At 72.5% G+C, this 108,244-nt stretch carries 111 protein-coding genes and 5 pseudogenes (1 of these 116 cut by a window edge); 47 read left to right on the top strand and 69 right to left on the bottom strand.

What is annotated here, in order from left to right:
- The 3 genes from AC5WS8_RS26545 to AC5WS8_RS26535 all read left to right on the top strand — a co-directional run.
- Nucleotides 1-218 carry the 3' end of a SpoIIE family protein phosphatase gene (locus tag AC5WS8_RS26545; protein ID WP_496105982.1) on the top strand. The gene continues 868 nt to the left of window position 1, outside the view, so the window shows 218 of its 1,086 coding nt (coding positions 869-1,086); the start codon falls outside the window, past its left edge; it ends in the stop codon at nucleotides 216-218.
- On the top strand, nucleotides 215-1,972 hold the full coding sequence (locus AC5WS8_RS26540; RefSeq protein ID WP_496105981.1) for a PP2C family protein-serine/threonine phosphatase: 1,758 nt from the start codon (nucleotides 215-217) through the stop codon (nucleotides 1,970-1,972). The genes AC5WS8_RS26545 and AC5WS8_RS26540 overlap by 4 nt, the downstream gene beginning before the upstream one ends.
- A 108-nt stretch (nucleotides 1,973-2,080) precedes the next feature.
- A complete protein-coding gene (locus AC5WS8_RS26535; RefSeq protein ID WP_388569157.1) occupies nucleotides 2,081-2,512 on the top strand; it encodes an ATP-binding protein in 432 nt (143 codons plus the stop codon).
- A 103-nt stretch (nucleotides 2,513-2,615) separates the two neighbouring features.
- On the opposite strand, the gene AC5WS8_RS26530 is transcribed toward AC5WS8_RS26535, so the two are convergent.
- The 3 genes from AC5WS8_RS26530 to AC5WS8_RS26520 all read right to left on the bottom strand — a co-directional run bounded on the left by AC5WS8_RS26530 (nucleotide 2,616) and on the right by AC5WS8_RS26520 (nucleotide 4,245).
- The gene (locus tag AC5WS8_RS26530; RefSeq protein ID WP_496105980.1) at nucleotides 2,616-2,909 is read right to left on the bottom strand and encodes a hypothetical protein; all 294 of its coding nucleotides are present in this window, start codon (nucleotides 2,907-2,909) and stop codon (nucleotides 2,616-2,618) included.
- A gap of 60 nt (nucleotides 2,910-2,969) precedes the next feature.
- Entirely contained in the window at nucleotides 2,970-3,479 is a 510-nt protein-coding gene (locus AC5WS8_RS26525; RefSeq protein ID WP_496105979.1) for an ATP-binding protein, read from the bottom strand.
- Between the two features lie 292 nt (nucleotides 3,480-3,771).
- Complete coding sequence (locus tag AC5WS8_RS26520) at nucleotides 3,772-4,245, bottom strand: hypothetical protein (RefSeq protein WP_496105978.1); 474 nt, start codon at nucleotides 4,243-4,245, stop codon at nucleotides 3,772-3,774.
- A 185-nt stretch (nucleotides 4,246-4,430) separates the two neighbouring features.
- Here AC5WS8_RS26520 and AC5WS8_RS26515 point away from each other — a divergent pair, with 185 nt between their 5' ends.
- Together AC5WS8_RS26515 and AC5WS8_RS26510 are read left to right on the top strand one after the other, a co-directional pair.
- A complete protein-coding gene (locus tag AC5WS8_RS26515) occupies nucleotides 4,431-4,661 on the top strand; it encodes a DUF397 domain-containing protein (RefSeq protein ID WP_496105977.1) in 231 nt (76 codons plus the stop codon).
- Between the two features lie 96 nt (nucleotides 4,662-4,757).
- Entirely contained in the window at nucleotides 4,758-5,678 is a 921-nt protein-coding gene (locus tag AC5WS8_RS26510) for a helix-turn-helix domain-containing protein (RefSeq protein WP_496105976.1), read from the top strand.
- A gap of 44 nt (nucleotides 5,679-5,722) precedes the next feature.
- Here the strand turns inward: AC5WS8_RS26510 and AC5WS8_RS26505 are convergent, their stop codons facing one another.
- The 6 genes from AC5WS8_RS26505 to AC5WS8_RS26480 form a co-directional block, all read right to left on the bottom strand.
- Entirely contained in the window at nucleotides 5,723-6,541 is an 819-nt protein-coding gene (locus AC5WS8_RS26505; protein ID WP_496105975.1) for an SAM-dependent methyltransferase, read from the bottom strand.
- 111 nt (nucleotides 6,542-6,652) lie between these two features.
- Nucleotides 6,653-6,895, bottom strand: a complete 243-nt coding sequence (locus AC5WS8_RS26500; protein WP_496105974.1) for a hypothetical protein — start codon at nucleotides 6,893-6,895, stop codon at nucleotides 6,653-6,655.
- Between the two features lie 147 nt (nucleotides 6,896-7,042).
- Nucleotides 7,043-7,717, bottom strand: coding sequence for a hypothetical protein (locus AC5WS8_RS26495; RefSeq protein WP_496105973.1), 675 nt, complete (start codon nucleotides 7,715-7,717; stop codon nucleotides 7,043-7,045).
- A gap of 52 nt (nucleotides 7,718-7,769) precedes the next feature.
- Complete coding sequence (locus AC5WS8_RS26490) at nucleotides 7,770-9,659, bottom strand: hypothetical protein (protein WP_496105972.1); 1,890 nt, start codon at nucleotides 9,657-9,659, stop codon at nucleotides 7,770-7,772.
- A 78-nt stretch (nucleotides 9,660-9,737) separates the two neighbouring features.
- On the bottom strand, nucleotides 9,738-9,956 hold the full coding sequence (locus AC5WS8_RS26485) for a hypothetical protein (protein WP_496105971.1): 219 nt from the start codon (nucleotides 9,954-9,956) through the stop codon (nucleotides 9,738-9,740).
- 207 nt (nucleotides 9,957-10,163) lie between these two features.
- Nucleotides 10,164-10,379 carry a hypothetical protein gene (locus AC5WS8_RS26480; RefSeq protein ID WP_496105970.1) on the bottom strand — a complete coding sequence of 72 codons (216 nt, stop codon included), beginning with the start codon at nucleotides 10,377-10,379 and terminating at the stop codon, nucleotides 10,164-10,166.
- A gap of 231 nt (nucleotides 10,380-10,610) precedes the next feature.
- On the opposite strand from AC5WS8_RS26480, the gene AC5WS8_RS26475 reads away from it, so the two are divergent.
- Together AC5WS8_RS26475 and AC5WS8_RS26470 are read left to right on the top strand one after the other, a co-directional pair.
- Nucleotides 10,611-11,003, top strand: coding sequence for a helix-turn-helix domain-containing protein (locus AC5WS8_RS26475; protein WP_496105969.1), 393 nt, complete (start codon nucleotides 10,611-10,613; stop codon nucleotides 11,001-11,003).
- Between the two features lie 164 nt (nucleotides 11,004-11,167).
- Nucleotides 11,168-11,428, top strand: a complete 261-nt coding sequence (locus AC5WS8_RS26470) for a hypothetical protein (protein ID WP_496105968.1) — start codon at nucleotides 11,168-11,170, stop codon at nucleotides 11,426-11,428.
- An 82-nt stretch (nucleotides 11,429-11,510) separates the two neighbouring features.
- Here the strand turns inward: AC5WS8_RS26470 and AC5WS8_RS26465 are convergent, their stop codons facing one another.
- The 3 genes from AC5WS8_RS26465 to AC5WS8_RS26455 form a co-directional block, all read right to left on the bottom strand.
- Nucleotides 11,511-11,651, bottom strand: coding sequence for a hypothetical protein (locus AC5WS8_RS26465; RefSeq protein ID WP_496105967.1), 141 nt, complete (start codon nucleotides 11,649-11,651; stop codon nucleotides 11,511-11,513).
- A gap of 182 nt (nucleotides 11,652-11,833) precedes the next feature.
- Nucleotides 11,834-12,049, bottom strand: a complete 216-nt coding sequence (locus AC5WS8_RS26460) for a hypothetical protein (protein ID WP_496105966.1) — start codon at nucleotides 12,047-12,049, stop codon at nucleotides 11,834-11,836.
- 642 nt (nucleotides 12,050-12,691) lie between these two features.
- On the bottom strand, nucleotides 12,692-13,138 hold the full coding sequence (locus AC5WS8_RS26455) for a hypothetical protein (protein ID WP_496105965.1): 447 nt from the start codon (nucleotides 13,136-13,138) through the stop codon (nucleotides 12,692-12,694).
- A gap of 16 nt (nucleotides 13,139-13,154) precedes the next feature.
- Here AC5WS8_RS26455 and AC5WS8_RS26450 point away from each other — a divergent pair, with 16 nt between their 5' ends.
- Nucleotides 13,155-13,280: a hypothetical protein gene (locus tag AC5WS8_RS26450; protein ID WP_496105964.1), complete on the top strand. Its 126-nt coding sequence runs from the start codon at nucleotides 13,155-13,157 to the stop codon at nucleotides 13,278-13,280.
- 168 nt (nucleotides 13,281-13,448) lie between these two features.
- Here the strand turns inward: AC5WS8_RS26450 and AC5WS8_RS26445 are convergent, their stop codons facing one another.
- Entirely contained in the window at nucleotides 13,449-13,979 is a 531-nt protein-coding gene (locus AC5WS8_RS26445; RefSeq protein ID WP_496105963.1) for a hypothetical protein, read from the bottom strand.
- Nucleotides 13,980-14,205: 226 nt separating this feature from the next.
- On the opposite strand from AC5WS8_RS26445, the gene AC5WS8_RS26440 reads away from it, so the two are divergent.
- From AC5WS8_RS26440 to AC5WS8_RS26430, 3 genes are all read left to right on the top strand, one after another.
- Nucleotides 14,206-14,706 carry a hypothetical protein gene (locus tag AC5WS8_RS26440; protein WP_496105962.1) on the top strand — a complete coding sequence of 167 codons (501 nt, stop codon included), beginning with the start codon at nucleotides 14,206-14,208 and terminating at the stop codon, nucleotides 14,704-14,706.
- A 122-nt stretch (nucleotides 14,707-14,828) separates the two neighbouring features.
- Nucleotides 14,829-16,550 (top strand): phospholipid carrier-dependent glycosyltransferase, encoded by a 1,722-nt coding sequence (locus AC5WS8_RS26435; RefSeq protein ID WP_496106031.1) that lies wholly within the window; start codon nucleotides 14,829-14,831, stop codon nucleotides 16,548-16,550.
- A 114-nt stretch (nucleotides 16,551-16,664) separates the two neighbouring features.
- Complete coding sequence (locus tag AC5WS8_RS26430) at nucleotides 16,665-17,636, top strand: ATP-dependent DNA ligase (RefSeq protein ID WP_496105961.1); 972 nt, start codon at nucleotides 16,665-16,667, stop codon at nucleotides 17,634-17,636.
- 25 nt (nucleotides 17,637-17,661) lie between these two features.
- Here AC5WS8_RS26430 and AC5WS8_RS26425 read toward each other — a convergent pair whose 3' ends face one another.
- From AC5WS8_RS26425 to AC5WS8_RS26415, 3 genes are all read right to left on the bottom strand, one after another.
- The gene (locus AC5WS8_RS26425) at nucleotides 17,662-18,051 is read right to left on the bottom strand and encodes a DUF6479 family protein (RefSeq protein ID WP_496105960.1); all 390 of its coding nucleotides are present in this window, start codon (nucleotides 18,049-18,051) and stop codon (nucleotides 17,662-17,664) included.
- A gap of 140 nt (nucleotides 18,052-18,191) precedes the next feature.
- Nucleotides 18,192-19,499, bottom strand: a complete 1,308-nt coding sequence (locus AC5WS8_RS26420) for an MFS transporter (protein WP_496105959.1) — start codon at nucleotides 19,497-19,499, stop codon at nucleotides 18,192-18,194.
- Nucleotides 19,500-19,611: 112 nt separating this feature from the next.
- A complete protein-coding gene (locus AC5WS8_RS26415) occupies nucleotides 19,612-20,223 on the bottom strand; it encodes a LysE/ArgO family amino acid transporter (protein WP_496105958.1) in 612 nt (203 codons plus the stop codon).
- Between the two features lie 67 nt (nucleotides 20,224-20,290).
- On the opposite strand from AC5WS8_RS26415, the gene AC5WS8_RS26410 reads away from it, so the two are divergent.
- Entirely contained in the window at nucleotides 20,291-21,202 is a 912-nt protein-coding gene (locus AC5WS8_RS26410; RefSeq protein ID WP_496105957.1) for a LysR family transcriptional regulator ArgP, read from the top strand.
- A gap of 42 nt (nucleotides 21,203-21,244) precedes the next feature.
- Here AC5WS8_RS26410 and AC5WS8_RS26405 read toward each other — a convergent pair whose 3' ends face one another.
- Both AC5WS8_RS26405 and AC5WS8_RS26400 read right to left on the bottom strand, forming a co-directional pair.
- A complete protein-coding gene (locus AC5WS8_RS26405; RefSeq protein ID WP_496105956.1) occupies nucleotides 21,245-22,105 on the bottom strand; it encodes a PDC sensor domain-containing protein in 861 nt (286 codons plus the stop codon).
- A gap of 80 nt (nucleotides 22,106-22,185) precedes the next feature.
- Complete coding sequence (locus AC5WS8_RS26400) at nucleotides 22,186-23,673, bottom strand: FGGY-family carbohydrate kinase (RefSeq protein ID WP_496105955.1); 1,488 nt, start codon at nucleotides 23,671-23,673, stop codon at nucleotides 22,186-22,188.
- 176 nt (nucleotides 23,674-23,849) lie between these two features.
- Between AC5WS8_RS26400 and AC5WS8_RS26395 the strand changes: the two genes are divergently transcribed.
- Nucleotides 23,850-24,521 carry an AIM24 family protein gene (locus AC5WS8_RS26395; protein WP_496105954.1) on the top strand — a complete coding sequence of 224 codons (672 nt, stop codon included), beginning with the start codon at nucleotides 23,850-23,852 and terminating at the stop codon, nucleotides 24,519-24,521.
- Between the two features lie 44 nt (nucleotides 24,522-24,565).
- Here AC5WS8_RS26395 and AC5WS8_RS26390 read toward each other — a convergent pair whose 3' ends face one another.
- A complete protein-coding gene (locus tag AC5WS8_RS26390; protein WP_496105953.1) occupies nucleotides 24,566-26,341 on the bottom strand; it encodes a M4 family metallopeptidase in 1,776 nt (591 codons plus the stop codon).
- 333 nt (nucleotides 26,342-26,674) lie between these two features.
- On the opposite strand from AC5WS8_RS26390, the gene AC5WS8_RS26385 reads away from it, so the two are divergent.
- Entirely contained in the window at nucleotides 26,675-27,301 is a 627-nt protein-coding gene (locus AC5WS8_RS26385; RefSeq protein WP_496105952.1) for an alpha-ketoglutarate-dependent dioxygenase AlkB, read from the top strand.
- 5 nt (nucleotides 27,302-27,306) lie between these two features.
- On the opposite strand, the gene AC5WS8_RS26380 is transcribed toward AC5WS8_RS26385, so the two are convergent.
- A complete protein-coding gene (locus AC5WS8_RS26380) occupies nucleotides 27,307-27,888 on the bottom strand; it encodes a TetR/AcrR family transcriptional regulator (protein ID WP_496106030.1) in 582 nt (193 codons plus the stop codon).
- Nucleotides 27,885-29,351, bottom strand: coding sequence for an MFS transporter (locus AC5WS8_RS26375; protein ID WP_496105951.1), 1,467 nt, complete (start codon nucleotides 29,349-29,351; stop codon nucleotides 27,885-27,887). Before AC5WS8_RS26375 ends, AC5WS8_RS26380 begins: the two co-directional genes overlap by 4 nt.
- 407 nt (nucleotides 29,352-29,758) lie before the next feature.
- Here AC5WS8_RS26375 and melC1 point away from each other — a divergent pair, with 407 nt between their 5' ends.
- On the top strand, nucleotides 29,759-30,124 hold the full coding sequence (melC1, locus tag AC5WS8_RS26370; RefSeq protein WP_496105950.1) for an apotyrosinase chaperone MelC1: 366 nt from the start codon (nucleotides 29,759-29,761) through the stop codon (nucleotides 30,122-30,124).
- 38 nt (nucleotides 30,125-30,162) lie between these two features.
- Nucleotides 30,163-30,987: a tyrosinase MelC2 gene (gene melC2 / locus AC5WS8_RS26365; RefSeq protein ID WP_496105949.1), complete on the top strand. Its 825-nt coding sequence runs from the start codon at nucleotides 30,163-30,165 to the stop codon at nucleotides 30,985-30,987.
- Between the two features lie 21 nt (nucleotides 30,988-31,008).
- On the opposite strand, the gene AC5WS8_RS26360 is transcribed toward melC2, so the two are convergent.
- Nucleotides 31,009-31,443 (bottom strand): PPOX class F420-dependent oxidoreductase, encoded by a 435-nt coding sequence (locus AC5WS8_RS26360; RefSeq protein ID WP_496105948.1) that lies wholly within the window; start codon nucleotides 31,441-31,443, stop codon nucleotides 31,009-31,011.
- Between the two features lie 58 nt (nucleotides 31,444-31,501).
- The gene (locus AC5WS8_RS26355; protein ID WP_496105947.1) at nucleotides 31,502-32,179 is read right to left on the bottom strand and encodes a ribonuclease H family protein; all 678 of its coding nucleotides are present in this window, start codon (nucleotides 32,177-32,179) and stop codon (nucleotides 31,502-31,504) included.
- 191 nt (nucleotides 32,180-32,370) lie between these two features.
- On the opposite strand from AC5WS8_RS26355, the gene AC5WS8_RS26350 reads away from it, so the two are divergent.
- Complete coding sequence (locus AC5WS8_RS26350) at nucleotides 32,371-33,375, top strand: zinc-binding alcohol dehydrogenase family protein (protein WP_496106029.1); 1,005 nt, start codon at nucleotides 32,371-32,373, stop codon at nucleotides 33,373-33,375.
- 3 nt (nucleotides 33,376-33,378) lie between these two features.
- On the opposite strand, the gene AC5WS8_RS26345 is transcribed toward AC5WS8_RS26350, so the two are convergent.
- A complete protein-coding gene (locus tag AC5WS8_RS26345) occupies nucleotides 33,379-34,248 on the bottom strand; it encodes a Cof-type HAD-IIB family hydrolase (protein WP_496105946.1) in 870 nt (289 codons plus the stop codon).
- 399 nt (nucleotides 34,249-34,647) lie between these two features.
- Here AC5WS8_RS26345 and AC5WS8_RS26340 point away from each other — a divergent pair, with 399 nt between their 5' ends.
- Nucleotides 34,648-35,700 (top strand): LacI family DNA-binding transcriptional regulator, encoded by a 1,053-nt coding sequence (locus tag AC5WS8_RS26340; RefSeq protein ID WP_496105945.1) that lies wholly within the window; start codon nucleotides 34,648-34,650, stop codon nucleotides 35,698-35,700.
- A gap of 51 nt (nucleotides 35,701-35,751) precedes the next feature.
- Here AC5WS8_RS26340 and AC5WS8_RS26335 read toward each other — a convergent pair whose 3' ends face one another.
- The 4 genes from AC5WS8_RS26335 to AC5WS8_RS26320 all read right to left on the bottom strand — a co-directional run bounded on the left by AC5WS8_RS26335 (nucleotide 35,752) and on the right by AC5WS8_RS26320 (nucleotide 40,041).
- Complete coding sequence (locus tag AC5WS8_RS26335) at nucleotides 35,752-36,816, bottom strand: endo-1,4-beta-xylanase (protein ID WP_496105944.1); 1,065 nt, start codon at nucleotides 36,814-36,816, stop codon at nucleotides 35,752-35,754.
- 58 nt (nucleotides 36,817-36,874) lie between these two features.
- Entirely contained in the window at nucleotides 36,875-37,639 is a 765-nt protein-coding gene (locus AC5WS8_RS26330; RefSeq protein WP_496106028.1) for a carbohydrate ABC transporter permease, read from the bottom strand.
- 104 nt (nucleotides 37,640-37,743) lie between these two features.
- Entirely contained in the window at nucleotides 37,744-38,742 is a 999-nt protein-coding gene (locus tag AC5WS8_RS26325) for a carbohydrate ABC transporter permease (RefSeq protein ID WP_496105943.1), read from the bottom strand.
- 6 nt (nucleotides 38,743-38,748) lie between these two features.
- Nucleotides 38,749-40,041 carry an extracellular solute-binding protein gene (locus AC5WS8_RS26320; RefSeq protein ID WP_496105942.1) on the bottom strand — a complete coding sequence of 431 codons (1,293 nt, stop codon included), beginning with the start codon at nucleotides 40,039-40,041 and terminating at the stop codon, nucleotides 38,749-38,751.
- Between the two features lie 284 nt (nucleotides 40,042-40,325).
- Here AC5WS8_RS26320 and AC5WS8_RS26315 point away from each other — a divergent pair, with 284 nt between their 5' ends.
- Complete coding sequence (locus AC5WS8_RS26315) at nucleotides 40,326-42,638, top strand: beta-xylosidase/alpha-l-arabinosidase (RefSeq protein ID WP_496105941.1); 2,313 nt, start codon at nucleotides 40,326-40,328, stop codon at nucleotides 42,636-42,638.
- Complete coding sequence (locus tag AC5WS8_RS26310; protein WP_496105940.1) at nucleotides 42,635-42,823, top strand: hypothetical protein; 189 nt, start codon at nucleotides 42,635-42,637, stop codon at nucleotides 42,821-42,823. The genes AC5WS8_RS26315 and AC5WS8_RS26310 overlap by 4 nt, the downstream gene beginning before the upstream one ends.
- A gap of 139 nt (nucleotides 42,824-42,962) precedes the next feature.
- On the opposite strand, the gene AC5WS8_RS26305 is transcribed toward AC5WS8_RS26310, so the two are convergent.
- The 4 genes from AC5WS8_RS26305 to AC5WS8_RS26290 form a co-directional block, all read right to left on the bottom strand.
- Nucleotides 42,963-43,397, bottom strand: a complete 435-nt coding sequence (locus AC5WS8_RS26305) for a protease inhibitor (protein WP_496105939.1) — start codon at nucleotides 43,395-43,397, stop codon at nucleotides 42,963-42,965.
- A 377-nt stretch (nucleotides 43,398-43,774) separates the two neighbouring features.
- Complete coding sequence (grpE, locus tag AC5WS8_RS26300; protein WP_496105938.1) at nucleotides 43,775-44,299, bottom strand: nucleotide exchange factor GrpE; 525 nt, start codon at nucleotides 44,297-44,299, stop codon at nucleotides 43,775-43,777.
- Between the two features lie 2 nt (nucleotides 44,300-44,301).
- Entirely contained in the window at nucleotides 44,302-46,164 is a 1,863-nt protein-coding gene (dnaK, locus tag AC5WS8_RS26295; protein ID WP_496105937.1) for a molecular chaperone DnaK, read from the bottom strand.
- A 38-nt stretch (nucleotides 46,165-46,202) separates the two neighbouring features.
- The gene (locus AC5WS8_RS26290; RefSeq protein ID WP_496106027.1) at nucleotides 46,203-46,553 is read right to left on the bottom strand and encodes a J domain-containing protein; all 351 of its coding nucleotides are present in this window, start codon (nucleotides 46,551-46,553) and stop codon (nucleotides 46,203-46,205) included.
- A gap of 554 nt (nucleotides 46,554-47,107) precedes the next feature.
- Between AC5WS8_RS26290 and AC5WS8_RS26285 the strand changes: the two genes are divergently transcribed.
- Nucleotides 47,108-47,338 carry a hypothetical protein gene (locus tag AC5WS8_RS26285; RefSeq protein ID WP_496105936.1) on the top strand — a complete coding sequence of 77 codons (231 nt, stop codon included), beginning with the start codon at nucleotides 47,108-47,110 and terminating at the stop codon, nucleotides 47,336-47,338.
- A 17-nt stretch (nucleotides 47,339-47,355) separates the two neighbouring features.
- On the opposite strand, the gene AC5WS8_RS26280 is transcribed toward AC5WS8_RS26285, so the two are convergent.
- Nucleotides 47,356-47,697 carry a MerR family transcriptional regulator gene (locus AC5WS8_RS26280; protein WP_496105935.1) on the bottom strand — a complete coding sequence of 114 codons (342 nt, stop codon included), beginning with the start codon at nucleotides 47,695-47,697 and terminating at the stop codon, nucleotides 47,356-47,358.
- Between the two features lie 325 nt (nucleotides 47,698-48,022).
- Between AC5WS8_RS26280 and AC5WS8_RS26275 the strand changes: the two genes are divergently transcribed.
- Nucleotides 48,023-48,700, top strand: a complete 678-nt coding sequence (locus AC5WS8_RS26275; protein ID WP_496105934.1) for a cyclase family protein — start codon at nucleotides 48,023-48,025, stop codon at nucleotides 48,698-48,700.
- Between the two features lie 6 nt (nucleotides 48,701-48,706).
- On the opposite strand, the gene AC5WS8_RS26270 is transcribed toward AC5WS8_RS26275, so the two are convergent.
- Nucleotides 48,707-49,876 (bottom strand): PucR family transcriptional regulator, encoded by a 1,170-nt coding sequence (locus AC5WS8_RS26270; RefSeq protein WP_496105933.1) that lies wholly within the window; start codon nucleotides 49,874-49,876, stop codon nucleotides 48,707-48,709.
- A gap of 127 nt (nucleotides 49,877-50,003) precedes the next feature.
- Here AC5WS8_RS26270 and AC5WS8_RS26265 point away from each other — a divergent pair, with 127 nt between their 5' ends.
- The 3 genes and pseudogenes from AC5WS8_RS26265 to AC5WS8_RS26255 form a co-directional block, all read left to right on the top strand.
- Nucleotides 50,004-51,173, top strand: a complete 1,170-nt coding sequence (locus AC5WS8_RS26265) for an alpha-hydroxy-acid oxidizing protein (RefSeq protein ID WP_496105932.1) — start codon at nucleotides 50,004-50,006, stop codon at nucleotides 51,171-51,173.
- Entirely contained in the window at nucleotides 51,170-52,180 is a 1,011-nt protein-coding gene (locus tag AC5WS8_RS26260) for a 2-hydroxyacid dehydrogenase (protein ID WP_496105931.1), read from the top strand. The genes AC5WS8_RS26265 and AC5WS8_RS26260 overlap by 4 nt, the downstream gene beginning before the upstream one ends.
- Before the next feature lie 130 nt (nucleotides 52,181-52,310).
- Nucleotides 52,311-53,006: pseudogene (locus tag AC5WS8_RS26255) on the top strand (substrate-binding domain-containing protein); the annotation flags it as partial.
- A gap of 83 nt (nucleotides 53,007-53,089) precedes the next feature.
- Here AC5WS8_RS26255 and AC5WS8_RS26250 read toward each other — a convergent pair.
- The 6 genes and pseudogenes from AC5WS8_RS26250 to AC5WS8_RS26225 form a co-directional block, all read right to left on the bottom strand.
- Nucleotides 53,090-54,190: a glutamate--cysteine ligase 2 gene (locus AC5WS8_RS26250; protein ID WP_496105930.1), complete on the bottom strand. Its 1,101-nt coding sequence runs from the start codon at nucleotides 54,188-54,190 to the stop codon at nucleotides 53,090-53,092.
- A gap of 174 nt (nucleotides 54,191-54,364) precedes the next feature.
- Nucleotides 54,365-55,005: pseudogene (locus AC5WS8_RS26245) on the bottom strand (hydrolase); the annotation flags it as partial.
- A gap of 303 nt (nucleotides 55,006-55,308) precedes the next feature.
- Nucleotides 55,309-55,686 (bottom strand): toxin Doc, encoded by a 378-nt coding sequence (locus tag AC5WS8_RS26240; RefSeq protein ID WP_388997019.1) that lies wholly within the window; start codon nucleotides 55,684-55,686, stop codon nucleotides 55,309-55,311.
- A gap of 3 nt (nucleotides 55,687-55,689) precedes the next feature.
- Nucleotides 55,690-55,935 carry a hypothetical protein gene (locus AC5WS8_RS26235; protein WP_496105929.1) on the bottom strand — a complete coding sequence of 82 codons (246 nt, stop codon included), beginning with the start codon at nucleotides 55,933-55,935 and terminating at the stop codon, nucleotides 55,690-55,692.
- 528 nt (nucleotides 55,936-56,463) lie between these two features.
- The gene (locus tag AC5WS8_RS26230) at nucleotides 56,464-58,485 is read right to left on the bottom strand and encodes a ricin-type beta-trefoil lectin domain protein (RefSeq protein WP_496105928.1); all 2,022 of its coding nucleotides are present in this window, start codon (nucleotides 58,483-58,485) and stop codon (nucleotides 56,464-56,466) included.
- Between the two features lie 355 nt (nucleotides 58,486-58,840).
- Nucleotides 58,841-60,121, bottom strand: a complete 1,281-nt coding sequence (locus AC5WS8_RS26225; RefSeq protein WP_496105927.1) for an MFS transporter — start codon at nucleotides 60,119-60,121, stop codon at nucleotides 58,841-58,843.
- Between the two features lie 134 nt (nucleotides 60,122-60,255).
- On the opposite strand from AC5WS8_RS26225, the gene AC5WS8_RS26220 reads away from it, so the two are divergent.
- On the top strand, nucleotides 60,256-61,191 hold the full coding sequence (locus tag AC5WS8_RS26220; RefSeq protein ID WP_496105926.1) for a LysR family transcriptional regulator: 936 nt from the start codon (nucleotides 60,256-60,258) through the stop codon (nucleotides 61,189-61,191).
- A 51-nt stretch (nucleotides 61,192-61,242) separates the two neighbouring features.
- Here the strand turns inward: AC5WS8_RS26220 and AC5WS8_RS26215 are convergent, their stop codons facing one another.
- Nucleotides 61,243-62,130 carry an alpha/beta fold hydrolase gene (locus AC5WS8_RS26215; RefSeq protein ID WP_496105925.1) on the bottom strand — a complete coding sequence of 296 codons (888 nt, stop codon included), beginning with the start codon at nucleotides 62,128-62,130 and terminating at the stop codon, nucleotides 61,243-61,245.
- Nucleotides 62,131-62,183: 53 nt separating this feature from the next.
- Nucleotides 62,184-62,717, bottom strand: coding sequence for a flavoprotein (locus AC5WS8_RS26210; RefSeq protein WP_496105924.1), 534 nt, complete (start codon nucleotides 62,715-62,717; stop codon nucleotides 62,184-62,186).
- 177 nt (nucleotides 62,718-62,894) lie between these two features.
- Here AC5WS8_RS26210 and AC5WS8_RS26205 point away from each other — a divergent pair, with 177 nt between their 5' ends.
- Entirely contained in the window at nucleotides 62,895-63,041 is a 147-nt protein-coding gene (locus tag AC5WS8_RS26205) for a hypothetical protein (RefSeq protein ID WP_496105923.1), read from the top strand.
- A 3-nt stretch (nucleotides 63,042-63,044) separates the two neighbouring features.
- On the opposite strand, the gene AC5WS8_RS26200 is transcribed toward AC5WS8_RS26205, so the two are convergent.
- Nucleotides 63,045-63,254: a ferredoxin gene (locus tag AC5WS8_RS26200; protein WP_496105922.1), complete on the bottom strand. Its 210-nt coding sequence runs from the start codon at nucleotides 63,252-63,254 to the stop codon at nucleotides 63,045-63,047.
- Between the two features lie 12 nt (nucleotides 63,255-63,266).
- On the bottom strand, nucleotides 63,267-64,475 hold the full coding sequence (locus AC5WS8_RS26195; RefSeq protein WP_496105921.1) for a cytochrome P450: 1,209 nt from the start codon (nucleotides 64,473-64,475) through the stop codon (nucleotides 63,267-63,269).
- Between the two features lie 262 nt (nucleotides 64,476-64,737).
- On the opposite strand from AC5WS8_RS26195, the gene AC5WS8_RS26190 reads away from it, so the two are divergent.
- Complete coding sequence (locus AC5WS8_RS26190; protein WP_496105920.1) at nucleotides 64,738-65,073, top strand: hypothetical protein; 336 nt, start codon at nucleotides 64,738-64,740, stop codon at nucleotides 65,071-65,073.
- A gap of 120 nt (nucleotides 65,074-65,193) precedes the next feature.
- A complete protein-coding gene (locus AC5WS8_RS26185; RefSeq protein ID WP_496105919.1) occupies nucleotides 65,194-65,640 on the top strand; it encodes a nitroreductase family deazaflavin-dependent oxidoreductase in 447 nt (148 codons plus the stop codon).
- A gap of 70 nt (nucleotides 65,641-65,710) precedes the next feature.
- Here the strand turns inward: AC5WS8_RS26185 and AC5WS8_RS26180 are convergent, their stop codons facing one another.
- Both AC5WS8_RS26180 and AC5WS8_RS26175 read right to left on the bottom strand, forming a co-directional pair.
- Entirely contained in the window at nucleotides 65,711-68,047 is a 2,337-nt protein-coding gene (locus tag AC5WS8_RS26180) for a SpoIIE family protein phosphatase (RefSeq protein WP_496105918.1), read from the bottom strand.
- Between the two features lie 99 nt (nucleotides 68,048-68,146).
- Complete coding sequence (locus AC5WS8_RS26175) at nucleotides 68,147-69,163, bottom strand: cation diffusion facilitator family transporter (RefSeq protein ID WP_496105917.1); 1,017 nt, start codon at nucleotides 69,161-69,163, stop codon at nucleotides 68,147-68,149.
- Between the two features lie 167 nt (nucleotides 69,164-69,330).
- Between AC5WS8_RS26175 and AC5WS8_RS26170 the strand changes: the two genes are divergently transcribed.
- Both AC5WS8_RS26170 and AC5WS8_RS26165 read left to right on the top strand, forming a co-directional pair.
- On the top strand, nucleotides 69,331-70,341 hold the full coding sequence (locus AC5WS8_RS26170) for a glutathione S-transferase family protein (RefSeq protein ID WP_496105916.1): 1,011 nt from the start codon (nucleotides 69,331-69,333) through the stop codon (nucleotides 70,339-70,341).
- Nucleotides 70,342-70,406: 65 nt separating this feature from the next.
- Nucleotides 70,407-70,712: a DUF4235 domain-containing protein gene (locus AC5WS8_RS26165; RefSeq protein WP_496105915.1), complete on the top strand. Its 306-nt coding sequence runs from the start codon at nucleotides 70,407-70,409 to the stop codon at nucleotides 70,710-70,712.
- A gap of 47 nt (nucleotides 70,713-70,759) precedes the next feature.
- Here AC5WS8_RS26165 and AC5WS8_RS26160 read toward each other — a convergent pair whose 3' ends face one another.
- Nucleotides 70,760-71,152, bottom strand: a complete 393-nt coding sequence (locus tag AC5WS8_RS26160; RefSeq protein ID WP_496105914.1) for a VOC family protein — start codon at nucleotides 71,150-71,152, stop codon at nucleotides 70,760-70,762.
- Between the two features lie 95 nt (nucleotides 71,153-71,247).
- Nucleotides 71,248-72,021 carry an aldehyde dehydrogenase family protein gene (locus tag AC5WS8_RS26155; RefSeq protein WP_496106026.1) on the bottom strand — a complete coding sequence of 258 codons (774 nt, stop codon included), beginning with the start codon at nucleotides 72,019-72,021 and terminating at the stop codon, nucleotides 71,248-71,250.
- On the opposite strand from AC5WS8_RS26155, the pseudogene AC5WS8_RS26150 reads away from it, so the two are divergent.
- A pseudogene (locus AC5WS8_RS26150) lies at nucleotides 72,007-72,285 on the top strand (MarR family transcriptional regulator); the annotation flags it as partial. The gene AC5WS8_RS26155 and the pseudogene AC5WS8_RS26150 overlap by 15 nt on opposite strands.
- A gap of 135 nt (nucleotides 72,286-72,420) precedes the next feature.
- Nucleotides 72,421-72,798 carry an anti-sigma factor antagonist gene (locus AC5WS8_RS26145; protein WP_496106025.1) on the top strand — a complete coding sequence of 126 codons (378 nt, stop codon included), beginning with the start codon at nucleotides 72,421-72,423 and terminating at the stop codon, nucleotides 72,796-72,798.
- A 113-nt stretch (nucleotides 72,799-72,911) separates the two neighbouring features.
- On the opposite strand, the gene AC5WS8_RS26140 is transcribed toward AC5WS8_RS26145, so the two are convergent.
- A complete protein-coding gene (locus AC5WS8_RS26140) occupies nucleotides 72,912-75,029 on the bottom strand; it encodes a DUF1996 domain-containing protein (protein WP_496105913.1) in 2,118 nt (705 codons plus the stop codon).
- 200 nt (nucleotides 75,030-75,229) lie between these two features.
- On the opposite strand from AC5WS8_RS26140, the gene AC5WS8_RS26135 reads away from it, so the two are divergent.
- Complete coding sequence (locus AC5WS8_RS26135; RefSeq protein WP_496105912.1) at nucleotides 75,230-75,910, top strand: DUF4230 domain-containing protein; 681 nt, start codon at nucleotides 75,230-75,232, stop codon at nucleotides 75,908-75,910.
- Nucleotides 75,911-76,087: 177 nt separating this feature from the next.
- Here the strand turns inward: AC5WS8_RS26135 and AC5WS8_RS26130 are convergent, their stop codons facing one another.
- On the bottom strand, nucleotides 76,088-76,522 hold the full coding sequence (locus tag AC5WS8_RS26130; RefSeq protein WP_496105911.1) for a hypothetical protein: 435 nt from the start codon (nucleotides 76,520-76,522) through the stop codon (nucleotides 76,088-76,090).
- 102 nt (nucleotides 76,523-76,624) lie between these two features.
- Here AC5WS8_RS26130 and AC5WS8_RS26125 point away from each other — a divergent pair, with 102 nt between their 5' ends.
- Entirely contained in the window at nucleotides 76,625-77,164 is a 540-nt protein-coding gene (locus AC5WS8_RS26125) for a VanZ family protein (protein ID WP_496105910.1), read from the top strand.
- 41 nt (nucleotides 77,165-77,205) lie between these two features.
- Here the strand turns inward: AC5WS8_RS26125 and AC5WS8_RS26120 are convergent, their stop codons facing one another.
- Nucleotides 77,206-77,442 (bottom strand): hypothetical protein, encoded by a 237-nt coding sequence (locus AC5WS8_RS26120; RefSeq protein ID WP_496105909.1) that lies wholly within the window; start codon nucleotides 77,440-77,442, stop codon nucleotides 77,206-77,208.
- Between the two features lie 98 nt (nucleotides 77,443-77,540).
- Here AC5WS8_RS26120 and AC5WS8_RS26115 point away from each other — a divergent pair, with 98 nt between their 5' ends.
- From AC5WS8_RS26115 to AC5WS8_RS26105, 3 genes are all read left to right on the top strand, one after another.
- Nucleotides 77,541-78,602 (top strand): PHP domain-containing protein, encoded by a 1,062-nt coding sequence (locus tag AC5WS8_RS26115; RefSeq protein ID WP_496105908.1) that lies wholly within the window; start codon nucleotides 77,541-77,543, stop codon nucleotides 78,600-78,602.
- Between the two features lie 18 nt (nucleotides 78,603-78,620).
- The gene (locus AC5WS8_RS26110; RefSeq protein WP_496105907.1) at nucleotides 78,621-79,283 is read left to right on the top strand and encodes an HAD family hydrolase; all 663 of its coding nucleotides are present in this window, start codon (nucleotides 78,621-78,623) and stop codon (nucleotides 79,281-79,283) included.
- A gap of 343 nt (nucleotides 79,284-79,626) precedes the next feature.
- Complete coding sequence (locus AC5WS8_RS26105; protein WP_496105906.1) at nucleotides 79,627-80,595, top strand: SDR family NAD(P)-dependent oxidoreductase; 969 nt, start codon at nucleotides 79,627-79,629, stop codon at nucleotides 80,593-80,595.
- Nucleotides 80,596-80,694: 99 nt separating this feature from the next.
- On the opposite strand, the gene AC5WS8_RS26100 is transcribed toward AC5WS8_RS26105, so the two are convergent.
- Entirely contained in the window at nucleotides 80,695-80,928 is a 234-nt protein-coding gene (locus AC5WS8_RS26100) for a hypothetical protein (protein ID WP_496105905.1), read from the bottom strand.
- Between the two features lie 185 nt (nucleotides 80,929-81,113).
- Nucleotides 81,114-84,284 (bottom strand): bifunctional cytochrome P450/NADPH--P450 reductase, encoded by a 3,171-nt coding sequence (locus tag AC5WS8_RS26095; RefSeq protein WP_496105904.1) that lies wholly within the window; start codon nucleotides 84,282-84,284, stop codon nucleotides 81,114-81,116.
- 243 nt (nucleotides 84,285-84,527) lie between these two features.
- Here AC5WS8_RS26095 and AC5WS8_RS26090 point away from each other — a divergent pair, with 243 nt between their 5' ends.
- A complete protein-coding gene (locus AC5WS8_RS26090) occupies nucleotides 84,528-84,806 on the top strand; it encodes a hypothetical protein (RefSeq protein ID WP_496105903.1) in 279 nt (92 codons plus the stop codon).
- 160 nt (nucleotides 84,807-84,966) lie between these two features.
- Here AC5WS8_RS26090 and AC5WS8_RS26085 read toward each other — a convergent pair whose 3' ends face one another.
- A complete protein-coding gene (locus AC5WS8_RS26085; RefSeq protein ID WP_496105902.1) occupies nucleotides 84,967-85,479 on the bottom strand; it encodes a GNAT family N-acetyltransferase in 513 nt (170 codons plus the stop codon).
- A 108-nt stretch (nucleotides 85,480-85,587) separates the two neighbouring features.
- On the opposite strand from AC5WS8_RS26085, the gene AC5WS8_RS26080 reads away from it, so the two are divergent.
- From AC5WS8_RS26080 to AC5WS8_RS26070, 3 genes are all read left to right on the top strand, one after another.
- The gene (locus AC5WS8_RS26080; protein ID WP_496105901.1) at nucleotides 85,588-86,226 is read left to right on the top strand and encodes a helix-turn-helix transcriptional regulator; all 639 of its coding nucleotides are present in this window, start codon (nucleotides 85,588-85,590) and stop codon (nucleotides 86,224-86,226) included.
- Between the two features lie 472 nt (nucleotides 86,227-86,698).
- Nucleotides 86,699-87,193, top strand: coding sequence for an FBP domain-containing protein (locus AC5WS8_RS26075; RefSeq protein WP_496105900.1), 495 nt, complete (start codon nucleotides 86,699-86,701; stop codon nucleotides 87,191-87,193).
- A 111-nt stretch (nucleotides 87,194-87,304) separates the two neighbouring features.
- Nucleotides 87,305-88,582, top strand: coding sequence for an FUSC family protein (locus tag AC5WS8_RS26070; protein ID WP_496105899.1), 1,278 nt, complete (start codon nucleotides 87,305-87,307; stop codon nucleotides 88,580-88,582).
- Nucleotides 88,583-88,656: 74 nt separating this feature from the next.
- Here the strand turns inward: AC5WS8_RS26070 and AC5WS8_RS26065 are convergent.
- The 6 genes and pseudogenes from AC5WS8_RS26065 to AC5WS8_RS26040 form a co-directional block, all read right to left on the bottom strand.
- Nucleotides 88,657-88,836: pseudogene (locus AC5WS8_RS26065) on the bottom strand (DUF2470 domain-containing protein); the annotation flags it as partial.
- 80 nt (nucleotides 88,837-88,916) lie between these two features.
- Nucleotides 88,917-89,747 carry a pentapeptide repeat-containing protein gene (locus tag AC5WS8_RS26060; protein WP_496105898.1) on the bottom strand — a complete coding sequence of 277 codons (831 nt, stop codon included), beginning with the start codon at nucleotides 89,745-89,747 and terminating at the stop codon, nucleotides 88,917-88,919.
- Nucleotides 89,748-89,756: 9 nt separating this feature from the next.
- Complete coding sequence (locus AC5WS8_RS26055; protein WP_496105897.1) at nucleotides 89,757-90,470, bottom strand: PIG-L deacetylase family protein; 714 nt, start codon at nucleotides 90,468-90,470, stop codon at nucleotides 89,757-89,759.
- Between the two features lie 93 nt (nucleotides 90,471-90,563).
- The gene (locus tag AC5WS8_RS26050) at nucleotides 90,564-91,865 is read right to left on the bottom strand and encodes an alpha/beta fold hydrolase (protein WP_496105896.1); all 1,302 of its coding nucleotides are present in this window, start codon (nucleotides 91,863-91,865) and stop codon (nucleotides 90,564-90,566) included.
- 133 nt (nucleotides 91,866-91,998) lie between these two features.
- Entirely contained in the window at nucleotides 91,999-93,033 is a 1,035-nt protein-coding gene (locus AC5WS8_RS26045) for a LacI family DNA-binding transcriptional regulator (protein WP_496105895.1), read from the bottom strand.
- A gap of 79 nt (nucleotides 93,034-93,112) precedes the next feature.
- Nucleotides 93,113-93,571 (bottom strand): annotated as a pseudogene (locus AC5WS8_RS26040) (Tat pathway signal sequence domain protein); the annotation flags it as partial.
- Between the two features lie 171 nt (nucleotides 93,572-93,742).
- Here AC5WS8_RS26040 and AC5WS8_RS26035 point away from each other — a divergent pair.
- Genes AC5WS8_RS26035 through AC5WS8_RS26020 form a run of 4 tightly spaced genes read left to right on the top strand, consistent with a single transcriptional unit; the run spans nucleotide 93,743 to nucleotide 97,773 of the window.
- Complete coding sequence (locus tag AC5WS8_RS26035) at nucleotides 93,743-94,498, top strand: (Fe-S)-binding protein (protein ID WP_496105894.1); 756 nt, start codon at nucleotides 93,743-93,745, stop codon at nucleotides 94,496-94,498.
- The gene (locus AC5WS8_RS26030; RefSeq protein WP_496105893.1) at nucleotides 94,495-95,970 is read left to right on the top strand and encodes a LutB/LldF family L-lactate oxidation iron-sulfur protein; all 1,476 of its coding nucleotides are present in this window, start codon (nucleotides 94,495-94,497) and stop codon (nucleotides 95,968-95,970) included. Before AC5WS8_RS26035 ends, AC5WS8_RS26030 begins: the two co-directional genes overlap by 4 nt.
- Nucleotides 95,967-96,641: a LutC/YkgG family protein gene (locus tag AC5WS8_RS26025; protein ID WP_496105892.1), complete on the top strand. Its 675-nt coding sequence runs from the start codon at nucleotides 95,967-95,969 to the stop codon at nucleotides 96,639-96,641. The genes AC5WS8_RS26030 and AC5WS8_RS26025 overlap by 4 nt, the downstream gene beginning before the upstream one ends.
- Nucleotides 96,642-96,663: 22 nt before the next feature.
- Entirely contained in the window at nucleotides 96,664-97,773 is a 1,110-nt protein-coding gene (locus tag AC5WS8_RS26020) for an ABC transporter ATP-binding protein (RefSeq protein ID WP_496105891.1), read from the top strand.
- Nucleotides 97,774-97,976: 203 nt separating this feature from the next.
- Here the strand turns inward: AC5WS8_RS26020 and AC5WS8_RS26015 are convergent, their stop codons facing one another.
- The 6 genes from AC5WS8_RS26015 to AC5WS8_RS25990 all read right to left on the bottom strand — a co-directional run bounded on the left by AC5WS8_RS26015 (nucleotide 97,977) and on the right by AC5WS8_RS25990 (nucleotide 102,875).
- Nucleotides 97,977-98,912, bottom strand: a complete 936-nt coding sequence (locus tag AC5WS8_RS26015) for an ABC transporter substrate-binding protein (protein WP_496105890.1) — start codon at nucleotides 98,910-98,912, stop codon at nucleotides 97,977-97,979.
- Nucleotides 98,909-99,580, bottom strand: coding sequence for an ABC transporter permease (locus AC5WS8_RS26010; RefSeq protein ID WP_496105889.1), 672 nt, complete (start codon nucleotides 99,578-99,580; stop codon nucleotides 98,909-98,911). Before AC5WS8_RS26010 ends, AC5WS8_RS26015 begins: the two co-directional genes overlap by 4 nt.
- Nucleotides 99,577-100,257, bottom strand: coding sequence for an ABC transporter permease (locus tag AC5WS8_RS26005; RefSeq protein WP_496105888.1), 681 nt, complete (start codon nucleotides 100,255-100,257; stop codon nucleotides 99,577-99,579). The genes AC5WS8_RS26010 and AC5WS8_RS26005 overlap by 4 nt, the downstream gene beginning before the upstream one ends.
- A 168-nt stretch (nucleotides 100,258-100,425) precedes the next feature.
- Nucleotides 100,426-101,886 (bottom strand): aminotransferase class I/II-fold pyridoxal phosphate-dependent enzyme, encoded by a 1,461-nt coding sequence (locus AC5WS8_RS26000; protein ID WP_496105887.1) that lies wholly within the window; start codon nucleotides 101,884-101,886, stop codon nucleotides 100,426-100,428.
- Nucleotides 101,887-101,915: 29 nt separating this feature from the next.
- Nucleotides 101,916-102,125, bottom strand: a complete 210-nt coding sequence (locus AC5WS8_RS25995; RefSeq protein WP_496105886.1) for a hypothetical protein — start codon at nucleotides 102,123-102,125, stop codon at nucleotides 101,916-101,918.
- Between the two features lie 84 nt (nucleotides 102,126-102,209).
- Complete coding sequence (locus tag AC5WS8_RS25990) at nucleotides 102,210-102,875, bottom strand: UdgX family uracil-DNA binding protein (RefSeq protein WP_496105885.1); 666 nt, start codon at nucleotides 102,873-102,875, stop codon at nucleotides 102,210-102,212.
- 138 nt (nucleotides 102,876-103,013) lie between these two features.
- On the opposite strand from AC5WS8_RS25990, the gene AC5WS8_RS25985 reads away from it, so the two are divergent.
- Nucleotides 103,014-103,370, top strand: a complete 357-nt coding sequence (locus tag AC5WS8_RS25985; RefSeq protein WP_496105884.1) for an ANTAR domain-containing protein — start codon at nucleotides 103,014-103,016, stop codon at nucleotides 103,368-103,370.
- Nucleotides 103,371-103,566: 196 nt separating this feature from the next.
- On the opposite strand, the gene AC5WS8_RS25980 is transcribed toward AC5WS8_RS25985, so the two are convergent.
- From AC5WS8_RS25980 to AC5WS8_RS25970, 3 genes are all read right to left on the bottom strand, one after another.
- A complete protein-coding gene (locus AC5WS8_RS25980) occupies nucleotides 103,567-104,361 on the bottom strand; it encodes a SigB/SigF/SigG family RNA polymerase sigma factor (RefSeq protein WP_496105883.1) in 795 nt (264 codons plus the stop codon).
- A 190-nt stretch (nucleotides 104,362-104,551) separates the two neighbouring features.
- Nucleotides 104,552-106,771, bottom strand: a complete 2,220-nt coding sequence (glgB, locus tag AC5WS8_RS25975; protein ID WP_496105882.1) for a 1,4-alpha-glucan branching enzyme — start codon at nucleotides 106,769-106,771, stop codon at nucleotides 104,552-104,554.
- Complete coding sequence (locus AC5WS8_RS25970; protein WP_496105881.1) at nucleotides 106,768-108,153, bottom strand: maltokinase N-terminal cap-like domain-containing protein; 1,386 nt, start codon at nucleotides 108,151-108,153, stop codon at nucleotides 106,768-106,770. Before AC5WS8_RS25970 ends, glgB begins: the two co-directional genes overlap by 4 nt.
- Nucleotides 108,154-108,244: the final 91 nt, after the last annotated feature.

Below are 108,244 nucleotides of genomic sequence, written 5' to 3'. Positions count from 1 at the left end.
GCCGGCGGCTGCCCTGGTCGCCCGACTGTCTCCTCGTCCTGCACAGCGACGGACTGCCCAGCCGGTGGTCCCTGCGGGAGGACGTGCTCCCCGCGGAGCTGGACCCGGGGGTGACGGCCGCCGTGATCGTGCGGGACGCCAGCAGTGCCGCCCTGCCCGTCCGCGACGACACCACGGTGACCGTGCTCTCCCCCACACCGCCGAAGCGTGAACCATGACCCACACCTGGCAGATCATCACCGTCGTCGACGCCGCCCGGGCCCGGATCGCCACCGCCCGGCTCGCGGCCGATCTCGGTGTCTCCGTCGTCGAGCGCACCCGCCTGGTCACCGCGCTCACCGAGCAGCTGCGCCAGTGCCTCACCAAGGGCGGTGCCTGGCGGCTGAGCCTTGGGACCACTCCCCCGTCGCAGCACGAGGAGCAGCCACGGCTGTGGGTCGCCGTCCGTCCCGACCCCGACGAGCGCCCCCACGAGGACCCGACGTGGCAGGCGCAGGTTCCGGCGCCGGAGCGGGGCGGCCGGGCCGGCGCGGTGGCGGTGCGCGCCTCCGCGCCGGCCCTGGCCGAGGCGCTGTTCGGCGCCGACGACGACACCGCGCGCGTCCTGGACGCGCTGACCGAGCAGGAGGCGCTGGTCGCCTTCCACCGCGAGGAGCTGCACCAGACCAACCAGGGCGTCCTCGCCCTGCACGCCGACCTGGACGCCGCCGGGCAGGCGCAGCGCGAGCTGTTCGCCGCCGAGCGGGCCGCGCGCACGGAGGCCGAGGAGGCGCGCCGTCGGCTCACCTTCCTCGCCGACGCCAGCGCCGCACTGACGGCATCCCTGAACCACGGCGAGATCGTGCGTCTGCTGCCCGAGCTGCTGACCCCGGCGTACGCGCGGACCGCCGAGGTGTGGCTGCTCGGTGACGAGGAAGCGGAGTCGGGCCACGCGCCCCGCCCGGCCGCCGCCGTGCTCGCGGCCCGTACCGGCCGCCCGCAGTACGCGGCCCCCCATCCGGGGGGTCTGCCCGGCGTGGACGACCGGCCGCCCTCCGCCCTGCACCCCACCCGGCCGCTGCTGTGTCTCCCCCTGTCCGCCCGGCAGGTGCCGCTCGGCGTGATCACCCTCACTGCGCCCGGCGACCGGTGGGACCCCGACGACGCCGTGATGCTGATCGAACTGGCCCGCAGGGCCGCCATCGCGATCGACAACGCCCAGCGCTTCGAGCACAGCCGCGACATCGCCGAGACACTGCAGCGGGCGCTGCTCACCGAGCTGCCCGCCACCCCAGGGCTCCGGCTCGCCGCCCGCTATCTGCCGGCGACCCACGGTCTCAACATCGGCGGCGACTGGTACGACGCCTTCCGGCAGCCCGACGGGAGCCTGATCACAGTGATCGGCGATGTCACCGGGCACGGGCTGCGCGCGGCGGTGATGATGAGCCAGCTGCGGACGGCCCTGCGCGCGTACGCCGTCGACGGGGGCAGCCCGGGCCGGCTCCTGACCCGGCTGCACCTGTTCCTGCACCACCTGCAGCCGGATCTGTACGCCACCGCGGTCATCGCCCGTTTCCGTCCCGGGGAGCCCGTGCTGACCTGGGCCGCGGCCGGCCACCCGCCCCCGGTGCTGCGCACGCCCGACGGCCGGGTGCACACGCTCGACGCCAAGCCGGGCGCCATGCTGGGCGTTCCGGTACATCAGGAGATCGAGGACCACACCGCACCCCTGCCGCCCGGCTCCACGCTCGCCCTGTACACGGACGGCCTGGTGGAGCGGCGGGCGTACGGCATCGACCCGGGCATCGAGCGGCTGGCCGAGGCGATGTCCGCGCTCCCCGTGCCGGACCGGGACGGCGGTCTGGAGGGCGCCGCAGACCGGGTACTCGAGCCGATGCTGCGGGACTCGGAGGGAGAGGACGATGTGTGTCTCCTGTTGTGCCACGTGGACGGCGAGAGCGCCGTGACGGCGGGGAGACCTTCCGTGACGTGATCCTGGATGCGTATCCTCCGGCTTTCTGGCAACCGTCATAAGGGGGCCGGACGACAGCGCGACCAACGACGACAACCGGCCGGAGGGCCGGCCGGTGGGAAGGACGGCATGGCAACCGAGCCGCGTTGGGACAAGGCCTGGCCGTTCGAGACGGTTGAGGCCCTGGTGGCCGATTTCGGCGGTGACCTGCCCGACGTCACCGGGGCACGACTGGCCGCCGAGGAGTTTCTGCGACGGCTGGCCCGGGCTTCCCCTCCGACGAGTCCCGAGTACTGGAACGACATCCTGCTGGTGGTCGACGAGCTGGCGGCGAACGCCGTCCAGTACGCGCCCGGGCCGTTCGGCCTGCGGATGCGTCCCACGTACGACGGCGTCCATGTGACGCTCCACGACACCAGTACGACGCCTCCCGCGCCGCGTCCCTTCAAACCGGGCCAGAGCGGAGGCATCGGATGGCACCTGGTGCACACGCTGTGCCACCAGGTGAGCGTGGTCGTCCAGCCGGACGGCAAGGACGTGCACGTCTTCCTGCCCTGGTAGGGCGCGGGCCCCTTTCGAAACCCCGGTCCGCTCCCCACCGAGCCGGAAGCCGCCCGCGGAAGCGTCGGCCGGGTCGACGCTGAGCGCGGGGCCGTTCGTGGGGTCAGGCCGCCTTCCATCGCGACCTGGAACCCTCCGGGGCGGTACGTGCGGCGACCCGCGTGTCCTCGGCCTTCTGCGCCGTGGTCTGTGCCGCGGGCTTCTGGGGGGCCTGCGACCCGGTGTCGGCGCCGTCCGCGCCCTCCGGGGAGGAGCGGGGCACAGCGCGCAGTCGGCGGTGTGCCGCACCGCGGGCCTTCCTGGTGCCACCCGGGGTGAGCAGGCGCTCCTCGTATCTGCCGAGCGCCAGCACGAGGCACAGCATGGACACCGGCATGAGCAGGGCTACGGCGATCATGTGGGCTCCTTCACAGGCGTCCCGTTCCGCGTTGCCCGGCTTCGCCCTCGGAAACACGGATCAGCCAAGTGGCACGAGCACGCTGACGGTCTTGCCGTCGGCGCGAGGCTCTATGGCGATGTCGCGCGCCAGCTTGATGATCAGCGGCCAGCCGAACCCGCCGCGGTCCTGCCTGTTCGGAAGCTCGCCCGTGCCGAACGCGACGGAGGGGACGTCGGGGCTGCAGTCGTGCACGACGAGCCGGACGCCCTCCCGCGTCGGGACGGCCTCGAAACCCGCGAGCCCGCCCCCGTGGCGGATGGCGTTGGCGACCAGTTCCGAGGTGACCAGCAGCAGGTCGGTGACGGCCTGCTCGGCCGGCCGCACGGGCGCGGAGTCCCAGTGACGGCGGACGACCGCGAGCACGTACGCGCGAGCCGTGGCCGCGCTCGTCACCGGGGCCCCGGGCGGGGTCGGATCGCTTCGGCGCACACCGTCGGGCGTGTGCCCGTGCTGTGGGCGCACGAGGGCGCCGGTCCGGCGCTCGTCGGCGGCTTGCGGGTTCCCGCCCTCCCGCGGGGAAAGGTCCATCGGCTTCATCGCACGGGGAAGGAGTCGGGCAGGCCTGCGGGTCCCGTGCCGTCACGAAGACGGCACCGGGCCTCCATGAGGAGGGACGGCGGGATGTGGTGTGGTTCATTCATCGATCCACGCATACCCGCCCGCGGACGAGCCATGAGTGCGAAAAAATGCCCGGCGCCTGATCTGCCGGCCCCGGCAGATCAGGCGGATGCCTCGGTCGACCGATCCGGGCGCGGCAACGGGCCGGTGCCGAAGGCTCAGGCGGCCGATCCCGAAGGCTCAGGCGGCTGATCCCGAGGGCTCAGCCGGCCAGTGCGGAGGCGAGCTCGCCGGCGGCCTCGACGAGTTCGGCGTCGTGTTCCGCGAGCAGTTGGCGCAGTACGCCCCGGTCGGCACGTACTGCGCGGCGGGCGGCGCGCTCCCACCCCACATAGTCCTGGGGGTAGTTGAGCAGTTTGGGATAGACGATGGCAGTGCTCTCCCACTGGTGTGCGTCGGCGATGCTCCTCAGCAGGCGGAGGATCTCCGCACGGCAGGTCACCTGAGGAAGGCGGGCCAGCTCCCACAGGAACGGGACCGTGGCCGCCGTGGCCTGGTCGACGACGAAGCCGTACTGGCAGATGCGCTCCCGCAGATGGCCGAGTGCCGCCAGGGCGGTGGGTTCGTCGCCCCGGGCGACGTCGTGGAGCAGGACCGGGATGGCCTCGGCGGAGCCGCTGGAGTCCTTGATGGAGTCCCACGGCACGTGCCCCAGGTCCTTCAGTGGTGTGGCCATTTCCACTCCCGCAACAGTGTGGGGCCAAGAACGACACGACATTGCTACGGCACGGCATCGCTCTGATGCGACGTCAGCACGCGGACGTCTGTGAAGCGATGGACGCCGCCGCTATTATCCACGGAGTCAGTACCGTCGTGCAATTGCACGGGAAATTGCACGACGGACAGCGGAAGGAGACTGTGGTGCCTTCAGTGCCGAACGGAGTGCAGGCGGGCTCGCTGGAGGCCCGCTGGATCAAGAGCGGGCACAGCAACGCCGAGGGCAACTGTGTCGAGCTGGCCCGCCTGGCCGACGGGGCCATCGCGGTGCGCAACTCTCGCGATCCGGAAGGGCCCGCGCTCGTGTACACGCCCGCCGAGGTCGCCGCGTTCCTGGCCGGCGCCAAGGAAGGGGAGTTCGATCATCTGGTGTGACGGATCCGTTCGCTTCGGTTCTGCCGTCCACTGCGACGGGGCGTGAGGAAATGCGATAATGCGGGCCTGAAGTCTGTCGGCCTGCTGGGAGTCAGGATGTCCGCCTCGTCGCACCGCGTCTCCCGTCTCGAACCGTATCTCAGCCGGACCGAGCCCGCGCCGACTCTTCTGAAGATGCTGGTCGGCGTACAGTTGGCGGGCATGCGTGAGGACGCCGGCCTCTCCCAGGAACAGGCGGCGCGGGCGCTCGGTTTCAGTCCGGCGAAGCTGTCACGCATCGAGGCCGGCAAGGGCCGCAAGCCGCCCACGGAAGACGACGTACGGGCACTGCTGCGGCTGTACCGGGCGGACGGCCACGAGGCGTCGGTGCTGGTGCAGTTGCTGCGTCGGGCCGGTGAGCCGGGCTGGTGGCAGCGCTACGACAAACGGCTGATGCCCGAGTGGTTCGACCGCCTGGTCGGGCTGCAGGAGGCGGCCACGGCGATCCGTACCTTCGAGATCCAGTACGTACCCGGGCTGTTGCAGACCCCGGCCTACACCCGGGCCGTGGTGGAGCGTGGTCTTCCGACGGCGTCGGCCGCCGAGGTGGAGCGCCGGGTGGAGCTGCGGATGCGGCGGCGGGAGCTGCTGTCGCGTCCGGACGCGCCTCAGCTGTGGGCCGTCGTCGACGAGTCGGTGCTGATGCGGGTGCTGGGCGGCCGCGAGGTGATGCGCGAGCAGCTCGAGCACCTGGTGGAGATGGCGCAGCGTCCGCAGGTGACCCTGCAGGTCGTGCCGTTGGACGTGACGAACGCGTCGGCCCCGGCCATCCCGGTCACCTACCTGCGCTTCGCCGGCGTGGACCTGCCGGACATCGTCTACCTGGAGCACATCAGGAGCGCCAACTTCCTGGAGGACCGGGACGAGACGGAGGAGTACCGCGTGGTCCTGGACCGGCTCGCGGACGAGGCCCTCGACCCGCGCCAGTCGCTGGCCCTGTTGGGCAGGACGCTCAGGGAGCGCTACCCGGCCGGGTGACCCGGGGACGTGGGCTCCGGCGCACGCCCCGGTGCGGGTGGCCGTCAGCGGATCCGGCCCACTCCTCCGAACTCGATCCACTCCTGGGTGAGCTGACGGGGGGCGACCTCGGAGTCCGGCCGCCAGGTGGAGACCTCCACCAGACCGGGTTCGAGCACGTCCATCCCTTCGAACCAGGCCTCCACGTCCTTCTCCTGACGCACGCGACCCCAGTTTCCCTGCGTGACACGGTCCATGAAGTCGGTGACGAAGTCCCGGACCTCGGCGTCCTCGCTGACGAGCTGGCACATCACCGCGAAGCTGCCGGGCACGAGCCGCTCGGCCACCCGGCGGACCAGGGCCGGCGGTCCCTCGGTCTCGCTGTCCGGGATGCAGTGCATCACCGAGTTGAAGAGGACGGCGACCGGCTGCGCGAAGTCGATCAGGCGCCGGGTCTCCGGGTGGGTGAAGATCGTCTCCGTGTCCCGCATGTCGGCCCGGATCACGACCGTGCGCTCGTCCTGCTCCAGCAGGGCCCTGCCGTGCACCAGGACCATCGGGTCGTTGTCGACGTACACCACGCGGGACGCGGGGTCGATGCGCTGGGCGACCTGGTGGACGTTGTCCTGGGTGGGCAGTCCGGATCCGTGGTCGAGGAACTGGCGGATGCCGTACTCCTCAGCCAGCGTCCGCACGACCCGCTGCAGGAACCGTCGGTTGTTCAACGCGAGGGCGCGCGTGCTGGGGACGACCTTGTCGAGCTCTTCACACGCGGCCCGGTCGACCGCGTAGTTGTCCTTGCCGCCCAGGTAGTGGTCGTACATACGGGCGGCCGTCGGCACCGTGGCGTCGATCGACGTGGACAACCGCCTGCCAGACCGCATCGTTCCCCCAGCTCCGGGCCGTGCCGTCGAACCGGCTCGACGGGCAGACCATCCTAGGGAACCCGTGTCCCCCCGTGCCAGTCCCGAACGAAGTACACCGCGCCAACTCCGCTACCCCACCCTGGTGTTGCGGAAGAGAGGCGGCGGGACTGCTGCGGCCAGGGCGTAGTGTCCCTCCGGGTCCAGGTGCAGCCAGTCGCCGACCTGGAGACCGGGCTCGATCCGCCGGGGGTTGCCGGGGTCGCGCACGGCGAGGCCGAAGTCGGCGACCGCGTCGAAGCGTCCGCGGACCCGGCTCCAGGCGTTGACCGCCTGCCGGGTCGCCTCCCTGAGGCCGTACATCGGCAACGACACGGGCGCGGAACCACCCGGGAACGGCAGCGGACCCGACGGCGCCCACCGCGAGTACAGCGCGTCCGACCTCACCTACCGCCGAGTCCCGCCCCCCCGAAGAAGGCCCGCCACCCCTCCCGTTCGGGGCGGCGGGCCGGGCCGGCCCGGTCAGTGGGCGGGCCAGCCGTCCAGGTGGCGGTGGAGGGTGACGGTGGGCCCCTCGTGCCCCTTCGGGGCGTTCGCGACCGCGTCGTGCAACACGGTGTTCACCTCTGCGGCCAGGGCGTCGGCGCGCGCCCTCAGGTCGGTGGCCGGAAGTGTGGAGCGGGTCAGCGCGTCCAGCCGGCGGTGGATGTCGGCGAGCCGCCGCTGGGTCTCCGCGTCAAGCGTGAAGGCCCGGGGCGTGGAGACGACGAACTGGTAGGCCCCGGCGAGGGTCTGGCAGCCGTCGCAGTGCTCGTTGACCGCGTCACCCCGGTTGACCGCGGTCAGATGCGTGTGCTCCCCGGCCATCGTGACGATCTGGAAGGACAGCGCGACCGAACGGCAGTGGTCGTCGACCGAGCAGCCCACCCCGACGGCGTTCGCCTGGTTGCGTACGCTCGCGGCGTCGACCGTGCCGAACTGGCGCACGGTGAAGGAGTCCCTGGTCTGCGTGTGGTGCCGGACGTCGGCGCGGCTGAACGTCTGGTCGGCGGCGACCGCGGTGTGGTGCGGCAGCCCGGTCGCCGCCTGTGCCGGGACGGCCGTCGCGAGTCCGGCCGCCCCCGCGGCGAACAGCCCGACGCGGACGGCGCGCCTGGTGAAGACGGACTGCGGACGGGGTTTGCGATGCTGGTTCATATGGTCTCCCGCTGGAGTGGTGTCGTTGGACCCCGGGCCCTGGCCGGGGCGATCAGGAGTGGGTGGGCGAAGGCGATCCGGCCGGCGGCGTGCTGGAACCGACGGGCACGGACGGGCTGGCGGCCGGGGACGACGACGCGGCCGGCGACCCGGAGGCGGAACCCGCGGGCGAGGAGGCGGGCGGCTGCCCGCTCGCGACCGGACTGCTGGAGGGCCGGCCGACCGTGCCCTGCGGTGACGCGTCGGATTCGCTGGGGTGCGGACTCGCCGGAGCCGAGGGTCCGATCGATGCCGAGGGGTCGGCCGAGGCGCTCGGGTACGCCGTGCCGGACGGCGCGGCGGTGACCTTCGCCGAGGGTGCGGTGGTGTGATGGTCCGGGACCGTGGCGGGGCGGGCGGGCGGAGGCGAGGTGGACACGCCGGGCTGCAGGATCGGGGCGATCGGCGGTTGCTTCGGCAGCGGGCGCGGCGTCAGGCCCGAGACCCAGGCGTAGCTCAGGCCGCCGAGGCCGGCCAGCAGCAGCGCGCACAGCGCCAGACGCAGGCGTGGCCGCCCGGCCGTCGCCCTGACGCCTCCCCGCCACAGGCGTCCGCCGAGCTTCACCGACAGGTAGACCACGCCGGCCATCGGGCACAGCAGCATGACGCAGCCGACCACGCCCATCAGGCCCTCGGCGATCTGCGCGTGCGCGAACGCGCCGCCGGTGCCGAGGAGTTGCTCGGTCAGCGAGCGGATCATCGTGGTGGTGATCCGGGGCAGGTTCCACAGCGCGTAGCCGAGCTCACCGATGATCAGCGGCACCATCGTCAGCACCCAGGCGGCGACGACGGTCCGCGCGGACTTCTTGAGCGCGGCGACCTCGGCGCGCGCCCCGCGCCCAGCGGCCCCCGGGACCAGGCTGAGCAGGATCGGCTTGATCTTGCCGTAGAGGTCGGGGACTCCCGCGAGGTCGCCGAGGATGTAGTAGCCGTCGAGACGTACGGCCGGCATGAGCTGTTCGAGGATCTCGAAGTGGCCGAGATAGACGGCTGCCAGGAAGAAGGCCTGGCCGCTCAGGGCGTAGGCGCCTGCCATGGCCAGCATGAAGACGACGTTGAAGTAGACGCCGCCGAGGTCGGTGCGGAGCCGGCCGACCCTGCCGATGCGGTAGACATCGGTGACGTCCGTGTACATCGAGGGCCAGATGAGGAACAACCCGCAGCCGATGCAGCCGGGCCGGGCCCCGCCGTAGCGGCAGGCGGAGGCGTGGCCGAACTCGTGGAAGACCAGGGACGCCACGGTGAGCACGAACACGACGAGCAGAAGGACCGGCTGGTCCAGCACCTGCAGCACGGGGGTGATCGCGCCGAAGAACGCGAACAGCCACACGTCCAGGACGGCGATGCCGGCGAGTACGGCCGCCACGACCACGGGGCGGTGCAGCCAGGCGAGAGCGCGGGCGATCCTGGCCACCCGCCGCTCGTCGAACAGCACACGGTGGCCCTTGAGCGCGAGGAGCAGGTCCGACCGGGGCGCGGAGACCTGGTCGTCCTCCTGGCCCTCGGGAACCGTCACGCCGAGCGGGTCCAGCTTGTTCTCGATCAGATAGCGGATGTTGTCCGCGCTGACCTCGCGTCCGAACCGGGCGCTGACCCGGTGGGCGATCGTCTCGGTGTCGCGGCTGCCGTCGATCGACGAGGCGACCAGATGGAGCAGCCGCGTGAGCTGCACGACCTGTCCGTCTCCCCGGCGGGCGATGTACCTCGGCTCGGTGAACCCCGACCCCTGGTACTCGCCGTGCAGTCGGAGCCCCGCGCTGAGCCGCGGTACGAGCGGCGCGTCAGGGCCGACGGTGGCGAGGCCGCCGGTGGCGACCTGCTCGTACGTCACCGGGATTCCCCCGGGTCCCGGCACCGGTCCGGTGTCGTACAGTGCCGCGGCGTTGTCCCCCAGCAGCGTCATGTGCGCCTTTCCTCCCCCCCGTGCGGACCGCGCCTGCCCCCGGCGCGGTCCGCTGAACGTGCCCTCGTGGAACGGGGGTTACTGGTGGATCGTGATGGACTGCGTGGCCTGGGACTCGGCGAGCGACCACGCGGAGTGGTCGTTGAGCGCGGCCGACTCGTTGTGCGCGGAGACGTTGGCGATGTGCTTGGTGACGTTCACCGTCTTGCCGAAGCTGAACTTCAGCCGGCCCAGGGCCTCGCGGCCCGGCAGCAGCTCCGCGGACTCGGCGTCCAGCTCGTGGGCGTTCATGCTCATGGCGTGTCCTTTCCGAAAGACAGTCGTTGTACGGCGTGGTGTGGCCGGGCGGACGCGGATCGCCGCCCGGCCGATATGGGGTGACAAGTCGTCAGGTGTTGCCGCCCGGTGGTGGTACCGCCGCGGCGAGCGGAGGTGTGGTGAGGTGTCGCCGCGGCGGTATCGGGTGCCGCACGGTGCCGGGGCGCCGGGCCGTGCGGCACCGGATCACTGGGTGATGTTGATGGCCTGGGCGGCGCCGGAGTCCGCCACCGACCACAGGGAGTGGTCGTTGAGCGCGGCCGACTCGTTGTGCGCGGCGACGTTGGCGACGTGCTTGGTGACGTTCACCGTCTTGCCGAAGCTGAACTTCAGCCGGCCCAGGGCCTCGCGGCCCGGCAGCAGCTCGGCGGACTCGGCGTCCAGCTCACGCGGATCCATCATGGTCGATTCCCCCTCGGGATTCGGAATGCGGTGCCGTCGGACACGGTCAGGTCCCCCCGGATCGTGTCCAACTCCGTCGGACGGGCTGTCCAACGAGATTGGACACTACGGGCCGAGACCGGTGTGACGCAAGCGGTTCGGGAGAACACCTTCCGTCACGCACCCAAGTCGCCCCTAGAATGATCCGACGCGGAAGAGTTCCGCCCGGCGGCGAGCAGGAAGTGACCATCGGTGGCCAACGCACTGCAGCAGATCATCCGCGACCGGCTGGACAGTGAGCGCTGGTCGTACGGCGACGTGGCCCGCCGTGGAGGCATTCCCCGCTCGACGGTGCACCACCTCGCCACGACCGACCACATGGCGCGGATGCCACAGCCGGCCACCCTCGAGGGGCTGGCCCAGGGCCTGGGGCTGCCGTTGGACACGATCCGACGGGCCGCCGCCGAGGCCTGCGGCATCCACCTCTACGCCCCCGCCGCCGAACCTGCGCCCGTCTCCAAGGCCTCCGGCGACCCCGAGGTGGACGTCCTCATCGCCAGTGTGCAGCGCCTGTCCGCCGAGGACCGTCGTCATGTCGCGGCGCTCGTGGAGTCACTGCTCGGCCGGTCCTCGGACGCGCCCTGAGCCCAGCCCCCGGAGGAGCACCGGTACGGCGGGCGGACTCCCGCCCCACCGGTCACTTGCACCAGAAGACGTCACTTCCGCCCGAACACACGTGATCCGCCGCTAGTCTCTCCTCCTGCCTGGGGCCCCGTGAGCCGCACGCCTCAGGTCCTCTGGGGGGAATCTTGCTCTTCGTACACGGCGGCCCCACCACCGCCATCGTCAAGGGACCGACGGGAGAGTCCGTGGTCCTGCTCTCCGGCGAACTGCCGGCCGACCTCACCGACGCCGCCCTCGGTGAACTCCTGGATCTCGCGGCGGCCGTGCTCAGCGAGGAGGAACTGGCCCTCTTCGACCAGTGCCTCGCCCTGCTACGCCGCGGTGAGGGCCCCACGCCGCAGCGCATCGAGATCAACGGGGCCGCGCTCACCGTCTACCGCGAATGAGCCAGGCCGGAACCGCCAAGCACCCGGTCGCACCCGGTTCCCGAACAGGTGTCCTGACGGGCTTCCCTCAGGACGGACTACGTCACCTGCAGGAAGCGGCGGACGGCGCCGCCTGCGGGAAGCGGCGGACGGCGTGCAGTTCCCGCTCGTCGAACTCCTCCTCCGCCGCGACCAGCCGATCGATCAGCGGACCGAAGAAGGACCAGCTCGGTTGCACGTCCACGGCCGCCCTTCGCGGTTCCGCCCGGCACCGCACCCCCACCACTTCCGGAGTCCGACGCAGCCAGGGCGACTGTTCATGGCCTTTCGGAGAAACTGCTCGTCGCGCCAAGGGGACAGCCGCCGGCGATCTCCCGGGGGGCAGCCCCCCCCCCATCCGGCAGCCGTCGGTCCTCGGCAGCAGGGTCAGGGCAGGGCGATGCTGTCCAGCTTCCCCGCCTTGGCGTCGTCGATCAGTGAGGAGAACTGGTCGGCGCTCATCTGAACGCGCTGGCCGAAGTCGTCGGTCAGAACGATCCGTCGGTCGGCCGAGGCATTCGGGTCGACGAACAATTGCGGACAGCCGCAGTTGCAGTTTCCACAGAACGTGGCGACGGGCTCCAGCGCGCTGAGGTCGGTCATGCTTCTCCACCTCCATGAGGGTGCGGCTCACCGGCGTCCGGATCGGTCGCCGCGGGCACTGCCCGGGAGATACCCGGCGCGGTAGGGACGGACGCGAGCTCTGGCTGCGTGCCGGAGGCATGGCGACCGGCACGCGTGCTGTCGTGCTCCGTCGCCTGGTCGTGGGTGTGCTGGGCCTGGCCGCAGCGGCATTCGCCATCCTGCGGGGCCACGCCACCGGGGCTCGGCCCGAGTGATCCACCGGGCCTCGGCCCAGGTAAGGGAAGACGCGTCCCGTTCCGTCGACGGCTTTTTTCGTCGACGGGACGCACGCCTTTCAGTGCCCTGCGCTCCGGGCCCTTCGGGCTGCGGTGAACAGGACGACGCGGTGACCGCGACCAACATCGGCTCCAGGTGTACCTGTACGCGGGAGCCGTCGTCCACCAGCCCGCAACGGCACCAGCCAACCGGCGGTGACCGGTTCGACGCAATGACTTCTGCCCGGCCGGGGCACGGGGCGATCCGTCCTCGGCCACGATCACGACCTTCTCCGGGGCGGCGTTGCCCTCCGCGACTGCTGTCACCCGCGGTTCGCGGCGCGACGGTACACCGCCGAGTCACGGATGATCCGCCGCGCCATGGTGAGCGACAACTGTGATCGGCTCAGACGGCGGTTGTCGCCCCCGCCGCGAAGTCCGTGCCACCGGCCGTTGGATCGCACCCGTCGCGAAGGACCCGGGCATCCACAAGGAGGCCCTGCGCGGGTGGGTGCGCCAGGCTGAGGCGGACGCCGGCGAGCGTGACGACCGGCTGACCACCGCCGAGCAGGGAGAAGTCGGTGGCGTGCAGGCCGTTCTTCGCGGCGAACCCGGCGCCGAGCAGATCGGGGGCGGCGCCGCTGTCCCGGAAACCGGGCGAGCGGGGGACACGCGGGTTTCCGGAGCGGGGGACGGGTGGGACGACGCTGGACGAGGGGTGGCTGGAACCTACCGCTCGCGGACCGGCCGGGTACGTCCCGAAGACCGTCGGTTCTCGCCCGCCCGGCCCGGAGCCTCTGCGCCGTGCGCGGTGTCCCTGCTGGTGGTTCCGGCGGCCCGCAGCGGCGCGCACGACGCCAGGACGATCGGTGAGCGCCTACGGAAGCGAGCGCCCGCACGCGCGGATCCGCATGCTGCCGACGGCGACCCACCACACGCTGCCGCTCGCCCATGCGCGGAAGATCGAACCACTCGTCCTCGGCTTCCTCCGCTGAGCGCCGTCCGCCGCCGCCACCCGCCGGCGTGACGGGCCGTGAGCCATGCACATCGGCCGGTGGCCGGTCGTCCCGCCGCCCGGGGACGAGACCTACAAGGAGCTGATCCCGCGCACCTCGCTCACACCGTGGCTGGTCCGCGCCTCGCGGAGGTGGGAGCGTCGGGCCTCAGTGCTGGCCGCGCTCGGCCTGCTCGCGCAGGAACGTGCTGATCTGGCCGGCCAGGGTCTCGGAGACGCCGTCGGCTCGGGCAGCCGTGCCCGGCAGGCCGTCCGGGACGGTCAGGTCGCCGGACCACAGATACCGGTCGATCCATTCGTCGTCCGCCTTCAGCTGCACCTGAATGTCCACAAGGCTCAGAGCGGACTCCGGGGCGGCGGCGTACAGGACGGCGGTCGCACGGCGCAGCGGATAGACGTCGAAGCCCTCGATGAAGTGCGAGTTGCGCCAGTCGAGAAATGCGCTCTCCCCGTCGGGGCCGGTCCTGACGTCGAGTTGACCGTCTTCCAGATGAATGCCGACCGGTTGTGCCGCCCGGTTTTCCACGGTCACACGGAAGCGGAAATAGATGAGGCCCTCGGCCGCCTCGTCACGTCCGCGCGGCGGCTCCGCCTTTTCCAGCCCGTGGACGCGGAGGCGCAGACCGGCATGCTCGTCCGCGCATTCCTGCCAGTCGCCGATCACATGGGGCTCGTGCACGGTCCACCTCTCCACTTCCGGCCATGTTCCTATCCGCGCCCGCAACAAAGTGTCAAATGCAAGCAAGATCCGGCGGCCGATGGATTTGCCCGGCTAGATCACCGATCAAGCCGTGCCCAGCATGAATCGCTTCAGGGCCGTGGGAAAGGCGATCGCGTACGTGTCGCACATCACGTGCGCGTCAGGCCGGGCGCGGGTCCCCCGGGCCGCTGGCAGACTGCACGTCATGGCCCCGATCACGCCCGCCCGCGCCCTTCTTCTCCTCGTCACCGGGCTGGTCTGCCTGACCACCGCGAGCGGTGCCCTCGTCGGCTCCCTCTTCGGCGGCGCGTGGGTCGCCCTGGTGGCCGCGGTGTGCGCGGGCACCGCGGGCGCACTCGGCGCGCTTTTCTTCCGCCGGCGCGCGCTGGCGCACTTCGCCGCGGCACGGCGGCAGGCGGGGATACGCGGCTACGCGGAGGGGATGGCACACGGGGTGCTGGTGCACGTCGCCGCGTACGAGGCCGCGGTCTTCCCCCGTACGGGCCCCCTCGGGGTCACCCGGAAGGAGCTTGTCGCACGGCGCGCCCTCGCCTATCGGATGGCCGCCCTGGACGAGGTGCCCCAGCCGGTCCGGGAAGCTGCGGCGGACGCGCTGGCGGTGCTCGACGCGGCCGACCGCGTCCGCGCCGAGGAAGCCCTCGCCCGACTCGCCTTCGCGGTTCGGGAACAGTACGCCCGCCCCTGACCCCGCGATCACGACCCGCCTGCGATTGAACAAGGTCACGCCGTCCCGACGTAGCAGAGGTCATGGCAGCATGCAGGGGCACGGACGGCTCGGACGCGACATACGACCCGGGGGCGCGGACGATGACGTACGACCAGCAGTCGCCCGTCACATCCGGCGACGACGGGCCCCCGGGGCCGGCCGGCACGCCCTCCCGGGCGGACTTCGACGGCCCGGACAGCTGGGCGGGACTGCGGCGGCACCGGCGGCCGCTGCTCGTGCTCGCGGTGTGCGCGCTGCTGGTCCAGATGGCGTTCGCCATGGCCACCACCGCGGTACGGCAGACCCCGACCATCGACGAACCGGTGTACGTCGGCACGGCCGTCGTGTACGTGCGGGAGCACAGTCTGCGCTTCAATCCCGAGCATCCACCGCTGGGCAAACTGATCATCGCGACCGGCACGGTCTTCGCACGCCCCCATCTCAAGCCTGGTTTCCAGGGTGATCAGGGCCGGTTGGGACGGCGGCTGCTGTACGAGTCGGGCAACGATCCATGGCGGGTGATGTTCTGGGCCCGGCTGCCGGTGATGGTGGTGACGCTGCTGTTCGGGCTGGTGGTGTTCGGCTTCGCTCGCGAACTGACCGGTCCTGTCGGCGGGTTGGCGGCGCTGGCCCTGTACACGTTCTCGCCCGACCTGATCACGAACGGCTCCTTGGCCACCCTGGATGTGCCCGCGGCGGGGTTCGTGGTGACGGCGGCCTGGATGGTGTGGCGGGCGCGGCGGCGGCCGCTGCCGTATCTGCCGCTCGCCGGGGTGGCGTCGGGGGCGGCCGTGGCCACGAAGATGAGCACGCTGCCGGCGGTGCCGGTCCTGCTGGTGCTCGCCGGCTGGTCGTACTGGCAGGCGCGGGGCGCCGGCGCGCCCCGGCTGCGGCGTGCGGCGTGTGCCGCGGCGGCGGCGGTGGGGGTCGCGCTGGTCCTCGTCGGAGTGGTGTGGGCCGTCTATGTCGCGGTCGATCCCCGGCTGCGGTGGACGGCACCCGCGCACACGCCCGCGGTGCGCGGTCTGCGGGCCCTGCTCATCGAGGTGTTGCCGTTCCCCGAGCCCTACCGCGACGGTATGCGGATCCAGTTCGGGTTCGAGGGCGCGCAGTGGCAGGGCTATCTGTTCGGCCGGGTCTACACCGGCAACCGGTGGCACTACCTGCCGGCGGCGCTGCTGGTGAAGACGCCGCTCGGCATGCTCGCGCTGTGGCTCGGCGGTGCGGTGGCCATGGCGGCGGTGCCCCGGCTGCGCCCGGCCGCCCCGTATGTGCTGCTGGTGCCGGGGGTACTGCTGGCCGCGGCCATGCAGGGCTCACGTGACCTCGGCGTGCGTTATGCGATCTTCGTTCCGGTGTTCCTGTCCGTCGCGGCGCCCTGTGTGCTCGCGCTGCGGCGACGGTGGGTGTACGCGGCGACGACGGTCCTGGTCGCGTTCGTGGCGGTCAGCTCGCTGCGGACGTATCCGTACTATCTGCCGTACTCCAACGAGGCGTTCGGCGGACCCGCGAAGACGCACCTCATGCTGCACGACTCGAACGTCGACTGGGGTCAGGACCTCGGACGGCTGGCGGACCGGCTGCGCGAGCGGTACCCGGGCGAGAAGAGCGTCTGGCTCGTCTACAAGGGCAGCGGAGTGCCCTCCTGGTACGGCATCGACGGGCGCGACCCGCTGAAGGTGCCCCCGGGCCGCGTGCACGGGCTGCTCGTCGTGTCGGACACGTCGGTCGCCAAGGCCGGTGACCGGCTGAAGCGGCTGATCCGCGGCAGCAGGGCGATCGACGACGTCGGTCACTCCGTCACGATCTTCCGGCGGCCCTAGTTCCCCGGAGGGTCGGGGGCCAGGACCGGATCTGATCCGGACAGCGAGGCCCCGTTCGGGGGAAAACGGCCCGCCGAGACGCGTGAGGGGGTGCGGTGGTGTCACAACTCACCCGTGAGACTACCGCTGATCGCCCCCATGCTCGCCTGTCCCGGAACACTGCCCCCCGCCGGGCAGGACGCGCAGTGGGCGTACGAGACCAAGCAGGACGGCCAGCGGGTGGTGGTCTATCTTCCCGGTGACGGCGGCGTGGAGCTACGGGCCCGCTCGGGCGAGGTCATCACCGGCGCGTACCCCGAACTGCGCCCGCTGGGCGGCGTGCTGGGCGCCGCGGCCGCGGTGCTCGACGGGGAGGTGGTGGCGCCCGACGAGCGGGGGCGAGGTGATTTCCAGCGGCTGCAGTCCCGGATGGGCCTTGCCCACTCCCCCGCGCTGGCGGCGCGCCGCGCCGCGCAGATCCCGGTGCATCTGGTGCTGTTCGACGTGATGTTCCTGCGCGGTGAGCGCCTCCTCGCCCTCCCCTACGCCCGACGGCGGCAGCTGCTGGAGGGGCTGGCGCTGGCCGGGGCCAGCTGGTCGACGCCGGGCGCGATCGTCGGCCACGGGGCGCGGGCGCTGGAGGCGACCCGGGAGGCGGGTCTGGAGGGGCTGGTGTGCAAGCGGCTCGACTCGGTCTACGAGCCGGGGGTGCGGTCCCGTTCCTGGATCAAGATCCGCAATGTGCGGGCCGTCGATGTGATCGTCGCCGGCTGGCTGCCCGGACGTGGACGGCTACGGGGACTGCCGGGGGCCTTGCTGCTGGGGCAGCGGGACGAGGCAGGGCGGCTGCGTTATGTCGGGCGGGTGGGCACCGGCTGGAGCGAGGGCGAGCGGGCCGAACTCGCCCGGCTGCTGGATGCGGTGAAGAGCACACGGTGCCCGTTCGAGCGCGATCCACGGGTGGCAGGGGCCCGCTGGGTGCTGCCGAGACTGGTCGGTGAGGTCCGCTACAGCACGCGTACCCGGTCGGGGCTGCTCAGACAACCCTCGTGGCTGCGGCTGCGCCCGGACCTGGCGTCGGAGGACTCGGCGGCCGACCTGCCCTGACAGGACCTGCCGCGAGCCGGGAGGCTCACACGTGGCCGGGGCCGCCGCTGCCGAAGCCGCCGCTGGAACCCGGCAGCCAGCGCCTGCGGTGCTGGTCGTCGCACCGCCTGCTCGGGGCGTGATGGAGCTGGTACGGCATGAGCCGCTCGCTCTCCTGTCCCGCGTGCGGCACCTCCTCGGGCTCCCGGACCTCCCGCTCCTCCAGGACGGGTCCGCCGTCGGGCATGTGCGGGTGCTCGTCCGCGCGGGGCGGTGCGGGCTCCCGGTCGCGGACGGACATGCCGAGCCGAACCGCCCATACCAGTGCTCCGGCGACGATCACGCCCACAAGGATGAAGAACACGCTGAGCGTCCACTGGGAACCAACGCGATCGACGCGAGCAGCAGCCTGTACTGCAAAGCTCACCGTATTCATATGTTGACAATACCCCGGAGTCAGGGAAATCGCGCCTGAAGTGTTTCCTGATCAATTCAAGAATGACCGAATCATCGAATCGCTCCATCGCTGAATCCCTGCCCCATTCCGGGGCGCGTGGTTTTGGGGCGGATGGCGTTTCAGATCCGGTAGGTGCGCAGTGCGGGCGTCGCCAGTGTCAGGACCAGGGTCGCCGCGATGACCAGCAGGCCGCCGCCCGCGATGGCGGTGCGAGCGCCGAGGACCGAGCCGGCCGTGCCGTGCAGGGCGTCGGCGAGGCGCGGTCCGCCCGCCACGACGACCGTGAACACGCCCTGCATCCGGCCGCGCATCTCGTCGGTGGCGGCCGACAGCAGGATCGCGCCGCGGAAGACCATCGAGACCATGTCGGCCACGCCGGCGAGCGCCAGGAACGCCACGGCCGCCCAGAGGTCGGTGGCCAGGCCGAGGCCGGTGATGGCCGCGCCCCAGCCGATCACCGCGGCGATCACCATGAGGCCGTGGCGGCGGGCGCGGGAGAACGTCCCGGACAGCAGGCCGCCGAGCACCGCTCCGACGGGAATGGCCGCGAACAGCAGGCCGAGCGCGAGCCCCTCCCCATAGGAGGCGAACGTCTGCGCGGCGAGCTGCGGGAACAGGGCGCGGGGCAGGCCGAGCACCATGGCGATGATGTCGGCGAGGAAGGAGAGCAGCAGTACCTTGTGGAGCGAGAGGTAGCGGAAGCCCTCGGCGATCGCCTGCCGGCCCGCCCGGCTGCCGGCCGCCGCGGCCCGGGGCGGCAGGGCGGGGAGCCGGACCACCGCCCACACCGTGACGCACAGGGCCAGGGCGTCGATCAGGTACAGCTCGGACAGGCCGACGACGGGGATCAGGGCGCCCGCGAGGAGGGGTCCGGTCACCAGGCCGATCTGCATGACGGTGGACCCGAGGGCGTTGGCCGCAGGAAGTTCCTCCTCCGGGACCAGGCGGGCGACGGAGGCGCTGCGGGCCGGGGAGTTGAGGCCGAAGAAAGCCTGCTGAAGGGCGAGAAGCGCCATCAGGACGACGACCGAGTCCAGACCGGCGGCGGCCTGGACCCAGAAGAGCACGGAGGTGACGGCGAGGCCCGAGTTGGTGATCAGCAGCAGCCTGCGGCGGTCCGTGCTGTCGGCGATCGCGCCGCCCCACAGCGCGAACAGCACGAGCGGCAGCAGACCGGCGAGGCTCGCGTACCCCACCCACGCCGAGGAGCCGGTGATGTCGTAGATCTGCTTGGGCACGGCGACCGCGGTGAGCTGGCTGCCGACCGCCGTGACGATCGTCGAGGACCACAGACGGCGGTAGGCGGGGCGGCGCAGCGGGCGGGTGTCCATCGCCCAGCGCCGCCACCCGCGGGGCCCGGTCCCGGCCGGTTGCGGGCCCTCTTCCGGGGCCGCTGCGTCGTCGGTCGTGCTCTCACTCGCGTCCACGGTCTTCCTTGGCCAGTACACCCGTCAATTCCGGGTTTACTATCGCCGATCCGCCCGAGGGACCGGCACCCGGGCCGCTCCCTGCGCGTAGGCGGACGGAGAGCGCCCGGTCTCAGGCTCCGGCGAGGAGCATGCCGCCGGTCGTGATCATCGTCGCCGCCACCAGGCCGTCCAGGACGCGCCAGGAGGACGGGCGGGACAGGAGGCGGGCCAGCAGCCGGGCACCGAACCCGAGCGAGGCGAACCAGCACAGGCTGGCCAGGGCCGCGCCGAGGCCGAAGGTCCAGCGCAGGGTGCCGTGCCCGACGGCGATCGAGCCGAGCAGGAAGACGGTGTCGAGGTAGACGTGCGGATTGAGCCAGGTCATCGCCAGGCAGGTGAGGACGGCGCGCCTCCGGGAGCGCTCGGAGGCGCCCTCCACCCGCATCGCGGAGGGCCGCAGGGCCCGGCGGCCGGCCAGAGCGCCGTAGCAGAGGAGGAATGCGCCGCCGATCAGGCCGACCGTGGTCAGCGCGTCGGGCCAGGCCACGACGACCGCGCCGACCCCGCCCACACCCAGCGCGATGAGCACCGCGTCGGACAGCGCACAAATGCCGACCACGGCGAGGACGGCCTCACGGCGGATGCCCTGGCGCAGGACGAAGGCGTTCTGGGCGCCGATCACGACGATGAGGGAGAGGCCGGTGCCGAATCCGGCGGCCACGGCGAGCAGGGCACTTGTCATGGCAGGGACGCTAAGGAGGACAGGCTACCGAAGTACAGCTAAAGATTCTTACGTAGCATGAGCCGACGTGATGAAAGAGCTTCCTCTGGACCAGGTGCGGACCCTGCTGGCCGTGGTGGACGAGGGCACCTTCGACGCTGCCGCCCGTGTCCTGCATGTGACGCCCTCGGCGGTCAGCCAGCGGGTCAAGGCGCTGGAGCAGGGCACCGGGCGGGTGCTGCTGACGAGGACCAAACCGGTGCGGCCCACCGAGTCCGGCGAGATCGTGGTGCGGTTCGCGCGCCAGCTCGCCCGGCTGGAGGAGGACGCCCGCGGTGAGCTGGGCATGACCGGAGCCGGGGAGACGACGCGGCTGTCGATCGCGGTGAACGCGGACTCGCTGGCCACCTGGTTCCTGCCGGCGCTCACCCGCGTGCCCGAGGAGCTGGGCATCGTATTCGAGCTGCGCCGTGAGGACGAGGCCCGTACGGCCGCGCTGCTGCGCGAGGGGCAGGTGATGGCGGCGGTGACCTCGTCGCCGGACCCGGTCGCGGGGTGCGCGGTACGAAGCCTGGGTCGCATGCGGTACGTGGCGGTGGCGAGCCCCGGGTTCGTCGGGCGGTGGCTCGGGGGGCGGCCCGGCGTGCCGCCGCGGGAGGTGCTCGGCCGGGCGCCGGTCGTCGCCTTCGACCGGCACGACGACTTCCAGGACGGGTTCCTGCGAGGGCTGCGGGTGTCCGGTGGCGCGGGCGGGCGGCGGCACCTCATCCCGACGTCGGAGGGTTTCGTGGCCGCCGTCGCAGCCGGAATGGGCTGGGGCATGGTGCCCGTACAGCAGGCCGATCCGCTGCTGCGCGCGGGACGGCTGGTGCACCTGGCCGAGGACCGGCCGGTGGACGCGCCGCTGTACTGGCAGCAGTGGAAGCTGGACTCGCCCGCGCTCGCGGCCGTGGCGGCGGCAGTCGCGGCCGCGGCCGAGGAGGCGCTGGGCGGCGGCTGACGCGCCGGCCGACAGGCCGTCAGTCCTCCGCCCGGCAGCCCGTCAGCCCTCCGCCACGACGAGGACGAGCGGGATGTCGTCGCAGGGGACCAGGCGCAGCCCCTGGTGGCGGCCCGGCCGCGCGCCGGCGAGGACGGCGCCGAAGTCGGGCCCCTTGGTGAGGGAGCCCACCAGGTGGGCCGGGTCGGCCGAGGCCGCCACCCGGCCGCGGGCGTTGACCAGGTGGGCCGGTGCGGGCAGCCGTCGCAGCAGGGGCATCACGGCCGCCTCGAAGTGCCGCAGGTACACGTCGGCGGCGGCGACCCCGGTGAAACGGCCCTGGACGTGGACCGGTGCGGACAGGGTCAGGCTGTACTCGTCCGAGCAGAGGTAGTCGACGTAGGGCCCGGCGACGGCGCGGCGGCCGGTGTCACGGGGCAGGGCGAACCAGTCCCAGTGCGTGTAGTCGGAGTACGCCGACTCCTGCGGGTCGAGATCGAGCAGCAGCGGACGTACCGACCCGTCGGCGCGCGTCTGCCACCACTCCAGCCAGGCCGGAACGTCGGTGAGCAGACCCGGCGCCGCGATGAAGCCGACGCCGGAGACGAGTTCCTGGCGGGCGAGGTGGAGATGGAGGCCCGGGCGCAGCGCCGCGAGGTCGGCGGACGCCGGGCCGTGGCCCCGGGTGCCGATACGTGTCAGCAGTGCCGTGGTGTCGGCCCGTACCTGGGCGACGGTGTCGAAGACGGCCTCCAGGGTGCCGCGCACCCCGGCCGCCACACCCGTGTCCGTGACCGGGTCGAGGGTCGCGGTCGCCGCGCCGGTGCGGCTGCCGCCGACGCTCGCGGCCGTGCTCGGACCCGTCGGGGCGGGGGGCGGTACGGGACAGGGCGGGGAGGCGGGCTGCTTCAGGGAGTCGGACATGACCGCGACGGTATACGCCCGGTTCGCCTCGGGCTGAGCCGGTCTTTCGGGGGTCCGCCGTGCCGCCGGCGCGGCGGACCTCACGCAGGCGGGAGCTTCGCGGTCGCGCGCTGGTGGCGAGCGAGCGCGTGGGTGATGTCACGGGTCGCCGGGTACAGCCGCAGATAGAGGTCGTAGAGGTCGTCGTAGCGGGACCGCAGCCGGGTGTCGGGGGTGATGCGCTCGCGCACCGGGTTCCAGGTGTCGATGTCGGTCTCGCCGATCGCGCTCGCGGCCAGGAACGCGGCGCCGTAGCTGGCGCCGAGCGTGACGGTCCTGATCTCCTGTTCGAGGCCGGTGACGGCGGAGACGATACGGGTCCACAGACCGCCGCGGGTGCCTCCGCCGACGGCGACGACGCGGCGGATGTCGGCACCGGCCTGGCGCATCGCCTCGACGTTGTGCCGTACGCCGAACGCGGTGGCTTCCAGCGCGGCGCGGTACAGGTCGCCGCGGGTGTGCTCCACCGTCAGTCCCGCGATCACTCCGCGGGCGTCCGGGTCGGCGACCGGGGTCCGCTCCCCCGCGAAGTAGGGCAGCATCAGCAGGCCCCTGGCACCGGCTCCCGCCGCGTCGGCCTCGGCGAGCAGCGCATCGGGGTCGCCCTCGCCGAGCAGGTCCCGCAGCCAGTCGGTGATCATCCCGGAGGTGGCCATACCGCCGGCGAGGCTGCGCGTTCCCGGCAACGCGCCGACGGTGCTCCACAGTTGCGGCACGAGCAGCCGCTCCGACACGGTGTGGATCAGGAACATGGTGCTGCCATACATGAGCATCAGGTCACCGGTGTGCTGGGCGCCGACGCTCAGCGCCTCCGACCAGGCGTCGATCGTCCCCGTGACGACGGGGATCCCGGCGGGGAGCCCGGTGGCCGCGGCCGCGTCGGAGGTGACCTGGCCGGCGATGTCACCGGGCCAGCGCAGGGGCGGCAGTTCGAGGTCCGGCGCGATACGGCGTGCCCAGGGCCGGTACCAGTCCTGGGCGGTGGAGTCGTACAGCGGTACGGACTGGCTCGCCGAGTGGTGGTCCAGGACGTACTGGCCGGTGAGCCGGTTCACCAGGTAGGAGTTCGGCATGTACAGCCGTCTGGCGCGGGCGGCCACGTCGGAGCGGTGCTCCGCGAGCCAGGCGATCTTGGGGCCCACCGCCTGGGTGGACAGCAGGGAGCCGCAGCGTCGCAGGACGGCTTCGCGGCCCAACTCGGCGTCCAGTCGGGCGATCTGGTGGGTGGCGCGGGTGTCGACGCCGTAGAGGATCGCCGGGTGCAGCGGGATGTCCGTCTCGTCGGCGAGGGCGACGCAGGGGCCCATGCCGGAGACGCCGACCGCCCGCACGACGGTGCCGGGTGTCACCAGTTCGCGGGCGAGGGAGACGAACTCGTCCCACCAGAGGCGGGCGTCCATCTCCACGTGGCCGGGCGTGGGGCGGCTGACCGTGTGCGGGCGCGTGGCCGTGCGGACAATCGTTCCGTCCGCATCCACCAGCACGCCTTTGCCGCTGGACGTTCCGATGTCGACACCGAGCACCGTCATGCGTTCCCGTCCTCCCGCCTGAAGACTCCCGGGACATCGTTCCCCGCTTCGCCGCCGATCACCGGTCGAATGCCGGAAGCCGCCGCACGCCGGCGGGCGAACGGACAAAGACCGGTGCGGGGTCGCGGACAACGGTGATCTTGGCGGAAGGGAGCCGTCCGGGACAGGATGCCCGCATGAAGGGTGATCTCTTTTCCAGCGAGCACATGGTGCAGCCCGCCACCGCGCCGGGTATGTCCCTGCAGAACGCCAAGTCCGTCCGGTACGTCGTCAGCGGCGAGATGTTCGCGCGGCAGGGCTCGATGGTCGCCTTCCGCGGGGACCTCAGGTTCGAACGCAAGGGCCAGGGGGTGGGCGGAATGCTCAAGCGGGCGGTCACCGGCGAGGGGCTGCCGCTGATGGCCGTGCGCGGGCGGGGCGAGGCGTGGTTCGCGCACGAGGCGCAGAACTGTTTCATCGTGGATGTCGAGCCGGGCGACGAGTTCACCGTCAACGGGCGCAACGTGCTCTGCTTCGACGCGACCCTGTCGTACGAGATCAAGACCGTGAAAGGCGCCGGGATCGCCGGCGGCGGGCTGTTCAACAGCTTGTTCACCGGGCACGGCGGGCTGGGGCTGATCTGTGAGGGAAATCCACTGGTGATACCGGTCTCGCCCGAGCTGCCGGTGTTCGTCGACACCGACGCGGTGGTGGGCTGGACGGCCCGGCTGCACACCTCGCTGCACCGGTCGCAGTCCATCGGCTCGATGCTGCGCGGCGGTTCGGGTGAGGCGGTGCAACTGAAGCTGGAGGGCGAGGGGTACGTCGTCGTACGGCCCAGTGAGCTGACGGTGCAGAAGGAGCACTGACGTGAAGGGACCCCGCTCACCGAGGCGAGCGGGGCCCCTGCCGGTCAGCGTCCGGGCGGGGAGGGGGTGTTGGCGGCCGTGACGTCGACCGCGGCCCACGCCTTGTCGACCGCCTTGTACTCGGTGCTGGTCGTGCCGTACATGTCGGCTGCGGCCTTCAGCGTCGCGGTGCGCGCGCCGTGGAAGTCCGTCGTGGAGACCATGTAGCGGGTCAGCGCCCGGTAGAAGATCGCCAGCGCCTTGGCCCGCCCGACACCGGTCACCCGTGAGCCGTCGTAGGTCGGCGAGTCGTACACCACACCGCCGATGGTCTTCCTGCCGCTGCCCTCGGCGAGCAGGTAGAAGGCGTGTGAGGAGACGCCGGATCCGGCGTGCACCTCGGCGTCGTGCGCGGCGGTGGACCAGTAGTCGACCGTGCCCTCGAGCTTGTCCAGGGACGGGTGGTCGAGGCGGCGCAGGAACCTCTGCCGCAGACCGAGCTTCTCGCCCATCAGGTAGTTCGGCGGGTTCTTCGGGTTGCCGGCGGCGAACTCCACACCACAGCCGAAGATGTCGGCGAGCGACTCGTTGAGTGCGCCCGGCTCGCCGTGCTGGTTGCCGTCCTCGTCCACCCGGGTCGGCTGCAGGCCGGCGGTGGCGTCGACGACGCCGTGGGTCAGCTCGTGACCGGTGACGTCGAGGACGACCAGCGGCTTCTTGAACAGGGCGCCGTCCCCGTCGCCGTACAGCATGCAGCCACAGGCGGAGTCCCAGAAGGCGTTGCCGACCTTGTGGCCGAAGTGCACCATCGCGCGGGCGCCCGCGCTGTTGTTCCCGATGCCCTTGCGGCCGAAGGCCTTCTTGTAGAAGTCGAGGGTCTTGGTGATGCCGTACTGGGCGTCGACCGCGACGGTGGCGCGGTTGGACGTGGCGCCGTTGCCCCACTTGTCCGTGGTGCTGGTGAACGTGGTGCCACGCGCGAACGACTTCAGCTCGCGGCCCTTCGCGTCCCGGGTCTCGGTGCCCCAGCGGGTGGGGTCCTTCAGCAGATAGCCCGTGCGGCCGGTCCGGGTGGTGGTCAGCGGCACCGTCCCGACGAAGAGGGAGGTACCGGTGCCGTTGGCGGTGGACGGGTGCGGGGCGGCCGCCGGTCCCGTCGCCGTGAGGCCCGCAAGGGCGGCGGGTCCATCGGTCCGCGGGGTCGCCGACTCGCCCCGCCTGCGCAGCGTCTGCTTCAGGGAGGGCGAGACGAACTCGTCACTGTCGGGCGTGTCGCTGCGGATCCGGCCGGTCAGCGCGTCCACGACGACCGTGCGGGAGCCACCCGCCTCCGCGGTGTGGCTGTCGGTGACACGCACCCGGTAGGCGAGGGCGGAGCCGCCGTCGCGGGCGTCCACGACGAGTTCGGCGGCGTCCGCGTCGCCCCGCGCGGCGGCTGCGGCCTTCCGCTCGGCCTGGGACGCCGTCAACTTCGCCGCCGCGGTGGGCGGTTCCAGGGTGTGCCCGGCGGCGCGCGTCACGCCGAGATACCCGCCCCGCTCGTCCAGGTGGACGACGAGATCGCCGCCGAGGACGGGCAGGCCCCGGTGGGTGCGGAGGAACCGGACGTGCTGCTTGCCGTCCGGATCGGTCATGACGTCCTTCGCCAGCAGGGTGTCCCCCCGGATGACACCTGTGGCGGAGGCGTGCGCGAACGCGGCGGCCCGGGCCACGTCGACCGGCGAGGAGGCGGGGGCCGCTGCGGCGGCGGGGGCGTCGGCGAGTGCCGGCACGGCCGGGAGCGTGGCCGCCGTGGTCACGGTGACGGCGACGGCCAGCCTGCGTATGTGGGGTCTGCGCACATGGTTCCTTCGTGCGGGGGCGGCCGGATCCCCAACCGCCCTCGGGCACGGCGCTCCTGGGCGCCGTGGGGGCTGGTCGGGCCCCGGTGCGCCACCCTCACGCATCCGCCATGTACATGTAAAGCCGAAAGATCCCGTTCCCGGCTTTCCGGGGGGTGTCTTTGCATACGTTCGCGTTCGGCCGACTCCCGGGTGACCGTGTGCCGCAAGGTGAGATGACGGGCGGACGCGGCACGGTTGCGCACCCGCCGCCCCTCGGGGCGGATGTGACCGACGCCATACCGGGGGTACGACACTGAACATACTTTCGATTCAGCGGAGTACGCTGCCTGTATGGCCACGCACCTGCAGGGGTCACTGTTCGACCAGACCGACGACATCCGACTCGGCCCGCTCGACGGGCTGCGGCGAACCCGGCTGGGCGCCGGGGCCTGGATCGACGTGCTGCCGGGATGGCTCAGCGGGGCCGACGCGCTGTTCGTGCGGCTGGCCGCCGAGGTGCCCTGGCACGCCGAGCGACGGCACATGTACGACCACACGGTGGACGTGCCGCGGCTGCTGGCCTACTACCGTCCCGGGGAGCCGCTTCCGCACCCCGTCCTGGAGGAGGCGCGCGACACCCTGTCCGCGCGCTACGCCCCGGAGCTCGGCGAGCCCTTCGTGACGGCAGGTCTGTGCTACTACCGGGACGGCCGGGACAGTGTCGCCTGGCACGGGGACCGCATCGGCCGGGGCACACGCGAGGACACCATGGTCGCCATCCTGTCCGTGGGCGCGCCCCGCGATCTGGCGCTGCGGCCGCGCGGTGGCGGGCAGGCCGTCCGGCGTCCGCTCGGGCACGGGGACCTGATCGTGATGGGCGGCTCCTGCCAGCGGACGTGGGAGCACTCGATCCCGAAGAGCAGCCGGGCGACCGGGCCCCGGATCAGCATCCAGTTCCGGCCCGCAGGGGTGGGCTGACCGGGTCAGGGGGTCAACTGCGCCTGTACGGCCGGTGCCCAGCGGTCGGCGATGTCGTCGAGGTCCGCCGCGCGCAGGTGGGTGCCGCGTGCGATGCCGAACATCACGCCGAGGCCCAGCAGGGCGCTCACCGCGAGCTCGGCGCGCAGGCCCACGTCGGGACCGCTCAGTCGCGCCGCGAGGCGGTCGCTGACCTGGGTGCGGAAGTTGGCGCGCAGGATGTCGCCCTGCTCACCGTGCAGGGGTGCGAAGACGATGCGCAGGAGAGGGTCGGCGCCCTGCCGCGTCTGGCTGAGCAGCACATGGCGGACCATGTGCCGGCCGAGGTCCGCGAGCGGTGCGTCCAGCAGGGCGGCGGCGTCCGTCTCGAAGGACATCACCTGTGAGAAGAGCGCGTCCTTGGTGCCGAAGTACTTCAGGATCAGCGGCGGGCTGACCCCGGCCCGGTCGGCCACCGCCCTGAGCGTGATGTCCGCGTGGGCGTGCCGGGCCAGCAGATGGCGGGCGGCGCGCAGGATGGCGGCCTTGGTGGTCTCGGCGTCGCGGCGGGCGGGCGCGGTGGCCGGTGACGTGGTCAAGGACCTCAGGCTCCTTCCAGCGCCGTGTCGGGCGACGGCGTCCTGCGCCCGCGGGTACCGCCCGGCGTGCGGTCCCCCGGTATGGCCAGGGCGGTGGCGCACGCCACGAGGGCGACCGCGCCCGCCATCGCGAACGCCAGCAGATAGCCGTGCAGCGTGGGGGCGGGGATGCCGGCCGCCCGGCTGGTGTGGTGGACGAGGACCGCGGCGACACAGGCGCTGCAGGTGGCCTGGCCGATGGTGCGCATCAGTACGTTGACGCCGTTCGCGGAGGCGGTCTGCCCGGCCGGCACGGCGCGCAGGACGAGGGTGGGCAGCGCCGAGTAGGCGAGGGTCGTGCCGGTGGCCACGATGGACGCGCCCAGGATGATCATCCACAGGTCGCGGCTGTCCGCGATGCGTACGGCGTATCCGACGGTGAGCACGGCCGCGCCGACGGCGAGGGTGATCCGGGGTCCGCGGGTCGCCGAGATACGGGCGGACACCGGCGAGAACAGCAGCATGATCACTCCGCTGGGCAGCAGACACAGACCGCCGCCCACGATGGACAGGCCGAGCCCGTAGCCGGTGGCCTTCGGGGCCTGGACGAGCTGCGCCGTCACCAGCGAGTTGGCGTAGAAGCCGAAGCCGACCAGCAGGGCCGTGAGGTGCGGCAGTGCGACCCGCGGGCGGGCGGCCAGACGCAGGTCGACGAGGGGTCGTTCGGCGTGCAGCTGTTGCCGGCACCACAGCGCCAGGATCAGCACGCTGCCCGTGAACAGGCCCAGGATCCGCGCACTCCCCCATCCCCACTGGCCGCCCTGCGACACGGCCAGCAGCAGACAGACCAGTCCGGCGGCGAGGCCCAGTGCGCCCAGGACGTCGAAACGTCCGGGGGCGCGGACGGGCGACTCGCGCACCGCCCACCGGGCGAGGGCGAGGCCGACGGCGCCCAGGACGCTGGTCACCCAGAACATGGCGTGCCAGTTCACGTACTGGATGACGAGCGCGGCCAGCGGCAGCCCGAGGGCCGCGCCGATACCCACGGTGGAACTCATGAGGGCGACCGCGGATCCGGTGCGTTCGGGCGGCAGTTCGTCGCGCAGGATGCTGATCGACAGCGGGACGACCGCGGCGGCCGCGCCCTGCAGAGCCCGTGCCGCGATGAGCACGGCGATGTCGGACGAGAGCGCGCAGAGCACCGAGCCCAACGTCATCAGCGCCAGTGCGGTCACCAGCACCCGCCGTTTGCCGTACATGTCCCCGGCCCGCCCGAGCACCGGGGTGAGCACCGCCCCGGACACCAGCGTGGCGGTGACCGTCCAGGAGACCGTGCCCGCGGAGGCGCCGGTGAGCCGGGGCAGGTCGGGCAGCAGGGGGACGACGACGGTCTGCATGACGGCCATGAGGATGCCGCCGAAGGCCAGCACGGGGACCGCCAGCCGGTCACGCACTCCCGGCCGCCCGGCCGGTCCGGCGGGTATGGGGACCATACGCACTCCAGGGGGTCGATCGACCGGAATTCCGGTGAATGGCCATTCACCATAGCCGGTGAACGGCCATTCACCCCAAGCGGTGAGGTCGGCGGGGCAGCGGGGCTCGCCCCCCAACAGCCCGGTCGGGAGCGGCGGTTCGCGTCAGATGTGAGACGTGAGCCGGGCCACGGAGCGGCGCCCGGTAATGAAAGATCCACTTCCGGACCGCTCGAAGAGGGCGGAATTTCCCGTTCCGGCGCACCGTCGATCAGCCGTCACAGCAAGATCATCTTGGTTCAACTTTGTAGGACATGACAGCACTTGTCCTGATCACACCCAACCACCCTGAGGCGATTTCCGGGACGCGCCCGCCGACGGATAGGCAGGACACGGCACGTCAACCCCCTTTGACCCGGAGGACTCGTATGCCACTTCTCACCCGACGCAGCGCCCTCGCGGCCGGCGCCGCCGTCGCCGCCGTCGCCGGCCTGCCCGCCCCGTCGGCCGCGGCCGAAGGACACAGCCACCACGACCACGGCCACGATGCTCCGGAAGCCTTCGACGAGGTCTATCTGGGCCGCCGGATACAGGGCCGCCCCCTGGCCGGGGGCCACCACCACGGTGCGGGATACGGGGTGTTCATCGACGGGGTCGAGCTGCATGTGATGCGCAACGCGGACGGCAGCTGGATCAGCGTGGTCAGCCACTACGACCCGGTGCCGAGCCCGCGTGCCGCCGCGCGCGCGGCCGTGGTCGAACTGCGGGGAGCCCCGCTCGTCCCCCTCACCTGACCGCCCGCACCCCGGACACCTTTCGGAGCCTTCCGCACATGACCGTACGCAAGAACCAGGCGACCCTCACGGCCGACGAGAAGCGACGGCTGGTCGCCGCGCTCCTGGAACTCAAGCGCAGTGGCCGCTACGACGCCTTCGTCACCACCCACAACGCCTTCATCATGAGCGACACCGACACGGGGGAACGCACGGCGCACCGCTCGCCGTCGTTCCTGCCCTGGCACCGCAGATTCCTGATCGAGTTCGAACAGGCCCTCCAGTCCGTCGACTCCTCCGTCGCACTCCCGTACTGGGACTGGACCGACGACCGCTCGCCGCGCTCCTCGCTGTGGGCGCCGGACTTCCTCGGCGGCACCGGGCGCGCGCTGGACGGACGGGTGATGGACGGGCCGTTCGCATCGGCCGCCGGCCACTGGCCGATCACGGTGCGCGTGGACGGCCGCACGTTTCTGCGGCGCTCGCTCGGCGGCGGCGGACGCGATCTGCCGACCCGGGCCGAGGTCGACTCCGTCCTCGCCATACCCACGTACGACATGGCGCCCTGGAACAGCGCCTCGGACGGCTTCCGCAACCATCTCGAGGGATGGCGGGGCGTCAACCTGCACAACCGCGTCCATGTGTGGGTGGGCGGTCAGATGGCCACCGGGGTCTCCCCCAACGACCCGGTCTTCTGGCTGCACCACGCCTACGTCGACAAGCTCTGGGCGGAGTGGCAGCGCCGCCACCCCGGCTCCGGCTACCTTCCCACGGGCGGCACACCGGACGTCGTCGATCTGGAGGAGCCGATGAAGCCCTGGAACGACACGCGCCCCGCCGACCTGCTGGACCACACGGCGCACTACACCTTCGACACCGACTGAGGGCTCGGGCCCTGGGCTCGCTCAGTGCGAGGACGGCGCCCAGGGCCCGACGCCGCCGATGCGCTCGACCGTGTAGCGCACGATGTAGCCGGGCCCCTTGGGGGCCGGGAACTCGGCGTCCGGGGCCATGTAGACCTTGGCGAGGCGGTTGAGCAGGTCCCAGGCGCCCTCGTCGGGCTCCACCGCGGCCCGCGCCCGCAGCACGGCGTACTCGTTCAGGAAGACTCCGGGTACGCGTGGGGCGTCGAAGGAGAGCACGACCCGCGGATCCCGCTCGATGTTGCGGAGCTTCACGTGTCGCGCCATATGCCCGCTGACGACGTCGTCGCCGTCCAGTCCGATCCAGATGACGGTCACCTGAGGGCTCCCGTCGGGGTTGATGGTGCTCAGGTGCGCCATGGGACCGGACTCGATCAGCTGCCTCAGCTCGCCCGGCAGAACGCTGTTCCCGTTCATGGATCAGGAACGTACCGCTCCGCGCGCCGGGGCGCCCGGAACCCACGGAAAAGCCGTCTCAGGTGTCGCCGGCCGAACGGCAGTCCGGGTGGCCCCAGCCCTGGGCGTTCTTGGCGATGGGCTCGCCCGCCGCGTACGGGCGGCCGCAGACGCAGCGGCCCGGGAACTTCGCCTTGATCGTGCGCGTGGTGGTCCGCTTCCGCGCGGGCGCGCCACGGCGCGACGGAGCGGCGGCGGCCGGCTCGGGCGACGGCGGCGGCTCCGGGGAGCCGTAGGCGCTGCCCGCCGGTTTCTGCACGGTGGCCGCCTGGCTGGCGGCGCGGTCCGCGAAGTCGTTGAGGCGGTCGCCGCCGACCTGGTGGGCGGGCACGTAGCGGAACTCCACCTCGCGGCCCGCGAGCAGCTCGTCGATGCGGACGACCAGTGCCTGGTTGGCGACGGGCTTGCCGGCGGCGGTCTTCCAGCCCTTGCGCTTCCAGCCGGGCAGCCAGGTGGTGACCGCCTTCATCGCGTACTGCGAGTCCATCCGGACCTCCAGCGCGATCCCCGGGTCGACCGCGGTCAGCAGCCGCTCCAGGGCCGTCAGTTCGGCGACGTTGTTGGTCGCGGTGCCCAGCGGGCCGGCCTCCCAGCGGCTCGGGACCTCGTCGTCGTCGGCGACGACCCAGGCCCATCCGGCGGGTCCCGGGTTTCCCTTCGAAGCCCCGTCGCAGGCGGCCACAACACGTTCAGGCATGCCCTGATCATGCCACGCCCCGCCGCCGCCCCGTTCCCGGGCCGGGGGACCCGCGCCGTCCGGAAGGCGCGGCCGGCCGGCACCCCCGCTCCGTCCCGCCGGGGACGTACCGGGCGCAGGCCGTGCCGTGCGCCGGACGGTCGGCGTGACGACACTGGAAGGAGGCAGTCGTGTACGGGACGGGGCACATGATGCGCGCATGGGTGGTGGACCGGCCGGGACCCGTCGAGCGGGAGCCGCTCGCTCTCGTGGAGCGGCCGGTTCCGGTGCCGGGCCCCGGTGAGCTGCTGGTGCACGTGCGGGCCTGCGGTGTCTGCCGTACCGATCTGCACGTGGCCGAGGGCGACCTGCCGGTGCGCCGTCCCGGGGTGACGCCCGGGCACGAGGTGGTGGGCGTGGTGGCCGGGATCGGCGGGGGCGTGAGCGGATGGGCCACCGGCGACCGGGTGGGCGTGGCGTGGCTGCGCCGTACGGACGGCACGTGCCGGTACTGCGTGCGCGGCGCCGAGAACCTCTGCCCGGACTCCCGGTACACCGGCTGGGACGCCGACGGCGGCTACGCCGAGTACACCACCGTGCCCGCCGCCTTCGCCTACCGGCTGCCGGCCGAGGTGGACGATGTGGCGTCGGCGCCGCTGCTGTGCGCGGGCATCATCGGCTACCGGGCGCTGCTGCGGACGTCGCTGCCGGCGGGCGGGCGCCTCGGGCTGTACGGGTTCGGCGGCAGCGCGCACCTGTGTGCGCAGGTCGCGCTGGCGCGGGGCGCCACCGTGCACGTGCTGACCCGGGACGAGGCCGCGCGGCGGCTCGCGCTCGATCTCGGCTGTGCCTCGGCGGGCGGGGCCTACGACCTGCCGCCGGAGCCGCTGGACGGGGCGGTCCTGTTCGCGCCGGTCGGCGATCTCGTCCCGGTGGCGCTGCGGGCGCTGGACCGGGGCGGGGTGCTGGCGGTCGCGGGGATCCATCTGAGCGACGTCCCGGCGCTGCGCTACGAGAGCGAGCTGTTCTACGAGAAGGAGTTGCGCAGCGTCACCTCGAACACGCGCGAGAACGGCCGGGACTTCCTGGACCTCGCCGCCCGGTGCGGCGTACGGGCGACCACACACCCGTACCCGTTGTCCGAGGCACAGCGGGCGCTCGGCGATCTGAAGGCGGGGCGCTTCGACGGGGCGGCCGTGCTGGTGAACGACCTGTGAGGGTCAGCGGGTGGACAGGGGCAGGTGCAGCAGGCGGGTGATGGTGCGCAGCACGCCGTTCTCGGTGTTGGAGGGCGCGAGGTGGCGGGCACGGCGGATCACCTCCGGGTGGGCGTTGGCCATGGCGAAGGACCATTCGGCGACGTCGAGCATCTCCAGGTCGTTGAGGTAGTCGCCGAACACGAGGGTCTGCGCGGGTGTGATCCCGAGGTCGCGCTGGAGCCTGCGCAGGGCGGCGCCCTTGTTGGCGGTGCGGTTCATGATGTCGACCCAGTGCTCGCCCGAGACGACGACCTGGTGGGTGGCCGTGAGCGGCTGAAGGGCGGGGGCGGTGGTGCGCTCGACGGGCCCGAAGTCGAAGAGGGCCACCTTCAGGAACTCGTCCCGCACGGTGGTGAGGTCGTCGACGGGCCGGAGCAGGGCGTAGTACCGGCTCGCCTCGGCCATGAAGGCGTCGTCCGTGCGCTCGACGTAGGCGGACCTCTTTCCGCACAGCACCGCACCGACGTCCACGCCGTCGGCTGCGAGCCGCCGCGTGGTGGCGACGACCCGGGCGGCCACGGCGGACTCGAGGGGGTCGGAGCTGAGCTCCACGCCGTCACGGACGACATAGGTGCCGTTCTCGGCGACGAACACCATGCCGTCGTCCGCGGCGGCGAACTGCCGGGCGAGCGTGGCGTACTGGCGGCCGCTGGCGGGGCTGAACAGCACGCCGCGGCGGCGCAGCTCGGCGAGGAGGGGCCAGAGTCCGTCGGGGACGCGTCCGCTGCCGTCGAGGAGCGTGCCGTCCATGTCGGTGACGACGAGCCGGACGTCGACGGGATGGCTGGGCAGCTCGGGGGCGGTGGGAAGGCACGCGGGCGTGGCGGACATGTCCTGCTTTCTGTGTGAGGCCGAGCACGGGGGTGCGCTCGGCCGGGGTCTGCTGTCCTCGGCTCCGTTGCCTCGTCCGTCACCCGATGGTAGTCGGCGCTCCTCTTCGAGGTGATCGAGGGTGCTCCCGGGGACCGGCAGCCCGAGGCGACCTGGGGCCTGCGGGTCCGGCTCGGCGTCCCGGCCCTGGCACGCGCTCCCCGCTCGACTGGGCCCGAGAGGCCCGTCCTTGCAGCCGGGCTGCTCCGGAGGACAGGCCCTGCCGGGATACCGAACGGGCGCTGCGTAAGCTCGGGCGCGCAGGACGTCCCCCTCATACGGCTTCCCATGGCCGCCGTTCTTCCGGAAGACTTCTGCAAAGTTTCAAGGGTGCGGACCGGAGCAACGGAGGTGGGGCACGTGGCAGCGCACGAGAGCGACGCGGAGGAGGCGCACGAGGAGCGCGGCAAGGTCACGATCACGGAGATCGCCCGGCAGGCGGGGGTCTCGGTGCCCACCGTGTCCCGAGTCGTCAACGGCCGCTCCGACGTGGCCCCGGGGACCCGCGCCCGGGTCGAGGACCTGCTGCGCCGGCACGGCTACCGCAAGCGGGCCTCGGCGGCCGGAGCCCGGGCCGCCCTGCTCGACCTGGTCTTCAACGACCTGGACAGCCCCTGGGCCGTGGAGATCATCCGGGGCGTCGAGGAAGTCGCCCACGCCGCCGGGGCGGGCACGGTGGTGTCGGCGATCCACGGACGCTCCGGCGACGCCCGGGAGTGGATGCAGAACCTGCGGGCCCGGGCCTCCGACGGGGTCATCCTGGTGACCTCGGTGCTGGAGCCGGTGCTGCACGAGGAACTGCGCATCCTCGGCGTGCCGATCGTGGTCGTCGACCCCGCGGGCTCGCCCGCGCTGGACGCGCCCACCATCGGCGCGGCCAACTGGTCGGGCGGCATGGCGGCCACCGAGCACCTGCTGGGCCTCGGGCACCGCCGGATCGGCCTGGTGGCGGGGCCGCCCCGGCTGCTGTGCTCGCGGGCCCGGCTGGACGGCTACCGGGCGGCGCTGGAGGGCGCCGGAATCGCCGTGGACGAGTCCCTCGTCGTGCCCGGCGACTTCTACCACGAGTCCGGCTTCACCGGCTGCAACACCCTGCTGGACCTGCCGGAGCCGCCGACCGCGATCTTCGCCGCGAGCGACCAGATGGCCCTGGGCGTGATCGAGGCGCTGCGGCGGCGCGGGCTGCGGGTGCCGGAGGACATGAGCGTGGTGGGTTTCGACGACCTTCCGGAAGTCCGCTGGTCGGCTCCGCCGCTGACCACCGTGCGCCAGCCGCTGGCGGAGATGGGCAAGCTGGCCGTGCGCACGGTGCTGCGGCTGGCCCGCGACGAACAGCCGGACTCGCCGCGCGTGGAGCTGGGCACGGAGCTGGTGGTGCGGGCGAGTACGGCGCCGCCGCGGAAGGTGGGCTGACACTCGTGGCCCGGCGGTGCGGACACCGCCGGGCCGCGACGCGGGACGCCGCTACTTCTCCCCCAGTGCCTCCCGCAGCGCGAAGTACGCGGGCTTGGGGCGCAGTTGCTCGTCCCATGGCAGGGCGGCGCCCTCGCCCGGGAAGACCGCCGGAATCCACGAGTACTTGTCGGTCCAGTCCCACACCGTGACGCCCACGCAGCGCCGCACCGCCAGGCACGCCTTCGTCAGGTCGCTGTACCAGGTCGCCTGCTCGGTCAGCTTCTCGGCGGTCGCGGGCAGTTGCATGCGCACGTCGACCTCGGTGAGCGCGGTGTCGAGGCCGAGCCGCGAGAAGCGGCGCAGGTTGTCCTCCAGGGTGGCGGGATAGCCGTACTGCAGGGCGAGATGCGTCTGGAAGCCGATGCCGTCCAACGGGACGCCCTGCGCCTTGAGGTCCTGGGCGAGTCGGTGGTAGGCGTCGCTCTTCGGGCCGGTGCCCTCGATGTTGTAGTCGTTCAGGTACAGCTTGGCGTGCGGGTCGGCCTGGTGGGCCCAGCGCAGCGCCTCGGCGATGTAGCCGGGGCCGAGGGTCTTGTACCAGATGGTCTCGCGGTAGGTGCCGTCCTCGTTGAAGGCCTCGTTGACGACGTCCCAGGAGTAGACCTCGCCGCGGTAGTGGCGTACCTCGGTGGTGATGTGCTTCTTCAGCACGGCGCGCAGTTCGCCGGCCGTCCATGTGCGCGAGGTGAGCCAGTCGGGCAGCTGGCTGTGCCAGACCAGGGTGTGGGCGCGGACCCGCTGGTGGTTCTTCCTGGCGAGCCTCACGATCTCGTCGCCCTTCGACCAGTCGAAGACGCCCTGCTGCGGCTCGGTGGCGTACCACTTCATGCCGTTGCCGGGGGTGATCATGTCGAACTCGCTGCCGAGAAGGGCCGTGTAGGGGGCGTCGGTGAGTTCGGGGTCGTCGGTCGCGCTGCCGAAGTAGCGGCCGTGCCGCTGGGCGAGTTCGGCCAGCGTCGGCGGCTTTTCCTTCGCCTGTGCCGCCGGGCCGGCGGCGAGCCCCGCACCCATCAGGAGGGCGGCGAGGGCGCCGGCCAGTCCGAGTCGGGTGCGGGACGGGGTGGCGGTGCGCATGGTGCGACTCCTCACAGTCGGGTGTGTGCTTGAGCCGTACGGCGGCGGGGAGAGCCGGTCATCCCTTGGTGGCGCCCGTGGCGAGGCCGCCGACGAGTTGGCGTTCGGCGACCGCGTAGAAGGCCAGAGCGGGGACCATGGCCAGCACGAGGTAGGCGAAGACGCGCGCCGTGTCCGAGGCGTACTGGCCCTGGAACTGCTGGACGCCGACCGGGATGGTCCACCACGTCGGTTCGTTGAAGACGAGCAGCGGCAGCAGGAAGTTGTTCCAGCTGCCGACGACGGCGAGCACCGAGACCGTGCCGAGGGCGGGCCGCGCCATGGGCAGCAGCACCCGCCAGAAGAAGCCGAACGGGCCGCAGCCGTCGAGGGTGGCCGCCTCCTCCAGTTCGCCGGGGATCTCCCGGAAGAAGCCGCGCAGGATGACGATCGTCACCGGCAGTCCGAAGGCGGCCTGCGGGAGGATCACGCCGAGCGGGTTGTCCAGCAGGTCCATCGAGCGCAGCAGCAGGAAGAGCGGCAGGACCGCCACCGCGAAGGGGAACATCAGCCCCACCGTGAACAGTGTGAACAGCACCTCCCGGCCCCGGAAGGCGAACCGGGCGAAGGAGAAGGCGGCGAGCGCGGAGACCGCGACGACCACGACGGTCGTCGCCACCGCGATGAACGTGCTGCTGCCGACCATCCGCCAGAACGAGCCCGAGGCGAGGATGCCGGTGTAGTTGGATGTCACCCACGGGTGGGGCGGCCCGATCGGGTTGCGGGAGAGCTGATCGGTGGACTTGAAGCCGGACAGCAGGGCGTACACCACGGGCACGGCCATGACCGCGCCGACGACGACCAGCACGGCGTGCACCGGCAGGGTGCGCGTCCGGGTGGCGCCCTCGCGCGGTGGCCGGGTGCCGGAACGGTCGGTCCTGGTGAGCGTCATGCGCCGCCTCCTCGCATCGTGGTGGTGGCTCCTTCCAGGTCGCGGCGCAGGACGAACCGCTGGTAGGCGAGGGCGAAGACCAGGCTGAGGCCGAACATGACCACGCTGACCGCGCTGGCGTAGCCGACCTGGTAGCGCTTGAAGCCGTACTGGAACATGGTCACGGCCATGGTCTCCGAGTGGTGGTCGGGGCCACCCGTGGTGACCACCCACACCAGGTCGAAGAGCTGGATCGAGCCGATGACCGACAGGAAGGCGCTGATGCGCAGGGTGGGGGCGAGCAGCGGCAGGGTGACCCTGCGGAACCGCTGCCAGGGCCCGGCGCCGTCGATCAGTGCCGCCTCGGTCAACTCGGCCGGGACGGCCTGCAGTCCGGCCAGGTACAGCATCATGTGGAACCCGAAGTACTTCCACGTCATGACGAGGAACAGGGTCGCCATGACGGTGGAGGGGTCGGAGAACCACTTCCCGCCGAGACTGCCGAGGCCGATGTCGCTCAGCAGGTGGTCGGCGAGTCCGTCGTCCGGGGCGAACAGCATGCTGAACAGCACACCGGTGATGGCCTCGGACAGCACATAGGGCGCGAAGAACAGCATCCGGTAGACGGCCCGGCCGCGCAGCCGCTGGTTGAGCAGCACGGCCATGGTGAGCGCGAACGGCAGCTGCAGTGCGAGGGAGAGGACGACGAGCACCAGGCAGCGCCACAGGTCGCCGAGGAACACCGGGTCCTGGAAGAGGCGCGTGAAGTTGTCGACACCCGTGTAGTCCGAAGGCGTGCCGAAGCCGCCCCAGCGGAAGAACGCGGCGTACACGGCGAACAGCAGCGGCAGCAGGACCAGCAGGCCGAACAGCGCGAGCGCGGGCAGTTGGAAGGACACCGCGGTGAGCCAGTGCAGCGCGCGCCGCCGGGCCCGCCCGCGGGCCGTGGCGGCAGCCGGGGGCGGGACGACGACGCCGGGGCCGGACCGCTTGTCCGGGAGGAAGGTGGAGGTCATCGCCGGCTACTGCTCTTCCTTCGCCGTCTTGGTGATCGACTGCGTGACCTGCTCCGGTGACGTGGAGCCGGCGATGAGTGCGGCGACGCTGTCGTTGACCTCCTGGCCTACGGCGGGCGCGTACGCCTGGTCGAGGTAGAGCTGGAAGCCGGTGGCGCTCTTCAACTGCTGGTTCACCGCCTTGAGGTTGGGATCGGCCAGGGCGTCCTCGGCCGCGCTGACCACGGGGATGACACCGGTCCTGGTGACCAGGGTGCGGTCGGTGGCGGCGGAGGCGAAGAACTTCAGGAAGTCGATCGCGGCCTGCGGGGCGCCCTTGCGCACCGCGTGGCCGCCGCCTCCGCCGAACACCTCGGTGAGGGAGCCCTTGCCCCCCTCGACCGCGGGGAAGGGGAAGAAGCCGAGATCGCTGCCGATGCCCCTGCCTTCGCTCTTCTCCGTCTGGGGCGCCCACTGGCCCATCAGCTCCATGGCCGCTTTGCCGTTGCCGACGGCCGCCGCCTGGCCGGTGGGGGTGGAGTAGGCGGCGCCGAGGAACCCCTTCTGGAACGGCTGGAGTCGAACGAGGTCCTGCAGGTGCTGCCCGGCCTCCACGAACCCGGCTCCGGTGAAGTCCTTGCTCTCACTGGCCTTCTGGAGTGCGTCGATGCCGGCGGTGCGCATGGCCAGATAGGCCCAGTAGTACATGCCCGGCCACTTCTCCTTGCCCGCCAGGGCGATGGGTGTGACGCCCGCGGACTTCAGCTTGCGCACGGCGTCGAGGAAGGCGCTCCAGGTGGTCGGCGGCGCACTGACGCCGGCCCGCTCGAACAGGGCCTTGTTGTACCAGAAGCCGACCATGCCCATGTCGAACGGGATGCCGTAGGCCTTGTCGTCGACGAGGTACGGCTGCCGCGCGACCGACAGCAGCGAGCCGCTCCACGCCTTGGTGCTGTCGGTGAGGTCCTCGACGAGCCCGGCGTCGACCTGCTGCTCGAGGACGCCGCCGCCCCAGGTGTGAAAGATGTCCGGCAGCTTCCCGGAGGCGGTCAGCGCGGTCATCTTGGACTTGTACGCCTCGTTCTCCAGCGCGACGATCTTGACCTTCACCTTGGGGTTCTGCGCCTCGAACTGCCGGGCGAGGGAGGCCCAGACGCCCTTCGCGGGGTCCGTGGTGGTGATGTTCCACCACTCGATCGTGGTCGTCCCCGACGACCCTCCGTCCGAGCCGCCGCCTCCGCAGGCGCCGAGTGCCGTCATGCCGAGACCGGCGGCTGAGGCGGCCAGGAAGCCGCGGCGGGACAGTGCCGGGTCGCCCATCATGAGCTCCTTGGGGGTCGGGACGGAGCGTCCACATCCGTCCGATGAGGATGAGGTGGCCACAGCAGCCTGAAAAGTTTCCGAAACCATCCGGAAATGGAACTGCTGCCGCACCCTAGAGACAGTGCCCGAAACGAGGCAACCCCCTGTGCACCGCGAATTCTCGGCCGATCGGAAGCGCTTCCAGGGGCGTTGACAGCCTCAGGACCGCCCCGTACCTTCCGAGCACATCCGCCCGAGAATTTTCGGAGGATTCCGGAAGCCCCCTGGGATCAAGGAGTTCCATGGTCCAGCCCTGGCAGGACACGACGCTGCCCGCCCCCGTACGCGCGGCCGATCTGCTGGCCCGGATGACCCTGGAGGAGAGACTCGCCCAGCTGTACGGCGTCTGGCCCGGTTCCCTGGCCGGCGGCGAGGATGTGGCGCCGCTCCAGCACGAGGTGTCCGAGGACGTCGACCTCGACGCCCTGCTCCTCCATGGACTCGGCCAGCTGACCCGCCCGTTCGGCACCGCTCCGGTGGACCCGGCCGAGGGGGCCGCGCGCCTGGCGGACTTCCAGCGCAGGGTCACGGCGGCGAACCGCTTCGGTATCCCCGCCCTGGCACACGAGGAGTGCCTGACCGGGTTCACCGCCTGGCGCGCCACCGTTTTCCCCACGCCGCTGGCATGGGGCGCGTCCTTCGACCCGGCGCTCATAGCGGAGATGGCGGCCGGCATCGGCGACGGCATGCGCGAGGGCGGCATCCACCAGGGGCTCGCGCCCGTGCTCGACGTGGTGCGCGATCCCCGCTGGGGCCGCACCGAGGAGTCGATCGGCGAGGACCCGTACCTGGTGGGAACCATCGGCACGGCCTATGTGCGCGGCCTGCAGTCGGCCGGGGTCATCGCCACGCTGAAGCACTTCGCGGGCTACTCCGCCTCGCGCGGGGCCCGCAACCACGCGCCCGTGTCGATCGGTCCGCGGGAGCTCGCCGACGTGATCCTTCCGCCGTTCGAGATGGCGGTGCGCGACGGCGGGGCACGGTCGGTGATGCCCGCCTACAACGACCTGGACGGACTGCCCGCCCACGCCCACGCCCCGTTGCTGACCGAACTGCTGCGGGAGGCGTGGGGGTTCGAGGGCACGGTCGTCTCCGACTACTTCGCGGTGTCCTTCCTCGAATCCGCCCACCGTGTGGCGGACACCGCGAGCGGGGCCGCCGCGCTGGCCCTGTCCGCGGGCGTCGACGTGGAACTGCCCGCCGTACGCTGCTTCGGCGCCCCTCTGCTCGAGGCGCTCCGGTCCGGCGAGGCGTCCGAACCGGCGGTGGACCGGGCCGTGCTGCGGGTGCTCACCCAGAAGTGCGAACTCGGGCTGCTGGACCCGGACTGGGAGCCGCAGCCGCCACCCGAGCTCGACCTGGACCCGCCGCGGCTGCGGGAGTTGGCGGCGCGGGTCGCCGAGGAGTCGGTGGTGCTGCTCGCGAACGCGGGCGGCGTGCTGCCGCTCACTGACGGGGGACGGATCGCCGTGGTGGGTCCGCTCGCCGACGACCCTGCCGGGATGATGGGCTGCTACGCCTTCCCGCGTCACGTCGGCGTGGACCACCCGGACGTGCCGATGGGGGTGCCGGTGCCGACCGTACGGGAGGCGCTGGCGGCCGAGTTCCCGGGCACCCGGCTCGTCGACGACCCGGCGGGGGCGGATCTGTGCGTCGCGGTGCTCGGGGACCGCTCGGGACTGTTCGGGCGCGGTACCTCCGGTGAGGGCTGCGACGCGCCGGATCTGCAACTGCCGGACGACCAGGCCGCGTTGCTGGACACACTGCTGGCTGCCGGGACTCCGGTGGTCCTGCTCCTGCTGACGGGACGTCCCTATGCGCTGGGCCGCTGGGCCGGCCGGCCGGCCGCCGTGGTGCAGGCGTTCTTCCCCGGCCAGGAGGGCGGCCGGGCCGTCGCGGGGGTACTGTCCGGCCGGGTCAACCCCTCCGGGCGGCTGCCGGTGAGCGTGCCGCGGGACCCTGGCGGGCAGCCGTGGACGTATCTCACCCCGCCGCTGGGACGGGCGAGTGGGGCGAGCTCCATCGACCCGACGCCGTTGTTCCCGTTCGGGCACGGGCTGTCGTACACGCGGTTCGACTGGGAGGCGCCGCAGGTCGACGACCCGGCTCCGGCCACGGACGGCGAGACGTCGCTGCGCCTCACGGTCCGCAACACCGGGGACCGGGCGGGCACGGAGGTCGTGCAGATCTATCTCCGCGCTCCCGTGGCCAGGGTGGCGCGTCCGGTGACACGGCTGATCGGCTACGCGCGGGTGCCGCTGCGGCCGCAGGAGTCCTCGGTGGTCCACATCACGGTCCCGGCCGACGTGGCGGCGTACCCGGGCCCCGACGGCTCCCGGATCCTCGAGCCGGGCCCCCTCTTCGTCGATCTGGCGGCGTCCAGCACGGACATCCGCCACACGGTCGGGTTGACGCTGACGGGCGGGAAGCGGGTGGTGGGGCACGACCGCAGGTTCGGGTGCGAGGTGAGCGTGAAACAGCCGAGCCGTGCCGACCCTTTCAGCCACGACGGTACGAGCCACATCGTCGCCGTGAAAAGGGAGGCTCCCGCGTGAAGTTCGTCCTCGAGGTCGACTTGGGCGTCATCGGCTGGGACGGGAACGCGGCCGAGGAGCTGGGGCGGATCCCGCGGTACCGGGGCGGGCACCTGAAGCACTACGAGATGAAGCCCGGAGACGAGTCGGCCGTATACGACTCCGCCCACCGGAAGGTGGGGCACTGGGCCCTCACGGCCGAGTGATTCCGGGGGCCGGCCGGCAGCCCCACTCTGTCCGGCCGGCCCCCGGCAGGGGATCGCGTGGCATTGCCGCGACAGGGCTCGCACTCCCCAGTCACGAGCCTTGGATCCATGCTCGCGTCAGTCCGCGCGATCCCCGGTCTCAGAAGGCGAACACGGGGTTCCCGTACGTGTCCTTCACGCACTCGTTGGGGAAGGTGCGCTGGTAGTCCACGCGTTTGCCCTGCCACACGCCCTGGACGGTCACGACGACCGGGTTGTACAGCTTGGTGCACATGACGCCCTCCTGGTACGACAGGGCGTCGAAGTCGCCGTCGACGGCGCGGAGTTGCGCGCAGGCGTCGACGGCGTCCGGATGGCTGCCGGAGGCGGTCGGGGCGCAGTTCAGGGTTACGGCGCGCTCGGGGGTCGCGGTGGCGGCCCTCTGGCCGTGGCCCACGGTCAGCACGAGGGCCGACGGGGCGTAGAGGGACGCCGGGGCGGCGGCCGGGGCGGCGAGCGCGGACCCCGTGAGGGGGCCGCAGACGGCGGTGGCCGTGAGGGTGAGAGTCGCTGCCCAGCGCGCGGTGTTCGGCATTGTGTGCATCCTTCCGCTCGGGTCGGGTCGCCGGCACAGCTCCGACGGAGCGTGTGCCGGAGCCGTCCGGTCGGGTGCCGGTTCGGCGTGCGCGAGTCTGCCGAGTCCGGACACGAAACTCACATCGACCCCTCACATTTCAGTAACTTTTAGTATTGAAGCAGTGGCCTGATGTCACGGAAATCGAACACTCGGGACCTGCAACTGAGCGGTTGAGGGTCGCCGGAATCGGTCGGATGGCCGGATTCCCCCGCCTCGGCAATCGGCCTGAAACATTCCGCTTAGCGACTCCAGCAAACGCTGTCTTCCCTCCGTCCGAGGGGAGAGGACGTCGAGTCCGCCCGGGCAGGCCCGTTTCTCCCCCACGCACTCCCGCGTCACCCCGCGGCCGGGCCGCCCCGTTCGGTGCCGGTCCGCTCCCCCGCGGTCGCCCCGTCGGCCCGGGTCGCGCCGGACGGAGGCGGTCCCGTGACCGTCACGCGGGCCGGGCGCAGCAGGCGGTCGCCGACCCGGTATCCGGGGGTCAGGATCTGAGTGCAGACGAGGCGGTCGGTGTGCGGGGCGACCACATGCGTGACCGCCTCGTGCCACTCGGGGTCGAAGGGTTCGCCCTCCTCCCCGAACGCCAGCAGGCCCAGCGAGCCCAACTGGGTCCTGAAGACCTCCGCGACGGCTTGGAGGCCGGGCGTCATCGCCTCCTGTCTGCGGGCGGCCTCGACCGCGTCCAGCACGGGCAGCAGTGCCCGCAGGACGTTCTCGGCGGCGATCTCGCGCACCGCCAGGCGGTCGCGCCGCACCTGCTTGCGGTAGTTGTCGTACTCGGCCTTCACCCGCTGCAGGTCGGCGGTGCGCTCGTCGAGCAGACGTCGCAGCTCCGTGCTCTGCGTGCGGCTCCGGTCCATGGTCAGCCCGCCTGTGACGTGTCGTCGTCATCCACGATCTCGGCGTCCACGACCTCCTCGTCGGCCTTGGCACCACTGCCCGCCGCACCCTGCTCCGAGGTCGCGCCGCCCTCTGCGCGCGCCTTGTCGTACATGGCGCTGCCGATCTTCTGGGCCGCGGCGGCGGCCTTGTCGACGGCCTGCCGGATCGCGGCGGTGTTCTCGCCCTTGAGCTGCTCCTTCAGTTCCGCGAGGGCACTCTCGGTCTCGCTCCTCGCGTCGGCGGGGATCCTGTCCGCGTTGTCGGCGATGAGCTTCTCCGTCTGGTAGACGAGCTGCTCGCCCTGGTTGCGGGTCTCGGCGGCCTCACGCCGCTTGCGGTCCTCCTCGGCGTGCTGCTCGGCCTCGCGGACCATGCGGTCGATGGCGTCCTTCGGCAGGGCGGAGCCGCCGGTCACGGTCATCTTCTGCTCCTTGCCGGTGCCGAGGTCCTTCGCCGTGACGTGCATGATGCCGTTGGCGTCGATGTCGAAGGAGACCTCGATCTGCGGCACCCCGCGCGGCGCCGGCGGCAGACCGGTCAGCTCGAACATGCCGAGCTTCTTGTTGTACGCCGCGATCTCACGCTCGCCCTGGAAGACCTGGATCTGCACGGACGGCTGGTTGTCCTCCGCCGTGGTGAAGATCTCCGAACGCTTCGTCGGGATCGTGGTGTTGCGCTCGATCAGCTTCGTCATGATGCCGCCCTTGGTCTCGATGCCCAGGGACAGCGGGGTGACGTCCAGGAGCAGGACGTCCTTGACCTCGCCCTTCAGCACACCGGCCTGGAGCGAGGCGCCGACGGCCACCACCTCGTCGGGGTTGACGCCCTTGTGCGGCTCCCTGCCGGTCAGCTCCTTCACCAGCTCGGTCACCGCGGGCATCCGGGTGGAACCGCCCACGAGGATCACGTGGTCGATGTCGGACAGCCTGATTCCGGCGTCCTTGATCGCCTGGTGGAACGGCCCCTTGCAGCGCTCCAGGAGATCAGCCGTCAACTGCTGGAGCTGGGCGCGCGTCAGTTTCTCGTCCAGGTGCAGCGGGCCTTCCGAAGAGGCCGTGATGTAGGGCAGGTTGATCGTCGTCTCCGACGAACTCGACAGCTCGATCTTCGCCTTCTCCGCTGCCTCCCGCAGCCGCTGAACCGCCATCTTGTCCTTGGACAGGTCGACGCCGTAGGCGTTCTTGAACTGCTTGGCCAGATGGTCGACGATCCGCTGGTCCCAGTCGTCGCCGCCCAGGTGGGTGTCGCCGTTGGTGGCCTTCACCTCGATCACGCCCTCGCCCATCTCCAGCAGTGACACGTCGAAGGTGCCGCCGCCGAGGTCGAAGACGAGGACCGTCTGGTCGTTCTCCTTGTCGAGTCCGTACGCCAGCGCGGCCGCCGTCGGCTCGTTGATGATCCGCAGGACGTTCAGACCCGCGATCTCCCCGGCCTCCTTGGTGGCCTGCCGCTGGGTGTCGTCGAAGTACGCGGGCACGGTGATCACCGCGTCGGTGACGTCCTCACCGAGGTAGGCCTCCGCGTCCCGCTTCAGCTTCTGCAGCACGCGCGCGGAGATCTCCTGGGCCCGGTACTGCTTGCCGTCGATGGTGCCGCTCTCCGGGAAGCGCCAGCCGGAGTCGCCCATGTGGCGCTTGACGGAGCGCGCGGTGCGCTCGACGTTGGTCACCGCCTGCCGCTTGGCCACCTCGCCGACCAGCACCTCGCCGTTCTTGGCGAAGGCCACGACCGACGGCGTGGTCCGGGCGCCCTCGGTGTTGGTGATGACGGTGGGCTCGCCGCCCTCGAGGACCGAGACCACCGAGTTCGTGGTACCGAGGTCGATACCGACCGGACGTGCCATGGGGCTTCCCTCCTCGTCGTCCGTCTTCCTCCAGCGGGTCAGAGGGTCCGTTCCACCCGGACCGGGCCCGCGCGCAGCAGGGGTGCGCACACCGGGCTCCACACCGTGCCGGTCGTCATGACCGCCTGGTCACGGCGCACCGGGGTGGGCGCGGCGGTGGGGGCCCGCCGCCGGCGGTCGACGGCCGCGCGTGCGGCGGGGTCGCGGAGCGTCTCGTAGGCGGCGAGCACCCGCGCGAGCGCCTCCTCGGCCGCCTCCTCCGACCGGGTGTCGGGGTGCAGCCGGCGCACCAGGCGCCGGTACGCGGAGGTGATCCGCTCGGCCGAGGCCGAGGGGTCCACCTCGAGGACTTCATAGGGGTCCGGCGCGGCACCGGTGGCCCTGCGCATCTCCACCGTCCACCTCCTCGCCGACCGCGAGCGGCCCGGCGGCTGCCCCTCCGGGCTGCGCGTTCGCACCTGCACTTCCTCACTGGTCTGGATAAAACTTGAGTCTACTCTTGTCAAGACTGGCCGGCCGCGGTATGGGAGTGTCCGTAAACACTCCGGGCTCCCGGAGCCCGGACGGGTGGGCCCGCTGCCGGGGCAGGGCTCTTTCATCGTCCGCTTCGAGGTGCCGGGCGTCGATCCGGAGCCCATCGACGTGAACGTGGAGCGCCAGGTCCTGACCGTCCGGACCGGGCGTCCCGCCGCGCCGTCACCGCGTGACGGACACCGGGCGCGGCGGGCGACCGCGGGCACGCGGTGTCCCGCGGCCACCGTCCAGGACGTCCACCCGCTCCCGACCGACCGGGGGTGGTGCGTGTGATCACCGAACTGGCCGTGGAACGTGTCGAGTTCACCCGTGGCTCCTGCTGGCACCGCTGGAGCGTCGACTACGACGTCCAGCGGTCCACGGACGCCAGGGGGACGAGTGGGAGTACTCCTACCGCGACGACACTCCCGTGCCCTCCCCGTACACGCTGGAGGGTGCGCCGCCGTGCCTCCACTGCGGCCGCCGCCGGGTCGGCCCTCCGGTCGCATGCCGCCCGGTACCGCTGCCGGGCGGCTCCGGGGCCCCGCGCAGCCCGGTGCCCGACGACGGCAGCCACCGCCCGGAGCGGCACGACGCGCCGCTGCTGCCGGCCGACGCCCACCCCCAGCCGGAGGCGGCTCCCGGGCACTGGTCGCGTTGACCGCTCCCGGGCGCCGGCTAGTCCCGTTGACCGTCCGCCCCGCTCCGCGCCTCGGGCGGCGTGGTCGCGGCCGCCCGGGCGGCGGCCAGGTCCTCCTCCAGGACCCCCACTCGCTCGCGCAGCATCAGGACGCGCCGTACCCCGGCGAGCGTCACCCCTTCCGCGACCAGGTCCATCACGTCGGCGACCCGGTCGATCTCCCGCCGGGAGTAGCGGCGCCGGCCACCCGCGGAGCGGGCCGGGACCACGATGCCGTGGGCGTCCAGGCGCCGCAGGAAGGCGGGCTGGACGCCCAGCATCTCGGCTACCTGGCCGATGGTGTACAGCGCGGCATCGGCATCGTCGATGGAGAGGGCCATCCTCGACTCCTCGGTCCGACGGACCAGACCTCCGCTTCAGGTTACAGATTTCCTTCCGGCCCCAGAACAGGGTGGAAGGCCACGGACGCGTGGCCCGTGCTCACGCGGGGTGCAGGCGACGCCGGGGAGCACGGTGCCGATCGCGTTCCTCTCCATCGGCCGTTTCGGCTCAACCCGGTGCAGTCGATCTCCACCTTTGCCACGATGATCGCACCTGTCCCACTCCCCGGAGGGTCGTGATGCTGCTCGGCCCGTGCGCCCGGCGCACCTGGTACGACCCGGACGCGGTCGACCGCGCTCCGGCACGCGCGGCCGGGGGCGGCTGATGGAGTCCTGGCTCGACCTGTCGGTGCCCCTGGTCACCGGGATGCCCGTGCATCCCGGTGATCCGCGGGTCGAGGTGGAGCGGGCGCTGCGGGTGGCCACGGACGGGGTCAACGTGCTGGCGCTGCACCTGGGCTCGCAGTCCGGGACGCATGTCGACGCGCCGTACCACGTCGACTCGGCGTGGCCCGCGCTGGACGCGCTGCCGCTGGAGCGGTTCGCGGGACCCGCGGTGGTGGCGGACGTACGGGGCCTGCCGGCCCGGACGCCGATCACCCCCGAACTGCTGGCACCCGCACTGAGCCTGCTGCGGCTGCGGCCGGGCGCGATCCTGCTGGTGGCCACGGGCTGGTCGGTGTACTGGGGCACGGACGCCTACCTGGCCCATCCCTGGCTGACGCCGGAGGCGATGGGGGCGGTGGTGGGTGCGAGGGTCCGCACCGTCGGTGTGGACGCGCTGAGCGTGGACGCCACCGGTGATCCTGACCTGCCCGCGCACCGGGTGCTGTGCGGGGCGGGCGGCGTGATCGCCGAGAACCTGACGGCCCTGGACCGGGTCGCCGCCGCGCAGGCGGCGGGCCGCCCGGTGGACGTGTTCCTGTTCCCGCTGCGCCTGCCGGGCGCGGACGGCGCACCGGTCAGGGCGGTGGCCCGTGTGGGTGCCGCGGCCAGGACGTGACGCCGGTCAGGGCCTGAGCGTGCGGGCGATGTCCAGGGTCAGGCGCTGCCAGGGGTCGCGTGGGTCGCGGGACGTCAGGGCGTGCACCCGGCGCAGGCGGTAGCGCAGGGACTGGGGGTGCAGGTGGAGGGCGCGGGCGGCGGCGGTGGCCGAGCCCGCGTCGATGTACGCCGTCAGGGCCTGGAGCAGGTGGCGCTGTTCCGGATCGGTGAGCGGGCCGAGGACGAGACGGGCGATGTGGTCCGGGGTGGCCGCCGGGTGTCCGGCCAGCAGGGCCAGGACGTGTGCGTCGGCGTCGTCGAGGATGCGGCCCGGCCGGTGGGCGTGGGCGGGGGCCGTGTCGAGGGCGTCGGCCGCCAGCCGGTGGGCGGCGGCGACCCGGTCCGGACCCTCACCCGTGATCGCGCAGCCCCGCCACGCCCGCGCCTCCAGGAGGGCCGGTGCCCGGCCCGTGGCCGTGGCGGGCAACAGCAGGACGGCGCGGGAGCCGCGCACCGTCGACAGCGCCCCGGCGCCGTCACCGAGCGCGTCGAGAAGTCCGGCGGCGGCCTCGTACGACATGTCGGGGCCACCCCCGGTCGCGGGCTCGGCCACCAGCAGGCAGTAGGGGTCGGGGAGTTGGACGCCCAGCCGGGCCGAGCGGTCCGTCAGCGCGCCCACCGAGGCGTGCCGGCCGGCGATCAGGTCGTCGAGCAGCAGGCGCAGCGCGCGGTCCCGGTCCCCGGCCAGGTCCTCGGTGGTCGCCGCGTACGCCGTGGCCATCTCCTCCGAGAGGGTGTCCAGGGCCGTCAGCAGGACCCGGGCCAGTGCGAGACCGTCCGCCGCCGTGAGGGCGCGGGAACGGGCGGCGACCTCGTCGGTGAGGACGGTGGCGGCCACCCGGTAGGCGCGCAGTACGGCCTGCACGGGCCGTCCGTCGGCCGCGCGGGCCGCGGCGATGCCGCGGAAGCGGCGCAGATCGGCCGGGCCCAGGGTGCCGTCGGTGGCCCACAGGTGCAGCAGCCGGTCCACGCCCCAGGCCGCGATGGCCCGCACTTCCGGCAGTCGGCTGTCGTCGAGCGCCGCGTACGCCGGCACCGTCGTGTGGACCGCGGCGACGACCGTCTCCACGACCCGTGGGTCGGCGGTGATCTCGGCCCCGACGCGGACGCGGGCCTCGAGGAGCTCGTTTGTCACAGGGTGATGATCCCAGCCGTGCGATGTGCGCACATCGGTGGACGGGCCTTGTCACGGTCGCCAGGATCGTCGGCGTACGGCGTGGCCGGCAGCGCGGTCTTCAGGGACGAGAGGCGGGACGTGAAGGATGGCGAAGCACTGGGCGGACTTCCAGTACGAGATCTATCTGAACGGCATGACGGGCGCCGTACCTCGGCTGCCCACCGACCTGAGCCGGCTGGAGGAGCTGACCGAGCGGCGGCTCGGTCCCGGCCCGGTCGGTTATGTGGCGGGCAGCGCGGGGACCGGCAGCACCGCCCGGGCGAACCGGGCCGCGCTCGAGCGGCGCCGGATCGTACCGCGCATGCTGCGGGACGTGCACGAACGCGACCTGTCCGTCGAGGTGTTGGGGCGCCCGCTGCCCGCACCGCTGGCCCTGGCACCGATCGGCGTGCTGTCGATCATGCATCCGGACGCCGAGCCGGCGGCCGCGCGGGCCGCGGCGGCGCAGGGCGTGCCGTACATCCTCTCCTCGGCGTCCAGCACGCCGATGGAGCAGGTCGCCGAGGCGTCGGGCGACGGTGAGCGCTGGTTCCAGCTGTACTGGGCCAAGGACCGCGAGGTCACCCGGAGCTTCCTCGGCCGGGCCGAGGCGGCCGGGTTCACGGCGCTGTTCGTCACGCTGGACACGCCGCTGCTGGCCTGGCGGCCCCGCGACCTCGACCAGGCGTATCTGCCGTTCCTGCGCGGGGTGGGGACCGCCAACCACTTCACCGACCCCGCCTTCCAGGCGGGTCTGGCCAAGCCGGTGCACGAGGACCCCCACGCCGCCGTGCTGCACTTCGTGAGCATGTTCGCGGACCCCGGCAAGACCTGGCCGGATCTGGCGTTCCTGCGGGAGAACTGGGGCGGGCCGATCGTCCTGAAGGGCGTCCTGCACCCCGACGACGCCCGCGCGGCCGCCGACGCCGGGATGGACGGGGTCGTGGTCTCCAACCACGGCGGCCGGCAGGTGGCCGGGGCCGTGGCCGCCGCGGACGCGCTGCCACGGGTGGTGGAGGCGGCCGGGGACCGGTTGACCGTGCTGTTCGACAGTGGGATCCGCACCGGCGACGACGTGTTCAAGGCGCTCGCGCTGGGCGCGCGGGCGGTGCTCGTGGGGCGGCCGTACGCCTATGGTCTCGGGCTCGACGGCCAGGCGGGCGTCGAGCACGTGATTCGCTGTCTGCTCGCCGAGTTCGACCTCACCCTCGCCCTGTCCGGGCACTCCCGCCCCGCCACGCTCTCCCCCGCCGACCTGATCGAGGAAACCGCATGACCGACACGACCGACACGACCGGCACCACCGGCACCACCCGGGCCAGGAACGTCCTGGCCGTCGTCTCGCCGCACGTGGGCGGGCGCCGGGCAGGCGCCGCGCTCGCCACCGTCTTCCCCGGCGACGCCCGGGTGAGCGTGGTGGAGGGGACCGACGAGGACCCGGCGGCGCTGCGCGCGGCGCACGTCATCGTCACCGGACTCGGTCCCGTCACCGCCGAACACATCGCCGCCGCACCGGAGTTGAAGCTGATCCAGTGCGCCAGCCACGGCTTCGACTACGTCGACCTGGACGCGGCCCGCGCCCGGAACATCCCGGTATGCACCATCGGTTCCAGTGGCGCCGAGAAGCAGAACGTGGCCGAGCAGACCTTCGCGCTCATGCTCGCCCTGGCCAAGCAGCTGGTGCCCGCGCACACCGCGCTCGTCCACGCCGACTGGGCGCTGCCACGGCTGCAGCAGTCGATCACGGAACTGTCCGGCAAGACCCTCGGCATCATCGGGCTCGGCCACATCGGCCGGGAGGTGGCGCGTCGGGCGACCGCCTTCGACATGAGGATCGTGTACGCGGGCCCGGAGCCGGTGGACGCGGAGACCGAGGCCCGGCTCGGGGCCCGGTACATGGACCTCGACGCGTTGCTGCGCACCTCCGACTACGTGACGCTGCACGCGCCGCTCACCGAGGCGACCCGACAGCTGCTGAACGCCGAGCGCCTCGCACTGCTGAAGCCCACCGCGTTCGTGATCAACACGGCGCGGGGCGCCCTGATCGACCAGGACGCGCTGGCGGAGGCGTTGGAGACCGGTGCGCTGGCCGGGGCGGGTCTCGACGTGTTCGACCCCGAACCCCCCACCCCCGCCCTCCGCCTGCTGAAAGCGCCGAACGTGGTGCTGTCCCCGCATGTCGCCGGTGTGACCCGGGAGACGCTGGTGCGGATCGCGCTGGCGGCGGTCCGCAACGCGGCGGACTTCATGGCCGGCGACGAGCCCCGGGACATCGTCACCTGACAGTCATGGACGCAGCACCTGGTCCCTGCGTGGGGCGTGGAGACCCGTCGGGGCGGTTCCTTCGAAAGTTTTGACGTCATTGCCGAAAGTCGCTGCCCGTCGGGCAGTAGAGGAGGCATGGGGGGCCGCGCCCGACTGGATCGAGGGGGTGCTGCGGCGCCGGCCGCTGGGCGTGGTCCTGGTCTTCTCCGCCCTTCCCGTCAAGGTGAAGAAGCAACTGCGGTCACGGGCCATCCCCTTCGTCATCGTCGACCCCGCCGGTGACCCGGACCCGGACGTGCCGTCCGTCGGCTCCGCCAACTGGGCGGGCGGCCTGGCAGCCACCCGCCACCTCACCGACTTCCGCCACGAACGCATCGCCATCATCACCGGCCCGGAGGACATGATGTGCTCCCTCGCACGGCTCGACGGCTACCGCTCGGCAATGGGGATGGCGGGTCTGGAGGTCGACCCGAGCCTCGTGCGCTTCGGGGACTTCCATGTGCAGGGCGGCTTCGAACACGCCATGGACCTGCTCTCGCGCCCGGACCGGCCGACCGCCGTCTTCGCCGGCAGCGACCTGCAGGCGCTCGGCGTCCTGGAGGCGGCGCGCGTCAAGGGCCTGAGCGTGCCGGAGGACCTGTCGGTCGTCGGTTACGACGACGTCCCACTCGCCCAGTGGTCGAGCCCCGCACTGACCACGGTCCACCAGCCGCTGCGGCAGATGGCCGAGGAAGCGGCCCGGATGCTGCTGCGCCCCCACGACCCCGCCAAGTCCGCCCTGCGCATCGAGCTCGCCACCCACCTGGTCGTACGCCAGAGCACCGCACCCCCGAAGAGACCCTGAGCACTCCCCGCAAGAACGGCCGCGGGTTCTGCGCAGCCACCCGGAAGGGGCCTGGAAGACTTTTGGAGAGAGACACCCCTCCTTCAGGACCCGGCCTGCCCCTGGGTGTGGCGCACGCACTCCAGGACGACGTCGCGCAGGCTTCCGGTCCGCGCCATCAGTTCCCGCTGCACCCGGGCGCCGTTGCCCCGCTCCAGCAGCCCGGTCACGGCCTGGTCCGCCCGGTCGAGGTCTCCGGTGCCCGTCAGCGCGTCACCGACGTGGTCGAGCAGGTCCCGCACCACCGACTCCGCCGGCATGCGCCGCATCGTCCTCGGGTGCAGCAGCTCGCGCGCCAGGCCGGACCGGGCCGCCTGCCAGGAGGCCAGCCGCAGCAGACTCACGCTGTGGTCCACCGGCTCCCGGCCCGCCCGCCACTCGCGCGCCGCGGTCTCCACCAGCCCGCGGGCGAGGGTGGCGACCAACTGCGCGGTGTCCGCGTGCAGACAGACGTCGGTGACCCGGATCTCCACCGTCGGGTACCGCTGGGACAGACGCGCGTCGAAGTAGACCATCGCCTCGTCCAGGATCACTCCGGTGGCGACCATGTCGGCCACCCGCCGGTGGTACCGCTCGGGCGACCCGAAGAGCTCGGTCGGCCCGGCGGAGGGCCAGCGCCCCCACACCCGGCTGCGGTAGCTGTCGTAACCGGAGTCCCTGCCCTGCCAGAACGGGGAGTTGGCGCTCAGGGCCACCAGTACGGGCAGCCAGGGCCGCAGGCGGTCGACCACCGCGACGGCCTCCTCGTCCGAGTCGACCGAGACGTGTACATGGCAGCCGCAGACCAGCTGTTCCCGCGTGGCGATGCCGTACTGCTCGGCCATCCACTGGTAACGGCGGTTCATGCTGAGGGAGGGGCTCACCGGCAGCGGTGAGGTGGCCAACGCGGCCACCGCGCAGCCGATCTCCCCGGCGTGCACGGCCGCCTCCCGGCGGCAGCGGACGATCTCGGCGCCGAGTTCCGCCATGTCCGTCTGCGGATGCGTCGCGAACTCCAGCATCTGGCCGTACAGCTCCTTCTCGAACCGGCCCTCGTCCGCGGCGTCGAGCGCGGCGCGAGCGAGGACCGCGGCCGACAGCGCCTTCGGCTCACCGTTGTCCGGGTCCACCAGGAGGAGTTCCTCTTCCACTCCGACGGTCCGCACGTGATGCCGCCTCTCTGTCCGCCTACCGCGACCACCGCTGATCACGGGTTCGTCCGCCCACCCCGACTACCCTCCCCAAGGGACGGTAGTCGGACATCCGGAGGCGGCCCTCGGCTGCGGTTCCGGCTCGGCGGCGTGAGGCAGGGCGGCGGCTCAGAGGGGTTTCACCGTGTGTGCACCCCAGCCGAGGACCGCGTCGGCCGGCAGGCCGCCGAGGCCGTCCTCGAACCGGCTCAGCACCTCGGCGGCGCAACGGCAGTGGTGGCACCGCAGGACGTGTTGCCGGACCTCGGGCAGCAGATCGCCGCCCCGGCGCAGCGGGATGTCGAGCAAACGGTTGTGGAAACGGCATTCGGCGCTCGGTGCGAGTTCCCGGTGGGCGCGTACACAGCCCGTCCGGAATTGTTCGCGCGCCTGTTCCAGCGCGGCCGCCGCGGTATCGGGATCCATGCCGAGGAGAACGGCCGGGACGGATATGTGTTCGGCTTCGGCCTCGGTATGCCACAGCAGTGACCGCGCGAATGGGGGCAGAGCGCGGAAAGCGTGTTCAGCGAGGACGCCGCTTTTCGGGGTGAGGGACTTCGCGGCGCGCATACCGCGACCCCCGCCGGTTTCCGCAACTGCGGCAGAAAACCGGATATCCGGTCCTCCGCCGCCCATGGCTCGACCGTGTTCCGGACCGCCACCAGAAGCCTCGGGCGCAGCGCCGCCACGGAACGGGAGCGGGCGAGGTCGCCGAGGACCCGGTGGAAGGCGGCGGCGGTGCCGACCCGGCCATGGCCCCTGCGCAGACAGTTCACCTTTGCACAGGTCACTGATGACCAACAAGGCACGTGGACAACATCGGTACCAGGAAAAGGGCTTGGGCATCCTCTGACACCAACTGCCTGTTCAGGTGAACGTTTCCGTTGTCCCACGCGCCCCGTGTGAACCGCGCGCCCGCGCCGGGGCCGCTCGCACGCTCCCGCCGTGGCGGGGTTCCGTAGTGCACTGGACCCGGCCTTCTCTTCGGCCCCGCGCGGCACGGCGGCACTGCCGCGCGCAACGGGCCGCCGACCCCGATCTCCCGCCCTCGGTCGGCGGCCCCGAAGGCGGGCGGGAAGCGGGACGCAGCGACGTCAGATCTGCCAGGACCGCAGCCGGTCCGCGGCGCCGTAGACGTCGGCCTTGCCGGAGATCAGATCACGGGTGAGGTCGACGAGGGCGCCGTAGGGCGGGTCGATGCCGACGCCGCTGACGAACATGTACGCGACGGCGGTGGCGCAGGCGAAGCGGGCGTTCGCCGACGGCAGCGGCTTGAGCAGCGCGAGGGTGTGCAGCAGCGCGGCGGCGCGCCAGGCCGGGTCGGAGTCCACGCCGAGGCGCGGCGGGTCCACACGGTGCCGGGCGACGGCGGCGACCAGCGCGGAGAAGTCGTTGACGACGGGCTGGTCCGGCAGGACCTCTTCGTGGCGCTGGAGCAGCCAGGGCACGTCGATGTGGATGACGGAGGTCATCGGTCAGGCGTCCTGCCCCTCGCCCGTCACGGGTGGCTCGTCGTCGGGGAAGGCCGCCGCGAACTCGTCGGCGTGCGTGGCGAAGAACCGGCGGAAGGCCTCCGCGCCCTCCTGCAGGGCCCGGTGCCGCGCGATGTCGGCCGCGGCGGCCTCACGCACCAGGGCCTTCATCGACGTACCGCGCTCCTTGGCGATCTGCCGCAGGTCCTCTAGCTCCCGATCGCTGAACTCCACGTTGAGGGCTGGCATGCCGGTAACGGTACCGCGCGGGTACTTACTCGTAAATACCCCCAGGTCAGTGAGGTCTGAGCACGGTACCGACGGCAGCGTCGCGCAGCCGCCGGTACCGCGGGTGCCCGGCTCGGCCCGCCGGCACCTCCGGCCGGCTGACGCGGACCGCGCCGTCGGCCGCGCCCGGACGGGCGCCGGTCGCCGTCGGGCGGAGGCGGGAGCCCCGGACCGGGGCGAAGGTGATCGGTCGGTGTCGGAGGCGGTGGCCCTGGTCCACGGCGGCGCCGGTCACCCGCGGAAGGCGTTGACGCCCGTCGACTTCATGAGGGTCATCTGCCGGCGTACGGCGTCGATGCTGATCGCGGCCCCGAGCGCGCGGGGCCATGGCGGGGGTGGACGCCCTTGGTCTCGGAGCCGGCCGACGTGTGCGTGCCCGCGCTCGCCGGCTTCGTCGGCGTCGGCCTGCCGGATCCGCCCGCCGACGGTGCCGAGGACCGTCCGGCCTCGCTCACCGCACCGGGCGCACTGTGCCGGGCCGCCCGCCGGTCAGTGCCGGCCGCCCCCGCCGCCGTAGGATCCCGAGCCGTCGTGGGATCCCCCGCCGCCGTATCCACCGCCTGCGCCCCAACCGCCGTACCCACTCGGGCCGTTCGGGGCGCAGGACGGGGTGGAGCATGCCCCCGGTCCCTGGGAGGGGCGCCGGCTCCGCCCGGAGGTGGGCCGGGTGGGGGCGGGAGCCGGCTTCGGGGCGCCGCGGCTCGTGGGAGCGGCCGTACGGGAGGGTGCGGCGCTCGGGGACGCCGGGACGGCCGTCCCGGCGCCGTTGCCCCAGTTGACCGTCTGCATCCGCACCGCGTTGGGCGTGTCGGTGAGCCAGCGCTGGGTGCCGTCCCCCGTGCGCGGTTTGACCACGAGCCCCGCGCCGGTGGCGGGCGAGGCGGGGGTCAGCGCCAGGTCCTGGTTCCAGCGCGGGACGATCGCGCCCTGCACCGTGAAGTCGTAGCGGACGTTCTCCGTCCCGGGTCGGGACCCTCCCGGGCAGGGGGCGAGCTGCACCGAGTAGCCGAGGTGGGAGTCCAGGCACAGTCCGGGCGCGGCGACGTTGCGCAGCAGTCCGTCCGTCTCGTACGCCCATTGCTGGGTGGCGGACGAGGTGCAGGAGACGAGCACGGCCTCCGCGCCGGCCACCGCCTGCGACCGGTCGAGGCCGATGCACAGCCCGCTGTCCTGGTTGCGCAGCCGGCCGTGGAAGGCCCCGGCGGGCACCGCGGCGGCGGCGCCGACCCACGAGGGCGATCCGGGCGCACTCGCCCGCCCTCCGGCGCTCGGCGCACCGGACGGCGCGGCGGTGCCGGACGGTGCGCCCCCGCCGGAGTGGGTCTCGGACCACACCACCAGCGGCAGCAGCACCAGGGTGCTCACCGTCGCCACGGCGAGGACGAGCTGCCGACGCTGCGCGGAGCGGCGGGGAGCCTTGTGCCCCGCGGCGGAGCGGGGACCGAGCCCGTCGGAGGCGGTCCGGGTGACACGGCCGAGGCCGTTGCCGGGTGCGTCCGTCGCGGTCCGGTCCCCGGCCTCGGCGGGCGGCTCGGGCTCGGCGGTGACCCGGCGGCCCACGCCCCTGCCGACGGGATCGGCCGACGGCTCCCCGGCGACGAACCACCCGTCCGCGTCGACGGGGTCGACCAGCGGCTCGCCCCCTACGGGCGCTGCCAGGACCGGCTCGGCCGCCCGGCTGCGCGCGGCCGCGTCGTCGAGGTAGGCCTGTGCGCCCCAGCCGAGCACGCCCTCGGCGAGCAGGAGCGGAAGCCGGGCCCGAAAGCCCTCCAACTGCTCGGCCGCGTGGTGGCAGTGCGCGCAGCCGTCCATGTGCAGACGCAGGTCGGGGTCGAGGACGGGGCCGTCCCGGCGCAGCGAGACGTCGAGCAGACGGACGTAGCGGCGGCATTCCTCGTCGGGAGCGGACTCGCGGTGGACGTCCAGGCAGGCCTCACGCAGCTGCTCGCGCGCCCGTTCGAGCCGCACCTCGGCGTCGCCCGGGTCGATCCCCAGCAGCCCTGCGGGAACGGCGATGTCCTCACGCTCGACCTCGACGTGCCACAGCAGGCAGCGGACCGGTTCGGCGAGCCTGGGAAAGGCGCGGGAGACCAGCCGCCGGTTCTCGGGCGGCAGCAGCCGTACCGCCGCACGCTCGCCGAGGGCGGGGTCCGAGCGGAGAACGGGATGGAGCAGTTCGCGCCGGTGGTCGGTGTCCCATTCGGCAGCCAGGCGCCGTACGGCGACCAGCAGTTGGGGCCGCCAGGCCGCCGTGGGGCCGCCCTGGCGCGCGGAGCTCTCGAAGAGCCGGGTGAACGCGGCGGTGGTGAGCATTCCCGCGGGATGCGCACCGTCCGTGCACAACCGGGCGTAGGAGAACGCGGCTTCCCAGTGCCGGTCGAGGAGTTCGCCGACCGGATGGTGCACAGGCCTCTTTCCGGCGGACTTCTTCAGCTCGGCGGCGAGTTGTTCGTCGGTGACGCCGTACGACGGAACGGGGTCGGGGGAATGGTGCAGGCCCCCACCTTTCACGTCCACGTTCCTCCAAAAAGCCACGCAGGGGGTTATCGGTATGTACCAGGCGGGGGTCGACGGCGCCTGCGTACGTCGCGGTGAGGGCAATGAACCGCGCGCCGACGAGGGACACCCTCGCACAGATCACCGATCCCGAACAAGAGATTCCGTCATATCTTGTTCACCTCCGACATTCGCGTTGTTGACGAAATGTCAGTCGCCTGCGCACCCGGTGACCGGAATTCCGTCCCGGCGGCCCGTCCGCGGCGCAATTCAGCCCGCGGCGACCCGTTCCCCTCCGGTAGGCGCCCGGCCGTGTTCCGAAAAGACGCGCGAAGCAGGGCGGGGAGAGGAGCACGCGGTGGTCCGGCCGTCAGGTGCGGCTGGGTGCCGGCTCCGGCTCGGGCAGGTGCGCCGGCGTGCGGCGGGGAAGCAGCAGCGGGGTCGCCAGCAGGAGTACGCCGGCCAGGCCGATGGCCGTACGCGGGCCGAGCAGGCCGCCCAGCACGCCCCAGACGGCCGTCAGCAGCGCGGTCGAGGCCTTGGTCGTCACCGTCCAGGCGGACAGCGTGCGGACGACCCGGTCGGTCGCGGTGCGCTCCAGACGGTAGGTGGCGTGGACGGGGTTGAAGACCCCGCAGCAGAAGATGAGCCCGAGTTCGACGCCCATGACCAGCAGCAGCCCTCCGGTGCCCGCGCCCGGAAAGGCCAGGCCGACGGGCCAGAGCGCGCGCAGCGCCCCGACCACGACCAGCACCTGGTGCTGCCCGAACCGGGTGACGAGCGGTCCGGCCAGCCGCGAACCGAGCAGCCCGCCGATCGAGGGCGCGGCGAAGGCGAGGCCGTACTGCCACGGGGAGAACCCGAGCCGGCCGAGCATCAGGACGGCCAGCAGCGGCTGGGTGGCCATCACCAGGCCGTTGAACAAGGCCGTGTTGCAGAACAGCGGACGCAGCGCCGCGTCGGTGAGGATGTACCGCCACCCGTCGAGCAGGTCCCCGGCCCGCAGGCGCGCGGCGTCCCGGCGCTCGGGCCGCGGCTCGTGCCCGGCCGTCGCGCGGATCCCCAGGGCCGAGAGCAGATAGCTGACCGCGTCGGCCACGACCGTCGCCACCGGGCCGAGGAGCCCGATCGCCACACCTCCCAGCGGCGGGCCGATGATCGTGGCCGTCCAGGCCGTGGACTCCAACCGGGCGTTGGCGACGAGCAGGTCCCCGGCCGGCAGCAGCGTCTTCAGGTAGGCGCCGGAGGCGGCGCGGAAGGTGATGTCGGCCGCCGCGACGACGACCGAGACCAGCAGGAGCTGAAGGAAGGTGAGCGCGCCGAGCGCGTACGCGGTGGGGATCGTCAGCAGCGCGGCGAACCGCACCAGGTCCATCGCGACCAGTACGGGCCGCCTGCGGCGGAACTCCACCCACGGGCCGAGCGGCACCGCCACGGCCGCGCCCACCGCAGCCCCCACGGAGGAGAGTGCGGCGACCTCGGCCGGTCCGGCGTGCAGTACCCGGACGGCGATCAGCGGGAACGCGCCGAAGGCGAGCCAGGTGCCGAGCGCGCTGGTCCCGTACGCTGCCCAGAGCCACCCGAACCGGCGCCCCAGCCGGCGCCCCAGCCGGTGTCCGAGCAGATGTCCCAGCCGGTGCCCGCTTCTCATGCCCGACACCCCTCGCCCCTCGCCCGACACAACCGATCCGTGATCGGAAGCATCAAAGCGAGCACCGCACCCTGGGATCAAACAACCGCAGGGCCGTCCGCCACAACCGACGGTTGTGGCCTTAGGGTGCCGGCATGGACCTCGACACCGTCCGGACCTTCGTCGCCGCCGCCGACGCGGGGCGGTTCCAGGAGGCCGCCGCCGAACTGGCGGTCACCCAGCAGGCCGTCTCCAAGCGCATCGCCGCGCTGGAACGCGAACTCGGCGTGCGCCTGTTCACCCGCACCCCGCGCGGCGCCGAGCTCACCATCGACGGGCAGGCGTTCCTGCCCCACGCGCGCGAGCTGCTGCGCGCGGCCGAGCGCGCGGTCGCCTCCGTGCGCACCGGCCGCCGTCCGCTGCGCGTCGACGTGATCGCCTCGCGCGTCGCTCCCTCGGGCCTGATGCGCGGCTTCCACCGTGCGCACCCGGAGATCGAGCTCGACGTGGTGATGCTGTTCGACGTCGAGACGGCCGTCGCCGCCCTGCGGTCCGGTACGATCGACGCGTCCTTCCGCGCCGTCGCCGTGCCCGGCCGACCCCTGCCCGAGGACATCGAGTCGGTCCGGGTGCTCGACGAGCCGCTCCAGCTCCTCACCGGCCCCGCCCACGCGCTGGCGGGCGCCCGATCGGTGACGCCCGCGCAGCTCGTCGGGCACCGGATCTGGATGCCCGGCATCGTCCCCGGCACCGAGTGGGCCGCCTACTACGACGACCTCGTCACCGAGTTCGGCCTCACCATCGAGGCGACCGGCCCCAACTTCGGCTCCGACGCGCTCCTCGACACCGTCGCCGACACCCCGGCCCTGGCCACCTTCATGGGCGAGCGGACACGCCTCGTCTGGCCCGCCGGCCACGGCCTGCGCCGCATCCCGGTCACCGACCCGACGCCCGTCTACCCGCACTCGCTCCTCTGGCACCGCGACAACCCCCACCCGGCGCTGGCGGCCCTCCGCGCCCACCTCGCCACCACGGCCGTCGGTCACGACGCCGCCGGGACCTGGGCGCCGGGCTGGGTGGTGCCGCGCTGAACGCCGCCGCGTCCGCGATCAGCGGCCGGCCCGGCGGACGGCGGCTCGGAGTCAGGAGGTGAAGGCGAGAACGGCGTCCGCGACCGCCCGGGGGTTCTCCAGGTGCATGGCGTGGGTGCCGTCGATCGGGGCGACGGTCACATTGGGCCGCTCCTCGACGAGGGCGGCCAGATCACGGGCGAGCCCCCTGGCGAAGGCGAGCATCATCGGATCGAACCAGTCCAGACCGGGGACGGACGGCACCTGCCGCTCGGCGCGGCCGAGGAGCAGCGGCGCGGTCATCCGGCGGAACAGGGCGAACAGGTCCAGCGAGTCGATGACCTCGAGCATCTGCAGCGCCTGCTCCCGTCCGGGCCGCAGTTCCAGCGCCCCGTCGTCCCGCTGCCGCACGGACCGCCGGACGCCGGCCTCCAGCAGCTCGTAGGGAATGCCGAGGCGCTCGGAGATCGCGCGCTGCTCGGCGAGGAGGTCCTTGAGGCCGTCCGTGGCCAGCTTCCTGCCCCAGCCCGCCACGCTCAACTCCCGTACCCGGGCGAGGTGCTGAGCCACATGGTCCGGGTCCAGGCCGAGGTACTGGTCCGGGCGTCCCCAGCCGAAACCGTCGAGGTTGACGGCTCCCGGGGTGACACCCGGGTGCGCCAGGGCGTACAGGACGGCGAGCATGCCGCCGAAGGAGTGCCCGACGGGGAGAGCGCCCGGCATGCCGTGCGCCGCCAGGACCTCCTCGAGGTCGCCGAGCACCTCGGGCAGGTGCCAAGGCCCGTCGGGCGAGCGTCCGTGGCCGCGCAGGTCGACGGCGAGCACACGGTGCCGGGCCGACAGGAACGGAGCCACGGCGGCCCAGTCGGCGAGCGTCCGTCCGGCGCCGTGCAGGAGCAGCAGGGGCGGCCCGTCGCCCCCGTGGTCTTGGACGGCCAGCGCGACACGGTCTGCTTTCATGGCACGACAGTAGAGCGTCGGGCCGGCGTACGCCCTGGTGGACGGGGGCGCAGTCAGAGGCGCGGCGCGAGGAGGTCCAGGGCCTGCTCCCAGCGGAACCGGGGGCGGGTGCCGTCCTCGGCCACCTCTCCGGCGTACGGGTCGCCGAAGCGCACCCCCATGCCGGTGAGCCGTTCCAGAGCGGCGCGGTAGGCGGGGTGGGCGGCCAGCGCCTCGCTCACGCACGGCAGGACGGCGATCGGGACGCCCAGCCCGCACGCCTCGCACAAGGTGCCGAGCGCGAGGGTGTCGGCCAGGCCGGCGGCCCACTTGTTGATCGTGTTGAAGGTGGCGGGGGCCACGACGACAGCGTCGGGGTCCGGGAACGGCCGGGGGTCTCCCGGGGCACGCCACGCGGACCGGATCGGGCGGCCGGTGCCGGCCTCGACGGCGGCCGTGTCGAAGAACCGGAGGGCGAGCGGCGTGGCGATGACGCCCACCTCCCAGCCCCCTTGCCGAGCGGCCGTGATCAGTCGGGGGACGTCCTGCGCGACGCCGGCGGCGCAGACGACGACGTAGAGGAACGGCTTGTTGTCGTGTGGGATCACGTCCGCACCCTAGTGATCACGGGCGGGCGTGTGGCCGGTTCGGTCGGTTCCCTCGGATCGCCGCGAGCGGGTGTCCGAGCTCGACCGTCACCATCGAGAGGCTCGCGAGCCGGGCCCGGCGCAAGGCGCGCTTGCCCGGTTCGCCCAGGTCGCGCTGGTGAACAGGACCGTGGGGCCGTGGTGACACCGCGCGGCCGGCTGTGTCCGGTGCTGGGGGTGGGGGTCGAGGACGGGAGGATCACCTCTCACGAGGCGATCAGCGATCCCGTGCGGCTGCGCGGGCTCGCCATCGCCGTCCTCGACACGGGAACCACCGTGCGGTGAGGGTCAGTCTCTCCTCTCGGAGAGGGCGATGGCGCCCACCGGGCAGGCGCGGGCGGCCTCCCGCACCAGTGGATCGCCGCCGCCGTCCTCCTTGCCGGGCAGCACCCGGCTGAAGCCGTCGTCGTCCTGGGTGAAGACGCCGGGGGCGGTCAGGGCGCACTGGCCGGCGCCGATGCAGACGTCCGGGTCGATGGAGATGGAGATGTCGGTCATGGCCGCAGCCTCCTACCAGCTCACGGGGAGTTCCAGCATCCCCTGGACCGTGTCGCCCGGTTTGAAGGGAATCTCCTCCGCCGGGGCGGCGAGCCGCAGTCCGGGCAGCCTGTCGAAGAGGCTGCGCAGGGCGATCTCCAACTCGGCCCGCGCCAGGTTCTGGCCGAGGCACTGGTGGATGCCGAACCCGAAGGCGACGTGGTGACGGGCCGGGCGGTGCCAGTCGAGGGTGTCCGGTTCGGGGAAGGCGGCGGCGTCGCGGTTGATGACGGACGTGGAGAACAGGACGCCCTCGTCGGCCCGGATCGTCGTCCCCGCGATGTCGATGTCGTCGGTGGCCACCCGAACCAGCCCGTCGGCGATGGACAGGAAACGCAGCAGCTCCTCCACCGCGGCGGACAGCAGACCCGGATCGGCGCGCAGTTCGGCCAGTTGTCCGGGGTGGCGCAGCAGGGTGAAGGTGCCGAGGGAGATCATGTTGGCGGTGGTCTCGTGACCGGCCACCAGCAGGAGCGTGGCCAGGGAGACCAGCTCCTTCCGGTCCAGCACGCCCGTGCGCAGCTGCTCGTGGATCAGCTCGTCGAGCAGTCCGTCCCCCGGTTGCGCACGCTTGTGGTCGATGAGCTCCTCGAAGTAGGCGTTCAGCCGGTCGCGGGCGTCCACGGTGTCGCGGGACGACGGGCCGCGCAGCAGCCTGCGGGACTGTTCCTCGAAGAAGTCGTGGTCGTCGTAGGGCACGCCGAGCAGCGCGCAGATCACCATCGACGGCAGCGGCAGCGCGAAGGCGCTCACGAGTTCGACCGGCGGACCCGCGGCTTCCATGGCGTCCAGGAGCCGGTCGACGATGGTCTGGATGTGCGGGCGCAGTGCCGCTGCCCGCTTCAGGGTGAAGCTCGGCACCAGCATGCGGCGCTGTGTGCGGTGCTCGGGGTCGTCGACGCCGAGCAGGGCGAGCCTGCGGTCGCGGGCGGCGGCGAAGCGTGCGGTGACGGCGGGGAACGCCGCCCGGGTCCGGTCGGAGGACAGACGCGGGTCGGCGAGCAGCGCGCGGGCGGCGGCGTGCCCGGTGACCACCCACACGTCGCGGCCGTCGTAGAGGGTGACCCGGGTCAGGGGCCGGGCCGAGCGGAGCGGGTCGTAGGCGGCGGGCGGATGGTAGGGGCAGGTCCGGTCCTGGGGGAAGGTGACGGGCTCTGACACGGTCGTACCGGGTTTCGTCATGAATGACCTCGCACGCGGAAGTTCCCTTTGCCGATCATCATTAGATGCCTCGGGCATCTACAGGACCACTCGAAGTTCGGCCAGATACGTCGGCTGCCGCATATGGCCAAAGTAATTCGCTTGCCCGTGCGCCGCCGCTCGTCCAGGCTCTGCGCATGCCGATCGCCGAAGCCCTTCTGCCGCCGTCCTCCACCGCGGTTCGCCGGGGAGGGGCGCGACAGCGACGGTCCGGCCGGCCGGGGAGGTTCGTGCCCTCCCTGCCGTGACCGCCGCACTCGTCGCGGGCCTGGTCGCGGGCTACGGCATCCCGCTGCCCATCGGGGCGGTCGGGACCCACCTGCTCAACCCGACCACCGGCGTCTCCTTCGCCGCGCTGGTGGTCGGCAGCCGCGCCGCGGACACCGTGGGGCTCGGGGACCAGGCCGTGTTCGTGCCGGCGGCGTTCACCGCGTCCGCGAGCCGGCAGCTGTTCCTGGCCGGCGGCGGGGCGCTGCTCGGCCGGGCGCTGACCGGGCGGCGCGGCCGGCTGGTGACGGCGCTGGTCTCCTGCGCCGTCACCGCGGTGCCGGCCGTACGGGCGCCGGCCGGCGCGTGGTGAGGATGAATCCGTGGGCGGCTGGTGTTGAATCGTGTACCGTGCACGGTCCCGCCGCCCGAGGCGTGGGTCCGCGGGACCACGGACGACACAGGTGTCGTACACGACGATGGGACGGAAGCCATGCCTCTTCAGGGCGAGTACGAGCCGAGCCCGGAGCGATGGGTGCGTGAACAGGTCGAGCTGTACGAGAGTTCGGGCGGCACGAAGGGGACGACGCTGCTCGACACAGGACTTCCGGTGGTCGTCCTCACCACTCTCGGCGCCAAGTCCGGCAAGATCCGCAAGACGCCGGTGATGCGTGTGGAACACGAGGGCCGGTACGCGGTCGTGGCGTCGCTCGGCGGCGCGCCCGAACACCCTGTCTGGTACTACAACCTGAAGCGGCATCCCACGGCGGAACTGCAGGACGGGCCCAGGCGGCAGGAGATGACGGCCCGTGAGGTGACGGGCGAGGAGAAGGCGGTGTGGTGGGAGCGGGCGGTCGCCGCGTACCCTCCCTACGCCGACTACCAGAAGAAGACCGACCGCACGATTCCCGTCTTCGTGCTGGAGCCGATCGGGAAGTGACGCCCTCACGCCCGAACCGCACGGCCGCCCGCCGGACGGCTCGGACGTGCTGCGGGCGGCGGCGCGCGGGTCAGTTCGGCAGCGGCTGTTCGGCCCAGATCGTCTTTCCCTCGCTGGTCTGCCGGCTGCCCCAGCGCTGGGTGAGCTGGGCCACCAGGAGCAGGCCGCGGCCGCCCTCGTCGTAGGCGTGCGCACGGCGCAGATGCGGTGAGGTCGAGCTGCCGTCGGAGACCTCGCAGATCAGCGACCGGTCCCGGATCAGCCGCAGCTGGATGGGGGGCCCGCCGTAGCGGATCGCGTTGGTCACCAGTTCGCTGACGACGAGTTCCGTGACGAAACCGGCCTCGTCCAGACCCCACTGGGCGAGCCGTTCGACGGCGTACTGCCGGGCCGTGGCCACGGACGCCGGGTCCGACGGGACGTCCCAGGTGCCCACCCGGTCGGCGCCGAGTGCCCGGGTGCGGGCCAGCAGCAGGGCCACGTCGTCGCCGGGTTCCTCGGACAGCACCGACTTCAGAACCGTGTCGCACAGCGCGTCGAGGGAGCCGCTCGGCGTCGCCAGGGCACGGCACAGCTCGGTGGTGCCGTGGTCCACATCGCGTTCGCGGCCCTCGCCGATCAGCCCGTCCGTGTACAGGGCGATCAGCGAGCCCTCGGGCAGGTCCAGCTCCCTCGCCTCGAAGGGGAGGCCGCCGACCCCGAGCGGCGGCCCTGCGGACATCGTGACGAGCCGGGCGGTGCCGTCGGGCGTGAGCAGGGCCGGCGCGGGGTGTCCCGCGGAGGCCAGGGCCAGGCGGCGGGTGATGGGGTCGTAGACCGCGTACAGACAGGTCGCCCCGAGTTCGCCCACCTCCTCACCGCCCTCGCCCGTGACCAGATGCGTGACCAGGTCGTCCAGGTGGGTGAGGAGTTCGTCGGGCGGCAGGTCCACGTCGGCCAGGGTCCGCACAGCCGTGCGCAGCCGGCCCATGGTGGCCGAGGAGCGGATGCCGTGCCCGACGACGTCACCGACGACGAGAGCGACCCGGCTGCCGGACAACGGGATCACGTCGAACCAGTCCCCGCCGATACCGGCCAGCGATCCGGACGGCAGATAACGGTGGGCCACCTCCACCGCGGCCTGTCCGGGCAGGCCGCGCGGCAGCAGGCTGTGCTGGAGGGCGAGCGCGGTCCCGCGTTCGCGGGCGAAGCGGCGGGCGTTGTCGACGCAGACGGCCGCCCGGCTCGCCAGTTCCTCGGCGAGCACCGCGTCGTCCGCCGCGTAGGGGTCGGGGTTGACGATGCGCACGAACACGGCGACACCCAGGGTGGTTTCGCGGGCCAGCAGCGGCACCGTCACCAGGGAATGGGCGCCCCTGCGGTACGCGGGGTCGCCCACCCCACGGGCGTTGCGCTCCTGCACCCAGCGGTCGAAGTCGGGTTGGCCGGCCCGGCGCAGCACGGCGCGGCCCTCGCGCAGGGCGCGCGCGGGTGGCGAGGAGGCGGCGTAGGTGTCGGCGTCCCCGAGCCGGACGGCCGCCTCGGGCGTGCCCTCGGTGACCGACCGATGGGCGATGCGGCGCAGTTCGATGTCTCCCTCCGCCTCGATGGGCGGTTCCTCGGCGTCGAGAACCCACTCGAGCAGGTCCACACTGGCGAAGTCGGCGAACCCGGGGACGACCACCTCCAGCAGCTCCCCCGCCGTGCGGGGCACGTCCAGCGTGGTGCCGATGGCGGCGGCGGCCTCGTTGAGCAGGACCAGACGCCGACGCGACCAGTACTGCTCACTGTTGTCGACGGCCGAGATGGCGACGGCGGTCACCTCGCCCGGCAGGGCGTACACCGGCCACAGATCGACGGTCCAGGCGTGTTCCCGTCGCTCCGACGGGGCGCGGGTGTAGCTCTCGTAGTGCACGGGGAGCCCGCTCTCGGCGACCCGGCGCAGATGGTGGTGGACGCGCCGGCCCGGCTCGTCGTCGGCCACCGTGTCCGGGAGGTACCGGCCGGACAACGTGTCCGGGTCGACGCTGAGGATCTCGCCGGCCTTGTCGTTGGCGCGGATGTAGCGCTGTCCCAGGTCGAAGACGCACATCCCGACCGGCGCCTGCTGGAAGGCCCGGGCCACCAGCGCCTCGTCCGCCGCGGCCGGCGCGGTGGTGACCACGAACCCCTGCGGGGTGCCGTCCGCGCCCGTCACCGGGTGCACGGTCAGGGACAGGGGAACGGGGTGGCCGTCGCGATGGCGCAGGACGGCGGTGCCGGTCAGGGCGGTCAGCCCCGGCAGCGGCACGTCCTCGGCGAGCAACTCGGTTGCGGCGCGTCCCACGACCTCCTCGGCCGTGTATCCCGTCAGCCGCCGGGCGCCCTCGCTCCATCCCGTCAGGGTGCCCCGGGCATCGACGACCGCCGCAGCGGCGGCTTGCTCCATATCCTCAGAATGATCCCTGGGATGCGTTGCCTCAACCGGGCGCGAGTCGCGGGCCGCGCGCGCACGGTGGGCTCCGGGCCGGGCAGCCGTCCCTCTCCCTCAGGCCCCGCCGTGTTCCCCCGTCGCGGCGGGGCCCTGGCTGTGCGTGTCCGGGTGCCGGGACGCCGCGCGGGTCGGGGCGTCCGTGATGTCGAGGAAGATCTGGTCGGCCTCGGGGACCTCCCGGGTGAGTGAGCGCTTGATGCGCACCGCGACGTCCTCGACCTGCTCGCTGTCCAGTCCGGGGGCGAGGTCGATCCGGGCGGCGACCAGGTTGGACTCCAGGCCCAGCTGCATGGTCAGCAGCGCCTCCACGCTGTCGATCTCGGACTGCGCCTCCAGCAGCTCCCGGATCCGGCGGCTGAGCTCGGGATCGGCGGCCTGGCCGATCAGCTGGTCGCGGGCGTCACGCCCGAGCCGGTAGGCGACGTACACGAGCAGCGCGCCGATCGCCAGCGACGCCGACGCCTCCCACGCGACCTGCCCGGTGACCATGTGCAGCGCCATGCCGACGATCGCGAGGATCACGCCGAGCACCGCCGTGCTGTCCTCGGCGACGACCGTCCGCAGCGCCGGGTCCCGCAGTGCCCGCAGCGACGTGCCGTGCTGCCGGCGCACCTGGTGCAGGGCCCGCAACAGGGAGACGCCCTCCGACAGCAGCGCAGCCCCGAGCACCACCAGCCCGACGACATAGCCGCTGTGCGACTCCTCCGCGCCGCCCTTCAGCGCCTCGAAGCCCTGGAAGAAGGAGAAGCAGCCGCCCATGACGAAGATGCCGACGGCCGCGAGGAGCGACCAGAAGAACCGCTCCTTGCCGTAGCCGAAGGGATGGCGCCGGTCGGGCGGGCGGCGGCTGCGGCGCAGCGAGGCCAGCAGGAAGATCTCGTTCAGGCTGTCCGCGACGGAGTGTGCCGCCTCCGACAGCAGCGCAGGCGAGCCGGCCAGGACTCCCCCGACGGCCTTGGCCGCGGCGATCAGCAGATTGGCACCGAGCGCCACGAGCACCGTGACGCGCGTCCTGCCGTCCGAGGACCCGGCACGCCGGTCGGGCCCGGGGCGCGGCGGCCCGTCGTGCACGGGGCGCGAGGGTGCCCCTGTGGCTGTCGTACTGTCCTGTGCCCTGTCCGACGATGTCCCGCTCACCTCGCCCGACTGCCCCCATCCGCGCCTCTCACACGGTGTCGGGGCGCAAATCGGGGAACCCGACCGGCGTGCGACGGACGCCGGTGTGAGGGAGAGGCGGTATGACCGACGGCAACAGCGCGTACGGGAGGAAGCCGTTCAAGCGGTCCAGGAGCCACTTCGCCGACCGCATCACCGCGGACGGACGGGACGGCTGGCCGGTGGAGGCCGGCCGCTACCGGCTGGTGGCCAGCCGGGCCTGTCCATGGGCGAGCCGGGCCGTGATCTCGCGGCGACTGCTGGGGCTGGAGGAGGCCCTGTCCCTGGCCATCGCCGATCCCATCCAGGACGACCGCAGTTGGCGGTTCACCCTCGACCCCGGCGGCCGCGATCCCGTCCTCGGCATCCGCTACCTCGGCGAGGCCTACGACGCCCGTGAGACCGGGTACCCCGGCGGGGTCAGTGTGCCCGCGATCGTGGACGTGCGCAGTGGCCGACTGGTGACCAACGACTACCAGCAGATCACTCTGGACCTGGCCACCGAGTGGACGCCCCTGCACCGGAGCGGCGCCCCCGACCTCTACCCGGAGCGGTTGCGTGACGAGATCGACGACGTGATGGGGCCGGTGTACAGGGACGTCAACAACGGGGTGTACCGGGCGGGTTTCGCCCACGAGCAGAAGGAGTACGAGGAGGCGTGCACGGACGTGTTCCGCCGGCTGGAGTGGCTGTCGGAGCGCCTGGCGGGGCGGCGCTACCTGGTGGGTGACACGATCACCGAGGCCGACATCCGGCTGTTCACCACGCTGGTCCGTTTCGACGCCGTCTACCACGGTCACTTCAAGTGCAACCGCTGGAAGCTGGCGGAGGACCCGGTGCTGTGGGCGTACGCCCGCGATCTGTTCCAGACGCCGGGCTTCGGCGACACCGTCGACTTCGACCACATCAAGCGGCACTACCACCAGGTGCACACGGGCATCAATCCGACCGGGATCGTCCCGCTGGGACCGGACCTGGCCGGCTGGCTCACGCCGCACGGCCGGGAGGACCTCGGCGGGCGCCCGTTCGGTGACGGGACACCGCCGGGGCCGGTGCCCGCGGCCGAGCGGGTTCCGGTCGAGGGACGGCCCTGAGACACCTGGGACAGGGACGACGGACAGTCGGTCCCTCGGACAATCGGACAGTCAAGGAGAGAAACGTGGGGCACGACAAGAAGAAGCCGCGGCTTCCGCTCGTCTACCGGCCTGTCGGGTTCGCCCTCGGCTGGGCGAGCGGGGCCCTCGCGGGGTACGCCTTCCGGGCGACATGGAAGGCGATACGGCACGAGGACGACGCACCCGACGCGCTCGACCGGGACCGCGGCTGGGGCGAGGTGCTGCTCGCCGCGGCGATCCAGGGCGCCCTCTTCGCGGTCGCCCGCAGCCTGGCGGACCGCACCGGGGCGAAGGCGATCGAGCGGTCGACGGGTGTCTGGCCGGGCGGGGACAACGGCGGTCGGGACTGAGCACCGCGCAGGTGGCGGGGCGTGCGGACCCCGGCGGACGGCCCGCCTCACCCCTGCTTCGGTGCCGTGGCCCTCGTGCGCCGCAGGGTGAAGGAGTGGCCGGCGGGGTCCGCGTAGCAGCGTTCTTCGAAGGGGCCCGGCGCCTCCTTCGCCTCCAGGGGGCGCCCGCCCAGGGCGACCACCCTGCGCTCGGTCTCGTCCAGGTCCGGCGCCAGGAACTCGAGGTGGGCCTGGAGGGAGTTCTCGGGGCGGGGCCAGCTGGGCGGGGTGGCGTTGACGTCCCGGCGGAACGCCATCCGGAACCCGTCGGCGCTGCGGATCTCCACCCGGTTCGCGGTGGCGTCGCTCTCCTCGGCGTGGAGCAGCTCCGTGTAGAAAGCGGCGAGTTTCTCGGGCTCGGCGCAGTCCAGGACCACGACGCCCGCCAGTACCGTGGGCATGCCTTCCTCCGTTCGGTTTCCCGGGCGGGCGCTGTTCCCGCCCGTACGGGTGCCCGGGTATCCGCCGCCCCCGTTTTCAGTCCGTCACGCCCCGCTCACCGCCCGGCGTCGGAACGCGCGATCTCCGCCAGCCTCGCCGCCGCCGCGGACAGCAGCAGGCCGAGCACGGCCGGATAGGAACTGCGCCGCATCTCGGCGACGAGGCGGCGGGCCGTCGCCGCGATGTTCGGATACGTCTCGGCCGGAAGCCGGGCGTACGTGGTGCCCCACACCTCCGTCTCCGCCTCGCGGGCGGCGCGCGGGAGGGAGGCGTTCGCCGCGTCGAGGGCCGCGAAGGCCAGGGCCTGGTCGACGAAGGCGTGGTAGATCCGTACGGCCTCGCGGTCCGGGAAGCCGGCCCCGCGCCGCACGCCGAGGATCGTCTTCGAGTACGTGGTGTTGCTGGGCTTCTGCGGCCACGGCATCGTCACCGGCCCGCACCCGTTCCGCCTGAGCTGGTTCGACCCGTTCGCCATCCCGTCGGCGTCGGCGCTCGCACAGGGGCTGCTGCTGTCGGTGTTCTGCCACTGGGGCTTCGAGGCGGCGTTCAGCGTGAAGGTCGCCTTCACCGGCTCCACCGCCGTCGGCCGGCACGTGGCGACGGCGTTGGCGCGGATCAGTTCTGCCACGCGGTGCAGCACGCGTCCGCGTTCACGGCCGCTCATCCGGGGCCACGGCCCGGTGTCGAAGGCCTCCCGGGCCGCGCGTACGGCGGCGCCCACGTCGGAGGCGGCCGCCTCCGCGACGGTCGTGATCACCTGGCCGGTGGACGGGTCGATGACATCCATGCGGGCGCCGTCCGCGGCCTCGCGCCAGTGGCGGCGGCCCAGCTGGCCCGGGACTCGTTCGTCACCGCGCAGTCCATGGCCGATCTCGTACGGTCATTGGAGAGCCGAAGCCTGGTGCGGCGGGAGCGCAATCCGCGCAACCGCCGGGAACTGCTGATCCTGCTGACCGACGCCGGGCGCGAGCTGCTGGAGAGGGTCGCCGGTCCGGTGCGGGAGCTGGAGGAGCGGATGGTCCGCGACCTCACCGCGCACCAGGCCGACCAGTTCCGTCAGGCGCTGTCGAAGGCCTGGCACGCGTTGTCGTAGGCCCGTCACGCCCCGCACGTACTCGGGCGACTCATCCTCAATTCGAAGACATATGTCAATCGAACATGCTCAAATTCACTCTATCGAGGGTAAGTTGCAGGCCCGGGCGAGGAGTTGACGGGAGGCGTTGTGGACCTGGGGCACGACCCCGCACCGCTCACCCGGCATCTACGCATCCACCGGGAGCGCGGTCACACGGTGCTGGAGTTCCACGGTGAGGTCGACATCCTCGCCGCAGTGGAGATCATCCCGTTCCTGGACGCCGCGACGATCCGGCGCGCCCCGCGCATCGTCATCGACCTGCGTCCGGTGGAGTTCTTCGACTGCTCCGGGCTGCGCCTGCTCTACCGGGCCCGGCGCCGCGTGCTCGCGCGGGGCGGCACGCTGCACCTGGTGTGCACCCATCCGCTGACCCTGCGCGTGCTGCGCCTGACGGGACTGGCCGCCGTGCTGCCGCCCGCCGCGTCGCTGGCGGAGATCCTGGGCGAGTCCGAGGCCGCCGGGTCCTCGTAGCCCGGCCCTGGCGGCCCGCCCTGGAGACCCGTCCGGGAATGCCGCGGAAACGGAGCGCGGCGGGACCTGTCCGGGCAGGTCCCGCCGCTGTGGTCCGTGCGGCACGCGCGCGTTCAGAAGGTCCTGCGCGCGCTCCGGCGCAGCACCACCAGACCCGCGATCAGCAGAACCGCTCCCGCCGCGGCCGGCCACAGATGCGCACCGGTCTCCGCCAGACCGCCGCCCGAGACCGACTGTGGTTCGGTCCCCGGCACGGTGGAGGGAGCCGATGCCTGCGCCGTGGAGGAGGCGGTGGACGGAGCGGCGGGTGTGACGGCGGGCGGAGCGGCGGACGCCGCCTCGCCGATGGCGGGCGAGGTCTCGGCGGGACGCGTGGCCGCGCCGGTGTGGTTCCCTTCCGAGTCGCTCCGCGGCACGGCGACCGCGCCGCCGCCGGCCGCCGACGGTGTCGCCGGGACGCCGGGGGTGGCCCCGCCTCGGACGTCACCCGTGCCCGAGGCCGGCGCCGTGGTGGCCGGTGCGGTCGTGGAGGGCCGCGCCGGCTGCGGGCCGGGCGCGGCAGAGCCGTTTCCGGCGTCACCGGGTGTGGCGGCCGGGGCGGATCCCGTCTCGCCGCCGGGTGCGGTGGTCGAGCCGGATCCGGCGCTGCCGCCGCCGGACGGGGCGTCGGCGGACGGCGACGGCGTGTTCTGCGGCTGGTCGCCGGCGTCGCCACCGCACCGCTTGCCCGTGTTGACGCAGTCGGCCACCTGGCTCATCAGCTCGTCGGTCATGACGTTGACGAAGTCGTCGTGGTCGGTGATCGGCTTGTGCAGCTGCTCGGGGAAACCGTCCACCGCGTAGGCGTTCTTCACCTGGCCGTTCTCGATGACCGGCTGCGGCACGTCGTACACCAGACGCATCGTCAGCTGCGGGATCGCCTTGAAGCCGTTCCCGCAGGCGCCGCTCGCCGGGTCGGCGAAGGCGACGTGTGTGCGGTGGTTGGCGCTGTCGATGTTCTGGCCGTCCCAGCAGCTCTGGAAGGCGAACGACCGCACCACCTCACTCCCCTGCGGACAGATCGGGTACTTGTCCGTCAGCTGCACCTTGTCCTCGAAGCCGGTGCAACTCCAGTGCGCGTTGGCGTTCTTGGGGCCGTTGGTGAAGGACTTGGCGTCACCGGTGATGATCCGCAGGAACCGCGGCATGGCCACGACCTTGCTCACCGGGCTGCCGACGAAGACGATCCGGGCCTGCCTGGCCACCAGGATCCGGCCGACGTTGCCTTCCTTCCCTCCGCCGTCGGCGTTCTGGTCGAAGTCCTGCGTGCCGTCCTGAACCCGCAGCACCGGCCAGTAGTACGACGACTTGTCCTGCTGATTCCGGCAGCTCGTCTGCGCCGCCGCGAAGGTGTCGTTGGTGGCGAAGGCGTTGTTCGACTGGTTGCCGACGTAGTCGTGCAGGTGGTGCGCGCCGTTCTTCACACCGGGCGCCACGATCACGTTGTCGGTGTTGTGGTTCTTGTTCTGGTTGACACCGCACCTGGTCTCGAACGAACCCGTGGAGCCGCCTGCCTGCCGGACGGGCCTGACGACGTTCGGCTGCACGGTCCGGATGTCCACGAAGTCCGAGGCGACGGGTCCGCTCGTGCCCGCCTGACCGCCGTTGCCCTGCTGCCCGGCGTTGCTCCGGCCGTCGCCGTTCTGCTGCCCGCCGCCGTTGCTCTGCTGTCCGCCGTTGCCGCTCTGACCACTGGCGGAGGGCTGCGCCTGGTCGGCCGGCATCCCCGTACAGGCGGCCATGCCGTCGATCGCTCCGGGGGCGGCGCCGCCCGCCCGCCGGTACTCGGTCTTGATCCGGTCGATCACCGTGGCACGCCGGCCCTCGAGCGGACCGAGGATGGAGTTCTGGACGTAGTTCGTGTCGTTCGCCTGCGCCTGACGCGTCGACGCCAGCCGGTCGTAGGCATCGGTGATCTGCTGGTCCAGGGTCGCCAGCTCCGTGTCGACCCGCGGCTTGGCCGCGCCCGGGACGTCGGTGAGCTTCTGGCGGACGTCCGGGCAGTCGATGGTGACGGTGCCGGCGGCGAGGACCCGGTCGCCGCCGCTCGGGTCCGAGCCGCCCCAACCGCCCTCGGTCGCCGAGGCGTAGACGTTCGCCGCTACCAGCCCCCCTCCGCCGAGTATCAGCGCGACCGCTGCGAAGGTGGCGCGTCGTGCGCCCGTCGGACGTCTACGCGAAGTGCGTCTCAAGGCAGTGCTCCTACATGTCTTGACCGGCTCGGCATGGAAAGCCCCCTGCGTGTACGTCGCGGAACCCGGCTGTGTTCAACCGCACCGGGAATTCACCGAGAACTCATGGCCGCGCCCCTCCGCGTCGACAGCCGCCCGGCACCGCGTTCGAGCAAGGCATGGGGCGGGCAACCGGTTCCTCAGAAGGGAGGACTGCCGAGATGACGACGTCCACGAAACAGGCACCCTCATCGGTGGCCGCGAGGCGACGGATGCCCGGCTGGGGCAAGGCCGTCGTCGCGCTCGTCGCCCTGCTCGCGGTGTTCTTCGCCGGGCTGCGGCTGAGCGTGTTCCCGGGGCTGCGTGACCTGTTCGGCACGGACACGCACGACCGGTCCGGACCCGCGCTGCTGAAGTCCATCCAGGACATGAGCCGTTACCAGGCCGCCTCGGGCAACTTCCAGGTGGTCGTGGACCTGGAGAAGGACTCCAGGTTCCTGCCCTCCGCGATCCGCGGCACCCGCACCCTGTACGTGGGCGCGGGAACCGTCGACGCCTACGTCGACCTCGGCAGGGTCGGCGAGCAGGACGTGAAGGTCGACGGCGACCGAACGTCCGCCACCATCCGGCTCCCCCACGCCGCCCTGGGCAAGCCCGCGCTCGACCCCGACCGCTCGTACGCCGTCTCCAAACAGCGCGGCCTGCTCGACCGCATCGGCGACTTCTTCTCGGACAACCCGGGCAGTGAGCAGGCCGTGCAGAAACTGGCCGTCCAGCACATCGCCGAGGCCGCGAAGGAGAGCGAACTGACCGGCCGCGCCGAGACGAACACCACCAGCATGCTCGACGGGCTGCTGAAGTCCCTCGGCTTCAAGGAGGTGAAGGTGTCCTACGGCACCTGAACCGGCCCGAATCCCGCCTCAGCCGGTCAGAACGGCCGGCGGGGCGAGCAGCCCGAGCAGGGCGAGCAGGGCGGTGCCCGCCGGGGCACGCCACGTCGTCCCCGGTGTGCCCCGCCTGCAGTCGGCGCAGCGGCAGCGCCCGTCCCGGGCGGCGAGCAGCGCTGGCGGGTACGGCCGTCATGGTGCCCGGGATGCGGCGCGGCCTGTGCCGGGTCTCGGGTTCCTCTCCGGTGCCCGTGGTCTCGTCGGACGCGTCGAGGCGTGGCCGGGGCCCGAGGCCGTAGGCGGCATGAGGACGGGGGAGGAACCGGCGTGCCCGCGGGGCGGCTCCTCGAGGTAGCACCAGGAGTACCCGAGGGCGGCCGGCGTCAGCACGGAGGTCACAGCGGCCGTACCCGGCCCGGGGCCGTCCACGAACGGCCGGCCACAGTCCGGGCGGGGCCGGGAGGAGCGCTTGGCGGGCGGGGTCGCGGGGGCGACGGCTGCGACCGCCGAGGCGGCGACGGGCAGCAGGGCGACGACCGCCACGATCGCGCTCGGCGCGGGCGTCGGTGCCACCCGGAGTGCCCCGCGCACGGTCGGGAGACCGGCGGCGGCCTGCCTCAGGCTCATCAGTGGCCGAAGTCCGTCACGGCTTGTGCACCGCCGGGCTTCGATGCCGCGCGGACGGGAAACCAGTTTCGTTTGAGGGGAACTTGACAACGGGAGGATGCGATGGCACGTCCGGCGTTGCGCACGTTCACCGCCAGGGCCGGTCTTGTCCGGGCACCGGCGGCTGCTGAACGGGAACGGCGGCCGCTGCCGCTTCCGCTGCGGCTGCTGGCCATGGCCCTGGCCTTCGTGGCGATGGTGGCGTTCGCCGCCGCGCTGGCCCGGCTGACGCTGGAGCCGTCGCCCGCGTCACGGGCGCTGGTCCACAGCAATCTGCATCCGGGGCGTTCGCTGCGCGCCTATCTGGAGCAGCCCGGGGCGCGCGACGCCGTGCGGCAGATCGGCGGGAACGTGCTGCTCGGGGTTCCGTTCGGGATCCTGCTTCCGGTACTGGCGCCCGGGGCGCGGGGCATCCTGCGCGTGGGCTTCGTCACCGCGTGCGTGATGCTGCTGGTCGAACTGGTGCAGGGCGCGGTCGTCACGGGGCGCGCCTTCGACATCGACGACGTCATCCTCAACACCGCGGGCGCGCTGCTCGGCCATCTGCTGGTGGGGCGCCGGCTCGGACGGGCCGTGCATGCGCGCAAGCCGCGCAAGGCCTGAGACGGGGCCCCGCCGAGCGTCGTACGCGGTCGTCGTACCGGCTAGTGCGGCGTCCAGTGGAACTTCCCGCCACCCACCCAGCGGACCAGGTCCGGGTCGTCGCAGTCGTGGACCAGGACACCTGCCTCCGCGGCGAGCGCCAGCACGTCGGTGAGCGAGTACGCCTCGCCGACCACCTCGCCGTCGATCTCCACGATCCGGAACGGCGGGTTGCCCGGCTGGACCCCGAGCACCACGACCCGCGGACGGGAGATGTGGGGACTCGCGATTTCGGTCATGCAATCGAGGGTAGAGCGGTCCGTGCTCCGGGGCCGCCGGACGCGCCCGTCGTGCGTGCCGCACGCCGGTGGGCAACGCTGGGGGAAGGAGGTGCCGATTGGACCCCGTCGCAGCGCTGGACCGGATCGCGTTCCTGCTGGAGCGGGCCCAGGCCCCGACCTATCGCGTACGGGCCTTCCGCACCGCGGCCGCCGTGGTGGCCGCCCTGCCCGAGGGCGAGGTCGCCGAGCGCGCGGCGGCCGGGACGCTGGAGTCGCTCAAGGGGATCGGGCCCACCACCGCCCAGGTGGTGCGGGAGGCGGTGTCCGGGCGGGTTCCCGGCTACCTGGAGAAGCTGGAGCAGGAGGGCGGGGCCGCTCCGGCGCGGGGCGGCGAGCGGCTGCGGGCGCTGTTGCGCGGCGACTGCCATCTGCACTCGGACTGGTCGGACGGCGGCAGCCCGATCGTGGACATGGGCCGGACGGCGGCGCGGCTGGGTCACGAGTGGGCGGTGCTCACCGACCACTCCCCCAGGCTCACCGTCGCCCGCGGGCTGTCCGCGGAGCGGCTGCGCGAGCAGTTGGACGTGGTCGCCGCGCTCAACGAGGAGTGGGCGCCCTTCCGGCTGCTGACCGGCATCGAGTGCGACATCCTCGAGGACGGCTCCCTGGACCAGGCCCCGGACCTCCTCGACCGGCTCGACGTGGTGGTCGTCTCGGTGCACTCCAAACTGCGCATGGAGGCGCGCTCGATGACCCGCCGCATGGTCGCGGCCGTCCGCAGTCCGCTGGCCGACGTGCTCGGCCACTGCACCGGACGGCTGATCACCGGGCGCGGGCGACCGGAGTCCGAGTTCGACGCGGACGCGGTGTTCGCCGCGTGCGCCGAGTCCGGCACGGCCGTGGAGATCAACAGCCGGCCGGAGCGGCTGGACCCGCCGCGGCGACTGCTGCGCCGGGCGGTCGAGGCGGGAGCGCTGTTCGCGATCGACACCGACGCGCACGCGCCCGGCCAACTGGACTGGCAGATCAACGGCTGCGCCCGGGCCGAGGAGTGTCAGGTGCCCGCGGACCGTGTGATCACCACGTGGACCGCCCAGGAGTTGCTGGCCTGGACCCGTGACAGGCGCGTTCCCCGGCGTGTGGCCGACCGGACGCGTGGTACCCGCCCCGGTACGTGAGGAAGGAGAGGACAGGACATGGGACGAGCGGCCGTGTTCGACGTGGACGGCACCCTCGTCGACACGAACCATCTGCATGTCACGACATGGTGGGAGGCGTTCCGGCAGGCGGGTCACCAGGTGCCGATGCACGCCATCCACCGGGCGGTGGGGCTCGGCTCCCAGGATCTGATCGCCCACCTGCTGGGCAGGCGGGGCCGCGACGAGGTGGACATGCTGGTGGCCGCGCACACGGCCCTGTACGGCACGTACTTCGACCGCCTGCCGCCCCTGAAGGACGCGGGGCGGCTGCTGCGCCGACTCGACCACGACGGCTGGAACGTCGTGCTGGCCACCTCGGCGAGCGGGCGTGAACTGTCGGCGTTGAGGCGGGCGATCGGGGCGGACGACGCGATCGCGGCGACGGCGAGCGCGGACGACGTGGAGACGGGGAAGCCTTCGCCGGAGCCCGTGGAACACGCCCTGGAACTGGCCGGTGTGCCGCCCGAGCAGGCGGTGTTCGTGGGTGACACGGTGTGGGACATGCGGGCGGGGACCCGGGCCGGAGTGACCTGTGTCGGCCTGTTGTCCGGGGGCATTCCGAGCACGGATCTGCAGGAGGCGGGCGCGCGCGCGATCTACCGGGACCCGGCGCATCTGCTGGCCATGCTGGACGACAGTCCGCTGGCACCCGACACGTAAGACGTGCGGGGCCGTATGCCGCGCCCTCGCCCAGTGACGTAGATCACTGTCGGCGGCTGGATTTTCCGGAACACCGACCGGTAGTTTCTTGTTGAACAAGCCGTGGGAGCGCACGGGACCGTGTCCCCGGGCCTCGACCTCCGCCCACAGGGACGATCGTTCGGCTGAAGCCCTGTGGAGCCTTTCACCGAGAGTCGACCGCCGTGCGCGCCCCCACAGGCCGCCCCGACCGGTCTTCCCCCGTCCGGTCGGGGCCTTTCCCTGCCCGCGCCTCGGGCGGTCCGCCCGCACCCGGACGGCAGCGGCTTGACTTCGAGAGCACTCCAATTCGTAGCGTCCCCTCATGAGCACTGCACAGCACACAATCGGGTCCGGTTTCGACGCGAAGAGCACCGCTGACGACGTACTTCGGGGTATCGACCTCAGCGGGAGGCTCGCGGTAGTGACGGGAGGCTACTCCGGGATCGGCCTGGAGACGACGCGCGCGCTCGTCAAGGCGGGCGCCCGGGTGCTGGTCCCGGCGCGGCGCCGGGACGTGGCCCAGGAGGCGCTCGCCGGACTCGACCGGGTGGAGACGGACGAGCTCGACCTCGGCGACCTGCAGAGCGTGCGCGGGTTCGCCGAGCGGTTCCTCGCGTCGCGGCGCACCATCGACATCGTGATCAACAATGCCGGGATCATGGCCACCCCGGAGACGCGCGTGGGGCCCGGCTGGGAGGCGCAGTTCGCCACCAACCACCTCGGGCACTACGCGCTCGTGAACCGGCTGTGGCCGGCGATCGCACCGGGCGGGGCGCGCGTGGTGTCCGTGTCGTCGACCGGTCACCACAGGTCCGGGATCCGCTGGGAGGACCTGCACTTCAAGCAGGGGTACGACAAGTGGGAGGCGTACGGCCAGGCGAAGACCGCGAACGTCCTGTTCGCCGTGCATCTCGACCGGCTGGGCCGCAAGGACGGGGTCCGCGCCTTCTCCCTGCACCCCGGCGGGATCATCACCCCGCTCCAGCGTCACCTCGCCAAGGAGGAGATGGTCGAGCGCGGCTGGATCGACGAGACGGGCGCCCCGGTGGACCCGGACGCCTTCAAGACACCCGAGCAGGGTGCGGCCACCCAGGTGTGGGCGGCGACCTCACCTCGGCTGGACGGCATGGGCGGGGTGTACTGCGAGGACTGCGACGTCGCGGAGCCCGCACCGGCGGACGGCGGGCGCAGCGGGGTGAAGGACTGGGCGATCGATCCCGAGCAGGCGGCGCGCCTGTGGCAGGTGTCCGCAGACCTGACGGGCGTCGACGCGTTCGCGTCCGGCTCCTGAGAGTCGCGCCCGGCTCCTGGGAGTGCGGAGCGCCGTCGGCCCGCGGAACCCTCCCGCTCCGGGGGCTCAGGCCCGGCCGGTGCCTCGGGGACGAGGCCGTCAGCCCGGGGGCTCGTCCGGTCCGGGCGTCTCGGGGTCGGCGGAGCCCGTGGGGCGGTCGCCCTGCCCGCCGGTGCCCGCCTCGTCCGTGTCGGGGACGTCCGGGGCATCGGGGCCGCCCTGCGCGGGGCGGGCGTCCCACCGGTCCTCCCCCTCGCGGGCCTGCTGGTCCGGCATGTCCCTCGGAACCGGCTCCACGGTCTCGCCGGGACCCTCGTGCCGGTGCTCGGTCACGGCGATCACTCCATTCCTCTCGTTGCCGGCGCGGCTGGCCCCGCACGCGGCGGGGCCCTTCCGGGCGAGGCGCCGGGTACCGCGGGGAGGGTCCCCGAAACCGGCGGTCGAGGGGTGACCAGGGATGCGGTGCCCTCTCCGGTCGGGGCCGGCACGGCAGCCCCGCGGCAGCCGCTTCGGTGCTGTCATCCGGCCGCGTACACGTCCTCGACATAGCGTCCCGACGCGACCAGCTCGTCCAGCCACCGCCCGGAGTCCCCGCCCGGCACCCGCTCGGAGTACAGCGCACGGAACGCCTCGCGCACACCCGGGGCCATCCGGGAGCCGTCCCCGCAGACGTACACGCGGGCCCCGGCATCGAGCAGCCGCCACACCTCGTCGGCCTCGGCGGCGATGCGGTGCTGTACGAAGGACGCCCCGTCGACGGGCGCCGCGCTGAACGCGGGGCGCAGCGAGACGGCACCGGTGGCCTCGGCCGCCCGCAGCTCCTCGGCGTGCAGGAAGTCCGCGTCCGGCGCGTCACAGCCGACGTAGCAGAGGGCCGGGGCGAGCCGGGCGCCCTCGGCCAGCGCCCGCACCCGGTCCGCGATGGCGCCGCGGAACGGGGCGAGCCCGGTACCGGCCGCGACCATGACGACCGGACCCGAGTGGTCGACGCGGAAGGCCTCACGGCAGGGCTGGACGCGGGCCAGGACGGTGTCGCCGGGCTCGACCGCGACCAGGTGCCCCGAGCCGGCACCCCGGAAGGTGCCGTTCCCCGAACGGGCCGGTGCCTGGAGGAGCGAGACCATGAGGTCGACGTGGCCGGGGTCGGCCGCGGGCGAGGAGGACACCGAGTAGTGCCGCGGGCGCAACGGCGTGAGCACTTCCAGCAGCGTGGCCCAGTCGAGGACGCCGCGCAGGGCGGGGTACGCCTCGATCACCTCGACGAGTGTGCGCGGGTCGTCGGTGAGGGCCGCCAGTGCGGCACGTTCGGGAGGGCACGGGTTGGCGGCGGCGAGCACGGCCAGTTGGTCGGCGCTCGGCCGCTCGTGCAACTCCACGTGGTGGGCGAGGAGCCGGCGTACCGTCAGCGGCCGGTCCACGGCCAGGCCGTCGCGGCGCGGGCGGGCCGTGCGGATGTCCAGGACGGTGTCCGGGTCCACGCCGAGCGCGGTGGCCGCCCGCTCGACCATGGCCTTGTCGTTGACGGGCAGCACGGCCACGTGGTCGCCGGTGCGGTAGGTCGTGCCCTCGGGCAGTGCGAGGCGCACGAACCGCTTGAGCCGGGGATGGCCGGGCGCCGTCAGGTCGTACGCGTCGGTGACCGTCATCGGAACCAGGTCGTGCCGCGCGGCCAGTGCGTCCAGCGGGCCGCCGGTGAGGGTTCGGACCCGGTACGCCCGTGCCGGCTCCGCGACGACGGCGGCGTCCGGGTCGCCGTACCGCTCCAGGAGGGCGGTGCGCAGCCGCGCCGTGAAGGCGCGTACGGTGCCGCCGAGGTCGCCCGAGGCGTCGGCCGCCGCGCGGTCCAGCAGGCGGGTGCCGCCCAGTTCGGCCAGGCGTTCGTCGATACGGGTCGGGACGTGCTGATAGGTGGCGGACCAGGTGCGGTCGCCGATGCCGAGGACGGCGTAGGTGACGTCGGCGGCATCGTCGGCCGGGTTCCCGGACAGCCGGGCGCAGAAGGCGGTGGCGTCGTCCGTGGGCTGCCCGTTGTAGGAGGCGGCGGTGATCACGACGGGGCGGTCGGTGGGCAGGCGGCCGGCGTACGCGTCCAGGGGCGCGACCTCCGTCTCACAGCCCACGGCGGCGGCCTCGTCGGCGAGTCGGCCCGCGACGTCCCGGCAGGTGCCGTAGTTGCTGCCGTGCAGGAAGAGTGCCCGGGTGCCGGGGCGTACACGGGCCGGCAGGGCGGTGCCGTCGGCGACGGGCTCCGTGCGCGGCCGGTCGGCGCCGGGCAGGGGCGGGTGCGTCCGGTCGGCGGCGGTGCGCGGCGACAGGGTGAGGGTGAAGCCCTCGGGCTTGAGGGTGAGGGTCTCCTTGACCGTGAGCCGGTAGTCGGCGTGGTCGTGGAGGCGGTAGCGGTGGACCAGCATCGCCAGCAGCATGGTCGCCTCGTGCAGCGCGAACTGGCGCCCGATACAGGCGCGTTCACCGGTGCCGAACGGCTTGTAGGCGTGTGGTGGGCGGGCGGCCTCGGCCTGAGGCGTGAAGCGGGAGGGGTCGAACAGTTCGGGGTTGTCGCCCCACACCGGCTGCCGGTGCAGCATCGGGGTGAGAACGGTGACGGACTGTCCGGCGCGCAGCGGGACGCGGCCGCCGAGCACGGTGTCCTCGCGGGCCTGCCGGCCGAAGGCGGCGGCGGTCGGCCACAGCCGCAGCGCCTCGTTCAGCACCTGCCGGGTGTAGGTGAGCCTCCCGATCTCGTCGTACGTCGGATCCGGGTCGGCGGCGTCGCCCCACAGGGCGTCGACCTCCCGTTGGACGAGCTGGAGCACCGCCGGGTTCTTGACGAGGTGGTGGAGGGCGAACGACATCGCGCCGGACGTGGTCTCGTGGCCGGCGATCAGGAAGGTGATCACCTGGTTGCGGATGTTGGCGGCGTCCAGGGCGGTGCCGTCGGCGGGGCGCCGCGCGGTGAGCATGAGGCCGAGCAGGTCCTCCGCCTCGCCCTGTTCACCGCCCGACATTCGTGCGGCGATGACGTCGTCGACGACCTGGGCGAGATAGCCGGCGTCGGTGCGGAAGGCCGCGTCCGCCGCCGTGTGGTCCTCGCCGGGCAGCCGGCCGAGCCGGGTCATGCTCCACTCCAGGCAGCGGACCATCGACTCGACGAAGGGGTGCGGCTCCTCGCGCGCGAAGGAGCCGAAGTCGTAGCCGAAGCCGGCGAGCCCGATGGTGTCGAGGGTCATCCGCGTCATGTCGTCGGGGACGTTCACCGGCAGGCCGTCGCGGCCGGCCCGGTCCCAGCACTCGACCAGCCGGCGCGCCACGCGCAGCATCACCGGGTGATAGGCGCGCATCGAGCCGAGGGCGAAGGCGGGCATCAGGACGTCGTGGGCCCTGGCCCAGTTGGGCTCGTCGTTGTACGCGGTGAACAGGCCGTCCCCGGCGAACTCGCGGACGTTCTCCAGGGCGGGGCCGACGGCCTTGGCGAAGCGGGACTCGTCGGCGAGGTCGGTGACCAGGTCCAGGTCTGCCACGAACAGGACGTCGCGCCCGTGCAGCCGGCGCACCAGCAGGGGGCCGTGCCGCCGCATCAGCTCCATGACCTGCTGGATCGGGGTACGGCCGGGGCCCACCTCGGAGATGTCGGCCACGGGGACGCCGTGCGGGTCGTTGATGGTGGTCTGCGGGGGCGCGGTGGGGGGCATGGGGCGACAACTGCCTTTCGCGGTACGGAACTCCTGCCACCAGCTTGGCCGCCGGGCGCCGCGGGCCCGTGCCGTGCGACTACATGAATCCGCAGTGGAAAGAGCCCGCGGGGCCTTGCCAAGCCGGCCTGGGCGCGCAAGGCGGCGCTGTCGGACACCATCTAGGGCCGACCGGTCGATCTCGGTGCTCGTATGCGGGTCGCGGGACCCGGCCCCTGGCGCCCGCGCCTAGGATCCGGGGCCGTGGCGAAGACGTTTGAGGAAATCGTGGAGATGCAGCGCGCGGCGAACGAGGCACAGGTGCGGACCGCCGAACTGCGCCAGAGGTACGGCCCGCCCACCGCCACGCCGTGGACCAAGCAGCAGACCGACACGTACGAGACCGCCTGGCGTGCCTGGCGCGACCTCGACCGGGACCTTCAGGCCGAGCTCACCGAGTACGCGAAGACGCACGGCCGGACGCGCGCCGACGTGGAGGCGGAGGCGCTGGCACAGGCGGAGGAACCGCCGGAGAGTGCCTAGCTCCGGCAGGCAACGTTTGAGGGTTCCTCCGATTTACCCGTACCTGTTCAGGCACCGGCCGGCACGAGTTCGCCGGTACGGGGTGTCAGCCACACCGTGCCGGATCCCCTTCCGGCCCAGACCGACGGGCCCCGACCGGCCGTGGCGGCCCGTCATGTCGTCATCGGCGGGCGAGGTCGATCCACCAGTCGTTCGATCTGGCCCAGTGCCCCTTGGGGTACTCGAAGTCGACCTGTCCGAGCAGTTCGAAGCCGGCCTTGCGGCAGACCGCGTTGGAGGCGGCGTGGTCCACGCTCGGGAACGCGTGCAGATACCGGTGCGCCCCGGTGGCTCGCGCCGCTTCCACGACCGCGCGGGCCGCGCGGGCGGCGAACCCCCGTCCCTGGAACTCGGGCAGCACTCCCCACCCGGTCTCCCAGACCGTCGCGTCACGCCACGGCCGCTCCCAGAAGCCGATGGACCCCACCGTCTCGCCGCTGTCCGCCGACGTGATCCGGTACATCCGGCCCGCTTCGAGGGCGAGATAGCGCCGGTGCCGTGCCACGAGTTGCTCCTCGGTCTCGGGGCCGCCCAAGTGCTCGGTCATCTCCGGGCTGTTGATCCGGCGCAGCAGCCGGAAGTCGCCCTCGGCCCAGGGCTCGAGCCGCACCTGTCGCGCATCCGTGGTGTCCATGGCGCTCATCTTGGGGCCGGGGTCTGACAACGGCCCCGCCCCGAACGGGAGCCGAGCCTCCGGCCTGGGCGTCTATCGTTGATCGCGGAACGTGGTGGGAGGGGTGCGATGGACTCGGAACCTCAGGCCGCGGTCGTATGGCGGAACCGGGCGCTGACCCTCTTCGACCGGATCCCGATGCCGGTCGCGGTGTGCGACGTCCACGGGGCGATCGCGCTGGCCAATCCCGCGATGGCCACCGAGTGGGGTGCCACACCCGGACGTCTGCGCGGGCGGAACGTGCTGGACCGGTTCCGGCCGCAGGAGCCGACACAGCTCGAGCGGATCGCTCAGGCCCTGCGATTGCGGCACCGTTCGCGCTATCCGGTGTCGGTACGCTGGGACGCCGCCGACGGGGCGCGGCGCCATGGTGAGCTGACCGCGGATCCGGTCAGCGACTCGGTCGAGGCGACGCCCGCGCTGCTGGTCCTGGTACGTGTGCTGGGCGAGTGCCCCGTGCCGGACGAGACGACCGCCGGCCCGCCGGCCGGCCCCGCAGAGGCACGCATACTGGCGCTGCTGGCCGGGGGCGCCACCACGGCCCGGGTGGCGCGCGAGACCGGGCTCACGGTCGACGGCGTCACCTACCACCTGCGGCGTCTGTCGCAGCGCTGGGGTGCGGCGAACCGTACGGAGCTGGTGGCGCGCGCCTATGCGCTGGGCGTGCTCACGCCCGGCGTGTGGCCGCCGGAGGCGGCCGGCTGCTGAACCCCGGCGCCGCCCCGACCACCTGGCGGCGGAAGTTCAGCGTGCCGTGCACCGGCCGCTCGGGCGCGGGCCCGGTGTCGTGGCACCGCCGAAGGTCCGGCTCTCCCGGCGCGTGCGGTCTCCGCCGGGGTGGGCGGTGGGTCCGCCCGTTGCTGGTACCGGTGACGCACTGCGAACGGTGGGCGCCGTGCGCGACCGGCGTCCGCGGAATCTGCCGGCCGTCGGGCAGCAGCCGGTCCGGATGGAAGGGGGGTCGGCCGCAGGTCCCCCGGATACCGGGGAACCCGAGGAGAGAGCCGCGCGTGCGGCAGGGCACGTTCGGCCGCCGTGGCGGCACCGGCGCCGCAGCCGCCTCGCTCGTCGCCTCTGAAATCCATTGGCCGCCCCGGCGGAAACCAACTACTTTAGGCGAAAACCTAGGACCCCTAGGTCTGCCCTGGATTCCGTACGAGCGCAAGGACAAGGACCGCTCATGAGACCGCTCACCGAGCAGGACATCCGCAACTCCTTCATCAACTGCTCGAAGGGAGAGGCCAAACGCCTGGCGATACCCCGCGACCTCGGCGAACGCCCCTGGGACGACCTGGACTTCCTGGGCTGGCGGGATCCGGGGGCACCCGATCGCAGCTATCTGGTCGTCGAACGCGCCGACCGGCTCGTCGGCGTCGCGCTGCGCTTCCCCTCCTCACAACGCGGCTTCCTTCACCGCAGCATGTGCTCGCTGTGCCTGACCACCCACCCGGGCAGCGGCGTGTCCCTGATGACGGCGCGCAAGGCCGGCGCGGCCGGCCGCGAGGGCAACTCGGTCGGCGTATACATGTGCACCGACCTCGCGTGTCCCCTGTACGTGCGCGGAAAGAAGGTGCCGGAGGCCGGGGGCCGCTTCCAGGAGAGCCTCACGACCGAGGAGCAGATCGCCCGGATGACGGCCAATCTGTCCGCCTTCCTGGACAACCTGGGCGTCTGAGGCTCCCGGACTCGGTGGCTCCCCCGCCGGGTCCGGTGGCTGCCCCCGGGCGACGGCCGCCGTGCCGTTGTGTACGTTCGATGCCTGGGTGCGAAGGGAAGGGCGTTAGGGATGCGAGATGTCCGTGATGCCTGGGCAGGGGCCGCCGGCCGGATCGCCAGGTGGCGGCAGGAGCCCGAGGTCGTCCAGGCGGTGCGTTCGACGGCGGCCGCGACCGTGGCGTATGTCGTCGCCCTGCGCCTGAGCCCGGAGCCGGCCCCCCTGACCGCGCCCCTGACCGCGCTCCTCGTGGTGCAGGTGACGCTGTACGCGACGCTCACCACCGGGGTTCGCCGGGTGAACTCCGTGGTGGCCGGCGTCGTCATCGCGATCCTGTTCAGCACCCTGGTGGGCCTGACCTGGTGGAGCCTCGCCCTGATCATCCTGGCCTCGCTGGCCGTGGGGCATCTCGTACGGGTCAGGGAGTTCGTACAGGAAGTGGCGATCAGCGGCATGCTGGTCCTCGGGGTGACCCAGGTCGGCAGCACGGCCTGGGCCCGCGTCGTGGAGACGCTCATCGGCGCGGCGGTCGGCCTCGCCACCAATCTGTTCATCGCGCCCCCGGTGTGGCTGGGGGCCGCCGGTGAGTCCATCGAGGGGCTCGCTCGCCGGATCCGCCAGCTGATGCTGCGCGTCGGGGAGGAGGCCGCGGGCCAGACACCCGCCGTGCAGGTGACGGCACGGCTGCACGAGGCCCGCAGGCTGGATCATGACATCGTCCTGGTGGACGCCGCCCTGCGGCAGGCCGAGGACAGCCTGAAGCTCAACCCCAGGGTCCGCGAGGGCCTGCTGCACCGGATCGTGCTGCGCACCGGGCTCGACACGCTGGAGATCGTCACAGTGGTGCTGCGGGTGATCTCCCGCACCCTCGCCGACCTGGCGAAGGAGCGGGAACCGGAGCCTCTGTTCGAGCCGGAGATCGGGGCGACGCTGGACCGGCTGCTGTCGGAGATCGGCGACGCCGTGGTCAGCTTCGCGGTGCTCGTCACCACCGATGTGAGCCGCAGCGCCGAGTCCGCGGAGACCCGGCTCGCCGAGGAGCTGGTCACGGCGGGCGCGACGCGCGACAAACTGGCCCAGCTGCTGCTGGAGGAGGTCCAACGTGACAGCCGTCAGTGGCAGTTCCACGGCGCGGTGCTGACCGAGGTCAACCGCATCCTGGACGAGCTGGACATCGAGCACCGCACACGGCGTCTGCTGGAGGAACTGGACCGCGGCACCGGGGAGCAGCGCGAGCGCAACCCGCGTCTGGCCAGGCTGCTGGACCTGGTGCGCGACCGACGGTCGGCCCGCTCGCGTGATCGCCGCCGGCGCCGGAACCGCACCGGCCCGCCCCGGCGTTCCAGGTGAGGACGGGGGCCACCGACCGGGAAATGGGGCGGGCCGCGTGCCCGCGGTGCGGATCGGCGGAACCGGCGTTCGCCTCACTCGCCGTCCGTGCGCCGCCGCACTGCGCGTGGGCAGCTCGGGGCGGCCTGCGCGAGCAGGGCGTGCATGCGTTCGGCCAGTTGCGCCACCGTGTCCGCGGGCTCGGGGAACGGCAGGCGGATGTCGCCGTGGTCACGGGCACGCTCGATGCGCAGCGTCAGCCCGTGCCGGCCCACTACCTCCTCAGGTAAGCCTTGCCTAACTTATCGGAGATCGGGGTGAGCGCCAACCAGGCCCGGGGTCACCGCGGAGCGGTTCAGTGCTGCGCCGTCCAGTGGGCGGGGCGTGTGACGGACGCCGGAAGCTTGGTGCCCGCGCTCCCCCGCGCCGCGTTGATCTGCGGCTGGGTCAAGAAGAAGGCGCCGGTCAGATCGGCGTCCGTGAGGTCCGCGTCCCGCAGGTCGGCACCGATCAGATCAGTGGTGCGCAGGTCGGCGCCCGTGAGGTCGGCGGCTATCAGGTAGGCGCCGCGCAGACTCGCACCCCGCAGGTCGGCTCCCTTCAGGCGCGCGCCGATGAGATCCGCGCCCCGCCGGTCCTTCGAACGGCGGCCGGTTCCGGACCGGACCAGCTCACTGGTGCGCAGCAGCAGCGCGTTCACCTCCTGCCGGTGCGCGCCCACATCCAACGCGCCGAGCTCCTCCGGGGTGCCCAGAGTCAGCCGCTCGGTCTCCTCCAGCATGCGGCGCAGATCGGCCTGGACCGGTCGGGCCGCGGGGAGGCCGAGCGCCTCGGTCAGGTACCGGAGCAGCTCGTGGAGTTGGCGTACGACGGGGAACACACCGAACATCCGCCGGGCGTGCTCCCGGTCGCCCGACCGCCAGTCCCGCCCGCCGAAGGTGATCTGGGAGACCTTCTGTCCGGCGCCGAAGCAGTCGTAGACCGTGCAGCCGGAAAACCCGCGCTCCCGCAACCCGGAGTGCACACCGCAGCGGAAGTCGCCCTGGAGGTTGCGGCAGGGTGTTCCGGCGTCCTTGTCGACCGCGAAGTCGGCGGAGCGTGCGAAGGGCAGCGCGACACAGCACAGGGCGAAGCAGGAGCCGCAGTCGCCGCGCAGGCCGGAACGGTCGGTGGAGGATGCGTGCATGACATCACCCTAATCGGGGGTCCCCTGCCGGTGCTCGGGGTTGCCGTCGTCGCGGCGGCGGCCGGCTCCCGGGCGGCGCAGGTCCCCGTCCGTCAACGCCTCGATGTAGGTGCGGTGTTCGAGGAGGGACCGTACCGCGCGTTCGAGACCCGCTGTCGCGTCCACGGCGTGCGTCGGCCGGGCGGAACCGGCGACGGCGACCCAGCGGACGCCGTTCCAGGGCTCGAGGCCCCGCTCGGTGAGCTCCGGGAAGATCCACCGGTTGCCGGCGTCCGAGGCCGCGTCCAGGGCGGCGCGTCCCACGGCCACGTGGTCCGGGGTGTTCCAGGCGACGCCGCCCCAGGTGTCGCGGTGGTTGAGGGTGATGACCAGTTCCGGGCGGTGCGCGCGGATCGCCGCCGCGATGTCCCGGCGCAGCGCGACCCCGTATTCGACGACACCGTCCCGGTGGTCGAGGAACTCCACCGTGGACACCCCGACCACCGCGGCGCTCGCCCGCTGCTCCCGCTCCCGCAGCGCTCCGCACACGGAGGGTTCCAGCGAGTCGATCCCGGCCTCGCCTCGGGTGGCGAGGAGGTACGCCACCTCACGGCCGCCGTCGGTCCATCCGGCGATGGCCGCCGCGCAGCCGTACTCCAGGTCGTCGGGGTGGGCGACGACGGCGAGGGCGCGCCTCCAGTCGTCGGGCATGGGCTTGAGCGGCTCGCTCAGTGGCTCGGTCATGGCGGCAGGGTAGCGCCGCACACGCACGGACCGGTCAGTCCAGGGTGGCCCCCGGGCGCCGCCGGGTTCGACGCCTCGCGGCGGGTCTCGGGGTCAGGCCTCGTCCCGTGCCAGCGCCAGCAGGCGGTCCAGGACGCGGGGGCCGCCCGCGCGGACACCGTCGTGTTCGAACTCGTCCGTGACCCAGGTGCGCAGGCCGCGGATGGCGTCGGCCGTCTCCAGGGAGTGCGCGGTGTCGACGTACATGTCGTCGTGGTAGATCGCCGCGGCCACCGGTACCTCGTTGGCGGAGAGGCGGGCGCGGTCGTACAGCGGGGTCCAGTCGGTGCGTTCGGCGAGCAGGTGGGCCGTCTCCCGCAGCGGGCGCAGCGCCGGGTCGGTGTCGAACGTCCACGGGTGCACGGACTCTCCCGTGAACAGCACCGGCCCGTCGCTCATGAGCGCCTTCGCCGCGTCGAACTGCGGGAACTCGGCGCGCACCCGCTCCGCCGACCAGGCGGTGGGGCGTTCGTCCTGGCCGTAGATCGCCTCGTGGACCAGCGCGTACAGGGGGTGGCCCGCATACGACAGCAGGTGGTGCACCTCCTCCTGGAAGGCGTCGGAGAGCGCGAGGCCCCGCGGGGTGCGGACGAAGGCGTCCTCGAGGAGGAAGTGCAGGCGGTGGCTGCCCTCGCCGCGGCCCAGAAGGATGCCGAGTGACTGGAACGCCTCCACGGTGAGCCGGTAGCCGCCGTTCAGGACCGGCTCGTGCCGGAGCAGGTACTCGGCGATGCGGCGGACGCGTTCGACGTCCTGCGGATAGCGGGTGTAGTGGGCGGCGACCTTGCGTTCGATGCGCGGGTAGGCGGCCCGGTAGACGTCGTCGGCGTGGGCGTCGAGGGCGGGCAGGCCGCCGGTGATCAGTGCGGCGCGCAGGCCCTCGGGGGCCGTCGACACATAGGCGACGGCGCAGAAGCCGCCGAAGCTCTGCCCGAGCACCGTCCAGGGGGCGCCGCCGGTGACCTGGGGGCGGACGGCCTCGCAGTCGCGGACGATGGAGTCGGCGCGGAAGTGCGTGAGGTAGTCGGCCTGTTCCCGGGGGCCGCCGCGCAGCGGGAGCGTCTGGCGGTTCGCGGGCGTGGAGGCGCCGGTGCCGCGCTGGTCGAGCAGGAGGACGCGGAACTCCTGGAGGGCGCGACCGAGCCAGGCCTGCCTGCCGACGAAGCGGTTCGCGCCGAAGCCTGGCCCGCCCTGGAGGTAGAGCAGCCAGGGCAGGTCGTCGTCCGCCTTGTCGCTCGCCACCACCTCCCGCGCGTACAGCTCGATCGTCTCACCGTCCGGGTTGCCGTGGTCCAGGGGCACGGTGAAGCGGCGGTCGGTGAGGACGACGCCGGGCTGGCGGTAGCTGACGGTCAACGGGGCTCCCCGGTAGGAACGGAATCCAGGCCGCGTCCCAGTGCAGCACATGGTCCCGGGGTGTCGGCGCCGGGGAGCGGGAAATCCGGACCGACCGTTCGTTCAGCCGCTTCTCCGGGGAGCCGGGTGCCGCTCAGCGCGCGGACGGACTCGAGTTGCGCACCACCAGCTCCGGCTGGAGCACCACCCGCCGGTGTTCGTGCGGGCGGGTGCCCGGTCCGGCCGCCTCGGCCTCGGTCTCCTCCAGGAGGAGTTCGGCGGCGAGACCGCCCATGGTCACGGCGGGCTGCCGTACGGAGGTCAGCGGCACGGCGGCGGCCGCGGCGAACTCGATGTCGTCGTAGCCGACGATGGCGAGGTCGTCGGGGACGCCGACGCCGGCCGCGAACATGGCCTGCAGCACGCCGAGGGCGAGCAGGTCGTTGCCGCAGAACACGGCGGTCGGGCGGTCGGCGAGCCCGAGGAGCCGGGCGCCGGCGTCGCGGCCCGCGGCGACGTCGAGGCGCTCGGTCGGCAGTTCGCGCAGCGCCTCGGGCGTGAGTCCCGCCTCGGCCAGTGCGTTCAGGGCACCGGTGCGGCGGTCCCTGACCTGGTCGAGTCCCGGCGGCCCGCTGACGTACGCGATGGACCGGTGCCCGGCGTCGACGAGGTGCCGGACGGCCAGGGTGCCGCCCGCCACGTCGTCGACCGACACCGAGCACTCGGTGGTGCCCTCGGCGACCCGGTCCACCAGCACGAACGGGATGCCGTGGCGGCGGAAGGTCTCGATGTTGCGCCCGGTGGCGTCGGCGGGGGTGAGCAGCACGCCCCGCACCCGTTGCTCGGCGAAGAGCGCCAGGTACTCGGCCTCCTCGGCGGCGCTCTGCGCGCTGTTGCAGACCATCACGCCGAGCCCGGCGTCCCGGGCGGCCCGCTCGGCGCCGCGGGCCACGTCCACGAAGAACGGGTTGCCCATGTCCAGGACGAGCAGGCCCATGATCCGGCTGCGCCCGGCCCGCAGCTGCCGTGCCGACTCGCTGCGGACGTAGCCGAGCCGGTCGATCGCGGACAGCACACGGGCACGGGTCTCGGAGGCGACGGTCTCCGGCCGGTTGATGACGTTCGAGACCGTGCCGACGGAGACTCCGGCGGCTCGGGCGACGTCCTTGATACCCACCGACTGGGCCATCAGGCGGGGACCTCCGGGGAGACGAGGGGCGGCGGGGTGGGCTTCACACTAGCGTCACCGCTCCGCGCGGCGGATCCGGTCACGAGGGCAGGGAGAAGTCGACGACGTGGAGTGCCGAAGGGGTCGTACCGCCGGCCTTCTCCTGGTACATGAAGGACAGGGTGTTGTCGGCCTTCACCCGCGTCTCGTCGTTCACGACCTCACCGAAGGCGTTGAGGCCACTGCCGTCGTACAGCAGCGTCCAGTCCGTGTGACCGGAGGACTTCGACGCGCCGGCGATGCGCCCGTGGGGGAGGATCGCGTAGGCGTTGTCGTACGCGTCCAGGACCAGCTCGGTGCGCTGGCTGGAGTTCAGCGGGACGGGGATCTCGGTCTTCTGCCAGGCGCCGGAGGCGTTCCTGCGGACGTGGAAGGCGCGGCCGTTCGCGGTGCGGTCGGCGACGTAGTCGGTGGTGCACTGGCCGAAGCGGCCGGGGACGTAGCTGATGACCGCGTGCGGCAGGCCGGCGGAGTCGGTGAACCGGCTCTCCTGGTTCATCGCCGGCCGCTGGTCGCCACCCTGCCGCTCACGCGGTACGAACCGCGGGGCGACACGGCGGTGTGGCGGGCTGCGGAGTCCCGGCTCGCCACGCCCTGAGACGGGGTCTCCCCCAGGCGACGCCCGCCGACTACTCTGCACTCATCCGATGACCGACCCCGAGGAGCCGCGATGCGTGTCGCCCTGTTCCTGACCTGTGTCAACGACACGCTCTATCCGGACACCGGCCGCGCGGTAGTGAAACTGCTGACCAGACTGGGTGTCGAGGTTGATTTCCCGATGGCGCAGACCTGCTGCGGACAGGCCCACTACAACACCGGTTACCGACACGAGGCGGAACCGCTCGCAGTGAAGTTCTCCGATGTATTCCGGGACTACGAGGCGATCGTGACGCCCTCGGGGTCGTGCGGGGCGATGGTGAGGGAGCTGTATCCGCGGATGGGTGAGCGGGCGCGCGCCGAGGGCCGCGGGGACACACTCGCGGCCACCCTGGCACCCGTGGTCCCGAAGACGTACGAGCTGACCGAGTTCCTGGTGGACGTGCTGGGAACCACCGATGTCGGCGCGTACTACCCGCACAGGGTGACCTACCACCCGACCTGCCACGGTCTGCGGGGCCTGGGCCTCGGCGACCGTCCCCGGCGGCTGCTCCAGGCCGTGAAGGGACTGGAGCTGGCGGAGTTGCCGGGGGCGGAGGAGTGCTGCGGCTTCGGCGGCACGTTCGCCCTGAAGAACTCCGATGTCTCGGCGGCGATGGGCGTCGACAAGGTCCGCAACGCCGAGTCGACGGGCGCCGAGGTGCTGTGCGCGGCCGACAACTCCTGTCTGATGCACATCGGGGGAACGATGGCGCGGCTGCGGACCGGGATGCGGCCGGTGCACCTCGCGGAGATCCTGGCGAGCACGGAAGAGGAGCCGCTGGTATGAGCGGAACGTATCTCGGCATGCCCGCCTTCCCGGCGGCGGCGCACGAGGCGGTGCGCGACCGGACCCTGCGCGCCAATCTGCGCCACGCCACCCACACCATCCGCGCCAAGCGCGCCAAGGCGGTCGCCGAGGTGTCCGACTGGGCGGCGCTGCGGGAGGCGGGCCGGCAGATCAAGGATCACACGCTGCGTCACCTCGACCGGTACCTGGTCCAGTTGGAGGAGGCGGTCACGGCGGCGGGCGGCATCGTGCACTGGGCCGCCGACGCGGACGAAGCCAACCGGATCGTGGCCGACCTGGTCAAGGCGACCGGCGAGTCGGAGGTCGTCAAGGTCAAGTCGATGGCCACCCAGGAGATCGGCCTCAACGAGGCCCTGGAGGCGGAGGGCATCCGCGCCTACGAGACCGATCTCGCCGAACTGATCGTCCAGTTGGGCAAGGACCGCCCCTCGCACATCCTCGTCCCGGCGATCCACCGCAACCGCGGCGAGATCCGGGACATCTTCCGCTCCGAGATGGCCGCATGGGGCCGCCCCGCCCCCGAGGGCCTGACCGACACGCCCGCCGAACTCGCCGAGGCGGCCCGGCTGCACCTGCGGGAGAAGTTCCTCCGCGCCAAGGTCGGGGTCTCCGGCGCGAACTTCATGGTCGCCGAGACCGGCACGCTGGTCGTGGTCGAATCCGAGGGCAACGGACGGATGTGCGTCACCCTCCCCGAGACGCTGATCTCGGTCGTCGGCATCGAGAAGATCGTGCCCACCTGGCGGGACCTGGAGGTGTTCCTGCAGACCCTGCCACGCTCCTCCACGGCCGAGCGCATGAACCCGTACACCAGCACGTGGACCGGCACGACCGACGAGGACGGACCGAGGACCTTCCACCTGGTCCTGCTCGACAACGGGCGCACCGACACGCTCGCCGACCGGGTGGGACGCCAGGCGCTGCGCTGCATCCGCTGCTCGGCGTGTCTCAATGTGTGCCCGGTGTACGAGCGGGCGGGCGGACACGCCTACGGCTCGGTGTACCCGGGCCCGATCGGCGCGATCCTCAGCCCGCAACTGCGCGGCACACAGAGCGGGATCGACGCCTCACTGCCGTACGCGTCCTCACTGTGCGGAGCCTGCTACGAGGTCTGCCCGGTCGCCATCGACATCCCCGAGGTGCTGGTGCACCTGCGGGAGCGGGTCGTGCAGGGCGGGCCGGTGACACGGGGCGGCAACAGGGTCGTGCTGAAGCCCGCGAAGGGCCACGCCGGCGAACGGGCGGCGATGCGGGCGGCACGCTGGGCGTTCGGCCACCCCGCGGCGCTGCGGACGGGCCAGCGGCTGGCGTCGCGGTCGCGCCGCTTCCTGCCGCGGACGCTGCCGGGCCCGGGCCGGGCGTGGAGCGCGAGCCGGGACCTCCCCCAGGTGCCGGAGGAGCCGTTCCGCGACTGGTGGCAGCGCACACGTGGAGGGAAGGACGCGAAGTGAACAGCAGAGAGCTGGTCCTTGGCCGGGTACGGCGCGCACTGGCGGACGTACCCGAGGACGACACTCCCCCGGTGCCTGAACGGCCTGGGAGGTACCCGCAGTACGAGCAGGCCGTTTCCCGGGATTATCTGAGGGAGCACGGCGAGCGCACCGTCGAGGAGACGGTGGATCTGCTGGCGGAGAACCTGGCGGACTACCGGGCGATCGTGCACCGGGCCGATGGCGCCGCGTTGCCGTCGGTGCTGGCCGGTCTGCTCGCCGCGCGCGGCGCGCGCACCGTCCTGGTGCCGCCGGGACTGCCGTCGCACTGGCTCACCGGAGTCGAGCAGATCCCCGACCGGGCGGAGAGCACCCCGCACGAGCTGGACGGCGTCGACAGCGTGGTCACCGGCTGCGCCGTCGCCATCGCCGAGACCGGCACCATCGTGCTGGACGGCTCACCCGACCAGGGCCGCCGCCGTATCACCCTGGTCCCCGACCACCACATCTGTGTCGTACGGGTCCCCGACCAGGTGGTCTCCTCCGTCCCCCGGGCCCTGGAACGGCTCGATCCGGCGTGCCCGCTGACCTGGATCTCCGGGCCGTCCGCGACGAGCGACATCGAGCTGGACCGGGTCGAGGGGGTGCACGGTCCGCGCACCCTGGAGGTGGTGCTGGTGAGCGGTGAGTGACCCGCGCGGTTAGCGTGAGGGAATGATCCGGTTCGATCAGGTCACCAAACGGTATCCGGACGGCACGACGGCCGTGCGCGACCTGTCGCTCGATGTCGCCGAGGGTGAACTGGTCACGCTCGTCGGGCCGTCCGGCTGTGGCAAGACGACCACGATGATGCTGGTCAACCGGCTTGTGGAACCGACCTCAGGGCGGGTCCTCGTGGGCGGTGAGGACGTCGCGACCGTCGATCCGGTGCGGCTGCGGCGCCGGATCGGTTACGTCATCCAGCAAGTGGGGCTGTTCCCGCACCGGACCGTCCTCGACAACACGGCGACCGTGCCGCTGCTGCTGGGCTGGAAGAGGGCGAAGGCACGGGCGCGGGCCGCCGAGCTGCTGGAGCTGGTGGGCCTGGACCCGAGGACGTACGGGCCGCGCTACCCCGACCAGTTGTCGGGGGGTCAGCGGCAGCGGGTGGGGGTGGCGCGGGCGCTCGCGGCGGATCCGCCGGTGCTGCTGATGGACGAGCCGTTCGGGGCGGTGGACCCGGTGGTGCGGGAGCAGTTGCAGGACGAGTTCCTGCGGATGCAGGCGGCCGTACGCAAGACGGTGCTGCTGGTCACGCACGACCTCGAGGAGGCGGTGCGGCTCGGCGACCGGATCGCGGTGTACGGGCAGGGGTGCGTCGAGCAGTTCGACACGCCCGGGGCCGTGCTGGGCAGGCCGGCCACCCCGTACGTGGCCGCGTTCGTGGGCGCGGACCGTGGGCTCAAGCGCCTGGCGGTGACGGAGATCCGTCCGGGCGACCTGGAACAGCCGCCGGTCACCCGCCTCGACGAGCCCGCCCGGCGGGCCGAGGCCCGGTTGCGCGCCGAGGGCGCTCCCCGTGCGGTCGTCCTCGACGCGGAGGGCGATCTTCACGGCTGGGCCGGCGTGGAGGAGCTGGCGGGGGGCGGTCTCGTCCGCGACCACGCCCACCGGACGGACTGCTGGGTGCCGGTGGGCGCTTCGCTCAAGCAGGCGTTCGCGGTGATGCTCCAGCACGACGCCGGATGGGTGGCGGTGCTGGACGGATCGCGGTTCCTGGGCGTCCTGACCCCGGCCGGGCTGCACACGGCTCTGCGCCGTTCGGTGGACGCGCTCGCTCCGTGACGAAGCCGGCCGTCAAGGAAACGGCAGCGGATCGCCACGGCTCGGTCCGGCCGCGGTCCGGGCGTCGCGGAATGCGTGCCGGTATGCGCGAGCCGTCGGCGGGTAGCCGGGCGGTGGAGACGTCGAGCCGGGCGGCGGACACCGGGGCGCACGACCCGACAGCCTGAAGGGCGCCCGGTCGGGCACCGTGCCGGCCGGCGGCGTCACCTCAGCAGCCCCTTGTCGCGGAGGTACGCGCGGGCGACGTCCTCCGGCAGCCGCCGCCGGCCGTCCACCCGCCGGTTCAGTGACGCCAGGTCTGCCGTCGTCAGCACGGAGTTGAGGGCGTCCAGGGCCTTGGTGACACGGGAGCCGCCCGCCCGGGCACGGTTGACGACCGGGACGACGTAGTCCGCGTTCTGCAGGTGTCCGTCGTCGGCCAGCAGTACCAGCCCGAACGCGTCCAGCGTGGCGTCCGTCGTGGTGGTCAGCACCATCTGGTCCCGCCCCTCCCTGACGGCCCGCTTGGCCTGGGTGGTGCCGACACCCTTGGGGTCGACGCCGGTGATGTCGATGCCGTACGTCTTCCTCAACCCCGGCGCGCAGTAAGGCCGGCGCACGCATTCGTCCCCGGCGGCGAGGCGCACCTTCAGACCCGAGCGGCCCAGGTCGCTCAGGGTCCTCAGGTGGTGGTCGCGGGCGTAGGCGCGGCTCACGGCGAAGGCGTTCCGGTCGACCGCGCGGCCCGGGTCGAGCACCGTGAGTCCGCGGGCCGCGGCCAGTCTCCGCAGCGCGCTCATGGTGGCGGCGAGGTCCGGGGAACCCACGGTCGCGGCCCCGGCGCCGTGGGTTCTCGCCTGGAGCCAGTCGGCGAAGGTGGCCGCGTACTCCGGAATCACGTCGATCTGCCCCGACTCCAGGGCCGGTTCGTACAGTTCGCGGTTGGCGACGGTGATGAGGGAGGTCGTGTAGCCGGCCCGGTTCAGCAGCAGGGCGTACATGTGGGCGAGCAGGTCGCTCTCGGTGAAGCCGGCCGAGCCGACGGTCAGGTGCCCGGCGGCGCCGGGTGGCGCGGTGACCCGGCCGCGGGTCTCCAGGGAGGGGCCCGTCATACAGCCGGCGACCAGCAGGACGGTCGCGAGCATCACGTACCGTCTCATCGCCCGTCCCTCGTCCGGCGCGGCCCCAGTCGCTCGACGGCCTCGAAGATCCCCTCGACCACCAGCGCGAACCCGGCCACCAGGACCGCCCCGGCGACGACCTGCGGGGTACTGGCCAGATGGAAGCCCGCGGTGATGATGCGGCCGAGTCCGCCGCCGCCGGCCAGCGCGGCGATCGTGGCGGTGGCCACGAGCTGGACGGCGGCGATGCGCACCCCGACCAGCACCATGGGGAGCGACAGGGGAAGTTCGACGTGAAGGAGCAGCTGCCGGCCGGTCATGCCCATCCCCCGCGCCGCTCGCACCACGTCGGGGTCGACCTCCCGCATGCCGAGGTAGGCGTTGGTCAGCAGCGGCGGCACGGCGAACAGCACGAGAGCGACCACGGTCGGGCCGTCGCCCCAGGCGCCGATGGGGGTGAGCAGCAGGAGCACCAGGACGGCGAAGGTGGGGACGGCGCGGCCGGCGTTGGAGAGGTTGACGGCGAGTGCGCCGCCCCTGCCCAGGTGGCCGAGGACGAGGGCGACGGGCAGTGCGATCAGGCAGCTGATGAGGAGACAGACGGAGGTGAGGACGAGGTGCTGTCGCAGCCGGTGCCCGATGCCGTCGTCACCCGCCCAGTGCGCGGGGTCGCTGAGCCAGTTCCAGGTGTCGGCGAGGGTCCTCATCCGCCGCTCGCCCTCGCCCAGGGGGTGGCCAGCCGTTGCACACCGAGCAGCAGCAGGTCGGCGGCCACCGCGATCAGCACGCACAGCACGGACGCGGTCAGCACCTGCGCCTTGAAGTAGGTGTTCATGCCCGCGTAGATGAGGTTGCCGAGACCGCCGAAGCCGACGATCGCCCCGACCGTGACGAGGGACACCGTCGAGACGGTGGCGATGCGCAGGCCGGCCGTGGCCGCGGGCAGGGCGAGCGGCAGTTCGACGGTGAGCAGCAGCCGGATCGGTCCGTAGCCCATCCCGAGGGCGGCCCGCCGGGTCTCCTCGGGGACGGCGCGCAGGCCGGCCAGGATGTTCCGGACGAGCAGGGTGAGCGAGTACAGGGCCAGCCCGGCGACGACCAGGGTCGCGGACAGCCCGTACAGCGGCAGGAGCAGCGAGAACATCGCCAGCGACGGGATCGTGTAGAGGACCGTGGTGACGGCGAGCACGGGCGCGGCGGCCGGGCGCAGGCGGCGCGCCAGCACCGCGAGGGGGACCGCGACGAGCAGGCCGATGACCACGGAGGCCGTGACCAGTTGGACATGCTGGAGCGTTGCGTCGAGGAGGATGTGCCGGCGGGTCCGCAGGTAGGCGCCGCAGATCCAGTCGTTGCGGGCGAGGCAGTCGTCCGGGGGTGTGGTCACACGTCCATGGGACCGGGCGGGCGAGGGGCCGCGCTCGTTGTGGTGACCCGTCGGGGTGTCCCCGAGGACGGCCCCACGACGGGAACCGCGCTCGCTGTGGCTGTCCAGCGAGGCCTCCCCGGGGACGGCCCCACGGCGGGACCCGCCCCTCGGGTGCGTGCGGGTGGCTCAGCGGCTCACGCTGATGGTGTGCAGCCGGGGGTCGGCGGCGTCGGGGAGGTTCATGCCCGACTCCAGGCCCGTCCGCAGGTAACGCAGCACCGGCTCGGTGAGGCGTTCGCCCGGCAGGACGGCCGGAATGCCCGGCGGATAGGGAGTGATCATCTCCGCCGAGATCCGGCCTGCCGCCTGGTCCAGGGGCACGGACTCCTTGGGCCCGAAGTAGGCGTCCCTCGGCAGGCGCACCTGTTCGAGCCGCATACCGTCTCCCGTCGGCACCTCGGCGTGCGGCAGACCGGCCGCGAGTTCGCCCGCGTGCCCGGCGAGGTCGCGCAGGGCCTGCAGCAGGGGCCCGGTCGTGTCGGGCGAGTCGGCGAAGGTGAGCTGCGCGCTGATCCGGCGGTGGTCGGACAGGTGCATGTCGATGTGGTGTTCGCGGCGCAGCCAGTCGGCGGCGCGGTAGCCGCTCGTGCCGAGGCCGCTGACATCGATGGTGACCGGCAGCGGGTCGTAGTCCGTGGACAGGCCGGGGCCCACCAGGTCGTCGCGTCCGAGGACCTTCAGGCCCGGGATCTCCTCGATGGCGGCTCGGACCTGCTCGGCCAGGTGCAGGGCGGCGTCCAGCAGGTCCTTGCCGCGCAGGGCCATCTGGCGGCGCCAGGCGTCGAGTCCCGCGAGGATCAGGACGGAGGGGCTCGTGGTGCCCAGCAGGTCCGCACGCGACTTCAGGGTCGTGGGATCGATCAGGGAGCCCCGCAGATGGAAGACGGAGCCCTGTTCCAGGCCGCTGCCCATCTTGTGGATGCTCGTCACGCAGACGTCCGCGCCGGCGTCCATCGCCCAGGACGGCAGGTCGGGGTGGAAGGGCAGGTGCGCGCCCCAGGCCTCGTCGACGATGAGCGGCAGACCGCGCGTGTGGCAGACGTCGGCGATGGCGGCCAGGTCCGCGCAGCCGCCGTACGGGGTCGGGCTGGTGACCAGGGCGCCGCGCGCCTCGGGATGGCGGTCCAGGGCCTCGGCGAAGGCCTCCGGGGAGGGCGCGTGCGCGAAGCGCTGCCGCTCGTCCCACCGGGGGTCGACCCAGACGGGCTCGATGCCGGCCAGGATCAGTCCGGAGACCACCGACTTGTGGACGTCACGGCCCACGACGAGCTGTTCGTGCGGTCCCGCCACGGCCAGCATCGCGGCCTTCACGGACAGCGAGCTGCCGCAGGTGGTGAAGAAGGTGTGCTCGGCGTGGACGGCGTCCGCCATCAGCTCCTCGGCCCGCACCAGGACCTCACCGGTCATCCGGCGGTCGTCGAGACCGCCGGAGGCGAGCACATCGGAGCGGAAGACGTCGCTCAGCAGCTCTCCGGCCTCCGGGTCGGCGCCGCGGGCCTGTTTGTGCCCCGGTGGGGTGAAGGCGAGTTCCCCGCGCTCGTGGTGGTGGCGCAGGGCTTCGAGAATCGGCACTCGGGTGTGGTCCACGGGTGTTCCCTCCTTCGTCGAGCGGTCGGTCACGGCTCTCGGTCGGAGGGGCGTCCCTCGGCGGTCTTCCGGTTGGCCTGGAGGCTCGGGGTGATCGGGTCACCCGCGCCGCCCCCGGTGCCCCCGCCGGTGTCGGTGTCGTCCTCGTGGCCCTGCTCCTTCACCTCCTCCAGAACCTCTTCGGTGGCGGTACGGGTCGGCTTCTTGCGCCACGGCAGGCGCGACAAGATCGTGTTCATGCCGGCCCGGGTACCCGCGAATCCCCGGATCAGGCGGGCGGAGCCGCCGTTCGCGCCGTTCGGCGCACGCACCGCCGCCCCAGGTCACGCCTGCCCGTCCAGCGCCCGCGCCGCCACCTTCAGGTCGGACACGAGCCCGGCGTAGGCCGCCTCCCGGTCATCGGCACGCAGGATCGCCGAGGGATGCACCGTCGCGACCACGAACTGCTCGTCGTCGGCGCCGGGCAGCGGCAGCAGACTCCCGCGGTCCTTGCTCACCCGGAAGGAGCCCCCCAGCAGTGCCTTGGCGGCGGTCGCACCCAGAGCCACCACGACGTCGGGCCGGATCAGGTCCAGCTCGGCGCGCAGCCAGGGTTTGCAGGCGCTCGTCTCGCGCAGGCTGGGCGCCTTGTGGATGCGCCGCTTGCCGCGTTCGGGGACGACGGTGAACTTGAAGTGCTTGACCGCGTTGGTGACGTATGCGGTGCCGCGGTCGATGCCGGCATCGGTCAGCGCCTTGTCGAGCAGGCGTCCGGCCGGGCCCACGAAGGGTTCGCCCTGCCGGTCCTCCTGGTCGCCCGGCTGCTCGCCGACCAGCACGACCCGCGCCGAGGCCTCCCCCCGGCCGAACACGGTCCGGGTGGCGTTCTCGTACAGAGGGCAGCCGTGGCAGTCGGCGGCGGCACTCCGGTATGCGGCGAGGTCACCGCCGTCCGGCAGGAACGGGGTCGCGTCGTACGCGCTCGCCCGGGCGTCCTCGGAAGGGCTCATGACTGCTTCACCTCCTGGGCCCACAGCCCTGACCCGGTCCCCGCAGTACCCCTTCTCCCGGCTCGCACACCCCTGGCCGGGTGGTGACGATGGAGGAAGTCCGACAGCGTCGAAGACCACTGCACCCCGGAGGGGACGATGACCTCGAAAGCCCGTCCCGGAGAGGACGAGCCGGACACCGGTTCCCCGGAAGCGGAGCGGATCTTCCAGTTGGAGGCCGAGATCTGCCAGCTGAAGGAGGCCGTCACCTCGCACGCGACGGTGGACCAGGCCATCGGCATGCTGGTCGCGCTCGGGCATGTGACGCCGGGCCAGGGATGGGAGGTGCTCCGGGAGGTCTCCCAGCGCGCGAACATCAAACTGCGCAATGTCGCGGAGATGATACTGATCTGGGGCCGCGACGGGGAGCTGCCGGACGACGTGCGGGCGCTCCTGGAGGACACGCTCGACCGCTACGGTCCGACGCAGCTTCCTGAGGGTCCGCCACCGCGCTGACGCCGCGAATACCGGCCCGTGTTTCAAACACCCTCTCGCGGATAGTCCGGAAGGTGTCGGCCCACTGGCCAACCGTTCCCGGGAGGGTTCGGCAGTGAGCCCACCGCAAACGGCCGTCCGGTCGACAAGCGGCTCGGGCGGCCGAATGCGACGCGAACCGGTGCCGTCGCGGACCGGCAGGGCCGGCGGCCGGGCATCAGGCGCTGTCGGACAGGGCCTCCTCACGAACCCGCGCGCAGCATCCGCTGAGCAGACGGGACACATGCATCTGGGAGATGCCCAGCTGGTCCGCGATGCGGCTCTGGGTCATGCCGCGGAAGTAGCGCAGATACAGGATGGTGCGCTCACGCTCGGGCAGGGAGCGCAGGCACGGTTTCACGGCTTCACGGTCGACGATCAGGTCGTAGCCGGCGTCGGAGTCGCCGAGCGCGTCCCCGAGCGCGTAGCCGTCGTCACTACCGGCGACCTCCGCGTCCAGGGACAGGGCGGTGAAGCTGTCCATGGCTTCCAGCCCCACCCGCACATCGTCCTCGCTGAGCTGCGCGTGCTCGGCGATGTCGGCCACGGACGGGCCGTGCCCGGGGGTCTCCTGGCCGATCTCCTTGACGGCCGCCCGTACCCGGTTGCGCAGGTCCTGAACCCGCCGCGGCACATGGAGCACCCACATGTGGTCGCGGAAGTGCCGCTTGATCTCGCCGGTGATCGTGGGAATGGCATAGCTCTCGAACGCGTACCCGCGCGCCGGCTCGTAGCGGTCGACCGCCTTGACCAGCCCGAGGGCCGCCACCTGGCACAGATCCTCGACGGACTCGCCCCGGCCTCTGTAGCGCCGGGCGATGCGCTCGGCCATCGGCAGCCACGACCGCACGATGTCGTCGCGCAGCGCCTGCCGCTCAGGGCCGTCGGGCAGCCCACGCAGCTGTGCGAAGGCGTCGGTGGTGTCGGGGGCGTCGTCGTGCGGGTGTTGCTTGGCCTTGACCGTGATGCGCATGTGCTTTTCAACTCCCTCGAGGGGCTGATTGGACAGTCACCGTGGGAGGGCGCACTCACGGAACACACGGGACACACCCAGGGCTGGTGAGCCAGCTCCCACGGACGTGCCTCCTGTCCGAAGCACTAATCAGCCCATTCCCGACTTTCTGGACCGCAAACAATTTCTCGGACAGCGCAACGCTCGGCACTCACCCGACTGCGGGGAGCAGCCATACGGTCGCCAAGGGCGGAAGGGTCAGCCGGATGGCCTGTTCGGGCCCCGGTTCGACCAAAACGCGGTCGCGGTTGCGGACGTCACCGCCCCCGTACGCCGCCGCGTCGGTGTTGAGCGCCTCGCGCCAGGCGGGGACGTCGCCGGGGACACCCAGCCGGTAGTCGTGGCGGACGACCGGGGAGAAGTTCGAGACGGCCAGCAGAGGTCCGCCGTCCGCGTCGTACCGCAGGAACGCCAGCACGTTGTCATCGGCGGCGTCCGGGACGACCCAGCGGAATCCGGACGGTTCGGTGTCGCGCTGCCACAGGGCCGGGGTGCGGCGGTAGATCGTGTTGAGGTCGCGGACCAGGTCCCGGACGCCCCGGTGGTCCGGCGCCGCCCCGTACTCCGGGTCCAGCAGCCACCAGTCGAGGCCCCGGGCGTGCGACCACTCGCCGCCCTGGGCGAACTCCTGTCCCATGAAGAGCAGTTGCTTGCCCGGGTGGGCCCACATGAAGCCCAGGTAGGCGCGGTGGTTGGCGCGCCGCTGCCACCAGTCGCCGGGCATCTTCGACACCAGGGCCTGCTTCCCGTGCACCACCTCGTCGTGCGAGATCGGCAGGACGTAGTTCTCGCTGTAGGCGTACACCATCGAGAACGTCATCTCGTTGTGGTGGTACCTGCGGTGCACCGGGTCCTTGGACACATAGACGAGCGAGTCGTGCATCCAGCCCATGTTCCACTTCAGTCCGAAGCCGAGGCCGCCCCGGTCGGTGGGTCTGGTCACTCCGTCCCAGGCGGTGGACTCCTCCGCGATCGTCACGACGCCGGGGTTGCGGCGGTAGACGGTGGCGTTCATCTCCTGCAGGAACGCCACCGCGTCCAGGTTCTCCCGGCCGCCGTGCTCGTTCGGGGACCACTGGCCGGGCTCGCGGGAGTAGTCGAGGTAGAGCATGGAGGCGACGGCGTCCACCCGCAGGCCGTCGATGTGGAACTCCTCGCACCAGTACACGGCGTTGGCGACCAGGAAGTTGCGCACCTCGCGCCGCCCGTAGTCGAACTCCAGCGTCCCCCAGTCGGGGTGCGCGGCGCGCAGCGGGTCCTGGTGCTCGTACAGCGGGCGTCCGTCGAACTCGGCCAGCGCCCAGTCGTCGCGCGGGAAGTGGGCCGGAACCCAGTCCATCAGGACGCCGATGCCGGCCTGGTGCAGGGCGTCGACCAGGTACTTGAAGTCGTCGGGGGTGCCCAGGCGGGCGGTGGGCGCGTAGAAGCCGGTGACCTGGTAGCCCCAGGAGCCGCCGAAGGGGTGCTCGGCGATCGGCATGAGCTCCACGTGGGTGAAGCCCATCTCCTCGACGTAGGCGGGGAGCTGCTCGGCGAGCTGCCGGTAGGTCAGCCCGGGCCGCCAGGAGGGCAGGTGCACCTCGTACACCGAGAACGGCGCCTCGTGCACCGGCCGCTCACCCCGCCGGGCCATCCACGCGCCGTCGTGCCACTCGTACGCCGACTCCGTCACGATCGATGCGGTCGCCGGGGGCACTTCCGTGCGACGGCCCATGGGGTCCGCACGTACGGTGCGGGTGCCGTCGGGGCGGGTGATCTCGAACTTGTAGCGCGTTCCCGACCCGAGACCGGGCACGAACAGCTCCCACACGCCCGAGGAACCGAGCGAGCGCATGGGGTACGCGCGGCCGTCCCAGTGGCAGAAGTCCCCGCACAGCCGGACCCCTCGGGCGTTCGGCGCCCACACCGTGAAGCGGGTGCCCCGCACCCCGGCATGGATCGTCACATGGGCGCCGAGCGCCGTCCACAACTTCTCGTGCCGGCCCTCGCCGATCAAATGCAGGTCGAGGTCGCCGAGCGCGGGCAGAAAACGGTACGGGTCGTCGGTCTCCTGGACGGTGTCCTCGTATGCCACGAGCAGCCGGTGGTCCGGTACGTCCCGCAGCGGCAGCAGGGCCGAGAAGAAGCCGTCGCCGTCGTCGTGCAGTTCGGCCCAGGCGTCGCCGATGAGGACGGTGACCGACAGCGCGCACGGGCGCAGGGCGCGGATGACCACCCCGTCCGGAACCGGGTGGGCGCCGAGTACCGCGTGGGGGTCGTGGTGGGTGCCGGCCAGCAGCCGCTCCCGGTCGCCGGCGGGCGCGGGCGCGGGTGCCGGGGTGCCCAGGTGCGGCGAGGCGAGCGGCGATGGGGGCGCGGTGTGCGTGGTCACGGCGTGGGCCTCCTTCCACCGGGGCGTTCGGCAAGGCGCGCGATCGCCGCCATGGGTACCGGCAGCCAGTCGGGGCGGTGACGGGCCTCGTACAGGACCTCGTACACGGCGCGGTCGGTCTCGTGGGCGCGCAGCAGCTCGGGTTCCGCGCGGGGGTCCCAGCCCGCCTCGGCGGCGTAGCCCGCGCAGTACGCCTCGCGGCAGCGCAGCGCCCACTCGGGCTGCCACGGCCGGCGGGCGTGGGCGGCGTAGTCGAAGGAGCGGAGCATGCCCGCGACATCGCGGACGGGGGACTGCGGGCGGCGCCGTTCGGGGAGCGGGCGGGCCGGTTCGCCCTCGAAGTCGATCACGTGCCACCGGTGTTCGGCCCGTAGTACCTGACCGAGGTGGAGATCGCCGTGAATGCGCTGGACGGGCCGGGGCGAGCCGAGCGCGGCCAGTTCGGTGAAGGCGGAGCGCAGCCCGTGGGCGTACGGCAGCAGTTCCGGCACGGCGTGGGTCGCGTCCCGCAGCCGCTCGAGCATGCCGGCGGTGAGCGGTCCGGTGTCGGGGGGCCCCTGGGGTTCGACGGGGAACGCGGCGGCGAGGGCCAGGTGCACCTCGGCGGTGGCCCGCCCCAGTTCGTGGGCCTCCTCGGTGAACTCCCGTCCGGCCGCAAGGGCGGTGAGCGCCTGCGTCCAGCCGTCGGCGGCGCCGTGCAGGAAGGGCTGGAGCACGCCGAGCGTCGCGGCCCAGGGGCTGGAGGTGCGGAACCAGGCCACCGGTGCGGGGACGCAGGTGCAGCCCTGCCGGACCAGAGCCCAGGGCACCTCCAGGTCGGGGTTGACTCCCGGCCGCACCCGGCGGAACACCTTCAGGATGTACGCCTCGCCGTACACCAGGGAGGAGTTGGACTGCTCGGCTTCCAGGCGGCGGGGCGCGAGCCCCGTGGGTATGGTCACCCGCCTGTCGCGCTCGAAGCGGAGTGCACCCGCGGCGCCCGGCGAGCGCAGTCGTTCCAGGAGCAGGGACGCCGAGCGCGGGTCCTGGAGGGCGTCGTACACCAGCAGCCCCGCGAGAGGTCCCTCGCTCGCCCGTCCGAGGACGGCCGGGGAGAGCCGCGGGGAGAGCGACTCCCCGGTGCCGAGGAGCAGTTGGTAGCAGTCGTGGCCCGGGGCGGCGGCCGGCGAGCGTCCGGTGCAGTCGGCGCGGACCAGGACGTGCAGGCAGCCCGGGTGCAGTTCGGTCACCGACAGCAGCGTCAGGTCCGTGACGCGACGTCCCTTGCCGGCGAACCAGCGCTGGCGCGGCAGCCATCCCCGCAGCAGAGCGGAGAGCGAGGGCAGCAGCGAGGAAGGGCCGATGTCGTCCTGGCTCAGCGTCGCGGTCTGGGTCTTCGGCATGGCCTCGCGTCCTTTCCGTGCCGGCCGACGTCAGCGGCCCTGGTTCAACTGGTCACGAACACGTTGACCTTGGTGGCCTGAGGGACGTTCC

The organism is Streptomyces sp. PTL18 (assembly GCF_059510295.1).
This window is presented reverse-complemented; position numbering and strand designations above follow the sequence as displayed.

What these genes read in the sequence shown, in the direction of transcription:
- AC5WS8_RS26540 (WP_496105981.1), top strand. Translation starts at nt 215, where the DNA reads ATGACCCACACCTGGCAGATCATCACCGTCGTCGACGCCGCCCGGGCC.
- AC5WS8_RS26535 (WP_388569157.1), top strand. Translation starts at nt 2,081, where the DNA reads ATGGCAACCGAGCCGCGTTGGGACAAGGCCTGGCCGTTCGAGACGGTT.
- AC5WS8_RS26530 (WP_496105980.1), bottom strand. Translation starts at nt 2,909, where the DNA reads ATGATCGCCGTAGCCCTGCTCATGCCGGTGTCCATGCTGTGCCTCGTG.
- AC5WS8_RS26525 (WP_496105979.1), bottom strand. Translation starts at nt 3,479, where the DNA reads ATGGACCTTTCCCCGCGGGAGGGCGGGAACCCGCAAGCCGCCGACGAG.
- AC5WS8_RS26520 (WP_496105978.1), bottom strand. Translation starts at nt 4,245, where the DNA reads ATGGCCACACCACTGAAGGACCTGGGGCACGTGCCGTGGGACTCCATC.
- AC5WS8_RS26510 (WP_496105976.1), top strand. Translation starts at nt 4,758, where the DNA reads ATGTCCGCCTCGTCGCACCGCGTCTCCCGTCTCGAACCGTATCTCAGC.
- AC5WS8_RS26505 (WP_496105975.1), bottom strand. Translation starts at nt 6,541, where the DNA reads ATGCGGTCTGGCAGGCGGTTGTCCACGTCGATCGACGCCACGGTGCCG.
- AC5WS8_RS26495 (WP_496105973.1), bottom strand. Translation starts at nt 7,717, where the DNA reads ATGAACCAGCATCGCAAACCCCGTCCGCAGTCCGTCTTCACCAGGCGC.
- AC5WS8_RS26490 (WP_496105972.1), bottom strand. Translation starts at nt 9,659, where the DNA reads ATGACGCTGCTGGGGGACAACGCCGCGGCACTGTACGACACCGGACCG.
- AC5WS8_RS26485 (WP_496105971.1), bottom strand. Translation starts at nt 9,956, where the DNA reads ATGAGCATGAACGCCCACGAGCTGGACGCCGAGTCCGCGGAGCTGCTG.
- AC5WS8_RS26480 (WP_496105970.1), bottom strand. Translation starts at nt 10,379, where the DNA reads ATGATGGATCCGCGTGAGCTGGACGCCGAGTCCGCCGAGCTGCTGCCG.
- AC5WS8_RS26460 (WP_496105966.1), bottom strand. Translation starts at nt 12,049, where the DNA reads ATGACCGACCTCAGCGCGCTGGAGCCCGTCGCCACGTTCTGTGGAAAC.
- AC5WS8_RS26440 (WP_496105962.1), top strand. Translation starts at nt 14,206, where the DNA reads ATGGCCCCGATCACGCCCGCCCGCGCCCTTCTTCTCCTCGTCACCGGG.
- AC5WS8_RS26435 (WP_496106031.1), top strand. Translation starts at nt 14,829, where the DNA reads ATGACGTACGACCAGCAGTCGCCCGTCACATCCGGCGACGACGGGCCC.
- AC5WS8_RS26425 (WP_496105960.1), bottom strand. Translation starts at nt 18,051, where the DNA reads ATGAATACGGTGAGCTTTGCAGTACAGGCTGCTGCTCGCGTCGATCGC.
- AC5WS8_RS26415 (WP_496105958.1), bottom strand. Translation starts at nt 20,223, where the DNA reads ATGACAAGTGCCCTGCTCGCCGTGGCCGCCGGATTCGGCACCGGCCTC.
- AC5WS8_RS26405 (WP_496105956.1), bottom strand. Translation starts at nt 22,105, where the DNA reads ATGTCCGACTCCCTGAAGCAGCCCGCCTCCCCGCCCTGTCCCGTACCG.
- AC5WS8_RS26400 (WP_496105955.1), bottom strand. Translation starts at nt 23,673, where the DNA reads ATGACGGTGCTCGGTGTCGACATCGGAACGTCCAGCGGCAAAGGCGTG.
- AC5WS8_RS26395 (WP_496105954.1), top strand. Translation starts at nt 23,850, where the DNA reads ATGAAGGGTGATCTCTTTTCCAGCGAGCACATGGTGCAGCCCGCCACC.
- AC5WS8_RS26385 (WP_496105952.1), top strand. Translation starts at nt 26,675, where the DNA reads ATGGCCACGCACCTGCAGGGGTCACTGTTCGACCAGACCGACGACATC.
- AC5WS8_RS26375 (WP_496105951.1), bottom strand. Translation starts at nt 29,351, where the DNA reads ATGGTCCCCATACCCGCCGGACCGGCCGGGCGGCCGGGAGTGCGTGAC.
- melC1 (WP_496105950.1), top strand. Translation starts at nt 29,759, where the DNA reads ATGCCACTTCTCACCCGACGCAGCGCCCTCGCGGCCGGCGCCGCCGTC.
- melC2 (WP_496105949.1), top strand. Translation starts at nt 30,163, where the DNA reads ATGACCGTACGCAAGAACCAGGCGACCCTCACGGCCGACGAGAAGCGA.
- AC5WS8_RS26360 (WP_496105948.1), bottom strand. Translation starts at nt 31,443, where the DNA reads ATGAACGGGAACAGCGTTCTGCCGGGCGAGCTGAGGCAGCTGATCGAG.
- AC5WS8_RS26355 (WP_496105947.1), bottom strand. Translation starts at nt 32,179, where the DNA reads ATGCCTGAACGTGTTGTGGCCGCCTGCGACGGGGCTTCGAAGGGAAAC.
- AC5WS8_RS26350 (WP_496106029.1), top strand. Translation starts at nt 32,371, where the DNA reads ATGCGCGCATGGGTGGTGGACCGGCCGGGACCCGTCGAGCGGGAGCCG.
- AC5WS8_RS26345 (WP_496105946.1), bottom strand. Translation starts at nt 34,248, where the DNA reads ATGTCCGCCACGCCCGCGTGCCTTCCCACCGCCCCCGAGCTGCCCAGC.
- AC5WS8_RS26335 (WP_496105944.1), bottom strand. Translation starts at nt 36,816, where the DNA reads ATGCGCACCGCCACCCCGTCCCGCACCCGACTCGGACTGGCCGGCGCC.
- AC5WS8_RS26330 (WP_496106028.1), bottom strand. Translation starts at nt 37,639, where the DNA reads ATGGCCGTGCCCGTGGTGTACGCCCTGCTGTCCGGCTTCAAGTCCACC.
- AC5WS8_RS26325 (WP_496105943.1), bottom strand. Translation starts at nt 38,742, where the DNA reads ATGACCTCCACCTTCCTCCCGGACAAGCGGTCCGGCCCCGGCGTCGTC.
- AC5WS8_RS26320 (WP_496105942.1), bottom strand. Translation starts at nt 40,041, where the DNA reads ATGGGCGACCCGGCACTGTCCCGCCGCGGCTTCCTGGCCGCCTCAGCC.
- AC5WS8_RS26315 (WP_496105941.1), top strand. Translation starts at nt 40,326, where the DNA reads ATGGTCCAGCCCTGGCAGGACACGACGCTGCCCGCCCCCGTACGCGCG.
- AC5WS8_RS26305 (WP_496105939.1), bottom strand. Translation starts at nt 43,397, where the DNA reads ATGCCGAACACCGCGCGCTGGGCAGCGACTCTCACCCTCACGGCCACC.
- grpE (WP_496105938.1), bottom strand. Translation starts at nt 44,299, where the DNA reads ATGGACCGGAGCCGCACGCAGAGCACGGAGCTGCGACGTCTGCTCGAC.
- dnaK (WP_496105937.1), bottom strand. Translation starts at nt 46,164, where the DNA reads ATGGCACGTCCGGTCGGTATCGACCTCGGTACCACGAACTCGGTGGTC.
- AC5WS8_RS26290 (WP_496106027.1), bottom strand. Translation starts at nt 46,553, where the DNA reads ATGCGCAGGGCCACCGGTGCCGCGCCGGACCCCTATGAAGTCCTCGAG.
- AC5WS8_RS26280 (WP_496105935.1), bottom strand. Translation starts at nt 47,697, where the DNA reads ATGGCCCTCTCCATCGACGATGCCGATGCCGCGCTGTACACCATCGGC.
- AC5WS8_RS26275 (WP_496105934.1), top strand. Translation starts at nt 48,023, where the DNA reads ATGGAGTCCTGGCTCGACCTGTCGGTGCCCCTGGTCACCGGGATGCCC.
- AC5WS8_RS26265 (WP_496105932.1), top strand. Translation starts at nt 50,004, where the DNA reads ATGGCGAAGCACTGGGCGGACTTCCAGTACGAGATCTATCTGAACGGC.
- AC5WS8_RS26260 (WP_496105931.1), top strand. Translation starts at nt 51,170, where the DNA reads ATGACCGACACGACCGACACGACCGGCACCACCGGCACCACCCGGGCC.
- AC5WS8_RS26240 (WP_388997019.1), bottom strand. Translation starts at nt 55,686, where the DNA reads ATGACCTCCGTCATCCACATCGACGTGCCCTGGCTGCTCCAGCGCCAC.
- AC5WS8_RS26235 (WP_496105929.1), bottom strand. Translation starts at nt 55,935, where the DNA reads ATGCCAGCCCTCAACGTGGAGTTCAGCGATCGGGAGCTAGAGGACCTG.
- AC5WS8_RS26225 (WP_496105927.1), bottom strand. Translation starts at nt 60,121, where the DNA reads ATGAGAAGCGGGCACCGGCTGGGACATCTGCTCGGACACCGGCTGGGG.
- AC5WS8_RS26220 (WP_496105926.1), top strand. Translation starts at nt 60,256, where the DNA reads ATGGACCTCGACACCGTCCGGACCTTCGTCGCCGCCGCCGACGCGGGG.
- AC5WS8_RS26215 (WP_496105925.1), bottom strand. Translation starts at nt 62,130, where the DNA reads ATGAAAGCAGACCGTGTCGCGCTGGCCGTCCAAGACCACGGGGGCGAC.
- AC5WS8_RS26200 (WP_496105922.1), bottom strand. Translation starts at nt 63,254, where the DNA reads ATGACCGACATCTCCATCTCCATCGACCCGGACGTCTGCATCGGCGCC.
- AC5WS8_RS26195 (WP_496105921.1), bottom strand. Translation starts at nt 64,475, where the DNA reads ATGACGAAACCCGGTACGACCGTGTCAGAGCCCGTCACCTTCCCCCAG.
- AC5WS8_RS26185 (WP_496105919.1), top strand. Translation starts at nt 65,194, where the DNA reads ATGCCTCTTCAGGGCGAGTACGAGCCGAGCCCGGAGCGATGGGTGCGT.
- AC5WS8_RS26180 (WP_496105918.1), bottom strand. Translation starts at nt 68,047, where the DNA reads ATGGAGCAAGCCGCCGCTGCGGCGGTCGTCGATGCCCGGGGCACCCTG.
- AC5WS8_RS26170 (WP_496105916.1), top strand. Translation starts at nt 69,331, where the DNA reads ATGACCGACGGCAACAGCGCGTACGGGAGGAAGCCGTTCAAGCGGTCC.
- AC5WS8_RS26160 (WP_496105914.1), bottom strand. Translation starts at nt 71,152, where the DNA reads ATGCCCACGGTACTGGCGGGCGTCGTGGTCCTGGACTGCGCCGAGCCC.
- AC5WS8_RS26135 (WP_496105912.1), top strand. Translation starts at nt 75,230, where the DNA reads ATGACGACGTCCACGAAACAGGCACCCTCATCGGTGGCCGCGAGGCGA.
- AC5WS8_RS26130 (WP_496105911.1), bottom strand. Translation starts at nt 76,522, where the DNA reads ATGAGCCTGAGGCAGGCCGCCGCCGGTCTCCCGACCGTGCGCGGGGCA.
- AC5WS8_RS26125 (WP_496105910.1), top strand. Translation starts at nt 76,625, where the DNA reads ATGGCACGTCCGGCGTTGCGCACGTTCACCGCCAGGGCCGGTCTTGTC.
- AC5WS8_RS26120 (WP_496105909.1), bottom strand. Translation starts at nt 77,442, where the DNA reads ATGACCGAAATCGCGAGTCCCCACATCTCCCGTCCGCGGGTCGTGGTG.
- AC5WS8_RS26110 (WP_496105907.1), top strand. Translation starts at nt 78,621, where the DNA reads ATGGGACGAGCGGCCGTGTTCGACGTGGACGGCACCCTCGTCGACACG.
- AC5WS8_RS26105 (WP_496105906.1), top strand. Translation starts at nt 79,627, where the DNA reads ATGAGCACTGCACAGCACACAATCGGGTCCGGTTTCGACGCGAAGAGC.
- AC5WS8_RS26095 (WP_496105904.1), bottom strand. Translation starts at nt 84,284, where the DNA reads ATGCCCCCCACCGCGCCCCCGCAGACCACCATCAACGACCCGCACGGC.
- AC5WS8_RS26085 (WP_496105902.1), bottom strand. Translation starts at nt 85,479, where the DNA reads ATGGACACCACGGATGCGCGACAGGTGCGGCTCGAGCCCTGGGCCGAG.
- AC5WS8_RS26080 (WP_496105901.1), top strand. Translation starts at nt 85,588, where the DNA reads ATGGACTCGGAACCTCAGGCCGCGGTCGTATGGCGGAACCGGGCGCTG.
- AC5WS8_RS26075 (WP_496105900.1), top strand. Translation starts at nt 86,699, where the DNA reads ATGAGACCGCTCACCGAGCAGGACATCCGCAACTCCTTCATCAACTGC.
- AC5WS8_RS26070 (WP_496105899.1), top strand. Translation starts at nt 87,305, where the DNA reads ATGCGAGATGTCCGTGATGCCTGGGCAGGGGCCGCCGGCCGGATCGCC.
- AC5WS8_RS26060 (WP_496105898.1), bottom strand. Translation starts at nt 89,747, where the DNA reads ATGCACGCATCCTCCACCGACCGTTCCGGCCTGCGCGGCGACTGCGGC.
- AC5WS8_RS26055 (WP_496105897.1), bottom strand. Translation starts at nt 90,470, where the DNA reads ATGACCGAGCCACTGAGCGAGCCGCTCAAGCCCATGCCCGACGACTGG.
- AC5WS8_RS26045 (WP_496105895.1), bottom strand. Translation starts at nt 93,033, where the DNA reads ATGGCCCAGTCGGTGGGTATCAAGGACGTCGCCCGAGCCGCCGGAGTC.
- AC5WS8_RS26035 (WP_496105894.1), top strand. Translation starts at nt 93,743, where the DNA reads ATGCGTGTCGCCCTGTTCCTGACCTGTGTCAACGACACGCTCTATCCG.
- AC5WS8_RS26030 (WP_496105893.1), top strand. Translation starts at nt 94,495, where the DNA reads ATGAGCGGAACGTATCTCGGCATGCCCGCCTTCCCGGCGGCGGCGCAC.
- AC5WS8_RS26020 (WP_496105891.1), top strand. Translation starts at nt 96,664, where the DNA reads ATGATCCGGTTCGATCAGGTCACCAAACGGTATCCGGACGGCACGACG.
- AC5WS8_RS26015 (WP_496105890.1), bottom strand. Translation starts at nt 98,912, where the DNA reads ATGAGACGGTACGTGATGCTCGCGACCGTCCTGCTGGTCGCCGGCTGT.
- AC5WS8_RS26010 (WP_496105889.1), bottom strand. Translation starts at nt 99,580, where the DNA reads ATGAGGACCCTCGCCGACACCTGGAACTGGCTCAGCGACCCCGCGCAC.
- AC5WS8_RS25995 (WP_496105886.1), bottom strand. Translation starts at nt 102,125, where the DNA reads ATGAACACGATCTTGTCGCGCCTGCCGTGGCGCAAGAAGCCGACCCGT.
- AC5WS8_RS25990 (WP_496105885.1), bottom strand. Translation starts at nt 102,875, where the DNA reads ATGAGCCCTTCCGAGGACGCCCGGGCGAGCGCGTACGACGCGACCCCG.
- AC5WS8_RS25985 (WP_496105884.1), top strand. Translation starts at nt 103,014, where the DNA reads ATGACCTCGAAAGCCCGTCCCGGAGAGGACGAGCCGGACACCGGTTCC.
- AC5WS8_RS25980 (WP_496105883.1), bottom strand. Translation starts at nt 104,361, where the DNA reads ATGCGCATCACGGTCAAGGCCAAGCAACACCCGCACGACGACGCCCCC.
- AC5WS8_RS25970 (WP_496105881.1), bottom strand. Translation starts at nt 108,153, where the DNA reads ATGCCGAAGACCCAGACCGCGACGCTGAGCCAGGACGACATCGGCCCT.